The following is a 115,343-nucleotide window of genomic DNA, read 5'->3' on the forward strand; positions in this document are numbered from 1 at the left end:
CGTGCTCGAACTCGGCGTTGATGCTCATGCCATGGGCTGTGAAGACCCCTACCCGCACGCAGGTGCAGGAGGCGGCCAGATCAGGCAGGTGCAGGATCTTGCGGCTCTCATTGCGCAGCTTCTGCTCCTCGTCGGTCTCCCCGCTGCCGTCATCGACCAAGTCGCCTATAAAAGGAACGGCGTTGAAGGCGATGGTACGCACCACCTTGGTGGGCGGTGGGAACTCGATGGCCGATCCGTCGAAGACCAGTCGGTCGGCACCCTGCTCCACGGCGGTTTTGGCCTCGTCGCGCAGCTGGAGGACGCCGGCACGACCAGCCCCCGACACGGCCTGGTAGGAGGAGACGATCAGACGGCGCAGACCGTATGCCTTGGCCAAGGGGCTCAGCACCGGCATGCAGGCCATGGTGGTGCAATTGGGATTGGCCACGATCCGCCGGGGGATAAGATCCAGGTCCTCGGGGTTGACCTCGGACACCACCAGGGGGACCTCGGAATCCATCCGCCAATGGGAGGAGTTGTCGACCACGTAGGCTCCGGCCTCGGCGAAACGCGGGGCCCAGGTTCCTGAGGTCGAACCGCCGGCGGAGAAGATGGCCAAATCGATCCCGCTCAGGTCGGCCTGCTCAACATCCTCGACCGTGATGGTCCTGTCACGCCAGCGCAGCTGCTCTCCGGCAGACCGCGACGAAGCCATGAATCGCAGGTCGGCCACAGGGAAGTCCCGTTCGTCCAGCATGCGGCGCATGACCATGCCTACCTGGCCGGTGGCGCCCAGAACGGCTACATTGATGCCACGGCGTCCGTTGCTCGCCAAATCAGCCTTATCCGTCATTGCTCTCTCCTCTCTGCTCAGCGACCCGTGCCGCCGTAAACGACCGCCTCGACCTGATCAGCATCCAAGTGGAAGGCCGTATGGATGGCCCGTACCGCCTCGTCCAGGTCCTGGATGGGCACCAGGGCGGAGATGCGGATTTCGGAGGTCGAGATCATGAGCACGTTGATATGTCGCTCGCTTAACGCCCGGAAGAAGGTGGCAGTGATGCCCGAATGGGTTTTCATCCCTACGCCTACCAGGGTCACCTTGCCCACCTCGGGATTGATGTCCACTGATCGGAACCCCAATTGCTCGCGGGAGTCATCCAGCATGGGGGCCACCTGATCAGCCTGAGCGGACGGGAGCGTGAAAGAGATGTCCACGGTGCCGGTAGCCGCCCCCGCCTGGACGATCATATCGATGTTGATGCCGCCCTCGGCAAGGATAGTGAAAAGCTGTGCGGCCACGCCAGGTCGGTCGGGCACGGCCCGCAGGCTGACCTGAGTTTCACTGCGGTCGTGGGCAACCCCTGAGATGATGGGTGACTCAGGGCCGTTCAGGTCCGGGAACAGGTCGCCCATGGATTCGCCGTTGGTCATTTCCTTCCTTCCGTCATATCCCGTCACCTGTCAGCGCGTGCGGCGGGGCGATCCGGCAGCTGGCCGGTCTCCAAATTGGGAATCTTGTCAGCATCGACATCGTCAGGCATGATCAACGTGCCTGGGCGATGGGAAAAGGAACTGCGCACATGGATGGGCATGCGGAAGCGCTGGGCATACTCCACGCAGCGCAGGGCCAGCACCTTGGATCCGCCGGCCGCCATCTCCAGCATCTCCTCGTATGAAATGCGGGCGATTCTACGGGCGGTGGGCACAATGCGCGGGTCGGCGGTGAAAACCCCGTCCACATCGGTATAGATCTCGCACACATCCGCCTTGAGTGCCACGGCCAGGGCCACAGCCGAGGTATCCGAGCCGCCACGACCCAGGGTGGTGGCGTCGCCATCGGGGTTGACCCCCTGGAAGCCCGCCACAATCCCCACCTCGCCTCGGTCCAGGGCCTTCATGACTCGCTGGGGTCGGACATGGCGGATGTGGGCTGCGCCGTAGCGTGCATCAGTCATGAATCCCGCCTGCGAACCGGTGAAAGAATGGGCGCGCTCGCCTTGCGCATGGATGCTCATGGCCAGCAGGCTCATGGAGATGCGCTCCCCCGCCGTCATGAGCATGTCCATCTCTCGGGCAGGAGGGTTGGAATCCACATCCATGGCCTGGTCAATCAGATCGTCAGTGGTGTCCCCCATAGCGGAAACCACCACAGCAATGTCATTGCCGGCGCGCTTGGTGTCAATAATGCGCTTGGCCACACGCTTGATGGAGTCCGAGTCCGCCACCGAGGACCCGCCATACTTCTGAACGATAAGTGCCACTGCTGTTCCATCCCGCGACGGTTAAGCCACTAGACCATCATCTGCAACATGTTGATTACATGGATTATACGAACGACACCGTTCTATCAGACCCCCTCCACCAATATACGAAACATTGACGGCAGCCAGGGAGGCTGCGAATCGGTGACCGCAGGCCTTACAGATCGCGACGGCCGGATATTGCCCGGCCAAGGGTGATCTCGTCGGCATATTCCAGATCGCTGCCGACGGGCAGGCCGCTGGCCAGCCTGGTGACCCGCAGATCCAGAGGGCCCAGCAGCCGCCCCAGGTAGGTGGTGGTGGCTTCGCCTTCAATGTTGGGATCCAGGGCCAGCATGACCTCCTTGACCTGATCCGTGCCCAACCGCTTCAAAAGCTCGGGAATGCGCAGATCGCCGGGCCCGACGTTGGACATAGGGTCGATGGCCCCGCCCAGCACATGATAAAGACCCCGGTATTCTCCGGTACGTTCGATGCTCATGACATCCTTGGGCTCCTCGACTACGCAGATGATGCTGCGGTCACGTCTAGGATCCTGGCAGATGGGACAGGGACTGGTCTCGCAGACATTGCCGCAGATCTCGCAAAACCGGACCTTCTCCTTGGCTGCAACAATGGCATCGGCCAGATCCTGAGCACTGCGCCGATCGGCTCCCAGAATGTAGAAGGCAATGCGCTGCGCACCCTTGGGACCGATGCCCGGCAGTTGAGCAAAGGCGTCGATCAGCTCTTGAATGGCTCCATCATAGGTAGCAGCCATCATTCACCTCCCTGTCGTTGTGCCTGTTCCTGCCGGCGCCTTTGGACGTTGATCGGATTCTGGGGGTCGTCAGCAGCAAAGTCCTCCACCTTGGTCACGTCGAACAATTTGGTCAGTTCATCCTGGTTCATGGCATTGTCCGCCCCGAGCCTGGCATCGTCCATGGAATAGACATCGTCCTCGGGATCCACCGAAGGCCCTGAAGCCTGGGAGGAGACTGCAGCAGACGAGGCCCCATCCTGATCGGAACCACCGGAGGCCGGGCTGGCGAAGCCTGCTGGCATCGCCCTGCCCTCAGCTCCAGAAGCCTTTGCCATTGCCTGGGGGCCATCCGAGCCATCGGCGGTACCCGAACCATGACCGTCACCCCGTCTGTCCGACGAGGTTGGGGTGCCAGTTGCCGCAGCCACATCTCCGGGAACCGGCCCGGTCTCCAATGTCGAATTCGAGGTTGCGACCGAGGCGCTTCCCTGACCCGACGAATCAACCGACTTCGAAACTTCAAGCCCCTGATCCAAAGCTTCATGGCCTTGACTGTTGGAAGACTCCGCAAAGGCTGCGGTGCTGGTCCCGGAATCGGGCACGGCCCAAGGATCCGTGTCATCGCTCATGTCCGGCAGGGCCACCTTTTTGGACTCATGGTCTTTCTGGCCAGTGGATCCATCGCCGCCCTGATCAGGCTGCCAGGTCTTTTGCGGCGCATGAGTCGCTGGCATGGGGTGAGCCCAGGGATCATCGTCCGGCAACACCGTTGAAGCGGTCGAGCCGAAACCCGCCGCTGGAAGCGGTTTCGAAGACGACTGGACAGGGCCACCGACCGGGTGGTGAGCGTCGTCGGAGCTCCCGTCGCCTGAAGCTTCTCCAGGAGTGGACTTCCCGTCCGATGCCGATGCTCCGGCCCCACCATCATGACCGGCCGAGGCCGTCATCCCTCTAGGGGCATGCCCCTGCTCTGTGGCCGCATGAGGCATGACCGCCGCCCCAAGGTTCATGGTGGCTAAACCGGCTCGCGCTAGAGCCACCTCCTTCTTGACCTCTGCCCGGCGCTGGGGAGACATCCTGTTGACGGACTCCACAGTCTCACCGTTGGCAGCCGTCCCCGATGGGGCGATCATGGTGGACTGTCCGAACTCCTGGCGAGCGCGGACCATGACGATACGCGGCACCTTGGTCTCCCCGTCAACCGACTGTGCAGCCACGGCCATGGCGAAGGCATGCTGACTGAGTGGACGGTCGAAGGTCATAGACAGCCGCTTGCGGCCGGAGGGGCCTGCTGTCATGGCTACGGTGGGCACCCGGTCTCGCACGACATACTGGCGGACCTCATCAGGCAGGGCAGCAACCAGGGCATCCCAGCGCTTATCCAGCTCTGTACCAGTCGGCACCTCGTTTGCCTGCCCTTGCGCAGTCTCCTGTTGTGCAGACCGAGGTGTTTCCGCAGACCGGGCGGGTCTGGAGGGACTGGATGGCCTAGCTTGTCCCTCCGCCTGTCCAGTCGGCCAGGAGGGAGCTTCCTTGCGCTCGGGTTGGATAGGATCAGAGCCGGAATGGGGCGACTGCTCTTCGCCCTCTCGCTGTCCATAAGCGGAGGAATCGGAACGAGAGCCGGCCATGGTCTGTGGCCCGGCAAAGGAGGCGGGCGCTGCAACAGATGGCGAGCCTGCCATGCCGGATTGTTCGGGGCGATCAGCGCCATCAGCACTGCCAGACTGCGATGCTGTGGACGGCCGACCGCTCCGCTGCGACCTGTCAGCGCCAATGAACCCGCCGCGGGCGGGCGCCGTGGCCGACCCGGAGGGGGAAGCTGCCCCTGCGGCCGATGCCTGCTCCATAGGTTCGCAGCCAATTGCCAGCAGCCTGGCGGCCAGCAGCTCCAAGCGCATCCTGGGCGAAGTGGCCCCGTTCATTCCCGCCAGCGCATCGTTGATGATGTCGGCCATTCTGGTCAGGACCTGCAGATCCAAAGCATCCGCCTGCCGACGCAGATCGGCCACCTGGTCGTCGTCTGCATCTTCGCTAAGCACGCTTTCAGCCCGGTCCCCCGCCAGCTTGAGAACCAGCAGGTCGCGGACATGGGCCAGCAGATCCTCGACGAAGCGCTGGGACTCGAACCCGCCGACGACCACCTTTTGGATGACCCCGTAGAGGCCAGCACCATCGTGGTCGATCAGCGTATCCACAGCTTCGCCGATCAGTGCGGCAGGAGTGAACCCCAGCAGAGCTACAGCCGCATCATAGGCGATGGTGTGCTCGTCAGCACCTACCATGAGCTGATCCAACACAGAAAGGGTGTCACGCACCGATCCGCCTCCAGCCCGCATGGCCAGTTTGAGGACACCGGGCTCGGCCTTGATGCCCTCCTTTTCGCAGATGCCCTCTAGATAAGGCCCCATGACCTCCTGGGGCACTAGGCGGAAGGGGTAATGGTGGGTGCGGGAGCGGATAGTGCCGATCACCTTCTCCGGCTCTGTGGTGGCGAAGATGAACATGACGTGTTCCGGCGGCTCCTCGACGATCTTTAGCAGGGCATTGAATCCTTGCTGGGTGACCATATGAGCTTCGTCCAAAATGAAGATCTTGTAGCGGTCACGCACAGGGGCAAAGCCTGCCCGCTCCCTGAGCTCCCTTGCATCGTCAACGCCATTATGGCTGGCGGCGTCAATCTCCACCACGTCGATGGAACCGGGGCCTCCCGTGGCCAGATCCCTGCAGCTGTCACATTCGCCGCAGGGATGGCTGGTCGGTCCCTTGGCGCAGTTGACACAGCGGGCGAAAATCCGGGCACTGCTGGTCTTTCCACATCCCCTGGGACCGGAGAACAGGTAGGCATGGGTCAGCCGGTTCTCATCCAGAGCTCGGGTAAGGGGCACCGTGACCTGCTTCTGACCGATGATGCCGTCAAAAGTGTCAGGCCGATACCGCCGATAGAGTGCTAGTGCCATGGTTCAAGGCTATCCATTTCTTTAGACACGTTCGCTTTCCTTCCTAAGGCTTCTGGCCACGCTTCCTTTTCTCATTCACAGGGCTCGGGCCCTGCCCGGGCCGACTGGATCAGACGCGGCAGCATCGAGACTCCGGTGTCTACCCCCACCGAGACTTTCACGTCGCTGCCATCCACCTGGCAGTCTGTCAGGACCCCGCGGTTGAGACGGGCGACCCGGGAGGCCAGAGTACAGGGCTGCGCCTGTCCTTCGTCCAGGGCAGAAGCTGCAGCCAGAGCCGAGACATCGGCACCGGTGCGTGCACGCGTCCGGCAGATCATGAGATTGCCCAGCAGGGCCGCCAGAACCAGACCCAGGCCAACCAGAGCCATCAGCATGATGCCCAGAACCGTGCCGGAGCCAGGATCCGAACCCCCTAGCCATGAACCGGTACGCTCCGCGCGCGTCCTCCTGACATGTCCGAGCATGACTCATTCCTCCAATATGGCCACGGCATCGCCATGGACCTGTGCAGGCAGCACGCCCATCGGGCCGGAAACCACTGGGCATGACACCCTGACTGCCGTCTGCCCGGCCGATGGGCTCAACTGCACTTGAGCATGTGGACCGGCCATCCGGTGCACCAGCCCTTGGGGATCACCCTTGCCCCGGGTGACGATCAGATCCCTGGCAGCCGCGTTGGCTGCATCCTGACAGACCATGCCGATCCTGATCGTCTGGGTCAGCGTCAGCAGTAAGAGAGCCAGAACCATGACAGCGGGAAGCACGATGGCGAACTCGGCCGTTACCGTACCGGTATCGGATCGCCACCGTCGTCTCCACACGGACCGTCTCTCAGCCGACGACACTAAGCGCCTTCTTGACCAGACCCATCAGCAAAGTGCGCGTGGAAGAGGACTTGACAATGGCCAGCAATACACCAGCCAGCGTGGCAGCTGCCACCATGATCACAGCGTATTCAGCAGTGATGGCCCCCGATTCAGGCCTGGCCAGCACCACACTCATCCGCGCACGCAGGGCACTCGCTGCAGAGTCCATGGCTTGGCTGATGCGAACGTACAAAGCCGTTATGAACCGGTTGAAGCGCTGCCTCATTCTTTGCAGCCACCGGGATCCGGCACCTATAGCAGGCCATGTCTCAGCTGGCACCAATTGTCCTCCTGCATGTCTGGCCTGCAGATGGAAGACCGTCGCAACCTCCTGTGAATATGTCATCGTTCTCACCTTTGCCTTTCCTTGTCTTCCCCGCCCCGGCGAATGGCCGTTCCTCAGGGAATCGGCATCCGGTACCTTTCACTGTGCCCGTTCCGGTCCGTCTCGGTCGCCTTATCGGATGCATGTGGACGAGCGGAGCTGAGTCGGCAGCCTGTGGACAACTGCCCATAAGGGCTCTATCCTCAGGAAATCCCGCCTACGAAGGCCGCAATGCAGGGGATGACTCCGATCAGCACGAAGGCCGGCAGAATACACAGTCCGGTCGGCACCAGCAGCCTGACGGTTATCGCCGCTGCGGCCCGGGCCAGCACGCTGCGGGCATGGTGATCCAGCTGGCGCAGGGTCGTCTCGATACGCGTCAGAGGCGATGATCCCAAACGCCAGGAAGGCTCCAGACAGTCAGCCAGGACCTGCATGGACTGCCCATAATCAGGATCCCCGATCGCTCCCGACCAGGACAGATCCCATCCGTTGCCACGTCCGAGCAGGTGAGCCACGCGAACCATCCGAAGCCCATAAGGGCCTGGCAGCAGCCCACCAACCACACCCAGGGCCCTGGGCAGGGAGGCCCCCTGACGAACAGCGACTCCCAACAAGGCCAATACCAGGCTCAAGGATGGCGTGGAGACCTGCTCATCGGCTAATCGCCCACCCGGGCCGTCGGATTCCATAAGCAGAAAGGCCAGTATGCTCGACAGGGCGGCAATCAGTGGTTTCAGATCCATAGATCCTCCCTGCCCAGATCGTTCATCAGCAGACGTATCCAAACCAGACCAAAAACATAGAAGGCCGCCCCAAGGATCAGACATATGGTTCCCAGGCCTGGGCGGCATAGGAAGGACAACGGTCGCGCACCCATGAACTCTCCCATGATGATGGTCAGCACCGGCAAGGTTGACAGGAGGCGGATCGTGGCCCTAGGCACAGCAAAGGCTTTTTCTCGCGCCTCATCCAGTGCCGCCCGCCGCCTCTGCATAGCTGCCACAGTCCGCAGCCCATCAGAAGCCCGGCAGCCCAGGATGGCGCTGAGACCATAACAGGCCATCAGAGCCTGGACCATAATCGTCAGAGTCGGTCCCCGTTCCTGAGGCAGGCACCGGTTCTCCAGCATGGCCATGACACGTTCCCGCGTGACCTCCTGGGTGGCGAACCGCCGCCCGGATGCCTCCTCGAAAGCCTCTACCAGACCGCCTCCATTGTCGACATAGGCAAGCAGGGAAGTGACCAGCACCGCCAGGCCGGGCCTATCCGACTGTGCAGAGGGCCTGACTGACATGGCCTTCAGTCTCGCGGATGCGCTGCCGCTAGGCGCGAGCAAGACCAGACAGGCAATAGCCGTCATCATTGCAGCCAGCCAGGCTGCAGTCTCGTCATGCATAATCCACCTCAACTACGGAACGCTCGCCGGGGCGCTGGTCACAATGCCCCACCGCCTGGCGAACTTTGACCAGGCCGTTCCATACGTAGCGGCCCCTCGGCCTGTCCATGTACAGACGGCCTCCCCAAGAAGCCGGCCATCAGCTGCAGTTGTCAGTCGGCCAATTTGAGCGATATGTCTATGGCCGCCGGAACGTTCCAGATGGATAACAGCATCGAACGCCCCCTGCGCCAGAGCGGCCAGGGCCCTCGGCTGCAACCCCGCCAGCAACCCCAGAGTCGCCAGCCTGGCGGGAACGCGTTCCACATTGTCGGCATGCAGCGTTGCCATGCCGCCCCTATGACCGGAATTGAAAGCCCGCAGCAGATCAGCTATCTCCTCGCCACGACACTCGCCCAGGATGATCCGATCGGGCCGCATGCGCAATGTGGCTTTCACCAGATCGACCAGCCCAACACCCCCCGCCCCTTCAACGTTGGATTCTCTGACAGCCAAGGAAACCATATTCCCATGGCCGGCGATACGACCCAGTTCACGCACCTCCTCCACAACGACCAGCCGCTGCTCCCGTGGACACATGCCCAGCAGGGCCCGTAGGAGTGTGGTCTTACCTGCACCCGTGCCACCAGTCACTAGAATGCTGGCCCGATTGACCACCAGCGCCCGAAGGATGAAGAGCCAGCTGGCGGGACACAGCCCGGCAGCAGCCAGCTCCTCCAGGCTTGGCGGGTGTCTGTTGGGCAGTCTGATGGAAATGGCGGCACCCTCGGGAACAAGTGGGGCCAGCACGGCGTGGACTCTGATCCCCTCCCTGCTGGAAGCGTCAGCCATGGGCCGGGCATCGTCCAGGCGACGTCCCAGCTGAGCGCATAACTGCACGGCAAAGTCCCTCACAGCTCGAGGGCCTGCGAATCCAGGCCGAAGCAGGACCTCCTCCATGCCCGCGCCTCGGTCGATCCAGACATTGCCCTGCCCGGTCACTGCGATGTCAGTCACCGCAGGATCGTTCGTCAGCCCATCCAAGTATCCGAAAGTGGGCGGCTGATCGGAATCGTCGTCAGAGAATCGACCTTCATTGCTTTCCCCGCTTCCTATGATCATTTGACAGCCCCGGACCGAGCCGATTCGCGAGAAGAGATCCGTTCTTCTCTTCTTTCCCCTACGACGATCATTCCTGCGATCCGCTCAACCAGGGGATGAAGGGCCCGGGCATAAGCACGCGGCACCCGTTCCAGGCCACGCCCATCCAGAACGGATGCCGACAGCTTCGGTTGCGGCTTAAGAACCACGTCCAGCGATCGGCCCAGAAACTCTTCCGCCTGCTCGGGGTCGACGCCATGACTGACCCGGTGCTGTGTGGGCATCATTCCAATCAGAGCCATGGGCGGCCTGCATGAAATCAATGGATTGTCTCGGGCTCGATCACCAGCACCTCTGCTGCCGTTCAGGGCATGGAGAAGTGCCTTCGCCCGTGCAAGGCCCAGCACGGTCATGTCCACCATCAACAGCGAAGGCAGCCCTTTAAGCGAGCGCAGATTACCCAGACCCTGGCCCCGACCGGCATCAATCAGCAAGAGATCAGCAAATCCAGCCATTGCGCTGACTGCTGCATCCAGGTCCCACCAGCCCTGTGGCGGGGCACTCCAGGGATCGTTGCTGAGCAGCGGGACGCCATCCCAGATCGGCAGTTCTTCACGGAGCGCCTGAGGATCCACCCGGCCCAGGGGCGCGTGGATTCGCCCAAGCCGCATGCCAGGCGCCCCCTCGATGCCGACCAGGACATCCATCCCTCCGCCATCCAGGTCCAGATCCACCAGAGCGCATGACAGGGCCATGTCCCGAAGCTGTTTGGCCATCAGAGCCGTCATGGTTGTCAGCCCAATTCCTCCCGAGGCCGAGAGAAAGACCAGACCGGTCACGGCAGACTCATATCCAGCATCTTCACCCGCAATCCGCCGATCGGACAGAATGGGTTGCTCGAACCCAACGGCATCCTCGTCTTGCAGGCGACCTGATCCTGAGGATCCTGAAGAATCAAACCGTCGGACCGCGCCCGCCACTCTCCCTGGTCGGCGTTCCGGAGACAACCCGACTGAATCAAAGGAGCGCGGAGTCCGTCCGGGCTCCCTTCCTTCCATGCCGCCTTTTATCCTCGGCGGTCTACATATGCTCATTCCAGTCATGGCTACCAGTACACCCGCCCACTGGCATCAGCACCAGTCCCCGGAACGGATGTGGTCGAATGACCCTATGCCTCCACATCGCTTCGCCCTCTCTGTGTAAAAACGCATCAAGACCACGACACGCCTGAAACTGCAGCATTTTTGAGCCCATGCCCATGAAAGGCCACAGATGATCACACAGAAGCAACAGATTCCTCCAAACTTGGCGTATTCAGCCTGCCGCAATGCACGCAATCGCACAAAAAACCAAGCCGGCAGCCTTCCCCGCCCCAGCCGATGGACAGGCTTGCCAGCGGCCTGAAAACTGGCATAATGGCATATACAAGGACGGTTCGAGAACGCGGAAGCCCACAAAGTGTATGGCCACTAGGACCGATACGTTGGACGGGTGTATAAGACTTGACCGTTGCAACGATGATGTTGTGCAGAGATTCCATCTGGACCGACCTTGTGGGAACGGCCTCCTGCGGGGGGCCGTTCCTATTTATCCACAAGCTTTATCAACGATTGCAGAGGACGGCACCTGCGAATAAAGTGCTATGGTATGGTTCAGAAATTTGACGCACCCTCCAAGGCCTTGCTACGCAGCCAGATCGCGGAGCATATTGCCGAGACCGACGGCCAGGCACGGCATGTATCCAGGCACTCGGATCACCCGGTCTCGCCCTTGCCTGAGGACCGCTATTTCGACCGGGAGCTGAGCTGGCTCAAGTTCAACAAACGCGTGCTTGAACTGGCCGAAGACGAGAGCGTGCCCCTGCTGGAGCGCGCCAACTTCGCCGCCATCTTCGCCAGCAACCTCGATGAGTTCTTCATGGTCCGCGTGGCGGGTCTGAAGCGTCGCGTGGACACCGGCATCGCTGTGACGGCCGCCAGCGGAATGAGCCCCCGTCAACAACTGAGGGCCATCTCCGAGCAGGCGCACAAGCTGCAGGACGAGCATGCCCACTATGTCATCAACCACATTCTGCCGGATCTGGCCGCCGAAAGCATCATCCTGCTGAGCTGGACACAGCTGAGCAGCCAGGAGCAGGAACGGCTCACCAACTTCTTCCGTAATCAGGTCTTTCCGGTCCTGACCCCGCTGGCCGTCGACCCGGCCCACCCCTTCCCCTATATCTCAGGCAACTCCTTGAATCTGGCGGTCCTGGTGGAGAACCCGACCTCAGGCAAAACCCATTTCGCCCGCGTCAAGATTCCCGACAACCTCTCCCGTCTGGTTCCTGTGGACGATCTGACCGACGAGGAGGGCCGGGAGGAGCGCTACGGGTTCATCACCATGGAGAACCTGATCATCGCCCACTTGGAATACCTCTTCCCAGGCATGATCATCAAGGAGGCCCGCTCCTTCCCGCGTCACCCGCAACGAAGACATTGACGTAGAAGAGGACGACGCCGAAAATCTGCTCAACGCCATGGAGAAGGAGCTGCTGCAGCGTCGGTTCGGACCGCCCATCCGCCTGGAGATTTCCGACTCCGCTTCTCCCTTCCTCTCACAGCTGCTGGCCAGCAAGCTCCGGGTCAACCAGGAGGAGGTCTATCGACTGCCCGCACCCTTGGACTGCACGGTCCTGTTCGAGCTGCAGTCCATCGACCGGGCCGACCTCAAGTTTCGCCCCTTCATTCCCACCACCAACCGGCAGATAGCCGAGGTGGAATCCAGCCAGGCCCAAGACATCTTCGCCGCCATCCGCGAGCATGACATCCTCCTTCACCACCCCTATGACTCCTTCTCCACCTCGGTCCAGGCCTTCCTGGAGCAGGCGGCGGCCGATCCGCGAGTGCTGGCCATCAAGCAGACCCTCTACCGAACCTCGGGCAACTCGCCCATCATCAACGCCCTGGTGGATGCCGCTCACGCCGGCAAGCAGGTCCTGGCCCTGGTAGAGATCAAAGCCCGGTTTGATGAGGAGGCCAACATCGCCTGGGCTCGTCAGCTGGAACGAGCCGGCGTCCATGTGGTCTATGGAATCGTGGGGCTCAAGACCCACTGCAAACTTTCCCTGGTGGTCCGTCAGGAGCAGGACGGCCTGCGTCGTTACTGCCACGTAGGCACCGGCAACTACAACCCCAAGACCGCCCGCCAGTACACCGACCTGGGTCTGCTCACCTGTGACCCGGTGGTGGGACAGGACCTGACACGGCTTTTCAACCAGCTGTCAGGCTATGCGCCCAAGTCATCCTTCCACCGCCTATTGGTAGCCCCGCGCACAGTTCGCTCCGGGCTGCTGCAGCGGATCGCCCGCGAGGAAGAGACTGCCCTGAACGGCAAGCCTGCATGGATACGAATCAAGGTCAACTCCTTGGTGGACGAAAAGATCATCGACGCCCTCTACCGGGCCAGCCAGGCGGGGGTCCGCATCGACATCGTGGAGCGCGGCATCTGCGCCCTGAAGCCAGGCGTGCCCGGGCTGAGTGAGAACATCCGAGTCCACTCCATCCTGGGACGGTTCCTGGAGCACAGCCGCATCTTCGCCTTCGCCAACTCCCAGGGCCCCCAGATCGGCGAGGGTCCCCTGGCCGGTCCAGAAGTCTGGATAGGTTCTGCCGATCTGATGCACCGCAACCTGGACCGCCGTGTGGAGGCGCTGGTCCGCATCACTGCGCCCGAGCAGGTGCAGGGATTGATCGACTATGTGGATCTACAGATGGCCGACACTACCAGCTCCTGGCACATGCAGCCCGACGGCACCTACGTGCGCCACAGCCGCGATGACCAGGGCAAGCCTTTGGTCGACTCGCAGGAGTACCTGATCGACCGTCACGCCCGAACCCCCAGGGCCAGGCGATGATGATGCGCCTCCAGGCCGGCAGGTCCGCCGCCGAGGTGGACGATCAGGATGGCATCCGGCCATGAGCAGGACGGTCGAAGCAGCCGGAGCCATTCTCTACCGGTGGCGCACAAGCTTCCAGGGCTGGATGAAATTCAGCGACGACGGCCGGGCAGCCCCAGGAGCCAGCCCACGCTCCGACCTTGATGAGCTGGAGCTCTGCCTGGTTCATCGCCCCAAATACGACGACTGGAGCTGGCCCAAGGGCAAGCTGGAGAATCGTGAGACCCACATGCGGGCGGCCGTGCGCGAGGTGGGCGAGGAGACAGGCTGTCTTGTCCGTCTGGGGCCATACCTGGGAGATGCCGAATATCCCCTGAACAACGAGGGCCGACGCCGGGGCGGCAAGGGCGGCAGGCTCAAACATATCTGCTACTGGATGGCCACGCCGACCGACTCGGAACACGCCGCCGGTCAGAGCGCGCTGCTAGGACCCATCCACCGGCCTGATTCCAGGGAAGTCGACCAGATACGATGGGTCGGAGCCTCTGAAGCCCGCAAACTATTGACCCACCCAAGCGACAGAACCATATTGGACGCCTTCGTGGATCGGGTGGAGCAGGGTGGCATCCGGGCTCGTCAGTTGATCATCGTCCGCCACGGCAAGGCAGTGGCACGGAAGGAGTGGACAGGCAAGGATGCGAATCGTCCTCTGACCCCCAGGGGTGCCGGCACCTCTTACGCCCTGGCTCGGGAGCTGGCCTGCTTCGCGCCCGACCGGCTCCTGTCCTCACCTTGGATCCGCTGTGTGCAGACGTTGCGACCCTACGCCGACGAGGTAGGCCTGCCCATGGAGATGGTGGCCTGCCTGACGGAGTCCTCCTACCACCGCCGCCCGGAACAGGCCCACAGCTGGTTGGACAGGCAGATGGCCGACCTGCTGACAGGCAACAGAACCACTATGATCTGCATGCATCGCCCGGTCCTGGGGGGCATCTTCGAAAAGCTTCGCGGGCTGTGCTCCAGCGGATCACTGTCCAAACGGCTGCCTGACGACTCCCCCTTCATGCCCACCGGCAACGCCGTCGCCCTCAGTCTGACCGGCGACCCCAATCATCCGACCATCATCGACATACAGAAGGTGACTCCCATTGTCTACTGACAGCAACTCCAGAATCGGCTCATCCTCAATCCGCTCCTCCCGCACGGGATTCGTGGCATCCGGCACCGGAGCATCCAGGCCCTCACGCCCAGGCCAGCTGGACCCGGCCATCGCCGACCAGCTCTCCGGAGGCATGGATCCGCAGCAGATCAGCGAGATGAGCCACGTTTCGGCCGCCTCCCTGCTGGACCGGGTCCACCACAGCGCCGACCCCGTCATCGTAAAACGGGTTCTGACCCTGGTGGACCGCGAGGGCGTGGATGTCGTGGCCGAGCTCTGGAGCGATAGCGACCCCGACTCCCTGCCCGGCATTCTTTGGCGGCTCTACATGCTTCGCAGCTGGATGCGTAAGGACGCTGATGGAATCAGCCGGCTGTGGCGGCTGGGCGAACCCACCGACACCGCCGCATCAGCCATCGCCGGCGTGGACCAGGCGCCGGAGGCCGACGACATCATCCGAACCGCCGACTCCATCCTCTCGGGAGCCTTCACCGGCGACTTCGCCATAGCCCTGGAACGGGCCGGAGCCTTTTGCGACGTGATCGCCCGCGGCATCAAGACCACCATCCGGGATGCCCAGAGCCGGCAGCTGGACGGTCAGGAGGCCAAGGAGGTGGACGCGGCCCAGCGCACCGTCAACTCCCTTAATCAGACGGCCCGTGACTTCATGCGGGGCGCATCACTCTGGCGGCGGGGACGGCTGGAGTAGAACCCGCCACCCTTTCAAGCCGGAAGCGTAAGCGCGCCGTGAGCGCAGATCAGGCCCGGCATGCCCTACAATGGGGACTGCGCCGGACCATGGCTAAGCCCCGGGCTCCGTTTGTTGCCGCTGCGAGCGGCGTTTGCGCCGACAGGCGCTTGCATGGTTCGGCGTTTTCATTTCCATTCCCAAATCAAAGACAGCATGGCTTGCCGGTCGCTACCAGAAGCCGACCCGCTGAGCTACGCTGAGAGGTATGGAACTTCACGTACTGGAACACCCGCTGATCGAGCACAAGCTGACCGTACTGCGGGACAAAAACACCCCTTCCAACACCTTCCGCGAGCTGATCAGCGAACTGGTCATGCTTGAGGCTTACGAGGCCACCCGCAATCTGGACATCGAGGATCACCCCATCGAGACCCCGGTCGCTCCCATGGTGGGCAAGAAGCTCTGCTCCCCGCGTCCTATGGTGGTCCCCATCCTGCGCGCCGGACTGGGCATGCTTGACGGCATGACCCGGCTGCTGCCCACGGCCGAGGTCGGATTCCTTGGTCTCAAGCGCGACGAGAACACCCTGGACATCATCACCTACGCCAACCGCCTGCCGGAGGACCTCTCTGGACGTCAGTGCTTCCTGCTGGATCCCATGCTGGCCACCGGTGGAACCCTGATCGCCGCCACCAACTACCTGGCCGAGCGCGGCGCCAAGGACGTGACCTCCATCAACATCCTGGCCGCTCCCGAGGGCCTGAACCGCCTCAAGGAGGAGATGGACCCCTCCATCAACCTCAAGGTGGTGGTCTGCGCAGTCGATCAGAAACTGAACGAGCACGCCTACATCGTGCCAGGCCTGGGCGATGCCGGCGACCGCCTTTACGGCGTCATCGACTGAGCCAATAAATTGACAGGGGCACAGACCCCAAATCTTCCGAGGATCCGAACTTTGCATAGTTCGGATCCTTTTTTCAATCACTTTCTGTGGCAGACTTTGCTGATGACACTCGGCAATGTGGTCATTTTGTCCGTGCTCTTCCTGCCATCTCGTACCCTATGCCAAGCACACAATCGCTCATCGCCACCCTGGTTCTCCCCTGGTCTGACCCTGAAAACACCCTGAGCGGGCTATCTCCCGGTGTTGCAATAAGAACAGCAGCAGCATTCAAGGGCGAGAAAGGAGCACACCATGGAGGGCAAGTCCCTTTCCCTAGGTGGATCACTGGCAGGAACCGGAGCCTCAGGACCGATGGGTGGGGGTGGCTCGCACACCGCAGGTCGAACCAAGGCACGCACTCCTGGCCTGGCCTCCCTGGTGCGATCCTTTCTGCATGAGCATCGGTCCTCCTACACGGTCATGGTCCTGGCAGTCATGGCCGCTTCAGTCCTTACCAGCGCCTGGGCCCAGGTAGCCATTGCCGCTCGGAAGGGCGACGGGATGCCGGATACACGCGCATTGAATTCCTACGACCGCGCTATGACCCTGTCCTTGCAAGACGGCGCTTCACAGATATCCATAATGTACGCCTGCATATGCGGGTTCGTCTCCATCTTCCTCGTCATCACTTCCGTAGGGTTCCTGATCGAGCGCCGTCGTCGTGAATATGCCATGATGCGGCTTTCGGGCGCCTCTCCCCGCACGGTGAGGCTCATCTCCCTGTTGGAATTCATGATTCCGGTAGGTTTGGCCGCCCTCATAGGCAGTTCGGCGGGATGCCTGCTGGTGCCCGCATTCGCCAAGTCTCTGATCAACTCAGGTCTTGAAGCCTTGGAAATGACCGCACATCCCCACCCTATGGGAATCGTCTTCGCCTTCGCTGGGATACTCCTGGCAGGCCTCCTAGGAACCTGGTTCGCCGCCAGAAGGATTACCGCCATCTCTCCCATCGAGGCTTTGCAGGACTCAGAAAATCGGTCGGGAACCAAATCAATTGGTCCTCTTCGCCTGATAATCGCCCTGGCCGGCCTGGCTGGAGGACTGGCCATGGTCTATCACCGCTTCAACGGCATGGACATTGAAATCCAGATCCTGGCCTCGACCGGCTGCCTGCTCGTCATCATCGGCGCCCTGACCCCTGTCCTGGTTCCGGCCTGCGCCAACCTGATCGGCATCCCCTTCCAACTGGCTTTCCGAGGTGCAGGTCTCCTGGCGCGGCAAAGGGCGCGGAAGGAAAACCGGAGCTCTACCGCCATCGCAGTGCCGATCATACTGATGCTGGTCATCGTGACCGGAATAATAGCCCTAGGACGGTCCAGCTGGGCGCAAGAAGCCATAAGCCGGTATAAGCCGGTCGCTGCCGAAGTCATGGTCACAACAGATACCAAAGACACCAGGGATTTGGACCGGCAACTTCGCTCGTCCGCAGATGTGGGATCCGCCGTCACCTACAGCAAAGAATCTTGGAGAAGAGCAGGTAACACAGACAGCAAAAGCGATGCACCTTTCATAAGCGCCATGCACATCAACAAAAGCGGCAAGGCGCTTGACACGATCAGTCCTGCTTTCATCACAGGCTCGGCTGCAGACCTGGGACCAGGTAAGGTCGCCGTCACATCGAAAGGCCACAGTCAGGAAAAGAATCCCCTCGGACGCACGCTGACCTTAATCGACAAAAACGAAAAGCGTCACACGCTGACCATCACCGCCATTGTTGACATGACACCGACAGGGCAGACAGGCGAATACCTGATCATGGATGACAGCCTGTCACAACTGGCTCCCGACAACAGAGGGTTGACCACCCTAGCCAGGACCACCCCAGGAGTGCGGACAGACGATCTGATCAGTCAACTCAACGCTTCATGGGACAGGAAGGGCATCAAAGCCTGCACCAAGAAAGAGTACATTCGTTCCGACATCCAAAGGTCACAGGAGGTGCAGCGGGCCATGCCCCAGATAGCGAGCGGGGCCATCGTCCTGACGGCCATCTTCCTGATCCAGGCATGCGCCATCGCAGTCAATGAGCGCCGCCAGGAGAACCGAAGGATGCAGGCTGCCGGTGTTTCACGTGGAACATTGGTCTGCTCCTCGATTTGGGAGTCAGTAATCGATGCCCTTTCGGCCACCCTGCTTTCAGCCCTGGCCATGGCGGGGGTGCTGGCCGTCATCTTCCATCAGTTGTCCGGCCAAGTGGACATGAGCGTCGTGCCTCTCCCCTACGGCTACTTCCTGACCATGGCACTCTGGGCGATAGGCCTGGCCGCTGCAGCCTCCGGGCTGCATAGCTGGTTCAGCTCTCGGGCAGATACGACTCGAAGATAATCCCATCAAAGTCCGGACTGGCCTCCTCCTGCGCATGCTCGGAGCGGACGGTCCAGGCGATGGGCGTTCCACCTAGGAACCGATAGAGACGCATGGGCAGTGAGTGCCCGCTGTGCCACTCGCAGGCCACGAAGTCCGGCCGCCCCAGCCAGTTGAAGAGGAGGGACCCGGCCATCCAGCGCAGGGCTGAGGAGCGCGAATCCACCCGGCCATGGTAGGGGGCGACCAGTTGCCCCCTGGTGACGCCTGGGTGGTGAACCCGATACCAGGCAAGGGCCAGGACGTTGAAGGACTCAATTACATAGGGGCCCTGGTACCTGGACAGGAGGGCATCGGTCCGACGCATGAGCTCCCGATCCAAGCCCCTGTCCATCTTGATCTCGACGACCAAGGGTACCCGGCCATCCACCAGAGCGAGCACCTCGGACAGCAGAGGCACATGCTGCGCCTCGGGATCGTTGAGGCCCCCGTCCCCGCCCTCCGTTTCGGGACCGCCATCGTGGTCGGCAGAGCCAGGAATTCCTTCCCCGAACTCAAAAGCCTGGGCAGGGCTTGGGCACAGGGGGATCCTCTGCAGCTGATCGTAAGTCAAATCAGCCACCGCTCGATTGACGCCCGCCACCCGCTGCAGGTCTCCATCGTGGATGACCACCACCTGGCCGTCCCGGCTGAGATGGACATCCAGCTCGATCCCGTAACCGGCCCTGCAGGCCGCCTCGAAGGCAGCCAGCGAATTTTCGGGCGCCACCACCCGGTGGGATTTGGCCGGAACCGAAGCGTGCTTGCCCGAGGGTCTGCCGGATGCAACCTTCAGACAGTCATGAATACGCTGCAAGTAGGCGGTCTGACCAGGGTTGGGATTGGTCGTCTCCATCCCCGAGCCAGCGTCGTGCAGGCCCCTGTGCGCATAGGGGTGCAAGGACAGGCCTACAGGCTTTCTTCGGCCCGCAACCACCGAAAGGCCGGGGGCCAGAGCCCAACTCCAGGCCCCTAAAACCCCCAATCCCAGACCCAGTGCGACCTTGCCGGCCAATCGTGCTTTGGACCCCATCATCGCCTCCAGCCATCAGCTACTTCACTACCCACGCTACTAGCATCGCAGGAGGCTGGACGCGCTTTGCTGAGCTTGACTTCAAGCTGCTTGAAGGCCCTATCCTTGAACAAGCAGATCAGAGAGGCACGCTCCCGCCTTTAGCCAACTCCGTCGAGCAATCTGCCAAGAAAGAAGCGCAATACCATGCAGAATGATTTATCCGCCTCCGTCCCGTCCGTTAAGCTCAACAACGGCGTCCTCATGCCTATGGAAGGCTTCGGGGTCTACCAGATCGCCGACCTGGACGAGTGCCGCCGCTCGGTTCTGGACGCCCTGGAGACCGGGTACCGGGCCATCGACACGGCCCAGGCCTATGGAAACGAGCAGGCCGTCGGAGATGCCCTGGCCCAGAGCGGCCTCGACCGCGACCAGGTCTTCCTGACCACCAAGGTCTGGATCACCAACTACGGATACGACAAGACCAAGGCCTCAGTCGAGGAGTCCATGAAGAAGCTGGGCACTGACCACCTGGACCTGGTCCTCCTTCACCAGCCCTTCAACGACTACTACGCAGCCTGGCACGCCCTTGAGGACCTCTACGACCAGGGTGTCCTGCGGGCCATCGGCGTCTCGAACTTCTACGCCGACCGCTATGTGGACCTGGTCAAGTTCAACAGAATCGTCCCTGCCGTCAACCAGCTGGAGACCCATGTCTTCCACCAGCGCCCCCAGGAACGCACCTACATGGACAAGTACGGCACCCGGATCGAATCCTGGGGACCTTTCGCCGAGGGACGCCAGGGGATGTTCACCAACCCGACATTGACCGAGATCGGGCAGGCTCACGGCCGGACCGCTGCCCAGGTAGCCCTGCGCTTCCTGGTTCAGGACGGGGTCATCGTCATCCCCAAGACCACCCACCGCGAGCGCATGCGTGAGAACCTCGCCATCTGGGACTTCCAGCTCAGCGACCAAGAGATGGACCGGTTGCGGGCCATGGACACCGGCAAATCCGCCTTCATGAACCATGAGGATCCTGAGACCGTGGAGGATTTCGCCAACTGATTCAGCATCTGACAGTATCTGTGCAGGATGGACGGGCTCTCGGCCTAGGCTTCGCCGTTGCGTCGCCGACGCTTGAGGGCCCGGTGCTTGATCAGGATGTCCAGGACTATCCAGATCGAAAGAATGAAGGCCACCACGTACCCCAGCATGCTGACCACCGGGATGCCGAAGACCACTGGCTTGACGCGGGCGAAGTAGACGATTGAAGAGCCCACATAGAGTCCGACGACAATGAGGGCCATGGTCAGTCTGTTGACCATGTCGGACAGCTGCTGCAGAGGTTCCTCGGAGCCTACCAGCTGCACATTGGCGCGCAGCTGGCCCCGGGTCAGCATCTTGGTCGCGGTCTGGGACTCAGCCAGGGCGCCCAAAAGGCCGTGCAGGGCCAGGTCGCCCTGGATGCCCAGCTTCCGGGCCTCCTCCTTGAGGATGGACCCCGTGCTCTGGCTATAGGCGACATGATCAGTGATGATCTGCACGATGTTGGCCTCAGGCAGGAACTCGTCCAAGAGTCCTTCAAGGGTGACCAGGCACCGCGCCACCATGGTGACCGACCCCGGCACCTTGATGCCATGCCGGGCGGCCAGCTTCATCACGGCATTGACGTATTCGGCGATGTCCAGATCGGCCAGATCCAGCTTGCCGAACCGCTGGACGACCGCATCCAGGTCGGCAAGGAGATAAGGGTAGTCCTCGGCTCTGGCCTCTCCCGTACCGGCGAAACGGAGCAGCCCCTGGGCCAGGGCTGGTGAATCCTCGCGGCCTACTGCAAAAATCATGTCCTTCAAAGCCGATTTGGTCACCTCGTCCAGGCGGCCGACCATTCCCAGGTCGATCAGCACTATGGAACCATCGCGGATGATGATGTTGCCGGGGTGCGGATCGGCGTGGAAGAAGCCCCGGTCCATGATCTGGGTGGCATAGTTGTCGACCAGCTTGGTGCCGATCTCCTTCAGGTCATAGCCCTGGGCCACCAGCTGGGCGGGCCGTGAGAGCGATATCCCGTCGATGTACTCCATCACCACCACATGCCTGGTGCAAAGCTCAGGATAGGGCTTCGGGCAGTCGATGTAGGCGTATGAGTCGCAAAAATCCTTGAACTCCGCCAGATTGGCGGCCTCCTGCTGGAAGTCGACCTCGGACTGGAAGGTCTCCCAGAGCTCCTCGACCACCCCGCGGATGTCGATCACCTGGGTGCTGCGGACGAACCGGGAGGCCCACTTGACCATGCTGCGCAGGATGTCGATGTCCTGGGCCATGGTCTCTTGAATCCCTGGGCGCTGGACCTTGACGGCCACGTCCTCACCGCTGACCAGGCGGGCCCGGTGCACCTGCGCCAGGGAAGCCGACCCCAAGGGAACAGGGTCTATGGAGGAGAAGATCTGGCCGAGCGGACGGCCATACTCGGCGGCCAGGGTGCTGGTCACCACGGAATACGGGATGGGATCCGCGTCGGCGCGCAGCTTGGAGAGCTCACGGCAAAAGGCCTCCGGCAGGATCTCCGAACGCATGGAGAGAATCTGGCCCACCTTGACGAAAGTGGGCCCAAGCGCCTCGAACAGTCGACGCATGGTGACCGGAGTCAGCCCGTGGATGATGTCGAACCGGTTGGCGATGCGGATCATCTCAGCCAGTCGACGGGCCCTGCCACGCCTGTGCCGGATCCTTCCTGCCGTCCCCTGCCGCTCTCCCGTGCCGACCCCAAAGAGGCCAATGGTCTGCACCGGGGCATCATGTCCGTTCATGGCATCCATACTCACCACTCACCTGCGTCCTTTATCCGCATGGCCGACCAGCGGCAGACATTCCGGCGCAGACGACCGACGCTGACAGTAATTGACTGCCTTTCAGCCCTGCTGACCTGCAATGGGATCATTGGAGGTGATGGGGATGGACCCGGACCGACGATTCGGCATTGGCGCCAAGGGATCATGGTCGGGACGACGGGGGTCAGGAGCAACATGGGTCGCAGGCCTGGGCGCGCCAGCGGCCGGTGCAGGAGCGCTGTCAGCAGGAGCGGGAGCAGGTGCAGGAGCGGGAGGGGTCTTCCTGTTCCGTTTGAGCTCAGTGTTGAGAATCTTCCCCTGCTCGACTGTCAGCTCGCCCTTCTTCACCAGGCTGTCGATGACCTCCTGGCCCTTCTCCACGCCTGTGGCCAGCGCTCCAATGCCAGCCAGAAGCACCTTGTGCAATCCGTCACCGATATGCAAATCCGACATGATATGCCTCCCAGCATTCATACGCCCTTGAAGTACCGGGCCCTTTTGACCGCCAAGAGACGAGCGGCCGTCTCTCTTTACAGTCTAGCTGGTTATCATTGACCGATCCGGTTCAACACCATGGCAAGAGGAACCGCAGGCTCCTCTTCATCTGGGCCTTGATGCGGCAATTCGGCTGGCCTGATCGGCCAGGGAGTCCAGACGCTCCAGCTCGCTCCGGCTCTTCTGGTCCATGGCTTCCTGCATCTGGGCGAACGTGCCCTGGCCGTACCGCCTTTCGGCCGCACCCTTGATAAGGAAGTCCGTGATGGCCGGGTTCTTCGGCAGCAGCGACCCGTGCATGTAGGTGCCGATGACCTTCTTCCATCGGGCCCCCTCCGTGTGGTCCTTGCCGTTGTTGCCGCGGCCATCCTCGGTCACCATGCCCAGGGGATGGGCCCCCTCCCCCAGATAGGTCAGGCCCGAGTGGTTCTCGTAGCCAACCACTCTGCCGAAGTCCTCTGCCTGCTCCACCAGATTGCCGATCATCCGCTCGGGCTGGGCGATGGTGTGCACGTCAAGGATACCGACCCCCTCCAGGCGCTCATGGTCGGAGGTCTCGAAATAATGGCCAAAGAGCTGATAGAGCCCGCAGATCATCAGCATGGGCACATCCTGGTCAGCCAGATCACGCAGATCCCCGCCCCGATTCCTCAGGTCGTCGATGATCCGTTCCTGGCCATGGTCCTGGCCGCCGCCGCCCAGAATCATATCGATCCGCTCGGGCCAGGCATCACCGGGATCGTAATAGCGGACCATGGGGCGGAACCCGTACAGCTCAGCCCTGCGGGTCACGCTGAGTATGTTCCCAGAATCCCCGTAGATGTTCATGTCACGGTGGTAGAGGGAGAGGATCTGCAATGGCGGATGGTCTCCCACAGCCTTGGCCTTATCCTGTGTCTGCAGCATTCCTGCGCTCCTTTTGGTCCGCTCGCTCATGCGCCCACCCCGGCATCGTCAACGCTCGTGATCCTGCCGAGGGCAGATCGGAGCCGGAGCATGGATGTGTAAGTGCAGTAGATTCGCTTGGGTCGGCCGGGATGCACCTCAAGGAATGCTGTCAGCGCCCGATCCAGGTCGGTCTCGATCGCCTCCGTGGGCACCTGGTCATAGGCCAGGCGCAGGGCCATGTCATAAGCCCGGGTGCCGGAGACCATGGCCACGCCGGTATCCCTGAGCGAGGTGAAGTCCACATCCCAGAGCCAGCTCATGTCACGCCCGTCCGCATACTCGTCGCGGATGGCGATCATGGTGTCCTGGCCGGCAGGGTTGAAGGAGGACAGGGCCAGGCGGAAGCCCATGGGGTTCTTGACCAGGACCAGCTCAACCGGCGCGCCCCGGTAGGTGATGACCTCCCCGCGGCCGAAGGCGGGCGTCACCTTGGACAGGGCGTCCATGAGCGCCGCATCATCAGGCTCCCTGTCCTCCAGAACGACCCTCACCAGCGCCAGGGCAGCGGCCGCATTGTAGAGGTTGTAGACGCCCTCCAGACGCAGAGCGGTCTCCAGGAGCCGACCGTCCAGGCGGAAGGCGGCCCTGTGGTCCATGACCCTTTCCAGGGTGACCTCGGCTGGCAGCCGGTGACCGGGGCGGACCGGGCGGGAAGCGCTGGCCGCACCGGCACCATCGGCACCCCGATCCGAGGCATGCATGTCGTCATCGGTGGGGAAATAGCTCAGCAGATCGTCCGACAGGCCGAAGTAGGCCACACCGGTCTGGGCCGGCGTCTGAGCAGCCAGGCTGGCGATGCGTGGATCCTCCCGGTTGAGGACCACCGTGCCCGTGGTGGCCTGGGCCACCTGACCCAGCAGCCGGGCAGTAGTATCGATTTCCCCGAACCGGTCCAGCTGGTCACGCATGACATTGAGCAGGAGGGCGTAGCGGGGCTTGACCTGCCGCACAAAGTGGACCGCATAGGCCTCGTCCAGCTCCAGGACGGCAATGTCAGCGTGCAGACGGCCGGAGAGCCCCAGAGTGGAAACCAAGGCCGAGACCACGCCACGGGTGAAGTTGGACCCGGTCGGATTGGTGAAGACCTTGAGGCCCAGGGATTCCAGCATGGAGGCGACCATTCGGGTGGTGGTGGTCTTGCCGTTGGTCCCCGAGACCAGAACCACCCCGCGAGGCAGCCCCGACAGGGTCCTGGCCAGGAAGCCCGGGTCGATCCGCTCCACCACCTTGCCAGGCAGGGCCGAACCGCCGTGATGGGACAGGCGCGAAACGTGGCGCACCGCCTTGCCGACCAGAAGGGCCAGGAGCGAGCGCCAAGGCCGACGGGGACGACCGGGCTGATCGGCAGGCTGCGCCTTGGAAGTCTTGGACCGCATGATCAGACCCCTCCCTGCTGGTAGTCCTGGGGCATGTCCTTGAACTTGGACTTCTCGCCCAGGAAGGCCAGCTTGAAGGTGTCGGTGGGGCCGTTGCGGTGCTTGGCCAGAATGATGTCGGCCTCCCCCGGGCGGTCCTCCTTGTTGTAGAAGTCCGGCCGGTGGACCAGGAAGACCACGTCGGCATCCTGCTCGATGGATCCCGATTCACGCAGGTCGGAGAGCATGGGCTTCTTGTCGTTGCGCATCTCGGGACCACGGTTGAGCTGGCTCAGCGCCACCACCGGGACCTCCAGCTCCTTGGCCAGCAGCTTCAGGGCGCGCGAGAAGTCGGAGACCTCCTGCTGGCGGGATTCGACCCGCTTGCCCGAGGTCATCAGCTGCAGGTAGTCGATGACCACCAGCTTCAGGTCGTTGGTCTGCTTGAGGCGACGGCACTTGGCGCGGATCTCCATCAGGCTCATGTTGGGCGAATCGTCCAGGAAAAGCGGGGCGTCCTGGAGTCTGCTCCAGAAGGTGTTCAGGGTGTTCCAACGCTCAGGGGTGATGTCGTCCGCCCGGCGCAGGGCGACCAGGGGGATGTCGGTCTCGGCCGAGATGATGCGCTGGGCCAGCTCGTTCTTGCTCATCTCCAGGGAGAAGACCACTGTGGTCATGTTGTTGTGGAGGGCCGCGGCACGGGCGAAGTCGATGCCCAGGGTGGACTTGCCCATGGCGGGGCGGCCGGCCACCACGATCATCTGCCCGGGCTGCAGGCCCTGGGTCACGTCGTCGATGCTCTTGAAACCGGTGGGCACGCCCCGCTCCATGTCGCCGTTCTGCAGCTTGTCCAGCTGGTCCAGGGTGTCGTGGACGACCGGCCCGATGGCCTCATAATCCTGGCGGACCCTGCCCACGCTCATCTCGTAGACCTCGGCCTGGGCCAGGTTGACGATGTCCTCCGCCTGGGAGCCCTCGGCCGAGTAGCCCAGCTGGGCGATCTTGGTGCCGGCCGCGATCACATTGCGCAGGATGGCCCGCTGGTGGACGATTTCCGCATAGTAGGTGGCGTTGGCGGCTGTAGGGACCGAGGCCACCAGGGAGTGCAGATAGTCGGTGCCCCCCACCTTCTCCAGGTCCCCGGACTTGAGCAGCTCGTTGGCCACCAGGACCGCATCCACCGGCTGGGAGGCCGAGAAGAGGGTGACGATGGCCTCGTAGATGGTCTGATGCTTGGGCTGATAGAAGTCGGATATGTCGATCATCTGGCTGACCTCGCCGATGGCATCCTTGCTCATGAGCATGCCGCCCAGGACGGCCATCTCCGCATCGTCGTCATGCGGGGGCACCCGGTCGAAGAGCATGTCGCGGCCGGTCTGGGCATGTTCGGTGGGACGCTGTTCGGGGTGGGTGTAGTCGGTGTAATCGTCGGAAGCCATAGCCACGATTCTACGAAGAGGGCCGTCCTTGACAGCCCTGGGAAGCGGATTTCACCCAAGGCATTCACCAGGAGGCGCCGAGCTCTCTGGATGCAGCATAGAGTCGCTCCTGCATGTGTACAGAAAAATAAGTTATCCACATTCAAGGCGTGTCCTAGAGGACATGTGCGCAACTTATCCACCTCATGGGTATAACTCTGTGCAAAACTTGGGGACAGTCTTCCACATCATCAATCCAGCTTGCACTCAAGGCTGTTTGGTGATACGTCATCTGCCGGCAGGGCGTCCACGGACTGGCTTTCAGGGGTTGTGCATTCAGTCCAGAGCATTAGCATGGCGTCCATGCGCAGCCACAGGAACATTCCCGAAACCAAGACCGGATCAATCACGCCGGAAGAACGGCGGGCGACCTACCGGACCATTGCCGGACTGGCCATACCCACCTTCGGCCAGCTGATCGCCTCCCCGCTCTTCGTCATGATCGACACCGCCATCGTGGGCCACATCAGCGACTCGGCCCTGGCCGGGCTCTCCATCGGATCCACCGTGGTGCTGACCACTGTGGGCCTGTGCATCTTCCTGGCCTACGGGACCACCTCCCAGGTGGCCCGGCTCATGGGCGCCGGCCGCCGACGGGAGGGCATGCAGGCCGGTGTGGACGGCATGTGGCTGGCCTTCGTCATCGGCCTGGTCGTCTGCGCTGTTCTCCTGGCTTTGAGCCGGCCCATCTGCAGCCTGATGGGAGCCCGCGGACCGGTCCTGCAGGCGGCGCAGACCTATCTGAATGCCCTGGTCTTCGGCCTTCCGGCCATGCTCCTGGTCTACGCGGCCAACGGCATCTTCCGTGGATTGCAAAAGGTAAAGATCACCCTGGTGGCCGCCGTGTCGGGCGCTATCCTCAACACCGCTTTTGAGGTCCTTCTGGTCTTCGGTCTGCACATGGACATTCTGGGTTCGGGCCTGGCCACCCTGATCGCCGAGTGGGCCATGGGGCTCTTCCTGACCATCCCCGCCCTGGTCTGGGCCCGTCGGGAAGGCGCCCAGCTGCGGCCCCGGCTCTCAGGCATGGCGGCCAGCATGGGCGACGGCTTCCCGCTCTTCCTGCGGACCCTGGCCCTGCGGGTCTGCCTCTTTATGACCGTGGTGGCTGCGGCCCACCTTGGCGAGCAGGTGCTGGCGGCCTACCAGGGGGTCAACTCGGCCTGGAACTTCGGACTGAACATGCTGGACGCCGTGGGCATCGCCGGTCAATCCCTGGTAGCCACCGAGCTGGGCGCCGGACAGCGGTCGAGGGCACGGGTCATGACCGACCTGTCAGCCAAGGCCGGCATGGCCATGGGAGTGCTGGTCGGACTGGTCATGATCGCCCTAGGCCTCTTCGCCGCCCCCCTGTTCAGCCCAACGCCGGCCATCAGATCGCTGATCACCGTGGGCATGATCGTCCAGGGGGCCTTCATGCCCGTCGCCGGATGGATGTGGGCACTGGACGGGATCCTGATCGGAGCCGGGGACTATCGCTACCTGGCAGCCACCTGCTCCCTGACGGCTGTGATCTACGTGATCGGCCTGCTAGGCATGACTGCTCTGGCCGTGAACTGGACACCCACCTGGCGGATAGCCATGCTCTGGGCCGTGCTCAATGTTCTCTTCATCGGCGTCAGGGCCATCTGCAATGGCCTGAGAACGCGCACCGATGTCTGGATGGGAACAATCGACCAGGCCAGCCAAGCCTGAAGAGCCATAGAAAAAGCAGGACCCCGACTGCCGGACCATAAATCGGTCACAGCGACGGGATCCTGCGAAACTGGTCAGCGGGTAGCTGCCTCAGATGGCGTCGACGCCGGTCTCCCCGGTACGGACCCTGACCACCGAGTCCAGGGTCTGTACCCAGACCTTGCCGTCGCCCACGGTGTTGGTGGCAGCAGCCTGGACGATGGTGTCGACCAGCTCGTCAACACGGCGATCCTCGGTCAGTACCTCCAGGCGCACTTTGGGAACCAGATCCACCTTGACAGTGCTGCCCCGGTAGACCTCCTTATGGCCGCCCTGCCGGCCATAGCCCTGGGCTGTCGAGACGGTCATGCCATGCACGCCGACCTCGGTCAGGGCCTGTTTAATCTGATCCAGCCGCCCGGGCTGAATGATGGCGGTAATGAGTTTCATGCTGCCTTCCTTTCTGATCAGTTCAGAATGGACCCGAAGTCGTAGGCGCTTTCACCCTGATCGCTCTGATCGACGCCGATGACCTCCTGATCCTTGCTGACTCGCCAACCAATGGTCTTTTCCAGCGCAAAGGCGATCACACCGGTTACTGCAGCTGCGTAGATGATCGCAATCAGCGCCACCAGGAACTGAACCAGCAGCTGCCGGAAATTGCCGCCGGCCAGGAAGCCCGTGCCGGTACCAAAGAAGCCTATCAGCAGAGTGCCCAATAAACCACCCACACCGTGGATGCCCACCACATCCAAGGAGTCGTCATAGGCGAAACGGAACTTGAGCCCGCAGGCCAGGCAGCAGACGAAACCAGCCAAGAGGCCGATGACCATGGCCCAGAGCGGGGAGACCACGTCGGCCGCCGGCGTGATGGCCACCAGGCCGGCGACCATGCCGGATGCAGCACCCATGGCGGTGTAATGCCCGGTGCGGACCCGTTCAGTAAAGAGCCAGCCCAGGGTGGCGCCGCTGGCGGCTATGGTCGTGGAAACCCAGGCATATCCGGCAGTGCCATTGGCGGCGAAGGCAGACCCGGCATTGAAGCCGAACCATCCGAACCAGAGCAGGAAGGCGCCCAGCATGACCATCGGCACATTGTGGGGGCGTATGGACTCCTTGGGGAAGCCGATGCGCCTGCCGATGATGAGCACAATGACCAGGGCTGCTACTGCCGCGTTGATGTGGATGACCGTACCGCCTGCGAAGTCGTGCGCCTGGGCTCCGATGGCGTTGGAGATGGGTCCATCGGCAGCCAGCAGTCCGTGATTCCAGACCATGTGGGCCATGGGCGCGTAATCCAAGGTGACCCAGAGGGCCACGAAAATCATCCAAGTGCTGATTCTGACTCGCTCTGCCAAGGCTCCCGAGATCAGGGCCACGCAGATCATGGCGAAGGCGGCCTGGAAGGCAATGTCCACCGTATGCGGGTAAGCGGCGTTCGCGGAATCAAGCGAGGTGAAGACCCCGTCCTTGGCCGTGACCGTGTCCTTGAGCAGGAAGCCGGTGATGGGGTCGCCGAAGACGCCTCCGATGTCCTTGCCTGCAAAGGAAATCGACCATCCCCAGAAGGCCCAGATAACCCCGGTCACGGCAATGGCCAGCGTGGACATCATCATCATGTTGAGCACGGCCTTGGCTCGGACCATACCCCCATAGAAGAAAGCCACCGCCGGAGTCATCAGGAAAACCATGGATGCCGCTACCAGCATCCAGGCAGCATTTCCAGAATCCATGCCTACACCTCTCTTTTCCCCATCCGGGCGGGCAGTCCCCAATAAAGAGGACTTTCCTCCGGACAGCCTACGTCAGATTCTCTTCCACTTCCCGATTCATCAAACAGGAAGAGGATGACGGTCAGGTCACCGCCGCATTACCTGCGGGTGACTATTGGATGACCACCGTATGACCAACCGGCCGGCTGGACTACTCGTCTCCCAGGATGCCGTCGACAAAGGACTCGGGATCGAAAACGGCCAGATCGTCGGGCCCCTCGCCCAGCCCGACCAGCTTGACGGGCACGCCCAGCTCCCGCTGGACAGATATGACAATGCCGCCCTTGGCCGAGCCGTCCAGCTTAGTCAGGACAATGCCTGTGATCCCGATGGCCTGGGCGAAGACCTTGGCCTGGATCATCCCGTTCTGCCCGGTAGTGGCATCCAGAACCAGCAGAACCTCGTCCACAGGCAGGTTCTTCTCGATCACCCGCCGGATCTTGCCCAGTTGGTCCATCAGATTGGCCTTGTTCTGCAGGCGCCCGGCTGTGTCCACAATGAGGACATCTGCCTGATCATTTTTGGCCCGTTCCGCGGCTTCAAAAGCCACCGAGGCCGGATCTGCACCGTCACGGTCGCTGCGGACCACGGGCACACCCACCTTGCCGCCCCAGGTTTCAAGCTGGTCAGCGGCGGCGGCACGGAAGGTATCGGCGGCACCCATGACCACTGACTTGCCATCGGCCACGAACAGCCTGGCCAGCTTGCCCGCCGTGGTGGTCTTGCCTGTGCCGTTGACGCCCACCATGATGATGACCGACGGCCTGTTGGCCTGAGGACGGGCAGCCGCCAGAGTCCGATCCATATCGGGGTCGACCAGATCGATCAGGCGCTGACGAAGGCCACGACGCACGGCTGCGGGGTCCTTCTGCCCTGTGATCCGAGCATCGTCACGCAATTGCTTCACCAGCTGTTCGCTGGCCTCGGCACCCACATCCGCCATGAGCAGGGTGTCTTCCACATCCTCCCAGTCGGACTCGCTCAGATGATCCTTGGTCAGAATGGCAAAGAGGGCCTTGCCAAAGGGGTTGGGGCTCTTGGCCAGCCTGGCCTTGAGTCTGGTCATACGGGATGCAGAGGCCTCCGGATGAGCCAGCTCCTCCTGCGCCGACGATGCCGCTTGCTCAACCGAGGACGGCTGACTGGACTCCTTTGAATCGACTGAGCCGGAACCCGTAGAAGCGTCCAGATCGGGAGAAGCACCCGATGCATGCGAATCCGCTGGGGAGGCATCAGACTCTTGCACCCTGTCGGAGCGAGTGGAATCCCCCTGGGACCGGCGTTTACGGACCGCCACCAGAATGCCGACCACGGCCAGCACCAGGACGATCAGCACCGCGATAAGAATAAGGAGCTGCTGTGTTGTCATAGGTACCAGCCTAAAGGCGAAAAGGGACACAGACGGTCACCACCAACGATCACTTTCCGCTTGGATAGCTCGTTCCCGCCTGCGAACCGCTCTTGACTGCTGGCATGACGTCGGAGGTGGTGGACTGAGGCTCCCGTCGCTGCGAACGCGAAGGCTCAGGGCTGGGTGATCGCAGGGTGGAGTTCCTGGGAGCTGGAGGCCCAGAGGCCGTAGAAGCCAACTGCGCGGCATTCTTCTGTTGTCTCGGGCTGACCGACGATGCGGAATCGCTGCTCGGTGGCGGGGGCAGATTTATTTCGTCCGTGGAATCGGAGGCCAGCATGCCTCGAACTTCCACCACGGAGGAGGAATTGACATAGACCGGATAGGGATGTTCGGAATCTTCAGCGGTTGATGCATCCTCGCCCGATCCAGGGGCGAAAGACAGATGCCCCCCTGCTACACGTGGCAACTGATTCTCTCGCTCCTGCTGACGGCGGGCGGCCCTGTGCACACGCTCATTCAGAGACTGGGAGAAAGCACGGTCCTGGGACTCGCCAAGCGCCAGACGCATGACGAATACGATGAATGCCGCCACCACCAGCACCCATATCAGGACAATCAGCCAGACCATATACGCCATTCTCTCAGAAGAACGCCGCAGACGCGCTAAGACACGAGGAATCTATCGGTCTCTTTCACACTGGTTCATGCTAACGCGTTCTTTGGCCTGTTCGTTCCGCAGGCAAATCAATCCAATACCGCTCTACTGGATGACCAGATCGGCTGGGGAGCACATTCTCCAGTTGCCCGCCACGCGAGAGGATGGTCCGGCGACTGGCCAGATTCGATGGGGAACAAGTAATCAGGACCCTACTCATGCCCAGAGTGGCAGCTTGTCGAAGACATTCATCCAGCATCAGCCCGGCATAGCCCAGCCGGCGACAATCCGGACGAACTGAATAGCCGATGTTGCCGCCCGTACGCAGAAGGGCCTGCGTAAGCTGCAACCTCAGCTGAATCATCCCCACCAGTTTGCCGCTGGGATCCAGGGCGGCGAACTGCAGGGCGGGCACAAATCCCGGCGGCAGATCATCGCCACGCGCCTGACGAGCCACCTCGGGCAGACCCGACCGACGAACTTCATCCAGGCTGTGGCAGTCCTCCAAGGGGCCGAGACCAGCCGCTTCATCCTGAGGCTGAGAACGGCAGGCCTGCAGATATTCCCAGATCATTTCGGCATCCACCGCCCCCGGCCGGTCCAACCTCACCAGACGGATTCCCATGGTCCACCTCTTCTGTCGAGTGCTTGACCACCACTTTGTGTTTCAGCTTACCTGAGCAGCATTCAACGGAACTGGGGTTCCAAAGCGAACAAGTGTCGCCAGGACATGGCGTGCATAACTCAATAGTTGGAACTCAATACAGCAAGAATCACAATGTGCACTAATAGTTCAACAAAAGTTCTCCCAAACTTAAGTTCTGGGTTTTAGTACCTGGCTTCGCCTTCATCTGGTCAACGAAAACATAGAACTGGCGTCTGGCGTTCTTTCTGCTTTTCTCCTCCCAATGCCCCGAATGGCTGGTCATGGACCGTCAGTCAGACATTCCGGCCTGAAACCATGTGATGACAATTTGCGTACGATCTCGCAGACCAGTCTTGTCAAGTATGCGGCTTACGTAGCGCCGGACGGAGGTAGTTTCGAGAGTGAGGCGCTGGGCTATTTCCTGGTTGGAGAGACCTTGAGCGATGAGCCCGGCTATCTCGTACTCCCTGGGGGTCAGCTTATCCAGCTGCTGCCTGGCCTGCGGATCACTGACCTTATGCCGGGCATAGGCTCTGTCGCGGTTGATGAGCTCCGCTGTAATACGGGGGGTGAGCACTGCGTCCCCATCGGCCACTGCGTGAATGGCTCGGTGCAGGTCTCTGGTGGATACGTCCTTGAGCAGAAAGCCGTAGGCACCTGCGCGCAGACCGGTGAAGGCGTAGTCGTCTTCGTCATAGGTGGTCAGGATCAGCGTACGAATCTCGGGGAACTCCTTGGCAATGACCGCAGTGGCGCTGATGCCGTCCATCACCGGCATGCGGACATCCATAAGAATCACCCGAGGCAACGGCTGGGCGGCTGTTTCCATCTCTCGAAGCATGGTCACCGCCTCCTGACCATTGGAGGCTTGTCTGACGACCTGCAAATCGTGGTCGGCCTCGATCATGCGGACCAACCCCTTGCGGAGGAGCGCAAGGTCATCGACCAGCATCAGGTCAATCATGGGCGTTGCCCTCTTTCTCGCTGGTGCCAGGCAGAACGGCTTCTACTGTCCATCCTCCATTCTTGCCCGGTCCGCAACTCAGACTCCCTCCCATCAGTCGGCATTGCTCGCCAATCTGTTTGAGACCCACTCCTTGATGATCATGAATGGCCGGTTCCCAATCACCTAAGGTTTGCCCATGCCCATCCCCATGCCCATCGTCGCGGATGCTGATTCGGAGGGTGCCGCCCTGCTCATAGTCGCGGGAGATGACGATGGTGCTCGGGTCTGAAGCGTGCCGGAGCGTGTTGGTGATTGCCTCCCTACTGATGATGAAGCAGAGGTTGTCCTGTCTGGGATCGTGCCGCCGATGCCCCGTTTCGGTAGACACGACAGCCAGACCAGCTGCGCGGGCATGGGCGATTACGGTGTCTAGCTCGTCGAGCGTGTGCAGCCTGGAACCAAACCTGTGCCCGTCATCATCGGACTCTTCAGGTAGTGCCTCATGCTCTTGGACAAGGGTACGAACAGCTTGTCGGGTGTCGGCCAACCCATCCCTGGCAACCTGATTAATGTCCTTAAGCACCTCTTGCAGCTCTTCGACCTCAGCCGAATCAGCGAATCCCTGGGTCAGGGCAATGATCGTGGTGAGATCATGGCCCACGCTGTCGTGCAACTCCCCCGCTACCTGGGCACGTGATACAGCCTGATCCCTTTGCCTGGCAAGCATCTCAGAGCGGATCCGCTCCTGCTCTTCGCGCTGCTGCGTCTCGCGTCGAATCCGGTAGGACCTGACAGCTACGGCAACGGCCGCGACCGCCATGATGACAGCCATCCGGGCCGACCATTCCAAAAAGAGCATGTGCTCGGCATGCATGCTGACGGTGACCAGGCTGACGGCCGCAACTGCCTCACCCACACCTGCCGCAATCCTGGGTGCCGACGATAAGCAGACACAGAAATAGAGAGCCCCTACAAGTGGTATCAGGAAGCTATCGTCCGAGGTGGCAAATGACAGGCCGAGGTATAGCAGGGTCTCCATGGTCGTGATGAGCAGGGGAAGCTGTCTGCTCCAGTACAGCAGGCAGGAAGACAGAAGTCCGATCAGGCCAATGGCCGTCTTCCAAACGGGCAAAGGAATGTTCCCAGCCCAGACTGGAGGAAACGTGGGGGCGCTGACATAGAGAAGCGTATAAATCAGGCTCAGCAGAGGCATGACGAATCTGGCCAAGCGTTGATTGCTCAACAGCTCGAACAGGTTGGTTGCCATGCCCTTCATCGCGCCCCCTCACGCTGCCATGCCGAGAATGCCCAGGTTCATTCGCCAGTGTACTGTGCTATCACACCGGCAGGGGAACGACCTGCTGATTTGCGCACCGTGGCCCACGAAGCCAGTGATGCCGCCGAGGTCAGAAGCAGGTAGACCAGCGCCCAGTGAGCCCATGGTATGCCAATGCTGGCTGCGCCAAAGATCTTGCGAAACCCGGCAGCATAGGCCATGACGGGCAGGATGCTGGAGGTGAAGGATATCAATACGGCGGTAGTTGCCATGATGAATCCCTCGAGAGCGGACATGATTTCAAGTTGGTTCGGGTCCGAGCCAGCAATCGAGATGAGGGACAGATCCAGGCTTCGACCGTGGGCTGAGATCAGGTATCCGGCGCACACTCCAGCCAGCGTGACGACCAGCGCGGGACCCAGGAGCGTAATGAGCATGGAGAAATCAGAGCTGCTGACATCCAGGTTGGGAGGCAGCAAGCGACTGGAATCGGCGCTGGTCTGGTAGAAGGAATCGGTCATCATCAGCAATGAAACCCCCACAATCAGCGGTATGACTGTGGAGCTGAGGCTGCGCATGCGGGCACTGGCTTGCCGGCAAGCAACCAGCCATGAGGGCTGGCGAAGAGCGATGAGCCTGGTCCAACAGCTGGTGACCGCGCCCAGCAGGGAGGGACCCGCCAAACAGATTGCGGCCAGCAGGAGCATGAAACCGAAAGTGCTGCCCATGGCGATAGGCAGGATGGGTGCCGCGGTGTGCAAACGAACCAGTTGCTCATCAGGAATGGTCCGCGCTTGCATAATCGGCATCAGCATGACTGTCGATGCTGCCAACAAACACAAGGCAGTGGCGATACGACGAGCCAAACCTGCTGTTTTTGGAGGAATGATTGCAGCACGCAGGGATTCCACCGGACTGATTCTGCTGATGGTCCGGATGGTCAGCAGCGTGCCGATCAAGGCTACCAATACTCCGCATGAGGTTCCTGCTGTCCAGCAAGCCAGCTGGTGGCTGGCGATGAAAGGCTGCCTGCCGATCAGGAACTGTGAGGTCTCCCAGGCATAAAGGGGACGGGCCAGCAGAAAAGAGACCGCCAGCGAGACCACACTGGCTGCGAGCGCCAAAACGAGCACGCGCATACAGGTCAGAGAGGTCAGTTGCCAGGGAGATGCGCCTTGCAGGGACAGGAGGGCAAGGTTACGTCTGCGCTGGTTGATCACCGACGAAACGACTTGTAGAACGATCAATACTGCGGCAATGAGAAGAGCCACGAAAGGGATCATCAAATTTTGGTAGGCAGTGCGGCCTTGCTCGGCCATGCCGGGGAGATCGCCCAGGGCATTGGCTGAAGAAAGCATCATGGCAAGCAGGCCGACCATGGTTTGCGATGCGATCAGCACGAGCACGACGCCAGACCAAGCCAAGGGAGCATCCTTGAAATCTCGCAGAAGAAGTCGCATCAGATGCCCGCTTTCGGCACAGGAACCTTGTCGGCTGTGGCTATGCGACCGTCGCACAGATGCACCAGAGTGTTGCAGCGTGAGGCGACTTCCGGACTGTGGGTGACCATAATCACTGCGTGGCCCGGTCGATCGGCAAAGGCGACGAGCTCATTGACGACCTCATTGCCAGTCTCCTGGTCAAGGGCGCCAGTAGGCTCATCGGCGAAGATGATATCGGGATCCGAAAGCAGCGCGCGGGCCAGAGCCACACGTTGCTGCTCGCCCCCTGACAGGAGGGTCACATTGGCCTTGAGTAGCCCCCTGATGCCGAGTCTGTCCAGCAGCACGGCCGCCTGATCCTCCGGCCAGCGGGTCTTGCGCAGAATGAAGGGCAGCTTGAGGTTATCCTCCACGCTCATCGAAGGCACCAGATTATAGGACTGGAAAACGAAGCCCAGGTGCGCACGCCGGAATCGCGCTGACGCCGCAGGCCCCATGGCAGAGATGCGCCGACCCAGAACTTCCACCTGGCCCGAGCTGACGGGTTCGAGACCAGCCAGGCAGTAGAGCAGGGTTGATTTACCGCTACCCGATGGCCCTACAATCCCGGTCATGACTCTCCAAGATGCAGTGAATTCCACATTGTCCAGGAGAGTGATGGTCTCCCCTTTCCTAGGCGACACCTGCTTGCACAGGCCGGATGCATAGATAGCGAAGGGCTCGCTCAGGTCGGGAGGATTGGCGGTACGCTTCATGGCAGTATCCAGTGCTCGCAAACGGGTGAATGCCAGTATGAGCCTTTGCCGCTCTGTACATGCGGCGATGCGTATTGAGCCGGATGTTTCATCGGAGCTCCCTCCCTCAGCACAGTTGCGAGGTCAATCGGACCGCCTCGCAGGGATGATTCTTTCAATCCGAGTACGGGGAATCAACGTCGGCCGCCACTTCGCCATCTGCAGATGGCAAAACAGAGCCACACTCACTGCGCAACTGATAGGAAGCCGCACTACGCTCTGGCAGAAGCTTTTGACCGGCAGATTGGTTTACTGTCCGGCACGGATCCCGTCGGCAGGTTCAGAGTTTGCCCCCCCTCTCTCCCACGCATCTCAACAACATTCTTAAGTGGGCGGAAAGGTAGCGTTTCAAGTTGATATTCTTCGTTGATCTGTACGGGTTCTCGGTCTTGCTTCGCCCGAGAACCGGCTTGCCGCGAACTGGAAAAATCGAGAACAAACATGTAGTGTTGAGCTGTTGCCCCTCTGGCTCAATGGTTAGAGCAGCGTCCTTTTAAGTCGTGGGTTGTGGGTTCGAGTCCCACGGGGGGCACTTTGGATTGCTAGGAACACATGGCTTCCAAGATTCCGTCCGTGATCAATTCCACAATAAGTAAGGCAATTTTAAGAGTAAAGTAACTATGAGTCGTACTTAAACAAATGTAGAGAACCGGGTGCAGCGGAAATCTGCATCCACTACTTGAAGCAGCCGTAAGACAACATCAAATAATTCGACACATCTCACTCCTTCTCATGAGTGGGAGAAAATCGGTACCGTAGTCAGAACATCTCAATGCAAGAGCAATCTGCTACATTGGTATGTGGCAGTTTTGCCAATACGAAAGCCGACGAAGATTTCACACAAGAGTTTATATAATGCTACTAATGTATAGATTGTACATTTTCCCCAGATGATTGCCTAAATACTCGAAAAGTACCGTGTAATCGCAGGTACCATAGGTCTTGGCCAAGCCTGGGGCATGCAAAACTCAACGCGTTGAAATACTTGTATTCCCATCATCTATCACGCTGTAGTGCCATGACATGCAACGCTATCGAGTCGATATGACATACGACACCGCCTTGCCTTCACATTTTTGGTTAACGACATACGTTCATACCTGATGCCTTTTGTGATTTCCCCAAGTTGACGGTATTGTTCCTGATCCTGGCAAAGCCCAATATCTCATCATCACAAAATCCTATTCTCACACTAAAGCTAAAACGCTAATACAAGCGTTCAAATGAACTAATTAAAGAAAAATAAACTCCCCTTTATCTCAACTGCATCAAGCAATACGTTATCTATTAGTTTCTCGTATCTGCACAGCTACTGAATGCACCACTGGCAATCTCCAGCATATTTTCAGGCCTGGTTGACAGAACAGTCCCTGAGCATGGAACACAACGCAGCATTAACGGCTTTCTTCACTTGGCATCTATTCTTCATCGGAAGCAAAAGAAACCGCGCTCATGAATAAATAGCAATTTCTACGGAACAGAACATTGCTGATTTGCAACATAATGAGCCATCAATCCCCGCATGTCTTAAAATACCAGTGTACTAAGATGTAACATCGTGGAACACAATTCTGAGATTAAAAAAGAGATTGTCCAGCTGATCAAATTCGAGCTCAGTGACAAGCCAAACGATTTTCGCATGTACGTGTCTAGGCTAGTGCGCAAGTACAGAGTTAGTGACGCGCCTTTCTCTAAAGAACTGGAATCACTGCTCCATTCCACACCTATACCCGATGCAGCCGCTATTCGGGGTACCAGCCAAGGTATACACGCTCCAGAAAAATCACATATCCTTTCTGTAATTCCTCATTCCAATTTGGAAAATGAGAAGCCCTTATTACAAGAAAATGTCGACAAACAAATTAGGGAAATAATAGAAGAACGCGAAAAAGCTCACATACTCATTGACAACGGCTTAGTTCCAACTTCGACGGTGATTTTTACCGGTCCGCCCGGAGTCGGGAAGACGATGACTGCACGATGGATAGCGAGTCGCTTGGACTTACCAATGTATCGTCTAGATTTAGCTACGGCCATCAGTAGTCACCTCGGCGAGTCTGGCAGGAATATTAAGACAGCATTCTTGAGAGTTCGGAATAACCCTGGAATTCTTTTCCTAGACGAAATTGATGCCATCGCTAAGACCCGGTCGGATGACTCAGATATCGGCGAGATTAAACGTGTAGTAACTGTACTATTGCAGGAGCTAGACGACAGAAGTCCAGCAAGCCTGATACTTGCAGCGACAAACAATGAGACACTCATCGATCCGGCGGTATGGCGGCGATTCGAAGTGCATATAAAGTTTCCTATGCCTGACATGACCAAAATCACACAATTACTTGAGGAAGGTCTAGGCTCATTCAGCGGTACTCTGGGAGATACGTCCGCCTCGTGGATCAAAGCTCTGGGCATCGTGATGCAGGGAATGTCTTTTAGCGATGTAGCATCTACTATAAGTTATATCAAGAAAAGATGCATACTAGAAGAATGCACAATATTTGATGCCATTACCCAGTATGTTCGAGACAAAACGAACACTCTGACTCACTCTCAGAGAATTAATCTAGCTACCGAACTTGTGAAAACTGGCTCAGTGACTCAGCGGCTCGCATGTGAGATGACTGGAGTTTCGCGCCAGACAATCAGGCGCAGGACTAAAAAACAGGATTGAAGGGGCATTCTATGGGCATACACTATTTAATAGGACACGGTGAGCGTATATCTGAACCGATAGTTCTTCCTCACGGAGGTAAAACCCCTGAAGACATCTATTCCTATGAAGAATCACGCCAACGACTGCAACCAGAATTACACGAAGCAATTAACAATCTACCCCAGAATCCGGATCTCGCACCAGATGACGTACATGTCTTACAGTTCATCCTGCATCCAAGATACTTAGCGAAGTCCTATCATCCTTCTGCGCTACTTAGCGCAGCTGGCTTATCCTTGGTCGGCAGCAAACCTATACGGATTAATACGTCCGATAATCCCGAGATTGGCCAGCGCCTATCCAAGACACTGCTAGTGGCGGGAAATAGACATTCGCTAGAACACCTAGACTCACTACTGCAGGAACCTGTAATTCCGCCGAATAGGAATACCGGAATTGGCGATATTGTTAAAATTGAGCAAATAGACAACTATAGATTCGAGGACAAGTACCACGATGCGCCACATCATAACGAATGGTATGAGCTAGTACTCCACCAATTAGACGAAAACCTATCTCCAAATAATATCCAAGGCTTTTTAGCTTTCGCAGAGAAGCTCGGAGTAAACGTAGAAGAAGATGTGAACTTCCAATCCAACAATCTATTGTATCTGCCAGTTCATGGTTCGGACAAAGCCGTTAAACAACTCGCTGAATACACCAGTGTCCGTGCCTTACGTCCTATGCCCAGGTTGGAACTTGAGCCCATCGTAGGCGCTACAAGAAGTGTAATAAAACCTATTAAGCTTCCAGAACCTCCAGATACACCAGCACAGCTGAACGTCGCAGTCCTCGACGGAGGCTTACCACCAGACAACCCCATAATGCCGTGGGTAAACTACATCAAAGCAAATCCTACTGCAAATGATGATCCAAGAACTCTCGCCCATGGGCTTGGGGTGTGCTCAGCACTAGTGTTCGGCAATCTTGCAACCGATCAACAACCTTTGCGCACACGGATAACAGCAGTAAGGGTGCTTGATTCGGAAACAATGTATGACGACCCAATTGGATTATACAAAACACTCTACAATATAGAAAGCGTGCTGGAATCTTACCCTTTCCAATACGTCAATTTGAGCCTTGGTCCAGACTTACCAATCGAAGATGACGATGTTAGCGCTTGGACATCAGTTCTAGATGCACTCCTGTCCTCCAGGGAAATGCTACTCAGCGTGGCGGTTGGAAACAACGGAGCAATGGACGGAGAGAGTGGCAACAACCGCATCGAACCGCCAAGCGATGCAGTCAATGCGTTAGGCGTTGGGGCATGCGATTCTGAAAGCGGATATTGGAAGAGGGCCCCCTACTCAGCTGTAGGCCCAGGACGCAGCCCAGGTATCGTCAAGCCCGACCTTGTAGCGTTCGGAGGAGCAGAAGGCAACGAGTTCATGGTACTCGGTGCTGAATCGTCACCAATAGAGACACCAGTCATGGGAACGAGTTTTGCAGCTCCGATCGCGTTACGGCAGGCCATCCGCATACGTGAAATCTGCGGTCCTGAAATTACCCCACTTGTAGCGAAAACTCTGCTAATTCATTCCGCAGAGCGCCGTAGAGACGACGATCAGCGTGAAGTTGGCTGGGGCAAAGTCCCGACTGATGCCACTGAAATCGTTACTACCTCAGATAACCGTGCCCTTATTATTTATAATGGAAGAATCAAACCAGGGAAAATAGTGCGTGCAACTATACCCGTCCCCAGGCATCTTAATGATGGCAACATGGAAATTGCTGCCACTTTCTCTTTCATCAGCAAGGTAGACCCTCAATCACCAGATTCATATACGCGCTCTGCACTTGAGGTCATATTCAGACGTAATGCAGACAGCATCGACCAAGGAAGAAGAACACCGAAAAGCACGCCTTTCTTTAGTGCCAAAGGAACATCTAGCCTATATTCCACAGAGGCCGAGCAACGGTCAGATCAGGGAAAGTGGGAGACAGTGCTACATGCAGAGAAGCGGTTTAGAGCCTCTAGTCTGGTCAAACCAGTGTTTGACATCCACTACAATGCCCGCGAAGAAGGTGGCGGAACCCGCACACAAGATGAGTTGGAATATGCACTGGCGATTACTCTATTCGCTCAAGGTATCAGAAATTTACCTCAAATAATATTGAATGAATATCCCCAGTTGGTCTCGCTTGAACCCATAATTGATGTGTCTGGAGGGATGGCCTGATGCGCCCAACTAGCCAGCGAAATACAAACTGCCAACTTATTATAGAAATTCTCCAATTGCACTGGGGCTCTCCGCCGCACTTGCGTTATTTTAAAGCCATGATTGGCTTCGCCGACAAGTTTTATAAATCACGTTTTAAGCTTATCTGTCACTAAGTCCTATATACGAGGCACTGAAAAACCCATACTTAAGAAATAGGCGTGGCCTTTCTAAATAATTACTACGCATTCCGGCGATATCCAACAACGTAGGTTCGTCTTACTTGGCATCGTTGAAACCCTAACCAAGCGGATGAACGACTCCGATATAAGTGGAAAAGGCAATAAAAGCCTACTCGCCCAACGAGTCGACTTATTAAACTTCTCGCGATACAATATTTTTCATCTTAGAGGTAATCTACGGAATGACCTATTTGCCCACATTCTCCCAGCTCAATCTAGACTAGCTTTGATAATTCTTCAATTAGACTCAAACAAAGTCAACTGGAATTAAACTCAGCTTGCTGTTATGGCAACATTTTGATCTTCGACCGAAGTCAACCTCAGCAGAATATCCTTACTTTCCTGAAGAACTAAAATTCAATCTAAAAATGCTACCTTCCCCGCATTCTATTTTGGGAAGTTGCAACCCACGATTTCTGTCGTGTCCGTAGGTAGTTCTGGTTTTGGGTTTTGTGCAAAACTTGATAGTTTTGAATAGAGGATTGGACCGCTATATATGGTTTCGCTAACAACAAGCTAGAGTATTTCGTAATTATTTACGGATAATCCTATGGTCGGCAGATAGGGGAGACAAACATACCTGGGATTATCACATCATTAAACCGAGGATGACCATACACCAATGCATTTGAGGCATATTACGATAGGCTGGTAAAAAATGTAGTCATAGCTGTTCTGGCCAGGAAGCCAAGCGGCAGCGTGTCAAACTAGTGTTAGTACTATTATCAGAAAGAATTTGTCCGATCTGAAGCTCTAATAAAACACAAAGCTTGCTTTTTAGCACCAATATGACAAAACATCCATTGCATGCTGTTGCTCATCGTTCCCCATATTTGCCAGTATGCGGATAAGCGGGGACAGGTGCAGAAACAGGTTCGAGCCTCAACTGAGACCATAGGAGGCAATCCCGATGCGGTAATGTCCAGACCAATCACCGCATCAGGAAGAAGCCAGGTTATGCCCGCAGCCGTCTGACCGCCCAGTTGAACAGTTTGCGCAGCTCCGAGGCGACGAGGACCAGGGAGGCCAGGGCGATGCACTCCAGCCAGGCCTGGGGCTGGAGGGGGACGGTGCCGAAGGCCTCGCCCAGGAAGGGCACGTAGATCACCAGGAGCTGCAGCAGGATGGAGATGCCGATGGCGCCCCAGAGCCAGGGGTTGCCGAAGAGCCCTTGGAAGGCCGACTTGCGGGAGGAGCGGGAGGCCAGCGCATTGAAGAGCTGGGCGAAGACCAGGATGGTGAAGCCCATGGTCCGCGCCTCCCTGATCTGCGCCTCGTGGCCGATCGCTTGGACTGACCTGTCGGTGAAGAGGCCGCCGCTCAGGTGCATGTCCATGCCGATCAGGGTGACCGCAGCCATGACCAGGCCAATGTAGATGATGTCAACCCACATGTCCCGGTCGATCACCCGGTCGTTGACGGAGCGGGGCGGGCGGTCCATCAGATCGTCGGTCTGCGGGTCCACGCCCATGGCCAGCGCGGGGGCCGCGTCGGTCAGGAGGTTGATCCAGAGCAGCTGGGTGGCCAGCAGCGGCACGGTCACGCCTGCCATGCCGGGCTGCGATATGCCCAGAAGACCGGCAAAGACCACGCCGCCGAAGACCGTGAAGACCTCGCCCATGTTGGAGCTGAGCAGGTAGCGCAGGAACTTACGGATGTTGTCGAAGATGCCCCGGCCCTCTCGCACAGCCTGGACGATAGTGGCGAAATTGTCGTCCGCCAGGATCATCTTGGCCGATTCCTTGGTGACCTCGGTCCCGGTGATGCCCATGGCCACGCCGATGTCCGCGGTCTTGACAGCAGGGGCATCGTTGACGCCGTCGCCGGTCATGGCCACGACCTTGCCCTGGTCCTGGAGCGATTCGACGATCTTCAGCTTGTGCTCGGGGGCCACGCGGGCGTAGACGGAGACCTTGGAGGTGGTCTCCCGAAGCTGGTCCGAGTCCATGGCATCCAGCTGCTCGCCGGTGCAGGCGGGCTGACCAGGCTTGATGATGCCCAGGTCCCCCGCGATTCTGGCTGCAGTGAGCGGATGGTCGCCGGTGATCATGATCGTTCTGATGCCGGCCTTATGGGCCTGGTCCACCGCATGACGGACCTCGGTTCGTGGCGGATCGATGATGCCGACCATGCCCGTCCAGATCAGGTTGCTCTCCAGCTGGGCGCTTTCCTGGATCACCTTATCCGCGGACAGAAGGATTGCGGGAACATGCTGAGACCTCTGAGACAACCGGTCCGTCTGATCTGTCCCGACCGTGCTTGACGGTCTCTCCCCCTCGTCGGCTTCGGCCAGGGACGACAGCTCCCGGTCGGATACAGGCCGGAAAGCCTGCCCCAGAGTCCTGTAGGCATCCGCCGAGAGGCTGCTGACCTGGGCAAGTATCCTCTCCCGATCAGCACTGGTCATAGGCCTGGCCTGGCCGCCTTCGAGAATCCGGTCGCATCGGCCAAGCAGCACATCGGGAGCGCCCTTGCAGAAGAGGCGCGATTGCCCTTCGCTGCCATCACGCGGAGCGGCCAGGACCGACATGAGCTTGCGCTCGGATGTGAAGGGAATCTCGGCCAGACGACGATAGCCATCAGCCTTGGCATCGGCACCGACTTTACGGGCGGCGACAATGAGCGAGACCTCCGTAGGATCACCGACGATCTGCCAGTGACCCTGTCCGGAGCCGGACCGGGCCTGGGAATCAGGTTCGGCCTCGTCCACCTGCCAATGAAGGTCTCCGTCGTTGGCGATGGTCCCGACCATCAGGGTCTCTGCAACCGCACTAGCCAATGACGAGTCAACGGCGTCCGTCGGCTGCTGGTCGTCGGAACCTCCGGCCTCGATCTGCTGCATGGTTCCCTCCGGGGCATACCCGGTGCCAGTGAGCCGGACCTGCCCCGAGGGGACGACCACCCGCTCAACGGTCATCTCATTGCGGGTCAGCGTCCCCGTCTTATCAGAGCAGGTGACCGATGCCGAACCCAGCGTCTCAACCGAGCTGAGCTTCTTGACGATGGCATGATGCTTGGCCATGCGCTGCACGCCCAGGGCGAGAACCACAGTCAGGATGGCCGTCAGCCCCTCCGGCACAGCAGCTACGGCCAGAGATACGGCCATGAGCAGGGAATCAATCAGATCCTGGGTTGTCTGAAAGCCTTCCATCAGGGCCAAAGCAGCCAAAACCAGGGCGGCAATCAAGCAGACGGCCAGTCCGAGGAGCTTGGAGACGCGGGCCATCTCCTTCTGTAGGGGCGTGGGTTCCTCCTGGGTATCAGCCAGCATGTCGGCGATCTTCCCGACCTGGGTGTCCATACCAGTAGAGGTGACGATCATGCGCCCGTTCCCCTGGGTCACTGCGGTGCCGTTGAAGACCATGTTGGTTCTGTCACCCAGAGCCTTGGGCTGGTCAAGCCGACCGGGCCGCTTGCCCACCGGCAGCGACTCGCCGGTCAGCGATGCCTCGGCCACGCGCAGACCCGCGGCCTGGAACAGTCTTCCGTCGGCGCCGACCGAATCGCCTTCAGCCAGGACTACTACATCACCAGGCACGATCCTGCTGGTCTCCAGGCTGACCACCCGGCCGCATCGCAGCACCGAGGCGTGCGGGGCCGTCATGCTCGCCAGAGCATCCACAGCCCGCTCGGCCTTAGCCTCCTGAGCGTACCCCAGGGCGGCATTAAGGATGAGGATGATCATGATGACGATGGCATCAAAGGGCAGGGGCTCCCCGCCTCCTGATGCCGGATGTGAGCGTTCCACCACCCAGGGCACCAACGAAATGGCCGTGGCTGCCAGAAGCAGATAGACCAAGGGGTCCTTGAACTGTTGAAGGAATTCCCTCCATGCAGGAACGGGAGGCGCTCCAGCCAGCTCATTAGGACCGAACCTGTCCAGCCGACGCGCCGCCTCGGCCTCATCCAGGCCCCGGTCGGGGTCCACATTCAGAGCAAGGGCAACCTGATCGACACCTACTATAGAAGGGTCCTTGAGGACGGGGCCATTCACTCTGCGCCTCTGCTCATGGCCCTGCCCTGCAGTCGGGATCACGCCGGTATCTGTCGATTTCTCATGCTTGGGATCGCTGGTCAACCCAGTCATGCCACTCTCCTGCTTATGCCACGGAGTAGTCAACGCTTCAGAGGCCCGTTGGAAGAAATCAGAGGCGGCCAGACCAAAACGCTGCGTGGATGCTTGCCAAGTTGAACCAATAATATACATAAACACGGCCGAAGTCGTCAAGGCCTTTGCTTCAGTATGCATTCTCAGGCCTGTCTCATGACAGAGACGGTATCTTTGCTGCACTTAACTTGGCAGCGCCCTAGTTGCCGAATCCCCCCCCCCAAAAAAAATACTAGATCTTCATTAGAAAAGCTTTAATCAATTTGGGCTCATCTGGCATAAAAACCCTTATCTGCCCTGAGAATCCTATTTAAGACCCTCTTGTGATTATTCGACAGGCTCAGCTGGCGTTATCTGAGCAGTAAATAGTCTTATAGGCCAACCATGGTAGTTCTTGCCAGCCGTCTGCCCTAACGATCCTTTCAGTGGAGACACCATTGGAAATAGCACTAAACACGAGAAAGAGAGGAGAGAGACGGACAAAATGCACAACATTATCGATCTGCAGAATAGTAATATCGCCATGAATGATGAAGCCGCTCATCATAGCGGCGTCAGCATATTTGCATGCCACGGCGGTGGGCATGATAATATCTGGAGTTGATGGACCTGCAGCTAATCCACAAAAATATGCCACTGCGATGACGCATTCATCAAAATGGCATGGGCTGTCATTTTTGCCCTGATGACGGCAGGGACAACAGTCATGTAAGTCTATGGGCGCCATCCTTGTATGGCATCCATAGCAATATTCTGATGAAGATTTATAAGTCGCGAGAACGGCGATGATGGGAGAACGGTGATGAGTGGTGCTTCAGTGAGTTCAAATGGATTGACAATGACGGTGACTCCGAGGAAGGATGATTCGATCACCATCCTCGACCATGTCGACTTCCATGCTGAGCCCGGAAGAATCACGGGGATTGTCGGCCCCTCAGGCAGCGGAAAGTCCACCTTGCTGTACTGCCTTTCGGGGTTGGAACGTGCGACATCCGGAAGCATCTCCCTTCTAGGGCATGACATCACACATATGCGAGCGTCCGCGCTCACTCGGTTTCGGCGTCGACATCTGGGATTCGTGTTTCAATCCTACAACCTGATCACGAGCATGACGGTGGAGGAGAACCTCGCGCTGCCATTCACCCTGCGCGGCCGTCGACTCCCCAAGCAAAAAGCGGATGAGATGTTGCGGTACTTCGGATTGGCAAACGAGAAAAAAAGGAGCGTGACGATGCTCTCAGGCGGAGAGTAGCAACGTGTCGCGCTTGCACGAGTGCTGCTCTCCGATGCAGATATCATTTTCGCCGACGAGCCGACTGGAGCCTTGGATCAGGAATCTGGCGCCAAGGTCATGCAGGTGTTCAAAAGCCTGGCTATGGATGCGGGCAGGACCGTAGTAATAGTGACCCACAGTGGAGAGGTAGCCGGACAGTGCGACCAGATCGTTGAGGTCCGTGATGGCCACGTGCTGAACGCTGATACGGAGAGCGGGGCCCGCATATGAGGGGCGCACTCTCTGATCTGAAAGCAGCCCCGGCCGTATGGGCCGGCGTATGGCTGTCACTAATCGTTTCCCAGACCGCTGTGTGCACTATCGTCGCCGCGCGCAGGGCTATTGATGCCGCTTACCACGGACCGGATGCCGGGTTAGGCGCCAACCTTTCCGGCCCAGCAATGCTGTTCAGCGTGGTCATAGCCGTGTTCGTGATGCTGTGGGTCGTGACCGCCGCTCTGAACCAGCGCAGGCACCAACTAGCATTGCTGGTCCTTCAAGGCGCCACGCCCTGGCAGCTGCTCTTCGGGAATCTGGCTATCATCATCGTCCTATTCATCTTGGCAGCAGTAGCGTCATCCCTCCTGACGCCGCTGGCAGCACCATATCTGTTCGACCTCCTGGCCAGAGCATTCGAGCTGAAACTGACGTATCAAGCAACCCAGCTGCTGGCATCCATCGGCACTGGGTTGGCCATTGCCGGAGTCGCCGTCCTTGCAGGCACAGTGCTGACCGTGCGCACACTATCCAAGATCAGGCCGATAGAGGCGCTTCGGCAGTCACAAAACCCGCCGAGACAAGTGAACGCATTCCGTGTTCTGCTAGGCGCATCGTTGCTCGTGGGAGCGATATGCGCGCTCATCATCCCGGGGACAGCTACACGCAAGATAGACTCTGGCGAGCTCGCCACGCACATTTCCGGCAGGAATCCCATAGAGTCCAGAGTGACAGGATTCATTGGGTTCTCCATGGGAGGCATGTTCCTCCTGATCTTCGCATTGGCTGTTCTGGCTCCCTATGTCATGCACTGGTTCACCAAAGGATGGACGCATCTTCTCCCCCTGCCATTCAGCACCTGGAAACTCGCTAGGCAGCAGGCCGTTGGGAGGATCCAACGACAGAACGCGACCATCATTCCCATGACGGCCGGCTTGTCGTTGCTCATGACTTTCTCTGGTGTGTTGCATACGCTGACCGACAGCCTCAAGAATTTCGCCAGTAACGGCCATTCCATGAACGTGAACCCACACATGCTGACGAACCTGATGGCCATGCTCGGCCCTGCGCTCATCATCGCTTTGGTGGGCGCAATCTCCGGACTGATGATCACCGCACGAGGGCGACGCCTGGATCTGGCGCTGACATACGTATCCGGTGCCAGTACCGGACAGTTGCGCATTTTGGGAGCCCTCGATGGTCTCATTTCGATGGTCACCTCGGTGCTGCTCGCCTTCGTCATCACACTGCTCAGCACCTGCGGCACCGCCTTCATGCTGCAACGATATCTGGGAAGCGCAAAGATAAGCGTTCAATGGGGATATTGGGCGGTCATCGCACTCCTCGCTATTGTCGTAGGCGCCCTCGTCACAGGCGTGCAGGCGCTGTGCGCGCGTTCCGAGGATTCTGTGAGGGTCATATCACGTGCAGTCGGTGAGTAACCACCCCCAACAAAGGACGAAAATGTCGCCACACAAGCGGAATAGTAATGAGAAAACCGCATCTTTGATAGACGTGCCCCGCCTTTTGAAATCCATAAGGGTGTTTTATTCACGGTTAGTCTGCTAAGTATAGCGAGCGCCCTCTTAAATCTGGCTCAGCCACAGCTTGTCAATGTCATTCTTGGACGCGTGCAGCATAACATGCGATCCGCAGTGCCCCTCTAATAGCGTTGGCAGGAGTGTTTCTGTCCGGCGCAGCAATCACTTCTTTTGACGCTTACCTGCTGTTGAACGATATGAGACGGTCTCTAGTAATGCATATTCTGCATTTGCCGTTCAAAGATCTGGACCAGTCGCATACAGGCAACGTAATTTCTATTATTTCATCTGATACAAATGAACTGAAGCGATTGCTGACCGATAATTGCCAGAAGTGTTTGGCACTTTACTGGTGTTCATAGGCGCGTGTGTGGGAATGGTCATAATCAGTCCCGTCATGTTCGTTATCTCTCTTTCGACCTGTCTTGTTACTGTCGGTTTACTGGTAGTCTTATCCGGAAAATTACGAGACTGCTCCAGAGGGGCTCAAACGGCCATAGGAGATATGACGTCTGCAGCCACTGATGCTTTGATGAGTTTGAAAAGGATCAGGGCCTTCAACGCCACGGAGCGTGAGACCAATAAAATCGGCGAGAAGCCAGGCAAGCGTGCACATCCGGTCGTCTAATTTCAAAGAAGCAGTCACTGATATGGCCATCAGGAATGGCCTTAATGCAGTTGTGCCTGATGGTTGTATCGGGAATCGGCGCTTTCCAAGTGGCCAAAGGAGTGATGACTGTTCAGCAACTGGTAACTTCTCTATGTACCTAGAAATGATGCCCACGCCTATGGCGACACTTTCTTCGACATATAGCAGACTGTTCAGAGCGTTGGGCGCGAACTCCAGCATTCAAGCGATAATGAGAATGCCGACCGAAGATGCGACATCAGCATGAGCAGTATCCAGTAGGGTCCAAAGGAAGGTCACCAACTCCGATCAGATTGACATCGATCTTGACCATGCTGATATTCCGTATGATGACGCACGGAACAATCGTGGCGGGCTCCAATTGAATGAAGCGGGCGTGCATATGAAAGGCGGTGTCGTCTACGCGATAGTCGGACCATCCGAAGCGGGCAAATCAACCATGCTGGCCCTTATAAGGGTATTCTATAAGCCAAATCATGGCCATGTTCTCTTTAATGGTATTGATCTTTCAACTCTCAGCTCCTCTTATGTACGTTCTCTGATCGGCTATATAGAACACGATGCCCCCATATATTCCGGTTCTTCCAGAACGAATCTGGCGATGAACAAGAACGGCGTATCCGATGAAGGCTGCTGGAATGCCTTAAATAAGGTGAACCTCACGCCAAAGTGAGAGACACCTTCGATGGATTGGATACCCCAGCAGGCAACGCGGTGTATTGCTGAGTAGCGGTGAACGCTATCGCTTGGCCCTGGCAAGGCTGTTGTCCATAAGGCGGCCGATCATGCTGCTTGACGAAACAACATACCATTTAGACGCTAAAAACGAGGAGCTCGTCGCACAAGTCATTCATGCCAATTCCCCGGAGCAGACAATAGTCATGGCGGCACAGAGAATACAATCAATCGCTTCGTCAAATAGAATCATGGTTTTGGCCAATAGAACTATCAATGGTTTCCTTTGGAAAATATTGTCTGCCAATTCTACTCTCCTATATGTATTGCTGTTAATAAACTTGATACCAATGTGAATAATTTGGCTATATATAAATATGCGCGGAAAATACGATCCACCGGCAGCAAGGTTCTCACCTCAACAAAGGAACAGACGATTCAAACTATCGTCTTGCCCTCTAAAGATATCTTTAATGACATTTATTGGCTGCTTGGTTTCCAGCATGATATGCAGTCATTACTAGACTGACCACGGGATATCTAGCAGTAAAGTTTAGCTGGGAGTACAGCACGTGAACCTTACACAGGGCACGCAGGAATAAATCTTGGAATTGCTCATTGTCAAGACATGACCCTCGCTGTTCCGCACAGTCAATCAGCTATCTGTTTTTTGATGACTATATGATCACGACGATGTTGATCGCCTACGGGCTTAAGGAGCCGGACCGGGCATCAGACCGCTGGTTAATAGCCTAAACGAGACGGAGTAGTCAACGCTTCGAGGGCCTGTTGAAAGAAATCAGAGGCGGCCAAACCAAAACGCTGCGTGGATGTTTACCAAGTTGAACCAAGAATATACATAAATACAACCGAAGTCGTCAAGGTCTTTGCTCAAAGACAAAGCAACAGCAATTCCTTTACCGATACACATGAACCGAACTGAACTCGGCTTTAAAAACCTCAATCCCTTATTCGCGTCATCTGTTCTCGTTCACTGTCAAGTCTATTAGTTGCATGTGCAGCAGATTGAAAAACCAAGGCAGCTTCGTGAAAACTAGCTAACTTCGCAAAATAACTGACCTGCAATAGAACAGTAAAGTCAGTTTTTCATACAACGAATCCAGTAGGTTCTTCATCCTAAACAACAGCACAGTCCGTCACTATTAGCTCAATTCTTGGCTCCGCCCTACCGGCGGTAAACGGATAGATGATCCGGCCTCGATCGTAGCCACTCCTCTTTCAGTTTGCGTGCATTCAGTCCCTCGTCCTGATCTTTGACCAAGCCTAGAGCAAGCATATCCTGATGGACAAGGGCGGCTCTCGGTTGCTGGCAATATTAACGATGTCGTTCCCCGGTATCTATTTTGTCGAATGACAAAGCCTAATCTCTTCCGAATAAGAACACATAGTCAGCCAAAGAACCCAATACACAATAAGGTTTGATCTCTCTGTAGCCAACTCGCGTAAACATAGTTCGTTTCCCTCTGACTATCAATTGACGGGAGTAATCGCGATCTTACAGATACAGCAACAGGAAAAGAGCTGGTTATACCCCTTAATAAGCGGCTAATTCGATCTTCGCGTCCATACTCCCAACTCCCGCACTAAATTCCCGGTCCAGCGCCACCATGATGTCATACCTTCTGACGCTGCTGAAGAATATAAGCCAAGACTGGCCTACAGTCTCGGCTTATATTCTTCCCGTGCCCTTTCAACCTTATCGGTGCTCTAGTCAGCCGTCCATATCTCGCGGACGATTAGAGACACCCGACTCAGAAGACCAAGAGCCCATAAGCGCTCACACCTACAGCTCTTTTATTTATGCTTACTCCACAAACCACACGCAGGAATTTTCTCGTAATTCCTCTTTTTGAAGCTTCTCATCGATATCGTCACTACATAGAACGATCGTCCCATCTATATTGAGACCAACTTTGCCTGGGCCGAAGTTCAGAAGACAATGCAACCCTGTCGAAAGTTTAATATGCAGGATTCTTGGATCACCGTCTTTGAGGATTTCCATAGTGGTAGTACCTTCTGCAACCACCCATTGACGTCGGAGAGCTAAAGCCTTTCGATACAATTCCAGCGCTGAATCCTGCCTACCATCTTCTCTCTGAACCGCATAGGTCGAGAACCAACTTGGTTGGGGAAGCCAGGGTCGGGCATACTTGGCTGAACTGAATCCGTAAGCGTTTGTCTCCGAAACTGTCCAAGGGAGTGGAACCCTGCACCCATCGCGGCCCCTGACCTTATGATTTGAACGCTCCCAGCTCGGATCCTGAATGTCTTCTTCCTTGATGTCCAAATCCTCTGGCAGGCCTAATTCGTCACCTTGATAGATGTAAGCAGTTCCCGGCAATGCAAGAATGAGCATTCCAGCTGCACGGGCTCGAGCCTGACCCACTGATTGATTGATGACCGGTCGAGTACCGGCAGAAGTTACCCATTCGACCACATCGGCGCCCTTGGGCAAAGCGAGACGCGATGCTACGCGAGGCACATCGTGATTGCCCAATACCCAGCTTGGAGAGCCGCCGACCCTACGGAAACCATTCCATGTTCGTTCAATAGCATCCTGGTACTCCTGTCTATCCCAGTCACACTTAGAAAGAGAGAAATCGAACACTGATCCGAGCTCGTCAGATCTTGCATAGTCATATACCCGATCCGTGATCGGAGTCCAAGATTCCCCCACAGCCATACGGGGTGGGTTATATTCGTTGAAGACCTTACGCCATTCTCGGTAGATATCATGCACCTCGTCACGATCAAACAAAGGATCATCTCCCTTGTCCGACAAGGGCTCCTGATCAGCAGGATCAGGCCTGTCACGCAAGGGTTCAGCTAAATCCTTGGCCAGGCCATGCGACACATCAATACGGAATCCGTCAACCCCATGATCGCTCCAGAAAGCCAGCGTCTTCAGAAAGTCCTTCCTGACTTCTTCGTTGTCCCAGTTGAAATCAGGCTGTTCTTTGGTGAAAAGATGCAGATAGTACCAGCCATCGCCGCACGGCTCCCAAGCACTGCCGCCAACTCCTGAAAGCCAGTTAGAGGGGGGCTGACTTCCATTGGGGCCTTTCCCCTTCCTAAAGACAAACCTCTGACGCATAGGCGAATCAGGTCCATCCTTCAAAGCTTGCTGAAACCAGGGATGCTGATTGGAGCAATGGTTGGGAACGATATCCACAATCACCTTTATTCCCGAATCATGGGCATCGTGCACCAAAGCATCAAAATCATCCATAGTCCCTAGACGCGGATCAACGTTACGATAATCTGCCACATCATAGCCTCCGTCCACTAGAGGTGAAGGATAGAAAGGAGTCAGCCATATAGCATCAACACCTAACTTGGTTAGATAGGGCAGTCCGGACATCACTCCTCGCAAATCCCCTATTCCATCTCCGCTAGCATCACGGAAAGACCGGGGGTAAATCTGGTAGACAGTGGCATTCTTCCACCAGTCTGGGTCCAGCATATCGTTGATCATCCATCACTCCTTTACTGAGCCTTCGAGCATCGCCCGTATAAAATATTTTTGTAGAAATATAAAGAGAATCATGGTTGGCGCCATGATGAGCAGAGAGCCTGCGTTGAGCAGAACGACATCTGTCGAATACTGTCCAACGAAACTTTGCAGAGCCCCAGCCATTGTCCGCTTGGTCGGATCATCGATAAGTACTACAGCCAGCAGGAACTGATTCCATGTTGACAGAAAAGTTAGTATTCCCAGCGAAGATATGGCAGGAATCACCAGCGGCAGTTGGATGCTACGGAATATACGTAACTGTCCGGCCCCGTCTAGGCTGGCAGCTTCGATTAGATCACGGGGCATCTGGGCGAAGTAGGTTCGCATCCAGATGACTCCAAACGGCATATTCAATCCGATCATCGGCAGGATCATAGCCAGCCGCGTATTGAGCAATCCCATTGATTGGATTTCATAATACAGAGGAGTTACCAGCACCTCGAACGGCAGCGTCAGCCCTACAAAGAGAAGGGCATATGCAATCCAACCACCTGCAACATGCAAAGAACCTAGTGCATACCCGCCCATAGCACTGCAGATGAGAGTTACCGGAACCACAGCCACGACCAGGATCACACTGGAAATCAGCAGAGGAGTGATGTTGGCTACTTTCCAAGCAGCAGCAAAATTCTCCCAATGCGGATGGGCGGTGAATTGAATCCCATATGGCATGGAACCTTGAGGCTGTAGTGCAGCTGAAAGCATGCTGATAAAAGGCAAGACACAAAAAATAACAGTGAGCGCCAGCGTCAGATTTCCTAGAACACGGACAGATAAGGACTGCTTCATGCTGCCTCCTCCGACTTGCCCTGAACCAGCCGCTGCAAGGGTCCAACTACAAGCAGGACCAAAATCATGAGCACCACAGCCAGAGCGGAAGCCAAACCGACTTTGTTCTGTGTAAAGGCCAGTCGGTAGACCATAACGCCGGGAACCATCGTCGAATAGCCCGGACCGCCTTGAGTAGCCATAAAGACGACATCGAAACTTGCCAGCGCCGCGACCATGGTCATGGTCAAGCAGACAGCTATCTGACCACGCAGGCCAGGCAGGGTAATATGCCATAACTGACTCCACCAGCCGGCACCGTCAATGCTTGCTGCCTCATAAAGAGATTTGCTGATGCTGCCGATACCCGCTGAGAGCAGAACGATACAGAATCCCAGCTGCAACCAAAACCCAATAACTCCTACGGCGTTCAGTGCTGTACGCTGATTTCCTAGCCATGCCGTGGCATGAGAGCCAAGACCCATCGCTTTAAGCATCTGATTAACGATGCCATCCTGAGCCAGCATCCAAGTCCAAGCCACACCTGCCGCGGCTCCAGGTATTACCCTGGGAAGGAACATGCAGACCTGTGCCACAGAGCTGAAGGTTTTGCTGCGAACATCTCGAATGAGCGATGCCAAAATGATACCTAGGGCAACCGGAATCAGCGCAAAGGGAATGATCAAGTAAAACGAATGAGCAATACTGCCTCTCAGGACCGGATCGGTAAAAACACGGATGAAATTATCGAATCCAACCCATGTGCTGGCATCAACCCCATTCCAACTGTAAAAGGAGTACCAAGCAGTCTGAATGATGGGCCAAAAGACGAAAACTATATAGAAAGCGAGCCCAGGCAACAGGAAAAGCCAGCCGATGAGTGTAAGACCAGCTTTATGGCGCCTATGCCCATCTCGCTTGGCGGTGCGAACGGCATTCGAGCAATGTCGCTCCGCACCCGCCTCAGCTTTGAAAGAGGTACTCACTGCATGACCTCTTGCTTATACTCATTTTGAACGTTTTGCGTAAACTGGCTGGGTGAAATACTGCCGTCCACCAGAAGCTGGAAATTAGGCACCAGAGCACTGGCCTGAAGACCGGCAGTGGCATTATTAATGAAATCAGTAGAGTTCCCAGATTCAAACACATTCAAGTAAGAATCGAACATGCTCTTCTGCAGATCATTTTTGGCCTTGGGCACGGTCTGTCCCTTGACCGTCTTGGGGAAGTAACCGCTGACATCAGCAATTATCTGACGGGCCTCATCGCTCTGTGTGTAATTAAGGAAGCAAGCCGCTGCATCTTTCTGGGCCGAGTTTGTCGGGATACCAAAGAAACTTCCTCCATTGGCTGCAATATTAGGCTTTTGATCCGCCGAATTGGAAGGGAATGGAACGAATTGGACATCAGCTCCCAAGGAGTCGTTCATCTGATCCAGGTTCCAATTCCCGCTGGGGAAGAACACACCCTGGCCATTGGCAAATCTATTCAGCGCTGAAGAACCGTCAACGGCATTGACATCAGAAGGCAGATACCCGTTCTTGCTCCAGCTCTGAATCCGCTCGGCAGCCTTTTTTGCTCCCTTGGTATCGAAAGTGGATCCGTCCCGCTGCAAAATCCAGTCGGTTACTGTTTTCAAAGAGTCATTGTTGACCATCATAGCCTGGAAGATGAAAGAAAGACCCCCATCTTTTCCATTAATCATCACGGGAATCTCACCGGCATCTTTAACTTTGGCCATGTCTGATTCCAAATCATCCATAGTCGTTGGCACCTTCTCGATACCAGCTTTTTTCAACAACTTGGTATTTACATACATGCCAGCGACCGAATAGGAGTTGGGAAGCGCATAGAGATTGCCCTTACCTACCTTGCCTGCTCCGTCAGCGCGGTACAGCTGGGTCTGCGACTGCGGAACCTTCCAGCCGTATGCCTGAACGTAAGGTTCAAGAGAGATGACGTGCTTTCCCTTGACAGCAGAGTTAACATCAGTGACACGAGCAATATCTGGAGCATCCTTAGACGCAATAAGACGAGGACCGTTTTGGGATGTTACATTGTCCGGATCGTAATGCGCTTTAATTTTGATCTTCGGATATTTCTTTGTAAACCCTTTAATCAGCGCATCGTCTACAGTCTTTAGACCTGCACCATCCCAGAGTGTCAGACTGTAGCTCTTATCACCCAGATCGGTGCTGACAGAATCCGGTTCGTTGCTTCCCGCCTGCTTGTCCGAACCCCCAGGCCCACAGGCTACGAGCGAAACCGCTAATCCGACGGACAGCAGCATCGCTGCCCCATGTTTAAAGAACGACTGCATCTTTCCTCCTGCCGTACAGATGTTCACTTCGTCGATGAACTTGCACAACCGATATTATATTTGATATTGCTATATTTATGACATCATTTTTTCTAATTTACTCTCCATTTGTAATATCGGTTGCACACAGTATATAAACGTAATCCAGCTCCTGTCAAATTGTTCCCACCTTTTCCTATGCCGAACAAGCCTCTTCACCTTCTTCGCCGAATCAAAGTTCAGCAATGACAACGCCTTAATTCATGCTGTAAAATCGGTTGTGTTCTAAAGTAACCACAACAGAGGCATATGCATGCGAGAACCGACCATTTACGACGTCGCAAAAAAAGCGGGCGTCTCCCCGTCAACAGTCTCTCGCGCACTACACGGTAAAGATAGAGTTTCAGCCGACACAAGGAGTAAGGTTTTCCAAGCCAGTGAGCAGCTTGGCTTCACGGCATCCAAGGAAGCCTCGAGACTGAGAAGCGGGAAAACCGGGCGAATTGCCCTGATTGTCGGCAACCGAATGTCAGGATGGTACAGCTCAGAATTAGCTGAAGGGGTTTATTCAGCCCTGAGCAACGAAGGCTATGATTTGCTCTTCTATCGAGTTGCGGACCGAAAGCAACGCGCTGATTTCTTCTCTTCGATGCCGATCAAACGCAATACGGATGCTGTCATCATTTCTTCCTTCGCTCTAACTGAGAATGAAGGACAATCTCTACGTGATGTGGGAGTACCCATAGTAGGCGTCAACACTATGCACCTCAACGACCGTTATAGCATGGCATCCATAGGCGTAGATGAAATCTCCGCATTGAAGAACCTGATTCATCGCCTCTGCGTCATGGGGCACACGCGTATCGCTTTTATCCAGACGACTCCGATAAACAAGGATTTCGTTTGGGATGCCGACCAGCGGATTGAAGGATACCGTCAGGGAATACGAGCTGCTGGCATTACCCATCGAAAAGATTACGAGATTCCCGTTCCCCATAGTTCTGAAGCAGGCAGCATTGCAGTCAGCGCCATACTTGCCTTAGATCCTCAGCCAACAGCCATATGCTGCATCAGCGACGAAGTGGCAATTAGCCTGGTACATGAATTACGGCGTTACGGAGTACGTGTTCCGGATGATATTTCTGTCGTAGGCTTTGACGACCGTGAGATGGCGGCTCCGCTCGGCATTTCGACGATCAGGCACCGTCCCGACGAATATGGCAAAACGGCTGGACTGATGGCAGTACGACTGGCCCGTGGGGAGACATTAGACCAGTCAAGAATAGTCGCGCCTGCTTCTCTCATTCTACGAGACACCATCGGCCCAGCACGTCACATTAATTAACAGATAGACCCCAGACTCGTCATATGATCGTAGGAGGATTCTCTAGGAGGTCAGAGCTGTGATGATGCCCTGTTCCGCTCTCCCAATCCAGCTCGGCGACACCACTGGCATCTTCGGGTATGGCTGCTTTCATAGGATTAAAAGTGAGTTGAATCCTGCTCGTTTCACCTTTCCACCTCAGAAAAAGAGGGCCTTTATCAATCAATTCGTAGGAAAATTCTCCATCAAAGGCATCTAATCGATTGCGCAACTTACACAGGGCATTGAGAGCCCTGACCACGGGGCGCCGAAGAGCCTGGTCGATTTCCACTACTGAATATGCATGCCGATTAATATCTCTCCCATTGCCAGTCCGCTTGAGAAGCTCCATATCATTCTCCCCTGCCAGAGCACCGACGTAGTAAACCTGAGGAACCCCTGGCAGGAAGAATTGGACAGCCCGAGCCGCTAGATAAAGATGATCATCACAACCTAAAGCTGAGTAGTAAGTTGAATTGATCTGATAAAGATCCAGATTACTGGCAGCCGCGCCAGTAGCCGCCTGAGACTGACCCGCAGTTTTCTGATGAATAGTGCGCACTAAGGCATCCACTGCCGCATCGTTAACTAGACCCTTTAAACTTCTGTCCGTCTGATCGGAACCGATATCTATAACCCCAATGCCGTCGTGCGTATCCAGAACATTGATGGAGTTGCTGGGCCGCACACTTATCCAATGCGCCAGTGCCTGCAAATCTCCGCTATAGAGCGAATGGAGAAGAAGGGCAGGCAATGCAAAATCATAGACTCGGTCGACTTTGGAAGCTATCTCTATCTGTTTTTTATAATAGGAATGGACCTCTATCAGGGTTTCAAGACCGCGCTTTTCCGCCTCTTGCTTGATAGATTCAATCAGACGGAATGTTTTGGGGATCATGAAACAGCTAGTTCCGGCTTGTTTGGTGCCATAACCAACAGCATCCAGTCGGATATATCGCACTCGACTTTCTGCAAGTCTGTCAAGAATCGACAGGATATAGCTCCATCCCTGCTTGCTGTCAGTGTCAATGTCTACCTGCTGAGGTGTAAAGGTCGTCCAAACCAGTCTCGTCTTCTCTGCCCAAGAGTATTGGGAAAAGGGCAGACCAGGACGAGGACGATATATCCCTGATAGATCTTCTTCAGATGCACCATCAGGGAAGACTGATGACATAGTCAGGAACATATCATGGAAAGGGCTGTCTTCACCGCGGCGCATAACATCCTGGAATTGCTCTGATTTCCAAGACATGTGGTTGACAATGGTATCCACCATGATTCCATGAGTACGGCTAAGCTCCCTAACATCATCCCAAGAACCAAGACGTGGGTCTACCTTTGTATGGTCAATCGGATCAAAGCCAGCATCTGCCCCATCATAAGGAGTAAAAAATGGCAGAATATGAACGCCACAATAAACTCCAGCAAACCTGGTCCGCAACATTTCGGTCAGTGATGCCAAAGTGCCGTCGCCAAAGCGATCCACATAAGCAATAAGTTGAACCGTGTTTTCCATTATTCCTCCGAGTACAGTCAGCAACCACGCTTGATCATCATTGTAAAATCGATTCTACAAGTATCTAATAAGGCGACGACAGAGCATCGAGCTAACGACTATGGATAGACAGACAGGAAGTAGGATTAATTGATCTGGTTCTAACGAGAACCTGAAGTCGTCAATCGAGTTCGAACAGCCGAAAGGTCCAGCAGATCATTAAGACAGTTTTAGAATCATGAATATATTGAAATTGGAAAGATCTAATATATGATCCTTTCAAGCTTGGCCATCGTCTGCCACAAACCGATTCCGCTAGCCTGCGCAGAATCATGCGGGACACCTCCAGCCGCACTTCTTCTGTCCATCTTCTCCCCAGAACCCAGGATTCATCCCGAATATGCCGATCCTTGCCCAGCGAATCGATCCACAACTCTTACCAAACAATCAGCCATCCCCATCATCATGACCAATATTGAGCATTCCTTGTGCACATCCGTATTCGAGGGGGCTCAGGAAATCCACAAAAGATATCCAGCTGATCGGCACCAATGCCTATTCTGATTCAGAGCGACAGACCAGTCTGCTCAAGTTCCTTCGCTCTCTTGGTGTCTATATCGTAATAGACTGCTCCTCCGACCTGGAGTGTGCGGCCTCGGTCAAGTTACCCATAGTGCTGGTGGATCATGTCGAGCTCTGCAGCATAACCGAAACTGCCGCGTCCTGGAGGACACCTCGTTGTAGGGCAAATGTCGACCAGATATTTACGGGGAGCCGGCTGCCAACACACTGCCTTCGCTTCTCTCCCACTCCTTCGGAAACCAGTCCATATGTGACCGCTGCATAGTATTCTGCAGACAGCGTGAGATCAGCCAACTTCCACCAGCAACGACGCTCTCCGTGCGGGAATTGTCAATCCCATTCAGGAGTCGCGTACCCGACGACATCAAAGCCGACAGCACCGAAGACGCACGCGCGGACGGCTATCCCCAGATCCCCTTATCAGTCATCACTGCGCCCGATGTCGATATGGAGCGCGATGCTGCCACTCTTTTGATGGGCGAGTTCAGCAACTCACAGCATGTGCACGGCTCCGTGTTGATTGAGCTGACCCTGGTAGAGCGGGATTCAAGCAGGTCAGCGTACTCGCACTGAGAAAACAATCAGCATGCTATAACCATGCTTCATCATGACCAACCGGCAATACCTGCTCTTACGGTAATGCCATTCACGGCTTCTTTCCCGAAGACACTTCAGCCAAGGAATCACTGGCCACATATCGTTGGTACTTGCTCCGGGGCTTATCGGGAAGCGTCATGGAGAGCGCGTTTTCTTCGAGCAGTGGCTCGATATACCGCCTGCGAACATAGTACTTGCCCAGCCCAAGCGCATGCGCGATATCCTCGAGCGAACGGGGTTCCTTACAAAAGCCGAGAATCCTGTCGCGTATTCCCTTGCCCGTCTTTGCTGCTCCCGAGGCATCGGAACCACCAAGTGCATGGACCTGGACGCGTTTCGCCGAATCAGATACTGCGGCCCCAGTCCAATGAACGGTTGCTTCCGCCGCAACAGCACGTTCCGGCACAGAGTAGAAGCGCACAGTGAAGGAAGCCTGCCGATCCTGAAACTCTACAGGCTTATATCCACACTGTTTGGCCTCCTCGCGGATAGCCGGAATCCCTGAGTGCCGATTCTCCGCAATCCCCTCAATCTCCAGCAGACTGACCAGGGTAGGGTTCCTGGTCTGACTGTTGGCAAAGCCCAAGTCGTTGATGCTCTGACCGCCATATACACCACCAGGATTCCAGCATTCAAGACGATCGGCAAAGAGCGTCAATCTGACCGGCGTTCCGTTGCAGTATGGGCCATAGTCACGATGCATCAGTGCGTTGGTCAGGATTTCCCTGACTGCGGTTTCGGGATACTCAGGAATATCAGTGCGCACCCCATCCCTGATCACCGTCCTGGTTCTGCTGTTACGCCGCACAAAGGCCATGGCATCCTCAAGCATGCGGTCAATGGTCCCTTCAAAGCGCTGATTGTCAAGGAACCGCTCTCCCCCAAGACCAGTTCCGGCCTTGGTTCCCGGCACAACCACGGCGGTAATGCAGAGGTTCGGATACACCTGCTGCGGGTATTCGCCAAGGGTCATCAAACCTGCAAGAGTAGGAGATCCACGACGGCAGACACCCGATAGCTCCAGGATCTCGTCCTCGTTCCTTCTGGCTAGGAGCGGGCGTTCCCGCTGTGCTCGACTAATGAAATCATAACGTTTTTCTGGGTTCAACATATCGGAATCGGCCTGAGGGTCTACCGATACATCGTCGCGTCGACCGTCCTTGAAAGTCTCAATCTCATACAGCTGCGTAGGCGTCATGCGGGCATCGGCATCCCCGATCCGGGTGTAGCTGCCTGCGCTGATGCCTGCTGTCTTGCGGTAGACAGGCCTCTCGCCCATAGGTTTGCCATTGATGTAAGCTGAAACCACTGTCTTGCCGTCAATCAGGCTTTCGCTATAGACTGGTCTGACCTCGGGATACATCTCTTTGCCCTGTGCTGTTACCGCCTTTTCCAGCTCCTGCGCGTCGTGGACGCCAACAACCTCGAATCCAAGGCTTTCATCCAGCCCGAATACGATGATGCCGCCCTCGTTTTGGTTGGAAAACGACGACAGCGAGTCATACACCTTCGGAGTCCCCTGGCTGGCGGCTTTGACTTCTATCGATTGGCCTTCGCAACCCTTGCGCTGAATCGAACGCACAACCTCCTCCAGAGACAGATCGCCCTGTTCAGCGTCATCTGATTTTTGCATGTAGGCCCCTATAAATTGATAATCTTTGTTATCTTTATCATACAGATTTACTAAAGAATGGCAAACTTTAGTAATTGATTACTAAGATAATCGCTAAAAATTGATGTTTTTATAATTATCAATCCATGATTAACACTATTTCCAGATCTTTATCACTGTGCAATTTTTAGTCGGACACCGAGTTGGCCGTGGCCGATATTCACCCCGCCTCATTCACTGCACCGGCAAAGATACCGTGACTACTGCGCCATTGCCATCGGTTGCATTCCCCAGGGTCAGGCGGCCTCCTGCACTCTCGACAGTTGACCGGGCGGCAGCCAGGCCGATGCCATGGTGGCCGCCGGAGCCGTGCCGACTGCTATCGGCCTGATAGAGCCATTCCGTGGCGTGGGCCAGAGCCCGGCTGCTGAATCCTGTACCCTGGTCACGCACGGTCACCACCAAGGCTCGCCCGCCCTCCTGGCCATACTCCAGCTTCCATGTCAGCGTCACCAGACCATGGTCCGGAGAATAGTCAGCTGCGTTGGCAACGATGTTCATAATCGCCCTGGCAAGGTCAGCGGAATTACCGGAAATCTGACCAGTGTCGGAACCCAGGCGGTCTTCGCTCTCAAGCCGCAGACCCCTAGCGCTTAGATAACCCTTGGCTTGGTTGTCGACCATATTTCTCAAGGCAACCGTTGTGACCTCGGATCGTCCAGAAGCGGTGCCCACAGTACCTTGGCTGATTGCCTGGGCGTAGTCGGCCATTTCAGCGATGGCATCCTCGATGGAGTCCAGGTAGGACTGCTGCTCCTGGCTGAGACCGGTCTCCCCCAGCAGGTCTGCGTTGCCTCGCATGATGGTCAGCGGCGTCTTCAGGTCGTGAGCCAGAGCCGCCACCTGTCGACGCTGGGACTCCTGGGCCGTCCAGGTCTTCTCAAGGGATTCCTTCAGCGTGGCGCGCATCCTGTCGAAGGACTCCAGCACCCGGTTGATTTCCAGCACGTTGCTGCGGGGCAGGGAGGCATCCAGATCCTGCCGCCCTATATCGTCAGCCACCTGGTTGAAGACCTTGAGCTTGGACGATATGACATGGGCCGCCCGCAACCCGACCAACAAGAGGGTGAGCAGCAAGGAGATCCCGTAAGACGCGAGCAGCAGGTTCTGGGGATTGGGATAGCGGTCCCGGGCCTGCCTCGATGCCCACTGCGGCTGAACCCGATAGGCCAGGACACATGGCCGCCCATCAGCTGTGACATAGACGGCGTAGGTCGCATCCGGCTTCGCGCGAGTGGCCAGGGGCCGCCCCGTCTTCTTCCCTCGCTCTTCCAATGGCTTAGCTGCCCTATGTTCCCAGTGGTCGGCAGCCAGCTGGTCGGCCTCGCCAGCCATGCCGCCTTTCATATCTCCCCCCGTAGGATGCCCCTGGTGGTCATAGGTTCGATACCAGTAGGCTGCGGGAATCAAGGATTCGTCAATAGCGGCCGAACGGCCGATGGATTGCCCCACCTTCTCCAGATGCTGCTCGCCATAGTTGGCCCAGAAGAAGTCACCCTTGGCCCCCAGGTTTATCCAGACCATATATATGCCGGCGAACAGCACAGACAGAATCAGCAGCACGTAGAGAAAGTACCTGATGATCAGCAGAACGATGGGCATTCCCTTGCGGCTTGGCCGGCCCTTGCCCTTGACGCTCTGCTCCTTGGGCGACTCTGGCACACCGTCGATCAAGCCACCCATTGGTACCCCACCGACCAGATGGTCCTGATGGGGTCCACCCCCAGGGCTTTGAGCTTGCGCCGGGCATTGCTCAGATGCACCCTGACCGCAGCCGTGGCATCGCTGTCCGCATCATCGGCGGCCGGATCATCCTCTGCTGCCAGGCAGGCCTCCCATATCTGCATGGGCGCGTAGGCCCGACCGGGATGTTCTGCCAGCAGGGCGCATATGCGGTATTCCGCATCCGTCAGATTGGCGTTGTGCCCGTCCACCCTGATCTGCCGCGCCTGAAGGTCCATGTCCAAGGGGCCGAAATGCAGAAGGGGACGCCCGCGACGACTGCCCTGAGACAGCCGCGCTCTGACCTTGGCTCGAAGTTCGGCAATGCCGAAAGGCTTGCGTATATAGTCGTCGGCACCCAGGCCATAGGCCAGGACCGCGCTGTCTTCATCAGTCTTGGCTGTTAGGAAGATGATCGGGCAGGACACCCGTTCCCTGATGGAAGTCAAAAGGGCAAAGCCGTCCAAGTGTGGCATCATGACATCGCAAAGGATCAGATCGACCGAGGACAGGTCCATGCTTACGACCTTCCGCGACTCGTTGACCACAGTCACGGCATAGCCGTCCTTGGACAGGGCCGCCATCAGCAGGGTCGTGATCCTTGGATCGTCGTCCACCACCAGGATGGATGCCCGATGCCGATTGCTCCCGGGGGAACCTTCGGCGTGCACGTCAGCCACGATTGGCTCCTTTTCTGCGCTTGCAGACTCAGCCCACCCGCTTTCGAGAATAAACGCCTTGTGGACCAGGTGTCTTGCAAGCCTGATTCCTAGAACAGATTTCTCACGGACCGGATGCCCTGCAATCCAGTCTAATCGCTGACCTTGCGCCGATCCTCGAACCTGCCGATCCAAAGCAGGAGGGCCAGGCCCAAGGTCAGGGTGAGGACCAGGCAGGGGACCAGATTGTCCACAGCCGTCACGCCAATTGAAGCACGCAGACCCTCCCCTCCCGGCATGGTCAAGGCCAGGGCCTGCTCGATTCCCAGGGAGCCGAACCTAGTAGGCCAGGTGAAGGGTATCCACTGGCTGATCCCGGGCGTGCTCTCGATACCGGATAAAGTACGGCCGTATAGGCCATTGAAGAGGCCGCCAAGGGAACTGATGGATATCCCCGTGCCGAGGACACCGATGGCGATGGTCGCATTCCGGCCGAAGCGTAGGGCAAGGGCGATAAAGAAAAGGTAGAGGCAGAGGGAACCACCGGCCATCCCTAAGGTGGCGAGCGCAACGGCCGAGATTGGTGCCCCCGATCCGCCAGCCAGAACCATGGGCAGGCAGAAGGCCAGAGCCGCCAGGGCCAGTGCCAGCAGACCCAGAAGCCAGAGCACCAGGACCTTGGCCGCCAGACCCAGACGGCGGCTGGGAATCCCCAGAAGGTTGGCCATGTCGCCGGCCTCACGCTCGGTCTCGATGTTTATGGCAACGACAATGGCGGCCATCAGAGGCATGAAGGCGCCCAGAACCTGGAAGAAGGCATCGGTCTCCAGACCAGGATCATAGGGAGCTGCAGCGAAGTAGGCGCCGCAGACGAGGCCGGCCGCCAGTCCGCAGACGACATGGATGGCGATAAGCACAGATCCATGCAATCGCACGATTTCAGAGGCCACGACCCGGCCGGCTGTCATCCCTGTCATGTCAGTTGGTCTCCTTCCGCGAGAACCAGATTCCCGTCAGGACGGACAGGAGCAGGAACCAGACCAGGCAGGACACCAAGGCCGTCAGGCTCTGCCCGCCAAAGACAGACAGCGCAGCCTTGATCGGGCTGTTGTCCTCGGTCTCCAGGGGCACGCCATCAGGCATGACCTTCATGAAAGGCACCGGCAGATTGATCATGGCAGCGGGCGGCAGGAAGGGCCAGAGCCGTTGGCTTCCCCAGAAGATGATTGAGACCAGCAGGTCCACCATGTAAGGCAGGCCGAATCCGATCAGAACGCCGAACCGGGCGGTCAGGGCAAGTCCCGCCGGTATCATCCAGGAGCAGGCCAGGACCAGCATCAGGGCGCTGACTACAAAATCGACCAGGGAGGGACCCTGAACCCCGGAAACGGCGACTATGAGTGCCGAAAGGCCCAGAGCCAGCAGGGTGGCGAGGCCGACCAGAAGCAGGCAGTAGACGATCTTGGCCCACCAGACCATAACGGGCGCGGCAGGCAAGGACAGAGTGGTCCTCCACCGCTGTTTGCCGTCGATGTTGGCCACGGCGACGCTTATCAGGGCGGTCATGGCTGGGAGGAGCAGGACATACCAGTAGTTGACCCAGGAGGGCATCCAGACATGCAGCCCGAACGCGAAGCAAGCCACGATAACAATGAGTATCAGAGGGAAAGCCAAGACCATCCGCCTGGGCGCGGCCGACCGGCCCTTCATGATCTCCGCTGCCAGGATCCTGCCAAAGGGGATGCCGTTGCCACTGGTTCTGACTCTTTCAGCCGTATCCTGCTGGACGAATTGGTTGGCATTCCTGCTGCTCATCGTGACCTCCTGAGCACGTCCATGAACAGCCCCTCCAGGTCCTCCCCGGCGTGCAGTTCATTCTCGTAGGCCAGGCGACCGTCGGCGATGATGCCGATATGATCCGCCAGGATCGACACCTCGGAGAGGATATGGCTGGAGACGATCACGCTCATCCCCTGCTGCGGAAAGCTGCGGATCATCCCCCTCAGCTCCTCGATGCCCAGCGGATCCAGCCCGTTGGTAGGTTCGTCCAGGATCAGCAGACGGGGTTTGGTCAGAATGGCGTTCGCTATCCCCAGGCGCTGCTTCATGCCCATGGAAAACTGTCCAGCCTTCTTGGAACCCGTATCGCTCAGTCCGGCAATGGAGAGTGCCTGGTCGATCCGCTCATCAGGCAGGCCAAACAGGGTTGTACGCACCTTGAGGTTCTGACGGGCCGTCAGGTTGGGGTAGACGGGCGGCTGCTCGATCAGGGCGCCGATGTCGTAGAGATCCCGGCGCGACCAAGGGTGCCCGTCCAGAATCATGGATCCGCCACTGGGGTGCAGCATGCCTGTGACCATCTTCAGGGTAGTGGATTTGCCGGCCCCGTTTGGCCCCAGGAGCCCGTAGACTCCGCCCTCGGGGACATGCAGGGACACCTGGTCGACGGCCCGCTGTCCGCGACCGAAGACCTTGGTCAGCCCCTCGGTCCGCAATATGTAACGCATGGTCAGCTCCTATTCATTTCCGTGTGGCAGGAGCCAGACTAAAGACCGAAAATAAAGAAAGATAAAGGAGCCGGAACGGATTCTCGCGCCACCGTAATGTCTTGCTAGACAAACACCTGAGACAGGAGAGAGGAGTGCATGCACGCGCATAGCTCCTCCTGCCTTCCACATCCGCTCCTGGGACAGCCGACCGCCGCCGGCTTGAATCACAACCTCAGGTAGACCCCTGACCGTATTCTGCGCAGAGCCGCTACAAAGGCCACCAGACCGATAGCCACCTCCACCAGCCCCCTGACGGCCTCGGCAAGAAGAACCGCCGTCCAGGATAGGCCATAACCTCCCACGGCCTGAACCGTGGCCCCTAAAGGGAGGATGGTTGCGAACCGACGAAGCGGGGCCGGATAGGTTCCAGCAGGCACAACCACGCCCACAGCCACCGGCAGGAGGACAGTGACCGCATTCAGTGGAGCGAAGGAATCCGCAGTCAGCAGTCCGAGGCCACCCACAAGGATCCCCAAAGCCAAACCTGCAAAGAGGGCGGTAGGCAGGAGGCTCAGGGCTCGGAGAAAATCGAACGAGCCGTGCCCGACATCCAGGACCAAGGTTCCGGCCAGGGTCACCAGCCCTGTAATCGATGCAGCCACCACGCCCGGAAGACCCAGACCAATCCAGTAGGCCAGGTCCATCGGACGACGTGCCAGGACCTCTGGGATGATTTCCTCCTCCCTGTCCATGGTCATACCGCTGGCCATGACGGTCGCCACCTGGCAGGCCGCAGCCACCAGGCCACCGGCATATCCGATGCGAGCCAGGGCGGGGGAATTCAGGCTCCCCCCGAGCATAAGCTGGCAGGCCACATCCAGGATGGGGACAACGGCCAGGGATACCAGGAGAGCCAGGGGGCGGCCAGCAGGCATGGAAGAGCGCCAGCTGACATTGGCAACGGTGAGCATCCTATGAACCCAACTCACGGTCAGATCACCTCGATTGTGCCGTCACGCCTGGCTTTGGTCTCGGAGATGTCGGCAAGGCGGGCGGCCAGGCTAATCCACAGGAGGAGGGCCACCAGCCAGCAGGCCAGGTCCCACCAAAGGACGGGAGCCTCCGGACTGGAGGCAATGCCACCTGCCTTCATGATGGACAGGGCGGGCCGGGTGGGGATCAGATTCTTCAACCCCTCCCCCAGGTCAATCGCTCCTGCCTGACCCTCGAAAACCCCTGACAGGGCCATACAGGGGACAAGGACCAGGCCTTCATAGGCCGTGGCATAGGGGGTCATCACGAAGAGACAGGCCACCGCCAGAGCCATGACCAGGGCCCCCAGCCAAATCAGGGGCACCCCTAGGACCAGGACCGGCCAATGCTCCCCCAGCTCGGTGGGTAGGAGGGCACCCGGTCCTGGAATCAGCCAGGCCACACCGGCTAGGGGAAAAGCCAGCAGGCCAAAGGTGGCAGTTGAAGAGATCAGGGCCAGGATGGCAGGCCGGGGGCCGGACCCGCTGACCATGAGATGAGCCAGGGTCCCCTTGCGCCGTTCGAAACCGATCAGACCTGCGGCGGAGCTGCAGGAGGTCCACAGGCCTATGACGGCTGAACGGAGAAACCCCTGATAGGGGTCGGATCCCCAGGCCCTGACTCCCAACCGTTGGACCAGACAGGTTGAGAGGGTGGCTACCAGGAGGATCTCAATAAAGTAGGTGGTTCTGGTGTATTCGCGCAGTTGGAAGGCGGCCTCTCTGAGCATCCTCATCATAGATTCGCCTCCGCGCCTGGACGGGCGGCCAGGGCTAGGAAAGCGTCCTCCAGACCTGCAGGCCTGACTAGGAGATCTGCCGGACAGTCGAGTGATCGGTCCGCGAAGAAGCGGGCCATTCCTCGTCTCAGACGGATCGGCTCTGCACCCGCAGGTCCTAGCTCTTTCTCCGAGGCTCGCTTCCAGAGGATGGAGATCATCCAGTCGGGACCTGATGGCCGTGTGAGAACCACACCGCGCCGACCAACCCAGTCAATCAGAATACCCGGGTCGGCCAATTGGTCCGGCCTCAGGGTGAAGGAAGCCACCCAACCCACGTCGGCGAACCGCCGGACGACCTCCAGGGACCCATCGACCAGGATCCCGCCCGAATCGATTACGGCTATACGGTCGGCCAGTTCCTCCACCTCCTCCATGCCATGGCTGGTCAGGAGGATGCCCACCCCCGAATCCGCCACTGAACGGATCAGGCTGCGGATGCGCAGGGCTGCGCTCGGGTCCAGGCCATCAGTTGGTTCGTCCAGGAGGAGGAGGCTGGGGGAACCCAAGAGCCCCCTTGCTATGTGGAGACGCTGGGTCTGGCCTCGCGAGAGCTCATATACCGCATGACGCTCCTTACCGTTTAGCCCCACGCTGTCCAGGACACGGCCGATTTCACTGTCCCTCTGCCGGTAGGGCACATCGGCCAAGTCGGCGAAGAAGCGCATATTGGCCATCACTGTGGCCCTGGGGTAGAAACCCCTGTCTCCGCCGAGTACCAGCCCCAATCTCTTCCGGGCCTGGCTCGGATCGGCCAGGGCATCCACCCCGTCCACGCTCACCTCGCCACGGGTTGGGGTTAGAAGTGTGGAAGCAATTTTGACCAGGGTGGTTTTGCCGGCCCCGTTCAGACCGACCAAGGCCTGTATCTTTCCCCGATCCACCTTCAGACTGATGTCCGATAGGACTGTTTGGGATCCCTCCTTCCTCCCACCTCGCCTTCCGGCGAAGGACCGCCAGACGTGGGAGAGGGCCAGGGCCGGACTCTCATCATCTCCGGCCTGCGGAGACCTGCAACCTTCACGTATACCTATGTTGGAATGCTTGATGAAATCAATCAAAATAAATGCCATTTCCGTGCTCAGTGCTTGTAAATCCATGTGCACTCAGACCGGGACCGAAATCAGAATCGAACCAATGCGGTCCGGAGTACCAAGAGAAACGCCTCACAAGGGCGCCAGACCGGGCATAACGGAGTCGCCGCCCCTATGGGCGGCTTGAACCAGCGGGCCTACAGAGCCTAAAAGGCTTCAGAGGACCCTGCCCGGAATCAGCTTCTCGCAAAGGAAGCCGGCAGTCATATGACTTCACCATCCACTGATAACAAAAATCGCAGGGGCCAGGACTACAAAGGCCCATCCCCATGCATGTATGCGGGCCCCCGCAGGGACCCGCTTGCCACTATACACCGGGCCGGGGTACGGTTCCCCGGCCGATGATGACAATCGTAGAGAACCGCTTTTACGCATCACGTCCAGTGTGAACCCGTCTGAAAAACCTTGATATACGCCGCACCTAAGTGGTTGGGAACCGTGTACGGAGCGGCAGAGAAGACTGGGTTCATTAGGCTACCCATGCCCTTGATCACAAAGACGCTGGGGTCGGCGTTTGCCTACCGCCTTTGCAGATGCTCCGCTTAACACACGCAACCAAGGAAATCAACTCTTTTCTTCCCGTCGCGCCAATGCTACATCTGGTGTCTGGCTCTGGTGCACCATGCCAATTCGACAGCACGATCAAAGGAACCACATGCACATTCGACCACTTCTTTCCCTCACCCGATTCAAGCGCGCTATCGCAGCCATCCTGGTGCTGGCAAGCGCCCTGTTCTTCCTAGGCGCCTGCGGATCGAGCTCGCAGGCAGGCCAGTCCAGCCAGTCAAAGGCCTCGGAAGGGCAAGGCTCTTTCCCCGTCAAGATCGATCATGTTTACGGCACCACCTCGATCCCTTCCAAGCCCAAGCGCATCGCCACCGTCGGATGGGCCACTCCCGACAACCTCATCGCCTTGGGGGTCGTGCCGGTCAGCATCCAGAAGAACTCCTTCGGCAAGACCGTGGATGGAGGGTATCTGCCCTGGACCAAGGATGCCCTGGATGAGATGCATGTGGCCAAGGCGGATATGCCCAAGCTGCATGACGAATCGGACGGCATCGATGTCGAGGCCATCGCCGCGTCCAAGCCCGATCTGATCATCGGCCTGCTCTCCGGCATGACCAAGAAGCAGTATGACACCTTGAGCAAGATTGCGCCGACAATCGCCTATCAAGAGGTTGCCTGGGGCGACCCCTGGCGCAAGGTCATCACGTCCACAGCCAAGGCCATCGGAGAACCCGAAAAGGGCAAGCAGCTGATAGCCGACTTGGAGGAGCGCATCTCAAAGGCCGGAGAGACCCAACCGGCCATCAAGGGCAAGACCGCGGCAGTTATGTATTTCGATGCCTCCAAGCTCTCTAAGTTCAGCGTCTACACCACCTCCGACGCCCGGCCTCAGTTCCTGAACGACCTCGGTATGGAGACTCCGGAGTCCATCAAGGAGGACTCCAAGAGCACCAAGAACTTCTACAAGGAGATCTCCTCCGAGCATGCCGACAGGTACAAGGATGTCGACATCATCGTTACCTACGGCACCCCGGACCTGCTTGAAGCGATGCGCAAGGACCCCCTCCTCTCCAAGATTCCCGCAGTTGAGCGCGGATCCGTAGTGGTCATCGACAATGACAGCGAGATGGCCAATGCCCTTGACCCCTCGGCCCTGTCCATCCAGAAGACGACCGACGCATACGCCCAACTCCTGGGCGAGGCTGCCGCCAAGGTCTGATCAGGCCGCAGGTGAGGGGATGAAAGAGGGAGAGGTGGCGCATATATGCGGTCGGCGAGCAACCATGCATCGGAACGGAAACGGACCCATGGTCTTGTCCGGGCTGATTCTGGCGGTCTGCCTGGTCATGGTCTGCGCCCTGTCCCTGGTTTTCGGATCCCGTTCCGTCAGCCCTTCCGACATCCTCCACGCCCTGTCCGCCTCCTCGGATGACATCGCGGTCTCGGCCATCCGCCTGAGAATCCCCCGCACCGTCCTCGGCCTCCTGGTCGGTGCCGGGCTCGGGGTGGCCGGGACCCTGATGCAGGGCATATCACGCAATCCACTGGCGGACCCGTCGATTCTGGGTTTCAATACGGGGGCGGCCCTGGCGATCGTCTGCTCCATAGCCTTCTTCTCCCTATCGACCCCGGCCCAGTATGTCTGGGTGGGACTGCTGGGCAGTGCGACGACCGCACTGGTCGTCTGGGCCATAGGCTCCCTGGGGCCATCCGGCCCATCTCCGCTACGGCTGACCCTGGCCGGTGTCGTGATCAGTTCAGTACTGGGGTCCCTTACCTCCGCCATCCTTCTGCCGCGCATCAATGTCATCAGCTCATATCGCTTCTGGCAGGTGGGCGGAATCTCCGGCGCCCGGTTCGATCTCATGATGCCGGTCCTGCCTCTTCTCGCTCTTGGACTGATACTCGCCTTCTGCCTGACGCCCGGAATCAACGCCTTGACCCTGGGTGATCAGATGGCCGAAGGACTGGGCATGCACGTCGGACGTGTCCGCAGCCTGGCCTGGCTTGCGGCAATACTCCTCTGCGCCTCCTGTACGGCACTGGCGGGTCCGATTGGCTTCGTCGGACTGGTGGTCCCCCATGTGGCACGACTGCTTATAGGACCCGACTACAGACGAATCATGGCCCTGAGCATCCTCATCGGCCCCCTCCTGGTGGTTGGCGCCGACGTGGTGGGCAGGATAATCACCCGTCCATCCGATGTAGAGGTCGGCATCGTCACGGCACTGATTGGGGCTCCCGTATTCGTGATTCTGGCCGGGCACAGAAGAACCGCGGAGGTATAAGCATGGATGCTTGTCTCCTGCATGATTCACAGAGGCACGATGCGATGACCGACCTGCAACGGATACGACGGGCCCATGCTATTCGTTCGCTAACGGTCACCATCATGCTTGTGATACTTCTGGTCGCTCTCGCATTGGCCGATCTGACCTTAGGACACCGGGTCTACTCCATGAGCGACCTGGTTGGAGCGGTCTGGGGACGGTCAGATGAAGGAACCAGGTTCGTGATTCTCCAGCTGCGCATGCCCCGGACATTGATCGGCTGTATCGCCGGCATCGCGTTTGGCATGGCCGGAATTGGTTTCCAACACCTCCTGCGCAACATGATGGCCAGCCCGGATATCATCGGCATCACGGCAGGGGCCAACACGGCCGCCATCTTCGGCATTGTCGTATTGGGCCTGTCGGGCATGCCCTTGGCCTGCCTGGCGGTCATGGGTGGTCTCCTGACAGCCCTCCTGGTCATGGCCCTGGCCTGGCGCGGTTCGTTCGACCCGACCCGGCTGATACTGATCGGAATCGGAGTGGCCGCAGGGTTCAATGCTCTGGGTTCCTGGCTGATGGTTCGCAGCAACCAATGGGACATCCAGGCAGCAACCCGGTGGTTGACGGGCAGCCTGGCCGATGCCCAGTGGTCCGATCTACCCATACTGGCAACAACAACCCTCGTCGGCGCCATGCTCCTGCTGGCACTCGACAGGAATGTCAGCACACTGCAGCTGGGACCGGAGATGGCCGCCGGACTGGGAGTCAGGGTAAGCCGTGTCCAGTTCGAGGTGATTATCGTGGGTGTGCTGCTCCTGGCTGTCGCAACGGCGACCACCGGTCCCATCTCCTTTATTTCGTTCCTCTCCGGCCCCATCGCCGCAGTCCTGGTTGGTCGGGGAACATCGGCCCTTATCCAGTCGGGCCTGGTGGGAGGTTGCCTGGTTCTGGGGTCGGACATCGTCGCCCAACATCTGCCCACAACCCAGATGCCGGTCGGCATCATCACCAGCATTGTGGGCGGCCCCGTCCTCATCCTGATCATGGTCCTTATGACCCGCAGACAGGAGCTCTGAACATCATGACGTCACCCCCGGCACAGAACTCCTGGAGCAGCGCGCATAAGCTGACCGCCTCGCACCTTCGCCTCACCTATGGCGGGCGTACGGTCATCGAGGACCTGAGTCTGGATATACACCCACACACGATGGGGTCCATCATCGGACCCAACGGGTGCGGAAAATCAACCTTCCTCAAGGCTATGGCCAGGATACTGAAACCGGTCTCGGGGGCCGTCATGCTGGATGGAGAGCCCATCACCAGCATCCCCACCCGCAAGGTTGCAACGATTCTGGGGCTGCTGCCACAGAACCCGTCAGCACCCGCCGGCATCACCATCGCCGACCTGGTCGCTCGCGGCCGATACCCCCACCACCACTTCGTCGAGCGGTGGACGGCCAAGGACGAAAAGGCGGTGGAACGGGCCCTTGCCCTGACCGGACTGACCGATATGGCGGGGTGTCCAATCGACCGCCTGTCCGGAGGCCAGCGCCAGCGCGCCTGGATTGCCCTGACCCTCGCCCAGCAGACCGACATACTCCTTCTTGACGAGCCGACCACTTACCTGGACATCGCCTACCAGCTTGAGGTGCTTGACCTGCTGAGCACCCTGAACAGGCAGGAGGGCGTCACGGTGGTCATGGTTCTCCACGACCTGAACATGGCCGCCAGATACTCGGACTGGATCCTAGCGATCAAGGATGGCAGGAGGGTCGCCTTGGGCGCTCCCGACGAGGTCATGACCGAGAACCTGGTCACGGAGGTGTTCGATATCGCGTCCACCGTGGTGACTGATAAGTCCACCGGCGCTCCGTTGATGACCCCGGCGCCTCTCCATAGTCTCGAAGCCTACTCTGGCGCGGCTTGTAATGTACACGTACACTGAGATGACTCGACAGGACGACACCAAACAACCCAATGATGTAAAACCTTTGACGTAAACCCCTTCGTCCTGCTCTCCACATCACTACCACCAACGTCCCAACCAGAAAGCCTCAAAACCACCGACTCACGAGCCGTGACAACCTGAACGGAGTCCCATCCTCAGACAACTTGACGTCCAGGTCAACCCATAAACCCCAACCGAAAGAGAGCCAGCCATGGAACACCAAGCCAGTCGTCCTGTACCCTTGATCCCCTTCCGAGTCACCGTAGCCAGAGCAGAGACGCTCTCTCCCCATTTCAAACGAATCGTCTTTCAGGGACCAGATTTACAGAATTTTGCAGATGCTGGGTACGATGAACGAATCAAAATCCTCTTGCCCCTCCCAGACGGTTCACTTCCGGCCCCTTCATTCTTCGAAGCGTCCCCCGAAGATCCGCTTGCCTGGTACCAAAAGTGGAGAGCCCTGCCCGCAGAGCGCCGCAATCCCCTGCGCACCTATACGGTTCGCAAGGTCAGGCCGGGGAGCGAGCAAATCGATGTGGACTTCGTCATCCACGATCATGCCGGCCCGGCTGGAGCTTTCGCAGAGGCTGCCAAACCTGGCGACCAGGCCATCATCATCGGCCCTAATGCACAGGCCGAAGGACCGGTCGCGGGGATGGACTTTCACCCAGGCCAATCCAGACATCTCCTCCTAGTAGGCGACGAGACAGCAGTACCAGCCATCGCCGCCATAATGGACAGCCTGATCCGCGACCACTGGCAGGGAGAGGGGATGGCAGTGATCGAAGTCCCAACCGAAGAGGATCGTCTTCCACTGCCCGAGCATGAAGGAATCCGCATAATTTGGACGACCTGCGACGAATCCGGGCATGGGCAAGCCCTGACTGAAGCCATGCGCAGCCTGCTGGAGGACCTACCGATCCATTCGCCTACGGCCGCAGCCGCTGAATCCTCCCAGGAATTCACAGAGGTCGATATCGACAAAGAGCTGCTCTGGGAGACTGCCGATGCCGCCCAAGCCGATGCCTCTATTCATGCCGACGACCTGTACGCCTGGATCGCCGGAGAGGCGGCCACCGTCCGCGAGCTGAGACGCATGCTAGTCAGAGACCGGGGAATGGACCGCCGCAACGTATCTTTCATGGGTTATTGGCGCCAGGGCCGCAGCGAGATGTCCTAACCGCCGAACCTTACACTCGGGTAGCTACCCACCTTTGTCCTCCCTGACCTGTGAGTTTAGAGAGCGGTCGCACAAGTTCCCCTGATCGTATGAGCGTCAGGTCATGAGCTACCAAATCGAATCCGCCGCAGCATCTTGATGGACTTACGCAGAGAGATCACTGGCCTTGCTTGCTGAATAGCGGATTGCGGGAGAAAACAACCCGATCCGGTCCTGATGAGACAGTCCCCATCAAATCAGCCGGAGTACTCCCGGAAGAAGTTGGCGATCAATTGGTGACCATACTGGCTGCCGATGCTCTCGGGGTGGAATTGGACACCCTCCATGAGCGATCGACCACGTCTCAGGCCCATCACATACCCGTCCAGAAGCGAGCGCGCACTGATCTCCAGATCGGCGACCTGCCCGACCGAGGTCTCATCGGCAACCAGGGAATGGTACCTGGTCACCTCAAAGGTGTCGGGTAACCCTGTGAAGCAGCCCCTCCCGTCGTTTCTTATCCGGCTCACCTTACCGTGCTGGCGGCTGGAGGCCCTGACCACCTGGGCTCCGGCATGTACTGCGATGGCCTGCATGCCCAGGCAGATGCCGAATACCGGCTTCCGTCCCGCAACCCGGTCAAGGAGCTCCAGGTATCCGCAGTCCTCCGGATGGCCCGGTCCAGGGCCCAGGATGACCGCATCGAAGGTGAGTGGATCCACCTCGGCAAGGTGGTTCACCCGGACAATGGTCGTATCGGCGCCCAACAGGTCCACGTAGTTCTTGACCACATAGACGAAACTGTCGAAGGCATCAACCAGCAAGACTCTCATGGGCCAGCTCCTTTCCGGTGATAGCCAGATAGGCCGAACTCATCTTCTTCATGGTTTCCTGCCATTCGCTTTCCGGCTGAGAATCCTCGACGATTCCGGCCGAGGCGCGTAGGTGGTACCTGCCCGAATGGTAGGAGGCCGTCCTTATGCACAGCGCCGTCAGGACCTGACCGTCAAATCCGAGAAAGCCCACCGCCCCGGCATATACCCCGCGCGAACTGACCTCGGTCTCCTCGATGATCTCCACCGCGCGCACCTTGGGGGTTCCTGTCATGGTACCGGCGGGGAAGGCGGACGAGAAGACGTCGTACTTGTCCAGGCCAGGCCGGATTCGACCGACCACGTCCGAGACCATATGAATGACGTGGGAGTAAACCTCGGTGGTCATCAGCCGGTCCACCTCCAAGGATTCGGGTGTGCAGCACCTCGCTACGTCGTTGCGCCCCAAATCCACCAGCATCAGATGCTCGGCCCGTTCCTTGGGGTCGCCGGTCAGCTGCCTGATGGCCGCCTGGCGGGCCTCATCATCTCCGGGATTGCCGACAGTTCCGGCGATGGGCCTCAGGGTTATGTCACCATCAGGGGTCAGCCCGATGAAGAGCTCGGGGCTGGCGCCGATGACATGTACCCCTTGGGGAGTCACAAAATAGTACATATAGGGGGACGGGTCCTGCCGACGCAGCCGTTGGTAGACCTGGAAGGGCGGAATCCTGGAGTCCACCTGAATCTCATGCCCGAGCTGGAGCTGGTACACATCCCCCTGAGCTATGTGCTCCTTGCCCTTGGCAAACCACCGATAGAAACGACCCCGGTCGATCGTGTCGTGGGCCTTATATGGATAGTCCGGCCCTATGCCATCCTGTATGCCACCCTGGTCAGCATGCGATTCAGAAGATTGCTCCGGCAATGCGTCGGATTTGAGCAGCTCCACCACCTCCTCCAACGACGCGAATCCATGACCGTGCCCGCCGCTTTCAATTGCCGCACTCTGGATCTGTGCACCAGACCGTGTAGAAGATCCGCGCTCTCGCAGATTTTCCCCGCCCTCTGGAATGCCGCATTCGGCCGAACCCTCTTCGGCATGAATCAAAGTGGCGCAGTAGCCGCCAGCCTTCAGATCCAAGGTGATGATTCCCCGATAAAGAGTCAACGAGATGACCGGCAAGGCCGCGTCCCTTGGTATGCGCTCCTCCAGATCCTCGATCATGAAGATGGTGTCATACCCGAAGTAGCCGAACCAGCCCATTCCGAAGGGGCCTTCGTGGTCGCCGCTGATGGCGAAGGAGGATTCCAGCCGCCTCAGCAATGCAAAGACTTCCTGGATGCCGGAGACCGGAAGATGGACCACTCCCTGCTCAATCCGGTCAAAGGGCCTCAGGATTCCTGTCAGCTGAGGATTGCCCAAAGGGTCGATGGTCATGACGTGGCCTGTCACGCTTACGGTCAGCACCGGCTCGAAGCCAATCACCGAGCGGTTCCGGTCTGGATCGGGGCCGCTCAGGGACTCCAGGAGGAAGAGCTGATCCTCCTGGTATCTGGTGCGCAGCCGGTGATAGATGGCCAGGGCATCGAGGTCGCTGGAGAATCGGCGTGATTCGATAGTTACGTTGATAGTCATTAGGGCACTTCCTAGTTCAGATACTGCGGTTTGGAAACGGCAGTGAAACCCCACCCGGTGCCGATTGAGCAGGCCAAGGATACGGATTTCCTATGGCAACATGTCCGCAGATAATAAAAGAGCAACCTCAAACACCGAGGTAAATATAGGAATCAGAAGAAGAACCGGCTAAAACATCAACGCCATCGGGCATCGACATAGAAGAAGGCACCCTTGGGCAACCAAGGCTTCAGTGATGTCGTTTTCTCCATGGCCACGATGCTAGAGCACCAGGATGCGAACGCCCAACCGATATCCATCATTCGGACGCAATCTGTTCATTTCAATAGATGCCGATGTCAGCGACGAAATCAGCCGTCTTTGACGATGCCATGGACGGTGGCATGCGTGACGCTTACCGCAAACTCAACAATTAAGCCTGCTTATCCGGTAATGACATGAACCTTCCTGATCGCTGATGCCCTATGTTCAACATGGCGAATGAAGGCAGATGAACTTCGTTGGCGTAAGCAGAGCGGCTCGGATTCCGATACGGCGTTGAAAGGACTTTCATAATATGGCTCATTCGCAGTGCCTACCTATTCCTCGAGACGCCTAAAAAGGCAAGACAGCATGAATATTTGACAAATAAGTATCATTGGTTGGTCAGATCCTCAGCATGCGGGCCGATGAAAATCGGCTGAAAAGAGCTTGCCCAAGCGGCCCCTTCCCCGCTATAAGCAAAATTACGATTCTGCAGGCTCCTGGTGAATATCTGACAATGCAGAACTATGCACGCATAATCGGAAGCTGGTTAGCTCAGTACCGATGGGATTGCCGGTAGGCTCTTGGCGTCGTTCCCATTTCCTGTTTGAATCGACGGTTGAAATTGGCAACATTGCCAAATCCGCTTCGAGCTCGAATACTGGCAATGGGCAAGTCGGTCGTGACCAGGAGACGGGACGCTCGGGAGATGCGCAGCCTACGGACCATGTCGGAAAAGTTGATTCCTGCAGCCTTCTTAAAGAACCTGGAGAAGGCCGATGGACTCATAGAAACAACCTCTGCGGCCCCGTTCAGGCTGATCTGGCCCGCAATATGTGAATTGACATAGGCCAGGACCTGATTGATCCGGTTAGCCGCATCTACTGAAGCATCAGGCTCATAGCCCGGAGTGACCATGGTGAACCATTCGTTACTCGGAGCTTGCACGAAGACTCTGAATATCTCCAAGAGGTCAATCAGCCGGTCAAGTTCACGGTGATTTCCCATATCCGTCAGTATCGTGGCGACCCGGACGGCGGATTGACCGGAAAGTACGATCGCCTGATGTCCCCGCTGCAGGAGAGCCGAAATCTGGCCAGCCTCAGGAAAGATCCGCGCAAGGGCCTGGATACGGTTGGGATGAACCTGACAAGCCACATCCCTATGCGAGATGACTGTGCCTGCAGTCAGATCAGAAATCCAATTGTGTGGCACATTGCTTCCCAAAAGCGAGACCTGCCCTGGAGAAAAAGAGACCATGCCGTCACCAGCCATCATGTAGCCTCTACTTTCTCTGATCAAATGGATCTCTATCTCCGGGTGATAATGCCACCGGGCCAGAGCGGACGGGTAGCCGTGCTCCAGCCAACGGATTGATTCATCTCCTCGTGGCACCACAACCTCAAGGGCCCCGCGATCAACTGCGCTGTCTCTCATGTATATGTAAACCTCCGCTGCAATCTGACACTATCAAGTGCAACAAAGCTATCGAAAGCCTATTCGTGCTGTCCTTCCCCCGCAGATCAGATTAGAAGTCAAAATAATACCACTATTGGTTATAGGGCAATATATTCATCCCATCAGTGACGCATAGTATGGAAGCAAGTTGTCAATGACGATATAAATCCAACCCCCTTTTTAGCCCGGTTAAAGGAGCAGCAAATGAAAGCGGTCGTTTTAGAGAAACAAGGCATCATCAAGGTACGGGATGTCCCCGATCCACCCGCACCCGGATCTGGCGAATTGCTCATAGCACCTCATACCGTTGGCATATGCGGCTCGGACTTGCACTACTACTTACACGGTAGAGTGGGCAAGTACGTGGTGCAAAAACCGATGATCATCGGACATGAGGCCTCAGGGACTGTTCTTGAAGTCGGACCCGGGGTCGAAGGATTCAAGGTCGGCGATAAGGTGGCGATGGAACCCGGAATCCCTGATATGAATTCCAAAGCCTCCAAGCTGGGACTATACAATATTGACCCTTCTGTCCGTTTCTTTGCAACTCCCCCCGTTGATGGCTGCCTCTGCGAAAAAATTGTTCATCCAGCAGCCTTCACCTACAAGTTGCCAGAGAATATGTCCTACGCGGAAGGAGCCCTCTTAGAGCCCCTTTCAGTAGGAATGTGGTCCGCTACCAAGGCCAGGATAAAACCAGGCGACACCGGAGCCGTGATTGGAGCAGGAACCATTGGACTGATGACGGCGGCTTCGGCTATGGCCGGGGGATGCGCACGCGTCCTAGTGTCCGACTCATCCCGCGTTAAATTGAACCTAGCTGCCCAAATCCCTGGAGTCATTCCTGTGGACATCAACCAAGACAGCCTTCTGGACCGGGTCATGGCTGAGACAGATGGATGGGGAGCAGACCGTGTCTTCGAGGCATCTGGAAACCTCAATGCCTATCAGGAGCTCTGGAAACTGGGAGCGCCGGGCAACACTACCGTTATCGTCGGCATCCCAGCCGAAGGAATCGTCCCTATGGATATTACCGAGGTCCAGGCCAGGGAGACCCGTATAGAGAACGTCTTTAGGTATGCCAATGTTTATCAGAAGTCCATTGATCTGGTTTCAGCAGGAAAAATCAACTTGAAGCCCTTCATCTCCCGAACCTACAGAATGAATCAGGCCCAGGAGGCCTTCGACAGGGCAGCCCAGGGGCACCAGGAGGATGTCAAAATCCAGATAGAGCTACCCGATTTCAAGGAAGCTGCCGACAACGCACAACCCGGAGCACAGGAACCTGGGGATGAGTCATGAAAGCACTTGTTCTAAAAAACCCACAAGAACTGGACCTGGAGGACGTGCCCACGCCCCACATTGGCAGCGCAGAAGTCCTAATCCGCACTGCTTATGCGGGTATTTGCGGCACCGACCGTGATCTGTATCTGGGTCTTCCTGGTTCAGCTAAAGCTGATCCGCCCATCATACTAGGCCACGAGAATTCAGGCCGGATCGCGTACGTCGGAAGCCAGGTGACCGGTCTAGCGGTTGGGGATAATGTGGCCGTGGATCCCAACATCTACTGCCACCAGTGCAACTACTGCCGAAGCGGGAAACCCGGGCTTTGCAGTCACTTGTCAGCTATCGGTGTGACCCGGAACGGGGGGATGGCGGAATACTTCTCGGCCCCTGCTGAAGTAGTCTACAAAGTACCCAATGGAATCGGGCTGCGAGAAGCATCCATGATGGAACCAATCTCCTGTGCGGTCCACGGCGTAAATCTCATGGCATTGCGACCCAATCAGAAGGCACTGGTCATCGGGGACGGCTTCATGGGACAGCTCTTCGCCCAGATTCTTCAATGCTATGGTCTGGTCCAGGTGGATCTAGCCGGCATCAGTGCTGAGAAACTGGCCTTGGGCAGACGTTTGAGCAACATCCACGCCACCTACAAGACTGACTGCGAGACTCTGCCTGTCGAGGCCTATGATCTGGTCGTGGAGGCCGTTGGCCTTCCAGCCACACAGGCGCAGGCCATCCAAGCGTGCAGACGTGGTGCCCAGGTCCTCATGTTCGGGGTGGGCGCCCCCGATGCCCACTTCACCATGAACACCTATGATATTTACCAAAAAGAACTGACCATAAAAGGGTCCTTCATCAATCCCCTCTCCTGCATGGATGCCATCAGTCTCCTAGAATCCGGGCGGTTGAATATAAGTGACCTGATTAGTCACGAACTGAAACTGGAACAAGTTCCTGAACTCATGGAAGGCAAGATTGGTGAAACGACCAAGGCATTGGTCACATTCCCGAATTGACAAGAACTGCTGAAACAGCCCTAACATGCTATCAAGTACCTTAACCCTCAAGGAGGAGTCATCACTATGCAAAACATGTCGGCTTTCACCACTGACTTCCAGCACTCGGGCATGATCGCCCGCGATCTGGACGAGACCATCGACTTCTACACGAACAAACTCGGGTTCGAGCTGGTCGGCATCTACCCCAACGGAGAGAACCGCTGCGCCTTTCTGCGACTGGGCCATCTGACCATCGAAACCTGGGAGGGCGAGCCTGCGCCCATGCGCACCGGAGCCATCAACCATTGGGCGCTGGATACGCCAGACATCGATGCCGCCTACAAGCATGCCCTGGAGATGGGATTGACCATCAGAGAGGACTCCATCCAGTCCATTCCCACCTTCTGGCAGCACGGAATCCGCTACTTCAACGTCATCGGCCCCAACCAGGAGACCATCGAGTTCTGCCAGATTCTCTGAACGCCATCCGATCAGGCTGCAAGAAGACATAGCCTGACGTGCGAATCCTGTATACAGCGAGCGCAGAGCTCCATACGGGCAATCCCATGTGAGTAATGAGACACATTTATCTGCAGCTTGCAAGGAACTGAAGTCACCTGAATTTCCCTAGAAACCAGCCACTTTCGACACAAAACCCCTTTCAATGCGACCCGTATTCCTCCACTAGAATGAGCATTGCGTCCAATGCGGGGCGCCTGATAATGAAAGAAGTTTCTCATGACGAACATTGAGAATGTCACGGTGGCCGGCGGTGGAGTGCTGGGCAGCCAGATCGCCTTCCAATCAGCCTTCAAGGGCAAGAAAGTCATAGTCTACGACATCAATGATGAGGCCATTGCAGCGGCGGAGCAGCGGATCAAGAACCGTCGTGACCTCTACAAGCGGGACATCAACGCCACCGACGAGCAGTTCGATGCAGGCTTGAACAACCTGAGCTACAGCGCAGACCTGGCCGAAGCCGTCAAGAACGCCGACCTGGTTATCGAAGCCGTCCCCGAGAAACCCTCCATCAAGCATAACTTCTATCAGAGCCTGGCCAAGGTAGCCCCTGAGAAGACCATCTTCGCCAGCAACTCCTCCACCTACGTGCCCAGCACCTATGCCGCAGACACCGGTCGTCCAGCTAAGTTCCTCTGCCTTCACTTCGCCAATCACGTGTGGCGCATGAACACCGCCGAGATTATGGGCTCCGACCAGACCGACCCCGACATCTTCAACGAGATCGTGGACTACGCCAAGGAAATCGGCATGGTCCCCATCCCGCTCCACAAGGAGCAGCCCGGGTACATCCTCAACAGCCTGCTGGTCCCCTTCCTGGAGGATGCCGGCTATCTCTGGGGCAACGACATAGCAGACCCTGAAACCATCGATAAGACCTGGATGATCGGCACTGGCTCGCCCGTTGGCCCCTTCGGCGCCTATGACGCGGTCGGCCTGCGGACCATTTACAACATCATCGAAGAGCAGAAAGGCGACGACCCCGACTTCAAGCCCTTCCTGGAGAAGGTCAGGAAGATGCTCGACGAGGGGAAGACCGGCAGTGACGCAGGCCACGGATTCTATGACTATCCGAACCCGCGTTACAAGGATGAGGACTTCCTCAAGGCCTGATCGTCTGTCTGCCGAATCTGTGAGCCAGGCCCCGTCCAAGACCTGGCTCTACTATGGAAAGGCGTATCCAAGGATGGATACCACGAATGAAAGAGGTTTTTATGACGAACATTCATAATGTCACGGTTGCCGGCGGTGGGGTGCTTGGTAGCCAAATCGCCTATCAATCAGCCTTCAAAGGCAAGAAAGTGACGATCTACGACATCAACGACCAGGCTGTGGCGGCCGCAGAGGAGCGTGTCAAGAACCTGCGCGATTCTTACAAGCACGACATCAACGCCACTGATGAACAGTTCGATGCCGGACTGAATAACATGTCCTTTACCGCCGACATGGCCGAGGCTGTCAAGAATGCCGACTTGGTCATCGAAGCTGTCCCCGAGAAGCCTTCCATCAAGCACGACTTCTACCAGAGCTTGGCCAAACTGGCACCCGAGGACACCATCTTCACCAGCAACTCCTCCACCTACGTGCCCAGCACCTTCGCACCTGACACGGGCAGGCCGGACAAGTTCCTGAACATGCACTTCGCCAACCAAGTCTGGCTGAACAACACCGCAGAGATCATGGGATCCGAGCAGACTGACCCCAAGGTCTTCAACGAGATCGTGGACTATGCCAAGGAAATCGGCATGGTTCCCATCGTCCTGAAGAAGGAGCAGCCAGGATATGTCCTGAACACCCTTCTCATCCCCCTGCTCAACGCCGCCGCCCACCTCTGGGGCCACGACATCGCAGACCCGGAGACCGTGGACAAGACCTGGATGATCGGCACGGGCGCCCCCATGGGACCCTTTGCCATCTTTGACGTTGTGGGGCTGCGGACCGCCTTCAACATCACCAAGGAACAGCAGGGCGACAACCCCGACTTCAAGCCCTTCATGGATAAGATCCAGAAGATGATGGACGAGGGCAAGACCGGCAAGGACTCCGGACAAGGCTTCTACACTTATCCGAACCCCGCCTTTGCTGATCCAAACTTCCTGAAGGCCTGACAGGACAGCTCTTCTATCAATAGAGCCCGCCCGTTCTGAGGGACCGCGTTGCGACGCACCTCCCCCTCAACCGGCGGGCCCGCTTTTTCATCAGTCATTCTCGATCGGAGCCTATCGTCACGCAGCTCTCAGGCGTACCCAAGGGCTCCTTCGGACCGCCTACAGCATCCTCTGCTAGCACAAGGGCGGCAATCCTCGAGCCAAGCCCTTCCTGGACAAGCTGTGAGAAGAGACTGATAGGCCTTCTTCCACTTCCCAGATAACGACTACCGGGGTCCCGAATTTCTCAAGGTCTGAATCGAATCCTCCCAAGTGAGCTGTGAGGGCGAAGCTTGGCCTTTCACAGCTCACAACAGGGGACGTGGTAAGCTGTATATTTATGGCATTTTTGTGAAAACCGCTAAAGGAAGAGGCAGACAGGGAAATCACAAAGGCGGAAAAGACGAACAACGGCCTAGGGGCCGGAGAAGGAACAATGGCAGAGGACGATAAAATCGTGGCTGCAGATAGCGGCCAACATGAGCAGGAACGACGCGGCAGGCAGACAGCCAAGCAGATCAAGAAGCAGCAGGCCGCAGCCAAGCGCAAGGCCCGCAAACAGAATCCCAGACCTCACCGGGGCTGGAGCGAACGCCTGCATCTGACCGACATCAACGTGGTGGACAGGTCCACCCTTAAGCGGGCCATCGCCGGCACCGTGGTCGGCAACTTCATGGAATGGTACGACGTGGGGGTCTACGGCTACCTAGCAGTCACCATCGGCCGCGTCTTCCTGTCTGACGCATCCGATGCCGTGCAACGGCTCTTCTCCCTGGGTGTTTTCGCTGTCACCTTCATCGCCCGCCCCTTGGGCGGCGTGGTCCTGGGCCAGCTGGGCGACAAGGTCGGCCGCCAGCGCATTCTGGCCTTCACCCTGCTGAGCATGTCCGCAGCCACCCTGCTGATCGGCCTTCTACCCAGCTATGCGGCCGTCGGTCCCCTGGCGCCCATCCTGCTCATCCTGCTCAAGCTGATCCAGGGCTTCTCCACGGGCGGCGAGTACGCAGGCGCCTCCACCATGGTCACCGAGTACTCGCCGGACCGGCATCGCGGATTCTTCGCATCCCTGTTGGACGTGGGATCCTACTTCGGCTACGCCTTCGGAGCAGCCTTGGTCTCCTTGCTAGAGTTCTCCATTTCCCCGGAAGCCATGCTGGCCTGGGGCTGGCGCATCCCCTTCATCATCGCTCTCCCGTTGGCCGCTATCGCGGTCTACTTCCGGGCCAAGGTCCAGGATACCCCCGCCTTCCGCCAGGCCCAGGATGCCAGCGACGAGAAGACCAAGAGCCAACACAAGAGCCTGTTGGACCTGATCCGGGGCTATTGGCGGGAGCTGCTCATGGCCTTCATCCTGGTGGCCGCGGCCAACACCCTGAGCTACACGCTGACCGCCTACATGCCCACCTACCTGTCGGGCACCCTGCACTACAACACGGCCCAGGCCAACCTGCTCTCCCTGCCGGTCCTGCTCATGGTGGCCTGCTGCATCCCCATTACCGGAGCCCTTTCAGACCGCTTCGGCCGCAAGAAGGTGCTGTTCATGGGGGCCTTCACCGGACTGTGCCTGGCCCTGCCGGCCTTCCGACTGTTGGAGCATGAGACCACAGGTGCCGTCTTCGGCGGACTGGTTCTGCTGGCCATCCCGGTCATCTTCTTCGTGGCCAACCTGGCCTCCACCCTGCCGGCCCTCTTCCCCACTGCCTCCCGTTACGGCGGCATGGGACTGTCTTACAACCTGGCCGTAGCCGTCTTTGGCGGAACCGCACCTGTCATCATGGAAGGACTGGTGACCGCGACTGGCAAGTCCCTGGCACCCGCCTACTGGATCATGTTCACTTCGACCTGCGGTCTGATCACCGTGCTCTTCCTTGCAGAGACCGCGCGGCGCCCCATGCCTGGCACTCTGCCCACCGTGCTCAACCGGCAGGAGGCACGCGACCTGGTGGCCACACAGGACCGCAACCCCGATCTGGACGTAAAGACCATCATCAAGGATGCCGAAGAGAGCGGAGTGCGCAAGACGCCGAAAAAGCTGGCTGCCGAGACGCGCAAACTTCTGGGCATTCCCCGCTCGGGAGACAAAAACAAGAAATAGGTACCGCATTCAAGGCGGAGGAACGTCTACTAGCTCAGGTTGTGGGAGTTGAGTCCAAATTGAAGACAGGATGCTATCTTCTCTTCCGATAATCGGGATGAAGATAAGGGTTTTGCACCGCCAGCATCTGGAGAAGGCGCCAAGCACAACATTCGGCTGGTGGGCCAGGAATGGTTTCCGTTCTGGCCCACCAGCCAATTTTATCCGCGAATTTGATCTCACCAATCAGAGATATAAATACCCATTACCACTGGTTTCGGCAAAACCGATGTTGAGAAGCACAGCTTTTGCCGGCTCTTTCTGCTCTTCAGACAAGAACGGATAGTCTTCATCTAGACCAGACCTAGGAGTCCGTGGTCTTTCCCGTCACGCGCGAATACTGGGATAACATCAATCGGAGTCTGAACCTGCACCTCTTGGCCACCTCTTAATTCCTCACCCGTGTGCAGGTTACGCCAACGAAGACCCTCATCACCAGGCAGCCAGACTTTCCTCGCTCTGGCACCTGCTTCGACGACGGGAGCCACCAGCAGATCGGGGCCGAACATGTATTCGTCCGATATATCCGCCGCCATCCTGTCTCCAGGGAATTCGAAGAACAGCCCCCGAACCAAAGGAAGACCGCATTCATGCGCCTCCCGGAAGAGACTTCGAGTATAGGGTCTCATCACCTCCCTGGCCTTAATGAACTTGCGGAAGACCTGCTCAACCTGCGGTCCATAGCTCCAAGGTTCATTGTCGGCACCTGATGGCGAACGGCGGCATCCACCAGCAGTTTTCACGCTCTCCTTGCCATCTGCGGAATGAAGGCTACGATCACCGTGGTTGCGCATCACAGGCAGGAAACATGAGAAGGCACACCATCTGGAAAGGAGCTCACGGAAGTCCTCCGTATCGACAATACCGTCATGGAAACCACCCATATCCGTGGTAAACCAAGGAATGCCAGCCATTCCCATATGTATGGCACAGGTGATCTGCGAGCGCATATCTTCAAAAGTAGAACCGACATCACCTGACCAGACCAGTGATCCGTACCGTTGCGAACCCGCCCAGGCGCATCTGGTCAGATTGACGATCTGTCCCTTGGCGCCCTCAGCTACTTGTCCATCGTAGAAGCCCTTGTTATACAGCTGAGGATATATGTTGCCTACATTCAGATCGCTACCGAGACTGTACCGGTAATTGCGGAAGTCGTATACTCCATACTCTGGTTCTGCCTCATCCAGCCAGAAAGCACGAACTCCTTTATCCCAGTAATTCTTCTTGCAGAGGTTCCAAACGAATTCCCGAGCACCAGGGTTGGTCGCATCGTAATTGACGCTAGGCTCTTCGAACATCATGTCCAAATCCAAACCTGCCTCGGTGCTGGTGAGGTAATTCCGCTTCTTCATTTCAACGAAATTCTCGGAGGTGATCGAGACCTGCGGCCATATGGACACCATGAGTTTGACGCCTAGTTGATCCAGCTCCCTGACCATGGCTGCCGGATCCGGCCAGAACTCATCCTCAAACCTGTAGTCACCCATGTGGGGCCAATGAAAGAAGTCAACCACGAGGAGATCCAAGGGTATATCTCTTTCCTTAAAACCATGGGCGACCTTTATTACCTGATCCTGATTCCAATATCGCAGCTTGCTCTGCCAAAATCCCAGACCCCATTCAGGCATAACAGGGGCATGACCGGTGGCATCCGCATACTGTGACTCGATCTGCGCGTAGTCGTCACCAGCGGTGATCCAATAATCAATCTGATCACTAGAGCGCGCCTCCCATTCTGTTCTGTTCTTTCCAAAGATGGCCCTTCCAATGGCCGGATTGTGCCAGAGGAAGCCATACCCGGCAGAAGAAACGACAAAGGGCACGCTGGCCTGAGAATTGCGATGAGCGAGCTCGAAAGTACACCCTTTGATGTCCAAAATATTCTGCTGATATTCCCCCATACCGTACAGGTGCTCATCCTGCGACGAAATGAACGAAACTTTCAGACCATAACTCCCGCCAGCTATTGGTTCATACTGTCTGGCTTTGAGCATCAGAGACCCGCCTGCTGGGGCCTCACGCAACAGGCATCGCCCCTTATCGTCCCAGAAACTCAGTTCGCACCTGAACACCTCATAGCCAACGCTTCCAACATAATGATGAGATGAGTGTGCCTTCACAATGATCGAGCCATTGGTCAGTGTCGCTTCTCCCTTATTCCGGTCAAGACTTATGCTGCAGGACTCGTCAGATGTCTTGTCAATTTTGTTTTGATAATCTATCGTATGCTGATTCGCCTCAACTACCTTGTCTTTGGGTAGCAGAGCCCAATCATGAGGATTAAAGGTATCGTTTCGAGTGGCCCTTACCCGAACGCTGTTCCGTCCCCAGGCTTCAATACGTATCGTCTCTCCGTCCCCGGTCCAAACCAGGTAATCCTGTCCAATTTGAAAATCCTCGTACACCTTGTCTCCTTTGTGCCATCCGTGATGGTTGCGCAAACTCAGTCTTTAACAGCTCCTGCCGTAACCCCTGCCGCTACGTATTTCTGGGCAAAGACCAGCAATATCGTCGCTGGAATCGATGAGAGAACAGCAGTCGCCATCATCGGTCCCCACTCCTGTGTTTGAGCCCCGATATAGGCATATAGTCCCAAGGTTATCGGTCGCCTGCTGCCTCCACCATCCAGAGTACTGGCAAAGAGGAAGTCCGACCATGCCCACAAAAAGGCGAACAGGCTGACAGTAACAATGGAATTGCGTGACAGTGGGATGACGATGCTGATGAACCGCCTCATTTTTGTCGCGCCATCAACTTCTGCTGCCTCCAAGAGGGATATGGGAATGCTCTCCATGAATGAAGTCAGGAGCATAACCGCGAACGGAACGGCAATTGTTGAATCCGCAAGTACCAGCCCGGGAATCGTATCAAGCAGGCCGATCTTGTTGTAGATCTCATAGAATCCCAGCGTGACAACAACGGCGGGAATCATCTGTGCGACAATCAACAGAAAACTGATCACTCTTGAGCCTCGTACACGCAATAGCGATAGGGCATATGCCGAGGGCAAGGCTATGAGCAAGGTCAAAATCACACAGCACAGGGCCAGGATGATCGAGGTGGCCAGATTGGGCAGCTGGATATCAAGCACTCTGGCGTAATTATCCAGAGTGAAATCCTTCGGAAACAGGTCACCTGATCTGATGGACCCCTTTGCGGTGAAAGAGATATTGACCATCCAGTAAACAGGGAACAGCATAATAGCCGTGAAGAATATTCCCAGCGCAGTTTTGAGACCAGAATGTCTGTGCATCATCAGTTCTCCTCCTGAGACTTCTGCACCCATAGGTAGATGAAACCGAACACCAGGGCGACCAGTATCAGGATGCTGCCCAAAACCGCCGCCTGCGAGTACTTGATCGTGGCAGAAGTTCCCTTGCCGAAGGCCATGGAGTACGCCCACGTCGCCAGAGTTTTAGAGCTTCCTGTGCCCATGCTCATCACCCAGATCACGTCTACAACCTTCAAGGTGTATACGAAGCCGAGCAGCAGAGTAATGGATGTGACCGGCCGCAACAGCGGAAACGTGATATTCCAGAATCGGTTCCAAGCATTACAACCGTCCAAGGCGGCAGCCTCATAAAGATCGACGCTGATATTCTGCAATCCCGAATAGAGAATAACCAAGTTGAAGGGAATGCCAAGCCAGATATTGGCAATGGTTACCGCCCACAGCGAATGATCTGCCTGCAGCCACCAAATTGGAGCAATACCGAATAAGCCGAGGAATTTGTTGAGAATTCCGCTATCCGGATTCATCATCCATTGCCATGTAGTCCCTGAGACGATCAGAGGCAAGAGCCAGGGGATGAGCATGATGCCACGCAAAAGTCCCGACAATTTGAAGTTATCGTTGAAGAATACCGCCAGAGCCAAACCAATAACGTATTGGAAGACCAGCGAAACCACCACAAAGATCAAAGTCTGCAGGACCACAGGCCAGAATTCAGATGAAGTGATCACCTCACGATAAATATCCAGCCCCGCGAACGGGGCATCGCCGGTAACGAAAGTGCGTCGAGTATAACGATGCAGGCTCATCGATATGTTCTGGATGAGTGGCGCTGCATAGAAAATTAATAGGTAGACAATCAATGGCAGCACGAATCCGATTGCTGCTATCCGCCCGTCTAATCTGCGAAGTATGCCACTACGACGATTCGATCGTCTCGACAGCTCGCTCATTTCACTCGATTCGTGTTCCATGGAGTCCCGTCCCTTTCACACACGTCTTCAATATCCAATCCACGGCGGTACAGGGGTCAAATCAGACCTCCGATACCGCCGAGGATGTTTGCTTCACTTCATTGCTTGTTGAGAGCATTCAGCAGGGATTCAGATAGAGAAGCGGAAGTCTCTTCATACTTAAGGCCGAGATCGGAAGTACGGCCCTGAGCTTTCTCGATTGAAGCTTCCCACTGGGCTAGTCCGGCGTTTTCCTTTACCTGGCGGCTACGCACGCTCTTCTTGGCGGAAAGATTGCTCAATGCGTTATTAACCTTGAAGAGTTTGTCAGGCTCAGACAAGCACGAAATCACCTTTACTGCCTTGTCATAATGCTCTTTGGCATTTTTCTTGTGTGTTGCCACCATGGCGAATTCACCACCAGTGGGGACCGGGGCCACACCGCCGTCCTTGGCGGGGATGGGGATCATTTTGGCATTTGCCTTGTCGGCCTCTGCCTGCATCCAAGTGCCAATTTCAACGAAACCATAGTCTCCGGCAAGGAAAAGATCCCAAGCGGCCGATTGCGTATCGGTGGTTGCGGACTTGGGGGCCCAACCCTTCTTTATCCAGCCCGCAAGCAGATTCTGAGCATCAGTCCGTGCCTGTGAATCCGGATGCTTCAAATCGCCCTTGGCGCCCCAGAACCAGGGCAAAAATTGGAATACGCCCTCTTCACCGGATATCCCGGAAAATGCAATTCCCTTATGACCGGAATTAACCACAGCCTCAATTGCTTTATTCAGCGAATCCCAATCATGGATACTAGAGACATCGACTCCTGCCTCACTAATGATTTTGGGATTATAAATAAGGCCTAATGTGTTGGATCCACCGAGTGGAACTCCGTAGGTCACCTTGTTTACAATCCCTGGCGCCTCTAAGTTGGCATCATAGCCCGTTGCTTTCAGACCGGTTTCATCCCCGCCGGCGACCAAAGCAGCATCAACTGCCGAAGGAATCATGGGGTTGTCAATCACAGCTACATCTGGGCCATTGTCTTCCTTGACGGCAGTAGTCAGATTATTAAGCAAATCGGATGTGGCGATGGACTGTCGCTTGATGGTGTACCCTTCCGGAGCGCAGGATTTGACCAGCTTATCGAACTCGGATCCATTGGTATGACGCGTCCAGTCGTCCCAGAACTGTATGGTCTTATCGTTCTTCCCAGCCTCTTTTGACGAGGAACCACAGGCACTTACCCCAAAGGTAGTAGCACAGACGCACACCAGTGCCGCCGTTTTGATCATCGCCGACTTTATCCTTTGCATATAAACTCCTCCTTGAGTATTCCGCTCAGTCTTCATTGTGGAAGTAAGGTTTACAACCACTATGTAAACCGGTTTTACAAACCGGTTTACATCACTATATACCGCCACCTGATCCTACGCAAATCACCATTCTGGAATCGGGCATTCTTCAGCTCTGAAGCAAGACTTATCTAAGCCCGCGGGATATCATGAATGGTAATCCCAAAATGGTTGAAAGGAACGGCACAGTGTCCACCATCAATGATGTGGCCAGAGAGGCAGGCGTCTCGAAAACAACCGTTTCCTTTGTTCTCACTGGCTTTCGATCAGTCTCGAAAGAAACAGAAGCCAAAGTCAGAGCAGCTATGGACAAGCTAGGATATGTGGCCAATCATTCCGCACAAAGTCTGTCAACCTCCAAAACGAACACTATAGGTGTCATCACCAGCAACCGACAAGGTGCATACTTCGAGCTGGCCAGAGGCGCTTATATCAATTGGCTCTCGAAGGCGGCGACCAGCGCAGGTTACGATATGCTCATCGTCAACGACCCGGATGGAACGGCCACAGCCAATGTCTGCCAGTCGCACAAGGCGGATGGCCTCATTTTTCTGGATGTACGGAGGAAAGACCCTCGAATCCTGTTTGCTGCCAAGTCAGGAATACCGACTGTCTGTCTTGGCGTTCCCGATGACAGGATGAATCTGGATGTTGTCGACACGGATTTCGGACATGCAGCATCTAGCATGGTCGAGAAACTTGCGTCTGAAGGTCATAACAACATCTGCCTGATAACCCTGCCCCAGCCCATTCTGGACCAGGAACTCAATGACACATTCAGATTTATCCAATCTGCCAACAAGACTTCCCAACGCCTTGGTCTCAATCTCAGCATCCGTACTTGTACCACTGATACGGAAAAAATCGAAAGCGAGCTTGATGGCATCCTATCCATGCAGGAAGGGACAACCGCTTATATCATCCAAAATGAATCTGCAACCCTGGTCTTTCATCACCTCATGGAAATCAGACACATACCCATTCCTGAGCAATATTCAGTATTGGTCTCATGCGAGAAACAGATGTCAGATGCGCTCTATATGCCATTTTCGGCCTGGCAGAATGATGTTCAGCTTGTCACTGAAACGGCAGTAAAAACGCTCATCAACCACTTCAGACACCCAAAGCGCAAGCCCCAATTCAAGCTTCTGCAAGGGCAATATATGGACCGCGGCACTATTGCGTCGCCCTGGGAGTAAACCTATCCATCATCATGAAAGAGAAGAGCCGTGTCTGGAAACTCGTGCTCGATTGGCCAAAACCCGGCGGTGGTAATTTATCGGACCGGATGATTCACCAAATCGCGCTCGATCCAGGCCATGACCAGCCTGGCCAGAGCATCAACCTCTGCATCGGTCAGAGCCCGGCCGCGCGGGATGTGGTGCCAGCGCTCGATGCACCCACGGCAGCAGGTGGCCGTGGCATGCTGGGCTGTGAAGACCGGATGCCCGCGGTAGGGGGTCTGCTTGCCGTCCTTCAAAGGGTGGGCAGGCCCCACACGCTTGGCCAGCATCTCATGGGCGTGGCGGTCGATGGTATCCCTGCCCTTGGCGCGGGCGTAGGCGCGATCCTTGGCCGATAAAGAGAATCCAGCGCGGAAGCGCGAATGCCCCAATCTGGCAAGCGTGTGCTGAATCCAGGCCTCATCTGCCCCGGCCGACGCTGATCCGCTGCTGGTCATTTCCTGCTCGCCTCCCTGTTCAGCCTTACCAAAGAGTCTGTACCCAGGCAAGGTTTCCCATGCGGAATAATTCACTGAACATGACACTGATAGGGACCAGTGTCAGGGGTAGGGTGAAAACAGTACTTGTATCCACTAACTACCAGACCCGCCATGTTCGGTCATGTCCGGGTCACACAAGGGGGCTTCATGGCCAAAAGCAAGATGACTGTAGCCGAGATGATCGGGCTCTTCCTCACCCCTGACGCGCCTGTGCAGGTGACCGCCTTCGATGGGTCGGTCTTCGGGCAGGACCAAGCGCCGCTGCATCTGGAAGTCAAGAATTCCCGTGCCATGTACTACATCACGGAAAATCCCAACGACCTGGGTCTGGCCCGGGCCTACCTGCAGGGCGATCTGGATTCTCCCGAGCTGCTGCCAGGCAACCCCTACCAGGTTCTCAAGGAATTGATGGGCCTCAAGCACTTCGTCAAGCATCCCAGCAAGATGGAGCTGGCCCGGGCAGCTGCGGCCGTCTTCTCACACGGGGTGCGCGTACCCGAGCCGCCGGCCATCGAAGGGCCCTCCCTGGCCAAGCGACTGACTGAGGGCATCCGTCCCCACACCCGCCGGGGCGACGCAGCCACCGTCAGCTACCACTACGACCAGTCCAACGACTTCTACCGGCTCTTCCTGGGCTCCTCCATGACCTACACCTGCGCCGTCTTCGAGAAGGAGGACGACAGCCTGGAGGACGCTCAGTGGCACAAGCTCAACATGGTCCTGGACAAGATGCACCTGAACAAGGGCGACCGTCTGCTGGACGTGGGCTGCGGCTGGGGCTCCATGGAGATCGCGGCCGCCCGCCGCGGCATTCACGTCATCGGCGTGACTCTAGCTGAGGAGCAGGTCGAGTGGGCTCAGAACTGGATTCGTCAGGAGGGCCTGCAGGATCTGGCCGAGGTCAGGCTGATGGACTACCGCGACGTGCCCGAGTCCGGATTCGATGGAATCTGCTCCATCGGCATGATGGAGCATGTGGGCTACAAGCAGTACCCCTCCTACTTCAAGGAGATGATGGACAAGCTGCGTCCGGGCGGCATCCTGCTCAACCACCAGATCACCCGCACCAACTCCCATGACCACAAGCGGGCCGGCGGCTTCATCGACCGCTACATCTTCCCCGACGGCGAGCTGGCCAGCCCGGCCGAGATCGAACTGGCCATCCAGGACACCGGCTTCGAGGTCATCACCCAGGAGAACCTGCGCCAGCACTATGCGCTGACCCTCAAGCACTGGACTGAGAACCTCCAGGAGCACTGGGGCCAGGCCAAGCCCATGGTGGGCGAGCCCAAGGCGCGTCTCTGGGGCCTGTACATGGCCGGCGCGCGGCTCAACTTCGAGCTCGACAACATTCAAATACACCAGTTCCAGTGCATCAAGCCCGATCCCGAGACCGGCACGGACACCTACCCGCTGCGTCCTTGGTGGGATCGCTAGTTGATCTGAAGAAAAGGGGCGAGGAATCGAATCCTCGCCCCTTTTTGTCTCTGCCACCCGTGCAGCCCGGTTCTCAGGAAGACCTGTCCGCCGAAGCCTCCAGCCGAGCCAGGTCCAGGGCCTTGTTGAAGGCGTCCGAGGTCCAGCTGGCCCCGGCCACCTTCTCCACCTTGAGGTCTTTGAGCGGACGCCCTTGGACCACACCGGGCACAGCCCGGGCGAAGCGTTCCATGTGACCGCGTGAAATGGGCGAGTCCGAATGCCCCTGGACCTGGACCCGGCTCACCTGCCCTCCCGACAGATCCAGATCCACATCGATGGTGTCGGCCCCGTCACGCCCGTACTTGCCCGTCAGAGCGTAGGTGCCGTCATGATAGTTGCCCGTGTCGGCCGGAGCGGCCGGCAACCCATCACGCGAGACGGCCGTAGGCTTGCCCTCGCCCGCCGCGCCGGGTCCTTCCGCTGACCCTGGAGCAGAGCTGGACTCTGCGCCTGACCCGGCGAACTCGTCGTCCATGGGCTTGGCCTGCTGGCTTCCGCAGCCGCCCAAAAGAGAGCCCACCGCCACCAGGGTCGCCAATGTTGCCGAGGCCGTGGCCAGTCCCCGAGACTTGCTTTTAGCCATTTCAACGCCCTCCTTCTGCATCAGCAGCCGATCCCGGCAGGGTGCCGCCGGTCTTGGCCGTCTTGGTGGGGTCGTGGAAGCCCACCGGAATATCCTGGTCCCCGGAATCGCCAGGAGCTCCACTGAAGGCCGGCCGACCTCCGGCTGCCAGGTAGGCCCGCTTGGCCTCCTCATCATTCCACTGCTCGCCGGCCAGCACACCGTGGTTGAGCATGATCTCCCGCTGAGCGCAGGAGGCCACCAGGGCATCGTGGGTGACCACAATCAGGGAGGTTCCCTGGTCATGCAATTGCCGGAAGAGGTCCAGCACGATCCTCTCATTGGCCTCGTCCAGGTTGCCAGTGGGCTCGTCAGCAAGGATCAGCTTGGGCTCATTGATCAGCGCCCGGGCCACGCAGACCCGCTGCTGCTCGCCGCCCGAAAGCTGGCTGGGCAGATGGCGGGCTCGATCCGCCAGGCCCACCCGGTCCAGGGCCTTCATGGCCTGGTCCTCGTCCACCACTGAATGGTAGTACTGGGCCACCATGACGTTCTCCAGGGCGGTCAGATGCGGGACCAGGTAGAACTTCTGGAAGACCAGGCCGATCACGTTCTTGCGCACATCGGCCAGCTGGGACTGACTCAGATCCTCCAACGGCCGCCCCTGCAGGCGGACCGAGCCACGGCTGGGTGTGTCCATGCAGCCCAGAATGTTCATCAGGGTTGTCTTGCCTGAGCCGGAGGACCCCACCACGGCCAGCCACTGACCTTGCGGGACGCTCAGATTCAGGTCGTCCAAAGCATGCAGATCGCCGTAGATCTTGGATACATGGTCCAGATCCAGCAGCATGCCGCCGCCCGATTGGCCCTCGCTCGCCTTTGCCTGCGTCATTGTCATTCCTCCCTCAAAACCAGAGCCGGGTCGATACGCGAAGCCCGGAGGACCGGCCGGATGGATGCGATCATGGATATGGCCACGCTCAGCAGGACCGTGCCCAGGGCCAGCCACCAGTTGAAGCCCAGCGGCCGCTGGAAGACGGACAGGCAGAGCAGCCGGGCGAAGCCATAGCCCAGAGCGGTGCCGATCAGGCCTCCTGCCAATCCGTAGCAGGCCGACTCAGCCAGAAACTCCATGGCTATCCCCCGCGAGGAGGCGCCCAGAGCCTTGCGCAGGCCGATCTCGCTACGCCGCTGGGAGACGATGGAGGCCATGGTGGTCCCCACGCCCACAAAGGTCAGGACCAGCACCACCACCGAAACCAGCCAGAAGAGCGACTGGAGCATGGCGATGGTGTGGCTGTCGCCCGCTGTGATCCTGGTGACCGGCCGGGCCTTGACCCCCATGGAGGTCATGTCGTTGATGCTGGCAGCGATGGTCTTCAGCCCAGAAGTCATGGTGTTGACCGAGTATTCGATGACATCGGTACCCCGCTTGGCCCCGGTCAGGAGCTCCAGGTCAGCCAGGTCGGCGTAAATGATCCGATCTTCAGAACCGCCAGTATCGACAATGCCTCCCACACGAAAGTCACGACCCTGCCCCCCGGTCTTGCCTGTGGCGGTGACCTTTCCAGCGGGGTAACCAATAGTTATCTGCTTACCGGTGGTCAGCCCCAGTGAATCTGCCAGATCCCGCCCTACCATGACCGAACCGGACTGTGGCCAGGATCCCTCAACACTCCAGTGACGGTTGAGCTGACGCACCTGGTCGGGGTGGATGCCGGCCATCTCGCGGGCCCCGGCATTGACCTGCACCGTCTCATATCGATAGGTGGCGTACCGCGCCGGGGCCTTGGCAGTCACCATGTGGGTGGTGTGGTCCACCATGCTCTGCTCGATGCCGGAGCCGGACCGATTGCCTCCCTGAATGGGCGAGACAACCAGGTTGGCCCCGTAGGAGCGCATCTCCTGGTTGATCTGCCTGGGGGCTTCGATGCAGACCGCCGCCAGGCAGAAAAGGGTGGCCGCACCCACCAAGGAGGCCACCACGGCCATCAGGGCCCGGCCCCTACGGCGGAAGACGGCCCCGAAGAGCATGGTCAGGAACATACGAGTGTTGGTCATATGGCTTGTATGGCGATCAGCGGCCATGAAGCACCTCCGCCGGCCGAAGCCGCAGAATCGATCTGATGGACGAAATGGACGCCAGCAGCACGGTCAGGGCCAGCAGCACGAAGACCAGCACAAAGACCATGGGCCTCATGGTGATGCCCGAGCCGAAGACCACTCTGCCAACAATCTGTGCCACTCCGGAGCCCAGCAGGGCGCCGACCAGAGCCCCAGCCAAGGCGATCAGCGCCGTCTCGGCCAGCACCAGTCGGGACACGGCCCCGTCAGTGGCGCCCAAGGCCTTGAGCAGAGCGAACTCCGAGGACCTCTCGGATATGGAGGATGCCATCAGGTTGGCCACGGCGATGGCTGCCGCCAGCAGGCTGAGCACGGTCATCAGAATCATGACCGCCTGGGTCTTTTGCAGAACGTCGCCCTGCAGGGCTGCCACCTGTCTGACCTGCTTGGCCATGGACCCGGGTATGGCCTCCTCGATCTGGTAGGCGATGGAGGACGGATAAGCCGTGCAGTACCAGGTCTCCCACTCGTCCTGGGAGAGGGCAGCAGGATTTCGTGCGGCCTTGCGGGCCAGGTCGTTCTCGGGCGTGGTCAGGGCCTTGACCTCCACCTGGTCGATCTGATCGGTCAGGCCGGACATCTCCTGCAACGGCTTGGTAGGCAGGTAGAGGGAGGAGGCATCAGCATCACCGGAATCGAAGATGCCCACAATGGTGACAGTCTGCTGTTTACCATCCAGACCCACCTTGACCTGGTCGCCAACTTGACGGCCACCCAGTCGTGCAGCCAGCTCCTTGCCCATCATGGCCTCAGACTTGCCGCCGGATACGGCCTCATCCTTGGGCCAGCGGCCTTGAACCTTCCACCATGGTCGAAGACCTTTCAGGCCCGCGGTGCTGCTCTCACCGCTGTCGACCTTGACGGTCCGGCCGAACCAGGTGCCCACAAGGGGGGCGGCGGCCTGGTCCACAGTGCCGCGAAGGTCCAGGCGGGGGGCAAAGTCGGTGATGTTGTAGGCCCAAAAGATGGTCTTGATCTTGGGCACCTGGGACTCCTTGAGGAAGGCTGTCGGCGTTGACTCGTCGCCTGATGGGCCGCCCTCCTGGTCGCCGTAGAGGTCGGAGACCACGGCATCCGCCTTGGCCTGGACCGTGATGTTGGATCCATAAGTAGACAGCTCTGCGTTGAGCTTGTCGCCTACGTCGAAGACCACCCCCAGCATGGCCGTAGCCACGCAGGCAGACAGGCAGACCGTGACGGCGATGAGCATTCTTCGCCCGAACTGGCGGCTGAATGACCGCAGCATCATTCGCATGAAGAACATACCAACCGCTCCTTCCCTTTTTCAGCTCTTAAAGTGCGAGGACAGGGCATCCAGGTCGGCGGTGCTGATCAGTATGGCGCCCCGGCCGGTTTTGTAGGGCAGGGGGACGGGATTACAGCCGCCCTTGAACCCGATGGTGGCCAGGTTGATGGCCACGTCGCACTTCTTGCAGATGATCTTGCCGTCTTTTTCGTAGTAGCCCGCATCCCCGCAGTTATCGCAGGCATCCAGCCCTACCCCGTAGGCCGCGCCATTCTTGCGGATGATGATGAAGCGCATCTCGGTGCCGTCCTTGGCCCGGTAGCTGAATCGATGCAGGTGGCCATCCTCCACCTGGGAGAAGCGAATGGTAGCCGTATCGGAGGTCAAGGAATACTTCTCCGGAGGCGAGAGCACAGGCACCTGGTGGGCCTGGGCCGTGCCCACGGTCAGGGCCAAGGTGACGCCGATCATGGCCACCAGGCTCCAGACCGCTGATGCCAGGGCCCTTCGACGGAAGGCCCGGTGGCTGCGGTCGTCGGCCGTGGAGGCTCCGGTCACCGGCATGCGCCAGCCTGCGACCAGGCAGGCCAGGACTGGAATGATGAAGACCAGAACCTGGGCAAGCACCAGGATGAGGTCGGCGTTGTAACCCAGGGCCATGACCCGGAAGGCCCAGCCATGCAGAAGAACCAGGCCGGTGGTCTGCATCAGGGCCACCAGGGCTACGCCGTGCCGGACCAGCAGCAGGACCACCATGAGCAGGGCGGCCAGACGGAAGGCTATTCGGGGGCAGGAGGTATGCATGGTCCTCAGAATTGCAGCCACTATCACAGCGGCAGCCAGGCCGAGCAGGAAGCCCAAGGCCCTCAGAAGCACGGCCGAGGTCATCACCGGCTCCCCCGGCTCTACAAAGGCCGTAAGCTGCAGGATGACATCGGGCAGGGCACGGAAGGTGGTCAGGGCTATGGCCAGGGCCGCCAGGGCGTTGACCAGATCCATGGCCCAGGGGCGGCGATGCCAGTCTGAAACCAGCCGGTCGGCGGCCAGCACCACCGCGATGGCCGCCAGATCGGTCAGAACGCAGGCTACCAGGGTCGGGTAGTTGACCATGGTCCGCCGGTTGATGATCACGGTGGCGCGCAGGAGGGCGAAGACCAACGCCCCCAGCACGCCGACCCCCAGACCGATCAGTCGCCAGGAGGAGGAACGGGGCCGATCGCGGCCCTCGCCCACCCCCAACAGCACACTGAAAACCATGACCAGGAGGGCCGGGGCCAGCGTCCCCGGCAAGACCGTGACAAATTGCTCAAGCATGGTGCATAGCAGCTTACCACTGGTGGGGCGTGTAGTCCCAGTCCCAGCTAACCACGATGGGCTCGGTCCAGAAGTGTCCCTTCACGCCGGTCTCCGGATCGACGTGCAGCATCCAGCCCTTCTTCTCCGGGGAGTCGATGGAATAGGTCAGCTTGTAGGATCCAGCCTTCTCCATCTTGATATTGGCTCCGTAATGCGGGCCATCCGAGGCGTTCATCTGCATGAAGGTGCCGGACTGCTTGTCGTTGGGGTCATCCTTGTTCTGGATGGTGTAGTTGACGGTCAGATCCGGAACGAACTCCCCCTTGGCATAGCCCAGGTTGTTGTTGGGCAGGGCGTGGATATCAGCCTCCAGGTGCAGGCTGGCATCCGCAGCCTTCAGCCCCATGGAGGCAGGCTCCATGTCGATGGGCTGGAAGAAGACCGTGCCGATGTTTAGAGGGCCCTTCTGCTGATCGTCGGGCGGGATGGGGATCTCTTCGAATCCGGCCCCCTTGCCCGCCGAGGACTGGGAGGCACCGGAAGCCTCAGGCGCGGGGGCCTCACGGGTGCCTGACCCGCCGGAACCGCACCCCGCCAGGGCCAGGGTGCCTGAGAGCACCAGCGCGACCAGGGCGGTCAATTGTCTCTTCTTCATGATTGTCCTTCGCTCTTTGGTGTTTGCATGGATGCCGTGACCTCAGAGGGCACAGCCCCTTCGGCAGCCTGCTCGGTTTCCGCCTGGCGGGCGGTTGCCGACGTTGACCTGCCGGAGTCCTGATTCGACTGCGCCTGCTCCTGCTTGTGCAGGCGGCGGGTCGACACAATTGCCAGCACGACCACGACCAGGGCCGCCAGGATCTGGGCGCCGATGGTCTGCGTGTATGGATACAGCCCGATCCAGTCGCTGGTGGGCACCCCGGGCAGATAGGTGGCCGGCACCAGGTCGCCCTCGATCAGGGCGTGAACCCCGCCCCCGGCGAAGATGACCACCATGACCGCCATGAGCAGGCTGGTGATGATGAAGAAGGGCCGGATGGGGATCTTGACCGAGGTGAAGCGGATGAGCACGAAAACGATGACCAGGACCACGGCGGCGGCCGCAAAACCGGTCCAGATCTCCCGTGAGCCTCCAGGGGCCATGGCGAAGATGGCCTGGTAGAACATGACCGTCTCAGCCCCCTCGCGGAAGACCGCCAGGAAGGAAAGCAGGGCCAGGGAGATCACACTGCCCTTCGAGATAGCAGCCACCGTCCGGCTTTGAATGTAGTGGTTCCAGGATTCCACAGAGGACTTGGACAGCATCCAGTTGCTGGTGTAGAGCAGCATGAGCATGGCCACCAGGGCCACCACGCCCTCCAGGATCTCCTGCTGGGGACCGTTCCCGTTGAAGAGCAGAGTGAAGAGCAGGGCCACCAGCCCGCTGGCCACCAGACCTGCCGCAATGCCCCAGTAGATGTGCCGAACCTTGTCTTTATGGCCGGACTTGACCAGGTAGGCGATGATGGCAGCCACCACCAGGATGGCCTCCAGCCCCTCCCGCAGCAGAACCACGAAGGCCTGGCCGAAGGCGGAGGTCAGGAAGGACGTCCACCCATTGACCTGGTCCGCGGCGCCTCCATCCAGAATGGCTGCATCCTCGATCAGCATGCTTTTCAGGTCGTTCACCAGGGTCTTGGCCGGCTTGCCCGCCACCATGGCCATCCGGGTCTCCTTGAACTGGTACTCGACCTGGGAGACCCTGTTGCCGCTGATGGCGTTCATGACGTTCTTCTCAAAGCCCAGCTTTTCGTAGTACTGGTAATAGGCCTTGTTGACCAGGTCGGATCCCGCCTGGCCCTGTCCCTTGGATGCCTGGGCGAGCGCCTGATCCAGGATGGGCGTCATCTCGTGGGCCACCTGGGTCCAGGTTCGATTGCCCTTGCCGGTGTTCCGATGTTTCTTGGCTGCATCTAGCCGTCGACGGTCAGCCTTGATCTGCTCCTGCTGAGCCTTGGCATAGGCGCGGGGATTGGCCAGCCCCTGGGTGGCATCCAGCTGGGAGGCCACAGCAGCCAGATCGGCCTTGAGCTTTTCACTGCCCTGGATCAGGGCCTGCCCGGCATCCGGGGCGTAGGCCTGGCTCTGCAGGGCCTGGAACTGTCCGTCCAGAGCGTTGCGCCTGTCCTGCCCCAGGGTCGATTCCACGACCGAGACGAATCCTGAACCCACGTAGCCCACGTTGTAGGCCCCCATGAACTGCGAGGCCGCCCCGGCACGATCCCCCCGGGCATAGTCCTCACACCCTCTATCCAACTGATGGGATACTGAGCCTGCCACCTGGGCCCAGCTGTCATAATCCGTGGTTCCGCTCGCCGCCATGGCCGACTGCGGGGTCTGCAGGAACAGGAATATCAGAGCCAACAGCAGGCATGAGAGCAGGGAGCCAGCGGTCCTGGCCACTCGCGTCCTGCAGACCTGTGCAACCATGGGCGATGATCTCCTTCGTCAGTCCCTCGTTATCAAGCCTGCGAGAAACGAAGGCCGATTTGACAAGTACCGAAAATCAATCTAGCCCAAGCACAAGCGGAAAAACAGACTTGTTTATAGTGTTTTGAGGCCATATAATGCGCCCACGCTCGCAGACGGTCAGTCGACCGACAACGCCTCGCCCCTGTGCTTCCACAGGCAGATGCCGCCGAAGACCAGCAGCCAGACCAATCCCAGTATGGCCGGATACCGGGTGTCGGGAGCCAGGAAGAGCGAGAGATAGATCAGGACGAAGAAGGCGATGGCAACGGCTCCAGTCACCCGGTAGGCCGGCATGATGAACCCGTCAGGCATGAAGTCCGGGCTGGTCCGGTAGCGACGGTGAGCAAGCAGGGTCAGGATGTAGATGAAGATGATGACCGCGCTCGAGCAGGAGGTGAACAGGACGAAGGTGTCCTCGAAGCCGGGCAGCAGATGCAGCACCGGAGACAGGAGGATCAACACCCCAGACAAAATGATGGCCCGGGCAGGCACCTTGCCGCGGCGTGAAATCGTATGCAGGCTGCGCATCACCGGAGAGTGGCCGGCGGCGGCCAGCTGGAAGAGGTTGCGGCCGGCGGAATAGAGCAGGGAATTCAGCGAGGAGCTGGCTGCCGTGATGACCACGAAGAAGACCAGAGCGGCCGCCCAGTCGACCCCGGCGTAGCGAAAGACCATGACGAATGGCGAGGTGAAGCTGCCGTCAGCGTTGGGGCGGAAGGAGCGCCAGGGCACGATCAGCATGATGGCGACCAAGGCGCCCACGTAGAAGATCAGCACCCTCAGGATGATCTGGTTGATGGCCTTGGGCAGGACCTTGCGGGGATTCTGGGTCTCGGAGACGGTGACCCCAACGAATTCGATCATCTCGTAGGCGAAGAAGACCATCTGGAAGCTCATGAAGAAGGCCATCCACCCGTTGGGCGCCATGCTCAGACCGGTGGTGATGTTGTCCAGGCCCGCATGGCCGGCCGGGCTGATCCGATCCTGCCCCGGCATGTGAACCGCCGGATAGTGGAAGCCCGTGATGACCATGACCACGGCCGTGGCGATCATGGCCAGGATCAGGGTGATCTTGATCATGGAGAACCAGAACTCGGTCTCCCCGAAGACCCGCACGGCAATCAGGTTGATGCACACCATGGCCGCCAGGAAGCAGAGCTCGATCAGGCCCCGCCAAGCGCTCAGATCGATGCCGAAGGTGCCGAAGAAGGTGACGAAGTAGGTGCCCACGGCAGTCAGCTCGGACATGCCGATCAGGATGAGCACGATCCAGTAGGACCAGCCGGCGAAGGATCCCCACCCCTGGCCCAGGTAGCGGCTGATGAAGGCGATGAAGGTGTGCTGGACGGGGCTGCGATACATGAGCTCGCCGATGGCCCGCATGAGCAGGTACATGATCACGCCGACGCCGATGTAGACCAGGATGATGGAGGGACCGGTCAGGGCTATGGACTTGCCCGACCCCAGGAAGAGCCCGGTGCCGATGGTGCCCCCGATGGCAATGAACTGTACATGACGGTTGCTCAGACCGCGTTCCATGCCGTCGCCTGCCGAGGCGCTGTCACCTTGATTCTGCTGCGCCAAAGGGCCATTGCCCGTACGGTTCATGCGACTGCACCTCCTTGTCTTCACAACCCATTAATCATCGCCGTCCAGGAAGGGACATCCCATCAAGGCCGGTAGGACAGCAATACCACAGAGGTGTCGATAACCGGGAACAGACGGCAGGCACCGACGCCCATGGTAGGACCCAACGGTCACGATTCGGTGAATTTAACGTCTCATATTGCGGACGTCTATATTCCACAATGCAAAGGCATGCTCATTCCGCTCGGACCGGCTCCTATAGGGTTGGCCCTGTCAGCCGGTCACATTCAGCTGACAACTACCACCTAAGGAATGACATCCCCATGGATCAACCCAAGGAGTCGCAGGGCAAGAACCTGCGCAAAACCCTGAAGAACAGGCACATCCAGCTCATCTCGCTGGGCGGCGCCATAGGGACGGGACTCTTCTACGGGTCCGGGGAATCCATCTCATTGGCAGGGCCGGCCATCATCATCGCCTATCTGATAGGCGGTCTGGCCATCTTCATGATCGTCAGGGCCATGAGCGAAATGAGCGTGGAAGACCCCAAGTCCGGCGCTTTCAGCTACTATGCCACCCGCTACTGGTCCAAGCGGGCGGGCTTCGTGTCGGGATGGAACTACTGGATGAACTACGTCCTGGTATCCATGGTCGAACTCTCCGTGGTGGGCACCTTCGTCAACTTCTGGTTCCCGGCAATCCCCGCCTGGGTCTCTGCGGCCTTCTTCCTGGTGGTCATCACAGCGGCCAATCTGATGGGAGTCAGCAAGTTCGGCGAGTTCGAGTTCTGGTTCGCCATCATCAAGATCGCGGCCATCGTCGCCATGATCATCGGCGGCCTGGCTGTCGTGGTCATGGCCCTGCCCACGGCCAACGGACTGCGGGCCTCCTTCGCCAATTGGTTCACCGTGGGCGGCGGGTTCCTGCCCAACGGACTCATGCGTCACGGGGCCAATGGCCAGTGGACCGGTCTGCTCATGTCGCTGGCGGTGGTCATGTTCAGCTTCGGCGGCACCGAGCTGATCGGCATCACCGCCGGGGAGGCCTCCGATCCCCATCGGACCATCCCCAAGGCCACCAACGCCATCATCTGGAGGATTCTGGTCTTCTACATCCTGACGCTTGGGGTGATCATGGCCGTAGTCCCCTGGAATGCCATCGGCAAGCCCAACGCACAGGGCATGGTCGTCAGCCCCTTCGTCCAGATATTCGACTCGGTGGGAGTCCACGCGGCCGCAGGCATCCTCAACTTCGTCTGCCTGACTGCGGTCATGAGCGTTTACAACTCGGCCCTCTACTCCAACTCCCGCATGCTCTTCTCCCTGGCCCGGCAGGGCAATGCCCCCAAGTACCTGGGACGGCTTTCCAAGGGAGGCGTGCCCTACGCAGGAGTGCTGACCTCAGCCTGCATCATCGCCCTGGCCGTGGTCGTGGTCTTCCTCTGGCCGCAGTTCGCCTTCAACTACCTGATGAGCATCGCCACGATCTCGGCCATCATCAACTGGTCCATGATCATGGTGACCGAGATGCTCTTCCGGCGTGCCGTAGCACGAGGCGAGGGGCCGGGCGACCTGGCTGGCAAGACCGGCAAAAGCGCTTTGAACGCCCTGCACTTCAAGCTGCCCTTTGCCAAGGTGACCCCTTGGGCGGTCCTGGCCTTCCTGGCCATGATCATGGTGCTCATGTGCTTCTCGCCCAGCTACCGTGTGGCCGTCATCGCCGGGCCCATCTGGCTGATCGTCCTTCTGACGGCCTACCAGCTGACCCAGCGGCGAGTCTGAAACCGGCGTATTCGTATTAAACAGGATCAGAAGCAGCTGGCCGATTAAGAGCGACCGGCTGTTTCGCTTAGTGTGGTCAAGAACAAGCTAGGCAAATTGACCCCGCCGACCGCAATCCTTACTTACGAGTCTTGTGCTACAAACTGGTAATCCGCAGATTATCGAGAACCAGATCCTGGTAGCCAGCCATGTTGGCCTCCGAGCCGCTGCTGCCTTCCAGATCTGGTTGTCTGTCAGTGGAGTAAATGCCGAACCAGGTATCGCCATTCGGATCGCCAGTCAGCTCGAACTCGCATCTGGCGGTGACCCCCAGAGCCTTATGCAGGGGATGCAGATGCAGGTTCAGGTCCTCACCGGAATACTCGCCTCTTCCTGTTGCCAGGGCGTATATGCCGTCTGATCCGCACTGGTAGTCGAACGAGACCCTGTAGTGTCGGCCCGGCGCAAAGGGGACGTTTTGGGGAATGGTCTGGAAGAGGAGAGCGCGTCTTCCAGTCAGACCGTTGACTTTCAGAGACCAGTTACCCTGGAGGACATCATTCATCCTTTTGACCGTCCACCCGGCCTGAGTGAAAGGCTCATGCAGCTGGGCCAGGTGGATTCGGTTGTCTTCCACCCCTTCGGCCCCAGCCACCACAAAGGGCCAGATGCCCTGGACATTATCTTCAAAATCACAGGTAAGCTCAGCCAGATGACCGTCCTGGTCCAGGCTGATGCCGTCATAGTCGTTCTCGACCAGGCGGATGTCATCAAGATAGGCGGCGCCCTCCCCTTCATGCACCAAGGCCAGACGGGTCTGCCCACCCTTGGGCGCCGTGAAGAAGAGGTAGGCATTCTGAAAGTAGCTGCTGCCGTCAATCGTTGGAGCATCAGTGTTATGGGCGTAAGCCTTGACATAGTTTTTGGCAATGCTCGGGCCGCTCATATTGCGAGCCAACACACCACCCTGGTCCGCCTCCACACCCAGCTCGACCTGGCCGCCACGGTTGTCAAGCCCTAGATAGAGGGCATACCGTCTGCCTGGCACCAGGCTGGTCAGGGGTTGCACAGCACAGACCGAACCCTCAAGCCGGAGCATGGAATTGGCGCACTGGCCCTTGGTGATCGAAGCACGCCCGGGCCCCTTCACGGACCAGACCGACTGGAACAGCCTTTCACCGCCGTTGAACCCTGCATCCACTAGATGCTCTCCCGACCAGTCCACCTGGACTCCCTGGCCCGCATGCCGGCAGACCAAGTAGGATGTTCTGGGCTTGGCATCCAAGGTGAGGCTCCCCTGCACCACCGGAATCTCCCTTGGCTCCGATCTGCCCTGGTCGGTCAGCCGGTAGACGATGACGGTAGAGGCATCGCTCCACGATTCCGGGAGCTCCCAGGTAGTTGAGCCGCCAGCAGTATTCCAGTGGTAGAGCTTCTGCTCATCCGGATCAAGCAGGTCCCCTGTATTGGCATCCCAGACCCAGGGCAGCAGATACGCCCCTGCGCCGGTTCCAGTTTCAATCCCAGGCTTGTCGGCCTTGGGGTCGTTGGCCTCCAGATCACCGACAAGAACCACGCGGCCATTCAGTTTCATCGTGCGCTCGCGGTAGGCGGGTGATACCTGCTCATTGGAACCCCTGGAGATAATCAGTCTGTCACCTTGATCATTGACCAGCTCGATCTGTTCATTGCCCTGATTCCTGGTCGAATCATGGACGGAATCGACGTTGATTGGGTCGTTGTACCAGGCCATGATTCTGAAGTGCTGGATGAACTTGGTCGAGAGATCGCAGGTGTAGAGGTTATCCATATAGGCATCGAAGTCGTTGCGCCCCTGCCAGCCCTCGAAGTCCTTCATGCTGTAGCCGCCCAGGAGCGGGGCGTTGGCTGCGCCTCCGAAGGCTCGGTGATCACCTATCCAGCTGTCCTTCTGGTGGTTGCGCAGAAAGCGCATGACCTGGGAGTTCTCACCTTTGTCGTGGGGGGATCCATAGGTCAAATCCAGGGACCAATGCTGGAAGGCGGCATCATACTCATTGGCCGAAGCGTACTCCGTGCCAATCCCCCACCCGTTATCGGTCAAAATCTTCGAGAGCTGCCGGGTTTGCCAGGAATCCTCCTCCCCCGAGGTCCCATCACCCCAGACATCCACGTACACGAAGTCCATCCTGTCACCGACCTCACGGGCAAGGGCGGCAAAGCGTTCCCTCCTGGCGCCCGAGGCCAGGTCGTAGATGCCATCGATGCCCACGGTCTGGTCCAGCCAGTTCCAGCCGTAGCAGAGGCCGCCCTTGTCATCCCTGCGGATCATGTCTTCGGAAAAGGCCTTGGCCTCGGGAAACATCTCGTCCACATTGACGTGGACTCCGAACCGGGCACCATAGGCCTTGCCCCTGTCCATCAAGGCATTCATATCCTTGACTCCGCCCATTCGTCGACCGATGTCGTCGTAGTCCGGATGGCCGGAGTCGTGGCCCTCGTTGCCATATCCCTTGAGAAGGACGGACTGACCCAGGCCATCGGTAGCCAGGGCAACCCGCTTGACGTTATCCAAGGTCGTCATGAAGGGATTCTGGGCCTGAGAGCCGAAGTTCATGGCTATGCGTCGTGCCACCTGGTCCGGGATGTCATCAGAACCATACGGATTGTTCATGATGTGTCTGAAGGCGATGGCACCATCCTGCCAGTTGACCACCCCGTCATCGTTCAAGTCTCCGGCCAGAGCCACTGCCATGGCGGGCTTGTCTGTCTCCCCAACCGTATAAGAACGTCCGTGGGAATCCTGGACCACCCGGTTGTATATCCAAGGTGCGCTGGTCAGACCGAGGACGGTGACTCCGTCCACCTGATCACGAACAGTCATAACCCTGGTGTTCTGCGCGCCACCGGTTCCTGTTTTGCTGGCCGTGGTCCCGTCGTGTTCGGAGTTGCTCCAGAGGCCGGCACTGAGGCCATCTGCGGAGAGGAAGCCATACATGTAGTCCTGCCCAATAGGATCCTCCTCCATCTGCTCAGTGACCGCCCGGTGTACATCGCCACTGATGGAGACGTCTGCAGACATGCGAGCGCCAGTAAACTCCGCATCCGCCTGAGTGCTGGTCACGGAAATCAGGCATTGTCCAGGGAAAGCCACCGTCTGGACTGGATGGTCGGGGCCGGCCTGGTTCCCAATCGAGATCACTTCGAATCTCAGAGAGGCTTCCTCGACTGAGATACGGACCGCCAAAACCGCATCGATCCCCTGACCTGCAGCAATCACATGAAGTCGATAGACCAGACTGGTCTCATTCTCCCGCTCCAGCTCCACCTTGTCAGGACCCAGCTCGATCTCGATGCCGTTGATGGCCACCAGACGCAGATCCCGGACCTGCCCAAGCATGGTTCTTTCAGCCTGAGGCGTCTTCAACCGATAGTCAATCACCGAAGGAAAGTCGGGCCTGAGACGCACTTCCATTACTTGAGTGCGCACGGTCTCCCAGGAGTCCGTGGCGCCCGGCCTCGCGATCGGTTGGTTTCCGCCCATGATTGTTCCGCCCATCGGTCATCCCCTGTCATTGGTGTTATTCATCTACGCCACTACCGGCAACCCAGCCCCCGCAGGAACTCCTCGGTCTGTTCGGGCCGCTTAAAGACTGCGGTGTTGCCCAGGATCCGGGCGCAGACACTGCCGATCTCACTCTTAAGGGCCTCATGGACCTGGTCCGGATCATGCGAACCCTGCAGAGTCTTGGTAATTTCGCCATACTCCAAGCTGAAGTCGGCTACTTGTTCGGGAAGCCCGGTACCTGCCACCAGGGCCTCTTCCAGGCAGGCAAGCTGGCCGACCAGCCTTCCGGGCAGGACGAAGAGCCCCTGGGCCTCGATCAGCCCGATGGGTTCCTGTTTGACCGGATAGAACTCCGGGTGAACGTGGAAGATGCCATCTGGGAACTCCGGACTGACACCGTTATTGCGCAGGATCAGGCTCATCTCGTAGCCTCGGTCGGTCTTGACCAGGCTGGGCGAAAGGGCTGATTGCCGTCCTTCTGGCCCCTGGCTGGCGATGTTTAGGTCCGGGTTGTCGTAATCCACCCATGCCTGCCTGACGGCCTCACTGACCTCGATGATCTCCTGCCGTGACGGCGAAACCACTCTGACCACGGTCCCCGGCCAGTCCAGAATCTCGATAGGGGTATCAGAGTGGCCGCCCAAGTGCAGGGTTCGCCAAGCCCCGGCCTGATGCATGGGCAGGCGTTCTCCTCCGCCCTGATAGTGGTCATGGGCCAGAACGGATCCGCCAATGCGGGGCAGGGCGGCGTTGCAGCCTAGGAAGTAGCCGGGAAAACGGTCCACAAAATCCAGCAGGTTCCCGAAGGTGTCCCTGTCCACGTGCATGGGGGTGTGATCAGCGTTGACACAGATGCCATGCTCACGAAAGTACCCATAGGGCGAGAACTGCCAGAACCAGTCATGCCCGCCCAAGGTCAGAGGGATGGTCCTCAATGTGCGCTTGTCACGCCCGGCGAAGCCTTCATTTTCATGGCAGATGGTGCACTTGGGGTACCCGCCTGCGGTGCTGTTGCCAGCCGCAGCCTTCTTCATATCCTTGAATTCCGGCTTGGCCAGGTTGATGGTGACCACCACGCCCCCGGAGGAGAAACGAGGGTTCCTATCCAGGCGGGACTTTTTGATGTAGGTGTTTTTGACGCAATAGTCGTAGAACCAGTGCATGGCGGCCATACCACCCTGGGCTCCCTCCACCTGCGTGAAGCGCCGCTGCAGATGGGATGGCCTGGAGGACAGGATTCCCATGACCGTATCTGCCATGGAGGGGGCATCATCCCGAGCCATAAGTCCGGCACCCACCAAGGCCTGTATAAAGGATTCCAGGAGTTCATCGACGCCACCGGAGGCGGGATCAGCAGGTCCATCCCCGGAATCGTAGGAGTCCAAGGAGAAAAGCGCCAGGATCTGATTGCGAGCCCAGTCGACATCGGACGGGTCCAGGTCCAGACAGGCACAGGCGTACCCGATCAGAGCGTCAAGGCTCCGGTAAACCCGATTCAGCATCAGCTCCTCACCTCTTCGACCACCTGGGCGGTCATCTCCTGCATTTGAGCATCGTCAGCCTCCATCTCCTCGACCAAGCGCATCTGGGTATGGGTCCGCACCAGATTGTGCTCCGGGTAGGCGGTGGCGAAATAGGTGTCGCCCTGAAGGTAGTCGGTCAGAAAACGCATGCCGCACTCCAGGGTCATAATCCTGCAGGAAGCCGGGAAGAGGCTCAGCTCCCGATCCACAGCCTTGCCGGCCACGGCTCCCAGGAACCCTTGAGCATAGGCACGGTAAAGATCGGGGTTGAAATGAACCTTATCCAGATCCCGCTCATCCTCCAGGGCTGTCGAAGCGCCGAAACGGATGGAGTCGCCGAAATCGAAGAGCATGGATCCAGGCATGATCGTGTCCAGGTCGATGATGGCCCTGGCCTTACCGGTGGCGGCATCCATGAGGATGTTGTTGAGCTTGGTGTCATTATGGGTGACCCTGAGTGGAATGGATCCATCGGCCAGCCCCTCCATGATGACCGGGTACTGGTCGGCACGTTCCATATACCAGTCGATCTCGGTCCGACAGGTGGATGCCCTACCTTTGATGTCTTCCTGAACAGCCTGTTTGAAGGTCTCGAACCGTTTGGGGGTGTCATGGAAGTGGGCGATGGTCTCGGTCAGCTGAGAGGCATCGAAGAGCGCCAGGGAGTTCTGGAATCGTCCGAAAGCCTGGCCTGCTTCCTTGAAAACATTTGGGCTAGGGAGCAGATCGTAGGAGATCGTGTTCTCGATGAAGGCATAGACCCGCCAGGCCCCACTTGCCAGCTCGCAGTAGGTATTGCCCTCTCTATTGCGGATGATGTCCAGGGTCTCCTGACCCTGCGAGCGCAGAAATTCGGTCACCAACTCGATGTTGCGCATCAGGGAGGCCGTATCGGGGAAAACCGAGGTGTTCATTCGCTGCAGAATGTAACGACGCTTGTCCGTCTGTATCAGATAAGTCTGATTGATGTGCCCGTTGCCATAAGGCGCAATGCTCTCCACACGCCCTTCGAGTGGGTAGCGGGAAGCAACCGCGGCCAGCTCCTGATCCTGAACCGTCGTCATAATAGCCCCTTTCCTGCCGAACCTGCCCTTATGCCTGCTGCCAGACCATGGCGCTGGGTTCCAGAGCAATGTCTCTGACCTGGCCGTCCGCCTGACGAACGCTGGTCTCCTGGGGCAAGTCGGTGTTGTTGACGACGCAGTAGACGCCCTCCTGCGGGAAGTAGGCCACCTCGCAATGAGGATTGGTGCAGCTCCAGTCCCCGTACCGATCCTGTCGCCCACTGGCGTAGAAGAGGATCCGTTCAAGAAGCCTGGCGTTGACGGCCGAATAGGGCAGCCCGGAAAGGTAGACCCCACGGCCCATGCCATACTGGTTGACCGCCAGCTGCACCTGACCCTGGTCGGCCCTGAGCAGGGTGACATCCTCGTTGATGGGGTAGGTGTTCACTACGGGCTCTCCGAAGTCCGCCTTGTCGTCCTCGGGCAGATCGGCGGTGATGAAGTGCTCCTTGGCGACTTTCGGGAAGTACTTGTCTACCGAAAGGGTGTGGAAACGCTCCTGATCAACCCCGAAAACGTCGGCTAATTGGAAGAAGCGCCCTTCTCTTTCCAGAGCAGTCGGCTGGCCTATGCCGACCAGGGCCCCTCCCCCGTCGACCCAGGCTCGCAGGGTCTCCAGCAGGGCAGGACTCTTCCAGACCCCGCCACCACTGAAGGCTGTATCAGCTGGACCACCGGTGATGATCACATCCAGGTCATGATCCACGCCGTGGGCCAGAATGTCGCCGAAGCTGATGAAGCGGACGTTCACCCTCATGCCCGACAGTGCCTCCAGAACCCCGTAGTAGGAGTAGGTCTGCTTGTTGGGCAGGGCGTGCGCCACTGTGTAGGCCATCCAGGACCGCATGGCGCCCCAGGAATTCAGCACCGCCACATTGAGCTGGCCCTGTGCCGCCCTCCCCTGGGTCCTGTCGTGCAGATCGCGGAACTCGTCTGCGATGCTCGCCACGGTCTGAACGAACTTGGGGAACTTGGCCGCCAGGGATGGGTAGCCGCCGTAGCCCATGCGCGATATGGGGCTGCGCAGGATGGCCCTACGGGCCTTGCGCCAATTGTCCAGCCCCTCGATGCTGGGATCGTTGCCCTCATGGAAGGTATCTGGGAAGAAGTAAGGCAGAAAACGACCTTCGGTGTAGCGGACCCCGGGAATATCGGAGATCATGCGCAGGGTGGTGCCGTCGCCCACGGATCCGACCACAGCATCCAGACCCAGCTTCTCGAAGCCCGGCTTGTAGGGCTCGGTGCCGATCCACTGGTCTCCTAGGAACATCATGGCTTCCT

The 115,343-nt window shown here is 58.1% G+C and carries 90 protein-coding genes, 1 tRNA gene and 3 pseudogenes (2 of these 94 running past the window's edge); 31 read left to right on the forward strand and 63 right to left on the reverse strand.

Going from position 1 to position 115,343, the window contains the following annotated elements; all coding sequences use genetic code 11:
- From RAM15_RS07800 to RAM15_RS07855, 12 genes are all read right to left on the reverse strand, one after another.
- Positions 1 to 835: the 5' portion of an aspartate-semialdehyde dehydrogenase gene (locus RAM15_RS07800; protein WP_306221428.1), read on the reverse strand. 254 nt of this gene lie to the left of the window's left edge; 835 of the gene's 1,089 nt are visible here — the first part of the coding sequence; the start codon lies at positions 833 to 835; its stop codon lies off the left edge, out of view.
- Positions 836 to 852: 17 nt separating this feature from the next.
- A complete protein-coding gene (locus RAM15_RS07805; RefSeq protein ID WP_306221429.1) occupies positions 853 to 1,416 on the reverse strand; it encodes an ACT domain-containing protein in 564 nt (187 codons plus the stop codon).
- Positions 1,417 to 1,439: 23 nt separating this feature from the next.
- Positions 1,440 to 2,246: an aspartate kinase gene (locus tag RAM15_RS07810; RefSeq protein ID WP_082067745.1), complete on the reverse strand. Its 807-nt coding sequence runs from the start codon at positions 2,244 to 2,246 to the stop codon at positions 1,440 to 1,442.
- A 157-nt stretch (positions 2,247 to 2,403) separates the two neighbouring features.
- Positions 2,404 to 3,006: a recombination mediator RecR gene (recR, locus tag RAM15_RS07815; protein WP_015022549.1), complete on the reverse strand. Its 603-nt coding sequence runs from the start codon at positions 3,004 to 3,006 to the stop codon at positions 2,404 to 2,406.
- The gene (locus RAM15_RS07820) at positions 3,006 to 5,948 is read right to left on the reverse strand and encodes a DNA polymerase III subunit gamma and tau (RefSeq protein ID WP_306221430.1); all 2,943 of its coding nucleotides are present in this window, start codon (positions 5,946 to 5,948) and stop codon (positions 3,006 to 3,008) included. The genes recR and RAM15_RS07820 overlap by 1 nt, the downstream gene beginning before the upstream one ends.
- Before the next feature lie 71 nt (positions 5,949 to 6,019).
- Positions 6,020 to 6,415 (reverse strand): Rv3654c family TadE-like protein, encoded by a 396-nt coding sequence (locus tag RAM15_RS07825; RefSeq protein WP_306221431.1) that lies wholly within the window; start codon positions 6,413 to 6,415, stop codon positions 6,020 to 6,022.
- 3 nt (positions 6,416 to 6,418) lie between these two features.
- Positions 6,419 to 6,796 (reverse strand): TadE family type IV pilus minor pilin, encoded by a 378-nt coding sequence (locus tag RAM15_RS07830; protein ID WP_306221432.1) that lies wholly within the window; start codon positions 6,794 to 6,796, stop codon positions 6,419 to 6,421.
- Complete coding sequence (locus RAM15_RS07835; RefSeq protein ID WP_306221433.1) at positions 6,783 to 7,163, reverse strand: DUF4244 domain-containing protein; 381 nt, start codon at positions 7,161 to 7,163, stop codon at positions 6,783 to 6,785. The genes RAM15_RS07830 and RAM15_RS07835 overlap by 14 nt, the downstream gene beginning before the upstream one ends.
- Before the next feature lie 182 nt (positions 7,164 to 7,345).
- Complete coding sequence (locus RAM15_RS07840; RefSeq protein WP_045924948.1) at positions 7,346 to 7,888, reverse strand: hypothetical protein; 543 nt, start codon at positions 7,886 to 7,888, stop codon at positions 7,346 to 7,348.
- On the reverse strand, positions 7,879 to 8,541 hold the full coding sequence (locus RAM15_RS07845) for a type II secretion system F family protein (protein ID WP_306221434.1): 663 nt from the start codon (positions 8,539 to 8,541) through the stop codon (positions 7,879 to 7,881). The genes RAM15_RS07840 and RAM15_RS07845 overlap by 10 nt, the downstream gene beginning before the upstream one ends.
- A 12-nt stretch (positions 8,542 to 8,553) precedes the next feature.
- On the reverse strand, positions 8,554 to 9,642 hold the full coding sequence (locus RAM15_RS07850; protein ID WP_306221435.1) for a CpaF family protein: 1,089 nt from the start codon (positions 9,640 to 9,642) through the stop codon (positions 8,554 to 8,556).
- Positions 9,639 to 10,679: a hypothetical protein gene (locus RAM15_RS07855; RefSeq protein ID WP_306221437.1), complete on the reverse strand. Its 1,041-nt coding sequence runs from the start codon at positions 10,677 to 10,679 to the stop codon at positions 9,639 to 9,641. The genes RAM15_RS07850 and RAM15_RS07855 overlap by 4 nt, the downstream gene beginning before the upstream one ends.
- 589 nt (positions 10,680 to 11,268) lie before the next feature.
- Here RAM15_RS07855 and RAM15_RS07860 point away from each other — a divergent pair.
- From RAM15_RS07860 to RAM15_RS07880, 5 genes and pseudogenes are all read left to right on the forward strand, one after another.
- Positions 11,269 to 13,516, forward strand: a pseudogene (locus tag RAM15_RS07860) (RNA degradosome polyphosphate kinase).
- Between the two features lie 61 nt (positions 13,517 to 13,577).
- The gene (locus RAM15_RS07865; protein WP_306221439.1) at positions 13,578 to 14,657 is read left to right on the forward strand and encodes an NUDIX hydrolase; all 1,080 of its coding nucleotides are present in this window, start codon (positions 13,578 to 13,580) and stop codon (positions 14,655 to 14,657) included.
- A gap of 13 nt (positions 14,658 to 14,670) precedes the next feature.
- Complete coding sequence (locus RAM15_RS07870) at positions 14,671 to 15,366, forward strand: hypothetical protein (RefSeq protein ID WP_024626983.1); 696 nt, start codon at positions 14,671 to 14,673, stop codon at positions 15,364 to 15,366.
- Between the two features lie 247 nt (positions 15,367 to 15,613).
- Positions 15,614 to 16,252, forward strand: coding sequence for a uracil phosphoribosyltransferase (gene upp, locus RAM15_RS07875; RefSeq protein WP_110413538.1), 639 nt, complete (start codon positions 15,614 to 15,616; stop codon positions 16,250 to 16,252).
- A gap of 291 nt (positions 16,253 to 16,543) precedes the next feature.
- A complete protein-coding gene (locus tag RAM15_RS07880) occupies positions 16,544 to 18,616 on the forward strand; it encodes an ABC transporter permease (protein ID WP_306221440.1) in 2,073 nt (690 codons plus the stop codon).
- On the opposite strand, the gene RAM15_RS07885 is transcribed toward RAM15_RS07880, so the two are convergent.
- Positions 18,585 to 19,667, reverse strand: a complete 1,083-nt coding sequence (locus RAM15_RS07885; RefSeq protein ID WP_306221441.1) for a glycerophosphodiester phosphodiesterase family protein — start codon at positions 19,665 to 19,667, stop codon at positions 18,585 to 18,587. The genes RAM15_RS07880 and RAM15_RS07885 overlap by 32 nt on opposite strands.
- Positions 19,668 to 19,853: 186 nt before the next feature.
- Between RAM15_RS07885 and RAM15_RS07890 the strand changes: the two genes are divergently transcribed.
- Complete coding sequence (locus RAM15_RS07890) at positions 19,854 to 20,714, forward strand: aldo/keto reductase (protein ID WP_306221443.1); 861 nt, start codon at positions 19,854 to 19,856, stop codon at positions 20,712 to 20,714.
- 44 nt (positions 20,715 to 20,758) lie between these two features.
- Here the strand turns inward: RAM15_RS07890 and RAM15_RS07895 are convergent, their stop codons facing one another.
- The 5 genes and pseudogenes from RAM15_RS07895 to dnaB all read right to left on the reverse strand — a co-directional run bounded on the left by RAM15_RS07895 (position 20,759) and on the right by dnaB (position 26,642).
- A complete protein-coding gene (locus RAM15_RS07895) occupies positions 20,759 to 22,468 on the reverse strand; it encodes an ABC1 kinase family protein (RefSeq protein ID WP_306222274.1) in 1,710 nt (569 codons plus the stop codon).
- 213 nt (positions 22,469 to 22,681) lie between these two features.
- Positions 22,682 to 22,933 (reverse strand): annotated as a pseudogene (locus tag RAM15_RS07900) (phasin family protein); the annotation flags it as partial.
- Between the two features lie 147 nt (positions 22,934 to 23,080).
- The gene (locus RAM15_RS07905; RefSeq protein ID WP_306221444.1) at positions 23,081 to 23,881 is read right to left on the reverse strand and encodes a type 1 glutamine amidotransferase; all 801 of its coding nucleotides are present in this window, start codon (positions 23,879 to 23,881) and stop codon (positions 23,081 to 23,083) included.
- Between the two features lie 26 nt (positions 23,882 to 23,907).
- Positions 23,908 to 25,299 carry a Mur ligase family protein gene (locus RAM15_RS07910; protein ID WP_306221445.1) on the reverse strand — a complete coding sequence of 464 codons (1,392 nt, stop codon included), beginning with the start codon at positions 25,297 to 25,299 and terminating at the stop codon, positions 23,908 to 23,910.
- 2 nt (positions 25,300 to 25,301) lie between these two features.
- Positions 25,302 to 26,642: a replicative DNA helicase gene (dnaB, locus tag RAM15_RS07915; protein WP_045925168.1), complete on the reverse strand. Its 1,341-nt coding sequence runs from the start codon at positions 26,640 to 26,642 to the stop codon at positions 25,302 to 25,304.
- Positions 26,643 to 27,059: 417 nt separating this feature from the next.
- On the opposite strand from dnaB, the gene RAM15_RS07920 reads away from it, so the two are divergent.
- Positions 27,060 to 28,451, forward strand: coding sequence for an MATE family efflux transporter (locus RAM15_RS07920; protein ID WP_372338684.1), 1,392 nt, complete (start codon positions 27,060 to 27,062; stop codon positions 28,449 to 28,451).
- 90 nt (positions 28,452 to 28,541) lie between these two features.
- On the opposite strand, the gene RAM15_RS07925 is transcribed toward RAM15_RS07920, so the two are convergent.
- The 9 genes from RAM15_RS07925 to RAM15_RS07965 all read right to left on the reverse strand — a co-directional run bounded on the left by RAM15_RS07925 (position 28,542) and on the right by RAM15_RS07965 (position 37,276).
- Positions 28,542 to 28,880, reverse strand: coding sequence for a P-II family nitrogen regulator (locus RAM15_RS07925; RefSeq protein ID WP_306221447.1), 339 nt, complete (start codon positions 28,878 to 28,880; stop codon positions 28,542 to 28,544).
- A 17-nt stretch (positions 28,881 to 28,897) separates the two neighbouring features.
- Positions 28,898 to 30,163, reverse strand: a complete 1,266-nt coding sequence (locus RAM15_RS07930; RefSeq protein WP_101432993.1) for an ammonium transporter — start codon at positions 30,161 to 30,163, stop codon at positions 28,898 to 28,900.
- 190 nt (positions 30,164 to 30,353) lie between these two features.
- Positions 30,354 to 31,571 carry a signal recognition particle-docking protein FtsY gene (ftsY, locus tag RAM15_RS07935; protein WP_306221449.1) on the reverse strand — a complete coding sequence of 406 codons (1,218 nt, stop codon included), beginning with the start codon at positions 31,569 to 31,571 and terminating at the stop codon, positions 30,354 to 30,356.
- A 49-nt stretch (positions 31,572 to 31,620) separates the two neighbouring features.
- Positions 31,621 to 32,184, reverse strand: a complete 564-nt coding sequence (locus RAM15_RS07940; RefSeq protein ID WP_306221451.1) for a hypothetical protein — start codon at positions 32,182 to 32,184, stop codon at positions 31,621 to 31,623.
- 79 nt (positions 32,185 to 32,263) lie between these two features.
- Positions 32,264 to 32,836 carry a GNAT family N-acetyltransferase gene (locus tag RAM15_RS07945; protein WP_306221453.1) on the reverse strand — a complete coding sequence of 191 codons (573 nt, stop codon included), beginning with the start codon at positions 32,834 to 32,836 and terminating at the stop codon, positions 32,264 to 32,266.
- Positions 32,837 to 33,146: 310 nt separating this feature from the next.
- Entirely contained in the window at positions 33,147 to 33,821 is a 675-nt protein-coding gene (locus tag RAM15_RS07950) for a response regulator (RefSeq protein WP_306221455.1), read from the reverse strand.
- Positions 33,814 to 35,079 carry a sensor histidine kinase gene (locus tag RAM15_RS07955; protein WP_306221457.1) on the reverse strand — a complete coding sequence of 422 codons (1,266 nt, stop codon included), beginning with the start codon at positions 35,077 to 35,079 and terminating at the stop codon, positions 33,814 to 33,816. The genes RAM15_RS07950 and RAM15_RS07955 overlap by 8 nt, the downstream gene beginning before the upstream one ends.
- A 38-nt stretch (positions 35,080 to 35,117) precedes the next feature.
- Positions 35,118 to 36,539, reverse strand: a complete 1,422-nt coding sequence (locus RAM15_RS07960) for an FtsX-like permease family protein (RefSeq protein ID WP_306221459.1) — start codon at positions 36,537 to 36,539, stop codon at positions 35,118 to 35,120.
- Entirely contained in the window at positions 36,539 to 37,276 is a 738-nt protein-coding gene (locus tag RAM15_RS07965) for an ABC transporter ATP-binding protein (protein ID WP_306221461.1), read from the reverse strand. Before RAM15_RS07965 ends, RAM15_RS07960 begins: the two co-directional genes overlap by 1 nt.
- A 498-nt stretch (positions 37,277 to 37,774) precedes the next feature.
- On the opposite strand from RAM15_RS07965, the gene RAM15_RS07970 reads away from it, so the two are divergent.
- The 3 genes from RAM15_RS07970 to RAM15_RS07980 all read left to right on the forward strand — a co-directional run bounded on the left by RAM15_RS07970 (position 37,775) and on the right by RAM15_RS07980 (position 42,214).
- Positions 37,775 to 37,847, forward strand: a tRNA-Lys gene (locus RAM15_RS07970).
- Positions 37,848 to 38,873: 1,026 nt separating this feature from the next.
- The gene (locus RAM15_RS07975) at positions 38,874 to 39,989 is read left to right on the forward strand and encodes an AAA family ATPase (protein ID WP_306221463.1); all 1,116 of its coding nucleotides are present in this window, start codon (positions 38,874 to 38,876) and stop codon (positions 39,987 to 39,989) included.
- Between the two features lie 11 nt (positions 39,990 to 40,000).
- Positions 40,001 to 42,214 (forward strand): S8 family peptidase, encoded by a 2,214-nt coding sequence (locus RAM15_RS07980; protein WP_306221464.1) that lies wholly within the window; start codon positions 40,001 to 40,003, stop codon positions 42,212 to 42,214.
- Between the two features lie 1,176 nt (positions 42,215 to 43,390).
- Here RAM15_RS07980 and RAM15_RS07985 read toward each other — a convergent pair.
- Together RAM15_RS07985 and RAM15_RS07990 are read right to left on the reverse strand one after the other, a co-directional pair.
- Complete coding sequence (locus tag RAM15_RS07985; protein WP_306221465.1) at positions 43,391 to 46,522, reverse strand: cation-translocating P-type ATPase; 3,132 nt, start codon at positions 46,520 to 46,522, stop codon at positions 43,391 to 43,393.
- A gap of 361 nt (positions 46,523 to 46,883) precedes the next feature.
- Positions 46,884 to 47,270, reverse strand: coding sequence for a hypothetical protein (locus tag RAM15_RS07990; protein ID WP_146210942.1), 387 nt, complete (start codon positions 47,268 to 47,270; stop codon positions 46,884 to 46,886).
- Between the two features lie 111 nt (positions 47,271 to 47,381).
- On the opposite strand from RAM15_RS07990, the gene RAM15_RS07995 reads away from it, so the two are divergent.
- The 5 genes from RAM15_RS07995 (at position 47,382) to RAM15_RS08015 (ending at position 50,895) form a co-directional block, all read left to right on the forward strand.
- Complete coding sequence (locus RAM15_RS07995) at positions 47,382 to 47,795, forward strand: ABC transporter ATP-binding protein (RefSeq protein WP_306221467.1); 414 nt, start codon at positions 47,382 to 47,384, stop codon at positions 47,793 to 47,795.
- Positions 47,796 to 47,867: 72 nt separating this feature from the next.
- Positions 47,868 to 48,047, forward strand: coding sequence for a hypothetical protein (locus RAM15_RS08000; protein WP_306221468.1), 180 nt, complete (start codon positions 47,868 to 47,870; stop codon positions 48,045 to 48,047).
- Positions 48,044 to 49,474, forward strand: coding sequence for an ABC transporter permease (locus RAM15_RS08005; RefSeq protein ID WP_024627010.1), 1,431 nt, complete (start codon positions 48,044 to 48,046; stop codon positions 49,472 to 49,474). The genes RAM15_RS08000 and RAM15_RS08005 overlap by 4 nt, the downstream gene beginning before the upstream one ends.
- A 433-nt stretch (positions 49,475 to 49,907) precedes the next feature.
- The gene (locus tag RAM15_RS08010) at positions 49,908 to 50,201 is read left to right on the forward strand and encodes an ABC transporter transmembrane domain-containing protein (RefSeq protein WP_045924970.1); all 294 of its coding nucleotides are present in this window, start codon (positions 49,908 to 49,910) and stop codon (positions 50,199 to 50,201) included.
- Between the two features lie 397 nt (positions 50,202 to 50,598).
- Positions 50,599 to 50,895 carry an ATP-binding cassette domain-containing protein gene (locus tag RAM15_RS08015; protein WP_146210563.1) on the forward strand — a complete coding sequence of 99 codons (297 nt, stop codon included), beginning with the start codon at positions 50,599 to 50,601 and terminating at the stop codon, positions 50,893 to 50,895.
- Between the two features lie 1,827 nt (positions 50,896 to 52,722).
- Here the strand turns inward: RAM15_RS08015 and RAM15_RS08020 are convergent.
- The 4 genes from RAM15_RS08020 to RAM15_RS08035 form a co-directional block, all read right to left on the reverse strand.
- Entirely contained in the window at positions 52,723 to 54,393 is a 1,671-nt protein-coding gene (locus RAM15_RS08020) for a glycoside hydrolase family 13 protein (protein ID WP_306221471.1), read from the reverse strand.
- Between the two features lie 3 nt (positions 54,394 to 54,396).
- Complete coding sequence (locus tag RAM15_RS08025; RefSeq protein WP_029678292.1) at positions 54,397 to 55,221, reverse strand: carbohydrate ABC transporter permease; 825 nt, start codon at positions 55,219 to 55,221, stop codon at positions 54,397 to 54,399.
- On the reverse strand, positions 55,218 to 56,078 hold the full coding sequence (locus RAM15_RS08030) for a carbohydrate ABC transporter permease (protein ID WP_029678293.1): 861 nt from the start codon (positions 56,076 to 56,078) through the stop codon (positions 55,218 to 55,220). The genes RAM15_RS08025 and RAM15_RS08030 overlap by 4 nt, the downstream gene beginning before the upstream one ends.
- Before the next feature lie 104 nt (positions 56,079 to 56,182).
- On the reverse strand, positions 56,183 to 57,520 hold the full coding sequence (locus tag RAM15_RS08035; protein WP_101433003.1) for an ABC transporter substrate-binding protein: 1,338 nt from the start codon (positions 57,518 to 57,520) through the stop codon (positions 56,183 to 56,185).
- Between the two features lie 292 nt (positions 57,521 to 57,812).
- On the opposite strand from RAM15_RS08035, the gene RAM15_RS08040 reads away from it, so the two are divergent.
- Positions 57,813 to 58,844 (forward strand): LacI family DNA-binding transcriptional regulator, encoded by a 1,032-nt coding sequence (locus RAM15_RS08040; RefSeq protein WP_029678295.1) that lies wholly within the window; start codon positions 57,813 to 57,815, stop codon positions 58,842 to 58,844.
- Between the two features lie 19 nt (positions 58,845 to 58,863).
- On the opposite strand, the gene gtfA is transcribed toward RAM15_RS08040, so the two are convergent.
- The 10 genes from gtfA to RAM15_RS08090 all read right to left on the reverse strand — a co-directional run bounded on the left by gtfA (position 58,864) and on the right by RAM15_RS08090 (position 70,961).
- Positions 58,864 to 60,378, reverse strand: a complete 1,515-nt coding sequence (gtfA, locus tag RAM15_RS08045) for a sucrose phosphorylase (RefSeq protein ID WP_306221473.1) — start codon at positions 60,376 to 60,378, stop codon at positions 58,864 to 58,866.
- 1,207 nt (positions 60,379 to 61,585) lie between these two features.
- A complete protein-coding gene (locus RAM15_RS08050) occupies positions 61,586 to 63,169 on the reverse strand; it encodes an ATP-binding protein (RefSeq protein WP_306221474.1) in 1,584 nt (527 codons plus the stop codon).
- Positions 63,170 to 63,382: 213 nt separating this feature from the next.
- On the reverse strand, positions 63,383 to 64,891 hold the full coding sequence (locus RAM15_RS08055) for a sensor histidine kinase (RefSeq protein WP_306221475.1): 1,509 nt from the start codon (positions 64,889 to 64,891) through the stop codon (positions 63,383 to 63,385).
- On the reverse strand, positions 64,879 to 65,610 hold the full coding sequence (locus tag RAM15_RS08060) for a response regulator transcription factor (protein WP_306221476.1): 732 nt from the start codon (positions 65,608 to 65,610) through the stop codon (positions 64,879 to 64,881). The genes RAM15_RS08055 and RAM15_RS08060 overlap by 13 nt, the downstream gene beginning before the upstream one ends.
- Before the next feature lie 131 nt (positions 65,611 to 65,741).
- Positions 65,742 to 66,566, reverse strand: a complete 825-nt coding sequence (locus tag RAM15_RS08065; protein ID WP_306221477.1) for an ABC transporter permease — start codon at positions 66,564 to 66,566, stop codon at positions 65,742 to 65,744.
- Position 66,567: 1 nt separating this feature from the next.
- Entirely contained in the window at positions 66,568 to 67,404 is an 837-nt protein-coding gene (locus RAM15_RS08070; RefSeq protein ID WP_306221478.1) for a hypothetical protein, read from the reverse strand.
- Entirely contained in the window at positions 67,401 to 68,096 is a 696-nt protein-coding gene (locus RAM15_RS08075) for a lantibiotic protection ABC transporter ATP-binding protein (RefSeq protein WP_306221479.1), read from the reverse strand. The genes RAM15_RS08070 and RAM15_RS08075 overlap by 4 nt, the downstream gene beginning before the upstream one ends.
- 206 nt (positions 68,097 to 68,302) lie before the next feature.
- The gene (locus RAM15_RS08080; protein ID WP_306221480.1) at positions 68,303 to 69,067 is read right to left on the reverse strand and encodes a hypothetical protein; all 765 of its coding nucleotides are present in this window, start codon (positions 69,065 to 69,067) and stop codon (positions 68,303 to 68,305) included.
- A 2-nt stretch (positions 69,068 to 69,069) separates the two neighbouring features.
- Entirely contained in the window at positions 69,070 to 69,849 is a 780-nt protein-coding gene (locus tag RAM15_RS08085) for a multidrug ABC transporter permease (RefSeq protein WP_306221481.1), read from the reverse strand.
- Complete coding sequence (locus tag RAM15_RS08090) at positions 69,846 to 70,961, reverse strand: ABC transporter ATP-binding protein (RefSeq protein ID WP_306221482.1); 1,116 nt, start codon at positions 70,959 to 70,961, stop codon at positions 69,846 to 69,848. The genes RAM15_RS08085 and RAM15_RS08090 overlap by 4 nt, the downstream gene beginning before the upstream one ends.
- A gap of 676 nt (positions 70,962 to 71,637) precedes the next feature.
- On the opposite strand from RAM15_RS08090, the gene RAM15_RS08095 reads away from it, so the two are divergent.
- The 5 genes from RAM15_RS08095 to RAM15_RS08115 all read left to right on the forward strand — a co-directional run bounded on the left by RAM15_RS08095 (position 71,638) and on the right by RAM15_RS08115 (position 76,890).
- Complete coding sequence (locus RAM15_RS08095; protein ID WP_306221483.1) at positions 71,638 to 72,708, forward strand: iron-siderophore ABC transporter substrate-binding protein; 1,071 nt, start codon at positions 71,638 to 71,640, stop codon at positions 72,706 to 72,708.
- A gap of 88 nt (positions 72,709 to 72,796) precedes the next feature.
- Complete coding sequence (locus RAM15_RS08100) at positions 72,797 to 73,777, forward strand: FecCD family ABC transporter permease (RefSeq protein WP_306221484.1); 981 nt, start codon at positions 72,797 to 72,799, stop codon at positions 73,775 to 73,777.
- A gap of 2 nt (positions 73,778 to 73,779) precedes the next feature.
- Positions 73,780 to 74,838, forward strand: coding sequence for a FecCD family ABC transporter permease (locus RAM15_RS08105; protein WP_306221485.1), 1,059 nt, complete (start codon positions 73,780 to 73,782; stop codon positions 74,836 to 74,838).
- A 5-nt stretch (positions 74,839 to 74,843) separates the two neighbouring features.
- Positions 74,844 to 75,707: an ABC transporter ATP-binding protein gene (locus RAM15_RS08110; protein WP_306221486.1), complete on the forward strand. Its 864-nt coding sequence runs from the start codon at positions 74,844 to 74,846 to the stop codon at positions 75,705 to 75,707.
- Between the two features lie 214 nt (positions 75,708 to 75,921).
- Positions 75,922 to 76,890, forward strand: a complete 969-nt coding sequence (locus RAM15_RS08115; RefSeq protein WP_306221487.1) for a siderophore-interacting protein — start codon at positions 75,922 to 75,924, stop codon at positions 76,888 to 76,890.
- Between the two features lie 236 nt (positions 76,891 to 77,126).
- Here the strand turns inward: RAM15_RS08115 and RAM15_RS08120 are convergent, their stop codons facing one another.
- The 3 genes from RAM15_RS08120 to RAM15_RS08130 all read right to left on the reverse strand — a co-directional run bounded on the left by RAM15_RS08120 (position 77,127) and on the right by RAM15_RS08130 (position 81,000).
- On the reverse strand, positions 77,127 to 77,702 hold the full coding sequence (locus RAM15_RS08120) for an anthranilate synthase component II (protein WP_306221488.1): 576 nt from the start codon (positions 77,700 to 77,702) through the stop codon (positions 77,127 to 77,129).
- Positions 77,683 to 79,320, reverse strand: coding sequence for an anthranilate synthase component I family protein (locus tag RAM15_RS08125; RefSeq protein WP_306221489.1), 1,638 nt, complete (start codon positions 79,318 to 79,320; stop codon positions 77,683 to 77,685). Before RAM15_RS08125 ends, RAM15_RS08120 begins: the two co-directional genes overlap by 20 nt.
- 798 nt (positions 79,321 to 80,118) lie before the next feature.
- Positions 80,119 to 81,000 (reverse strand): AraC family transcriptional regulator, encoded by an 882-nt coding sequence (locus tag RAM15_RS08130; RefSeq protein ID WP_306221490.1) that lies wholly within the window; start codon positions 80,998 to 81,000, stop codon positions 80,119 to 80,121.
- Positions 81,001 to 81,225: 225 nt separating this feature from the next.
- Here RAM15_RS08130 and RAM15_RS08135 point away from each other — a divergent pair, with 225 nt between their 5' ends.
- The 7 genes and pseudogenes from RAM15_RS08135 (at position 81,226) to RAM15_RS08165 (ending at position 88,067) form a co-directional block, all read left to right on the forward strand.
- Positions 81,226 to 82,323, forward strand: a complete 1,098-nt coding sequence (locus tag RAM15_RS08135; protein ID WP_306221491.1) for an NAD(P)-dependent alcohol dehydrogenase — start codon at positions 81,226 to 81,228, stop codon at positions 82,321 to 82,323.
- A pseudogene (locus RAM15_RS08140) lies at positions 82,320 to 82,709 on the forward strand (alcohol dehydrogenase catalytic domain-containing protein); the annotation flags it as partial. The gene RAM15_RS08135 and the pseudogene RAM15_RS08140, both read left to right, overlap by 4 nt.
- Before the next feature lie 39 nt (positions 82,710 to 82,748).
- Positions 82,749 to 83,324: a zinc-binding dehydrogenase gene (locus RAM15_RS08145; protein ID WP_306222275.1), complete on the forward strand. Its 576-nt coding sequence runs from the start codon at positions 82,749 to 82,751 to the stop codon at positions 83,322 to 83,324.
- 75 nt (positions 83,325 to 83,399) lie between these two features.
- On the forward strand, positions 83,400 to 83,786 hold the full coding sequence (locus RAM15_RS08150) for a VOC family protein (RefSeq protein ID WP_372338685.1): 387 nt from the start codon (positions 83,400 to 83,402) through the stop codon (positions 83,784 to 83,786).
- 258 nt (positions 83,787 to 84,044) lie between these two features.
- The gene (locus tag RAM15_RS08155; protein WP_306221493.1) at positions 84,045 to 84,938 is read left to right on the forward strand and encodes a 3-hydroxyacyl-CoA dehydrogenase; all 894 of its coding nucleotides are present in this window, start codon (positions 84,045 to 84,047) and stop codon (positions 84,936 to 84,938) included.
- A 101-nt stretch (positions 84,939 to 85,039) separates the two neighbouring features.
- Complete coding sequence (locus RAM15_RS08160; RefSeq protein WP_029678322.1) at positions 85,040 to 85,933, forward strand: 3-hydroxyacyl-CoA dehydrogenase; 894 nt, start codon at positions 85,040 to 85,042, stop codon at positions 85,931 to 85,933.
- A 475-nt stretch (positions 85,934 to 86,408) separates the two neighbouring features.
- A complete protein-coding gene (locus tag RAM15_RS08165; RefSeq protein WP_306221494.1) occupies positions 86,409 to 88,067 on the forward strand; it encodes an MFS transporter in 1,659 nt (552 codons plus the stop codon).
- A 332-nt stretch (positions 88,068 to 88,399) separates the two neighbouring features.
- On the opposite strand, the gene RAM15_RS08170 is transcribed toward RAM15_RS08165, so the two are convergent.
- From RAM15_RS08170 to RAM15_RS08185, 4 genes are all read right to left on the reverse strand, one after another.
- The gene (locus tag RAM15_RS08170) at positions 88,400 to 90,514 is read right to left on the reverse strand and encodes a glycoside hydrolase family 31 protein (RefSeq protein WP_306221495.1); all 2,115 of its coding nucleotides are present in this window, start codon (positions 90,512 to 90,514) and stop codon (positions 88,400 to 88,402) included.
- Positions 90,515 to 90,552: 38 nt separating this feature from the next.
- The gene (locus RAM15_RS08175) at positions 90,553 to 91,365 is read right to left on the reverse strand and encodes a carbohydrate ABC transporter permease (protein WP_121914913.1); all 813 of its coding nucleotides are present in this window, start codon (positions 91,363 to 91,365) and stop codon (positions 90,553 to 90,555) included.
- Positions 91,365 to 92,315 carry a carbohydrate ABC transporter permease gene (locus tag RAM15_RS08180; protein WP_306221496.1) on the reverse strand — a complete coding sequence of 317 codons (951 nt, stop codon included), beginning with the start codon at positions 92,313 to 92,315 and terminating at the stop codon, positions 91,365 to 91,367. The genes RAM15_RS08175 and RAM15_RS08180 overlap by 1 nt, the downstream gene beginning before the upstream one ends.
- Before the next feature lie 98 nt (positions 92,316 to 92,413).
- Complete coding sequence (locus RAM15_RS08185) at positions 92,414 to 93,604, reverse strand: sugar ABC transporter substrate-binding protein (protein WP_306221497.1); 1,191 nt, start codon at positions 93,602 to 93,604, stop codon at positions 92,414 to 92,416.
- 227 nt (positions 93,605 to 93,831) lie between these two features.
- On the opposite strand from RAM15_RS08185, the gene RAM15_RS08190 reads away from it, so the two are divergent.
- Complete coding sequence (locus RAM15_RS08190) at positions 93,832 to 94,842, forward strand: LacI family DNA-binding transcriptional regulator (RefSeq protein WP_306221498.1); 1,011 nt, start codon at positions 93,832 to 93,834, stop codon at positions 94,840 to 94,842.
- Positions 94,843 to 94,919: 77 nt separating this feature from the next.
- Here RAM15_RS08190 and RAM15_RS08195 read toward each other — a convergent pair whose 3' ends face one another.
- Positions 94,920 to 95,324, reverse strand: coding sequence for a DUF4186 domain-containing protein (locus tag RAM15_RS08195; protein ID WP_306221499.1), 405 nt, complete (start codon positions 95,322 to 95,324; stop codon positions 94,920 to 94,922).
- Positions 95,325 to 95,513: 189 nt separating this feature from the next.
- Between RAM15_RS08195 and RAM15_RS08200 the strand changes: the two genes are divergently transcribed.
- Positions 95,514 to 96,803: a class I SAM-dependent methyltransferase gene (locus RAM15_RS08200; protein WP_306221500.1), complete on the forward strand. Its 1,290-nt coding sequence runs from the start codon at positions 95,514 to 95,516 to the stop codon at positions 96,801 to 96,803.
- Positions 96,804 to 96,876: 73 nt separating this feature from the next.
- Here the strand turns inward: RAM15_RS08200 and RAM15_RS08205 are convergent, their stop codons facing one another.
- The 8 genes from RAM15_RS08205 to RAM15_RS08240 form a co-directional block, all read right to left on the reverse strand.
- Positions 96,877 to 97,428 carry an FMN-binding protein gene (locus RAM15_RS08205; protein WP_306221501.1) on the reverse strand — a complete coding sequence of 184 codons (552 nt, stop codon included), beginning with the start codon at positions 97,426 to 97,428 and terminating at the stop codon, positions 96,877 to 96,879.
- Between the two features lies 1 nt (position 97,429).
- Positions 97,430 to 98,257 (reverse strand): ABC transporter ATP-binding protein, encoded by an 828-nt coding sequence (locus RAM15_RS08210; protein ID WP_101433096.1) that lies wholly within the window; start codon positions 98,255 to 98,257, stop codon positions 97,430 to 97,432.
- A gap of 44 nt (positions 98,258 to 98,301) precedes the next feature.
- Entirely contained in the window at positions 98,302 to 99,468 is a 1,167-nt protein-coding gene (locus RAM15_RS08215; protein WP_306222276.1) for an ABC transporter permease, read from the reverse strand.
- A 16-nt stretch (positions 99,469 to 99,484) separates the two neighbouring features.
- Entirely contained in the window at positions 99,485 to 100,795 is a 1,311-nt protein-coding gene (locus RAM15_RS08220) for an ABC transporter permease (protein WP_306221502.1), read from the reverse strand.
- A gap of 21 nt (positions 100,796 to 100,816) precedes the next feature.
- Positions 100,817 to 102,091 carry a DUF2318 domain-containing protein gene (locus tag RAM15_RS08225; protein WP_306221503.1) on the reverse strand — a complete coding sequence of 425 codons (1,275 nt, stop codon included), beginning with the start codon at positions 102,089 to 102,091 and terminating at the stop codon, positions 100,817 to 100,819.
- A 13-nt stretch (positions 102,092 to 102,104) separates the two neighbouring features.
- Entirely contained in the window at positions 102,105 to 102,728 is a 624-nt protein-coding gene (locus tag RAM15_RS08230) for an iron transporter (protein ID WP_045925021.1), read from the reverse strand.
- Positions 102,725 to 104,539 (reverse strand): FTR1 family iron permease, encoded by a 1,815-nt coding sequence (locus RAM15_RS08235; protein ID WP_306221504.1) that lies wholly within the window; start codon positions 104,537 to 104,539, stop codon positions 102,725 to 102,727. The genes RAM15_RS08230 and RAM15_RS08235 overlap by 4 nt, the downstream gene beginning before the upstream one ends.
- Positions 104,540 to 104,698: 159 nt before the next feature.
- Positions 104,699 to 106,189 carry an amino acid permease gene (locus RAM15_RS08240; protein WP_306221505.1) on the reverse strand — a complete coding sequence of 497 codons (1,491 nt, stop codon included), beginning with the start codon at positions 106,187 to 106,189 and terminating at the stop codon, positions 104,699 to 104,701.
- Between the two features lie 302 nt (positions 106,190 to 106,491).
- On the opposite strand from RAM15_RS08240, the gene RAM15_RS08245 reads away from it, so the two are divergent.
- Positions 106,492 to 107,949, forward strand: a complete 1,458-nt coding sequence (locus RAM15_RS08245) for an amino acid permease (protein WP_306221506.1) — start codon at positions 106,492 to 106,494, stop codon at positions 107,947 to 107,949.
- Positions 107,950 to 108,085: 136 nt separating this feature from the next.
- Here the strand turns inward: RAM15_RS08245 and RAM15_RS08250 are convergent, their stop codons facing one another.
- The 4 genes in view from RAM15_RS08250 to gnpA are tightly spaced (at most 38 nt apart) and all read right to left on the reverse strand, a layout consistent with a single transcriptional unit that may run on beyond the window.
- The gene (locus RAM15_RS08250; protein WP_306221507.1) at positions 108,086 to 111,466 is read right to left on the reverse strand and encodes an endo-alpha-N-acetylgalactosaminidase family protein; all 3,381 of its coding nucleotides are present in this window, start codon (positions 111,464 to 111,466) and stop codon (positions 108,086 to 108,088) included.
- Between the two features lie 38 nt (positions 111,467 to 111,504).
- Positions 111,505 to 112,977: a UDP-glucose--hexose-1-phosphate uridylyltransferase gene (locus tag RAM15_RS08255; RefSeq protein ID WP_306221508.1), complete on the reverse strand. Its 1,473-nt coding sequence runs from the start codon at positions 112,975 to 112,977 to the stop codon at positions 111,505 to 111,507.
- Entirely contained in the window at positions 112,977 to 114,062 is a 1,086-nt protein-coding gene (locus RAM15_RS08260; RefSeq protein WP_306221509.1) for a phosphotransferase enzyme family protein, read from the reverse strand. The genes RAM15_RS08255 and RAM15_RS08260 overlap by 1 nt, the downstream gene beginning before the upstream one ends.
- A 28-nt stretch (positions 114,063 to 114,090) precedes the next feature.
- Positions 114,091 to 115,343: the 3' portion of a 1,3-beta-galactosyl-N-acetylhexosamine phosphorylase gene (gene gnpA, locus RAM15_RS08265; RefSeq protein ID WP_306221510.1), read on the reverse strand. 913 nt of this gene lie beyond the right edge of the window; only the last 1,253 of its 2,166 coding nucleotides appear in the window; its start codon lies off the right edge, out of view; its stop codon occupies positions 114,091 to 114,093.

Origin of the sequence: Bifidobacterium asteroides (assembly GCF_030758775.1) — a bacterium.
In the GTDB taxonomy this organism is placed as follows: domain Bacteria; phylum Actinomycetota; class Actinomycetes; order Actinomycetales; family Bifidobacteriaceae; genus Bombiscardovia; species Bombiscardovia kimbladii.

Bases quoted from the DNA above. Each gene is read 5' to 3' on its own strand.
- RAM15_RS07805 (WP_306221429.1), bottom strand. From the start codon at position 1,416: ATGACCAACGGCGAATCCATGGGCGACCTGTTCCCGGACCTGAACGGC.
- recR (WP_015022549.1), bottom strand. From the start codon at position 3,006: ATGGCTGCTACCTATGATGGAGCCATTCAAGAGCTGATCGACGCCTTT.
- RAM15_RS07820 (WP_306221430.1), bottom strand. From the start codon at position 5,948: ATGGCACTAGCACTCTATCGGCGGTATCGGCCTGACACTTTTGACGGC.
- RAM15_RS07825 (WP_306221431.1), bottom strand. From the start codon at position 6,415: ATGCTCGGACATGTCAGGAGGACGCGCGCGGAGCGTACCGGTTCATGG.
- RAM15_RS07835 (WP_306221433.1), bottom strand. From the start codon at position 7,163: ATGACATATTCACAGGAGGTTGCGACGGTCTTCCATCTGCAGGCCAGA.
- RAM15_RS07840 (WP_045924948.1), bottom strand. From the start codon at position 7,888: ATGGATCTGAAACCACTGATTGCCGCCCTGTCGAGCATACTGGCCTTT.
- RAM15_RS07845 (WP_306221434.1), bottom strand. From the start codon at position 8,541: ATGCATGACGAGACTGCAGCCTGGCTGGCTGCAATGATGACGGCTATT.
- RAM15_RS07850 (WP_306221435.1), bottom strand. From the start codon at position 9,642: ATGATCATAGGAAGCGGGGAAAGCAATGAAGGTCGATTCTCTGACGAC.
- RAM15_RS07855 (WP_306221437.1), bottom strand. From the start codon at position 10,679: ATGGAAGGAAGGGAGCCCGGACGGACTCCGCGCTCCTTTGATTCAGTC.
- RAM15_RS07865 (WP_306221439.1), top strand. From the start codon at position 13,578: ATGAGCAGGACGGTCGAAGCAGCCGGAGCCATTCTCTACCGGTGGCGC.
- upp (WP_110413538.1), top strand. From the start codon at position 15,614: ATGGAACTTCACGTACTGGAACACCCGCTGATCGAGCACAAGCTGACC.
- RAM15_RS07880 (WP_306221440.1), top strand. From the start codon at position 16,544: ATGGAGGGCAAGTCCCTTTCCCTAGGTGGATCACTGGCAGGAACCGGA.
- RAM15_RS07885 (WP_306221441.1), bottom strand. From the start codon at position 19,667: ATGGGGTCCAAAGCACGATTGGCCGGCAAGGTCGCACTGGGTCTGGGA.
- RAM15_RS07890 (WP_306221443.1), top strand. From the start codon at position 19,854: ATGCAGAATGATTTATCCGCCTCCGTCCCGTCCGTTAAGCTCAACAAC.
- RAM15_RS07895 (WP_306222274.1), bottom strand. From the start codon at position 22,468: ATGGATGCCATGAACGGACATGATGCCCCGGTGCAGACCATTGGCCTC.
- RAM15_RS07905 (WP_306221444.1), bottom strand. From the start codon at position 23,881: ATGCTGCAGACACAGGATAAGGCCAAGGCTGTGGGAGACCATCCGCCA.
- RAM15_RS07910 (WP_306221445.1), bottom strand. From the start codon at position 25,299: ATGCGGTCCAAGACTTCCAAGGCGCAGCCTGCCGATCAGCCCGGTCGT.
- dnaB (WP_045925168.1), bottom strand. From the start codon at position 26,642: ATGCTCTTCGACCGGGTGCCCCCGCATGACGACGATGCGGAGATGGCC.
- RAM15_RS07920 (WP_372338684.1), top strand. From the start codon at position 27,060: ATGCGCAGCCACAGGAACATTCCCGAAACCAAGACCGGATCAATCACG.
- RAM15_RS07925 (WP_306221447.1), bottom strand. From the start codon at position 28,880: ATGAAACTCATTACCGCCATCATTCAGCCCGGGCGGCTGGATCAGATT.
- RAM15_RS07930 (WP_101432993.1), bottom strand. From the start codon at position 30,163: ATGGATTCTGGAAATGCTGCCTGGATGCTGGTAGCGGCATCCATGGTT.
- ftsY (WP_306221449.1), bottom strand. From the start codon at position 31,571: ATGACAACACAGCAGCTCCTTATTCTTATCGCGGTGCTGATCGTCCTG.
- RAM15_RS07940 (WP_306221451.1), bottom strand. From the start codon at position 32,184: ATGGTCTGGCTGATTGTCCTGATATGGGTGCTGGTGGTGGCGGCATTC.
- RAM15_RS07945 (WP_306221453.1), bottom strand. From the start codon at position 32,836: ATGGGAATCCGTCTGGTGAGGTTGGACCGGCCGGGGGCGGTGGATGCC.
- RAM15_RS07950 (WP_306221455.1), bottom strand. From the start codon at position 33,821: ATGATTGACCTGATGCTGGTCGATGACCTTGCGCTCCTCCGCAAGGGG.
- RAM15_RS07955 (WP_306221457.1), bottom strand. From the start codon at position 35,079: ATGAAGGGCATGGCAACCAACCTGTTCGAGCTGTTGAGCAATCAACGC.
- RAM15_RS07960 (WP_306221459.1), bottom strand. From the start codon at position 36,539: ATGCGACTTCTTCTGCGAGATTTCAAGGATGCTCCCTTGGCTTGGTCT.
- RAM15_RS07965 (WP_306221461.1), bottom strand. From the start codon at position 37,276: ATGAAGCGTACCGCCAATCCTCCCGACCTGAGCGAGCCCTTCGCTATC.
- RAM15_RS07980 (WP_306221464.1), top strand. From the start codon at position 40,001: ATGGGCATACACTATTTAATAGGACACGGTGAGCGTATATCTGAACCG.
- RAM15_RS07985 (WP_306221465.1), bottom strand. From the start codon at position 46,522: ATGACTGGGTTGACCAGCGATCCCAAGCATGAGAAATCGACAGATACC.
- RAM15_RS07990 (WP_146210942.1), bottom strand. From the start codon at position 47,270: ATGGCGCCCATAGACTTACATGACTGTTGTCCCTGCCGTCATCAGGGC.
- RAM15_RS07995 (WP_306221467.1), top strand. From the start codon at position 47,382: ATGACGGTGACTCCGAGGAAGGATGATTCGATCACCATCCTCGACCAT.
- RAM15_RS08005 (WP_024627010.1), top strand. From the start codon at position 48,044: ATGAGGGGCGCACTCTCTGATCTGAAAGCAGCCCCGGCCGTATGGGCC.
- RAM15_RS08020 (WP_306221471.1), bottom strand. From the start codon at position 54,393: ATGATCAACGATATGCTGGACCCAGACTGGTGGAAGAATGCCACTGTC.
- RAM15_RS08025 (WP_029678292.1), bottom strand. From the start codon at position 55,221: ATGAAGCAGTCCTTATCTGTCCGTGTTCTAGGAAATCTGACGCTGGCG.
- RAM15_RS08035 (WP_101433003.1), bottom strand. From the start codon at position 57,520: ATGCAGTCGTTCTTTAAACATGGGGCAGCGATGCTGCTGTCCGTCGGA.
- RAM15_RS08040 (WP_029678295.1), top strand. From the start codon at position 57,813: ATGCGAGAACCGACCATTTACGACGTCGCAAAAAAAGCGGGCGTCTCC.
- gtfA (WP_306221473.1), bottom strand. From the start codon at position 60,378: ATGGAAAACACGGTTCAACTTATTGCTTATGTGGATCGCTTTGGCGAC.
- RAM15_RS08050 (WP_306221474.1), bottom strand. From the start codon at position 63,169: ATGCAAAAATCAGATGACGCTGAACAGGGCGATCTGTCTCTGGAGGAG.
- RAM15_RS08055 (WP_306221475.1), bottom strand. From the start codon at position 64,891: ATGGGTGGCTTGATCGACGGTGTGCCAGAGTCGCCCAAGGAGCAGAGC.
- RAM15_RS08065 (WP_306221477.1), bottom strand. From the start codon at position 66,566: ATGACAGGGATGACAGCCGGCCGGGTCGTGGCCTCTGAAATCGTGCGA.
- RAM15_RS08070 (WP_306221478.1), bottom strand. From the start codon at position 67,404: ATGAGCAGCAGGAATGCCAACCAATTCGTCCAGCAGGATACGGCTGAA.
- RAM15_RS08075 (WP_306221479.1), bottom strand. From the start codon at position 68,096: ATGCGTTACATATTGCGGACCGAGGGGCTGACCAAGGTCTTCGGTCGC.
- RAM15_RS08085 (WP_306221481.1), bottom strand. From the start codon at position 69,849: ATGATGAGGATGCTCAGAGAGGCCGCCTTCCAACTGCGCGAATACACC.
- RAM15_RS08090 (WP_306221482.1), bottom strand. From the start codon at position 70,961: ATGGCATTTATTTTGATTGATTTCATCAAGCATTCCAACATAGGTATA.
- RAM15_RS08095 (WP_306221483.1), top strand. From the start codon at position 71,638: ATGCACATTCGACCACTTCTTTCCCTCACCCGATTCAAGCGCGCTATC.
- RAM15_RS08100 (WP_306221484.1), top strand. From the start codon at position 72,797: ATGGTCTTGTCCGGGCTGATTCTGGCGGTCTGCCTGGTCATGGTCTGC.
- RAM15_RS08105 (WP_306221485.1), top strand. From the start codon at position 73,780: ATGGATGCTTGTCTCCTGCATGATTCACAGAGGCACGATGCGATGACC.
- RAM15_RS08110 (WP_306221486.1), top strand. From the start codon at position 74,844: ATGACGTCACCCCCGGCACAGAACTCCTGGAGCAGCGCGCATAAGCTG.
- RAM15_RS08115 (WP_306221487.1), top strand. From the start codon at position 75,922: ATGGAACACCAAGCCAGTCGTCCTGTACCCTTGATCCCCTTCCGAGTC.
- RAM15_RS08120 (WP_306221488.1), bottom strand. From the start codon at position 77,702: ATGAGAGTCTTGCTGGTTGATGCCTTCGACAGTTTCGTCTATGTGGTC.
- RAM15_RS08125 (WP_306221489.1), bottom strand. From the start codon at position 79,320: ATGACTATCAACGTAACTATCGAATCACGCCGATTCTCCAGCGACCTC.
- RAM15_RS08130 (WP_306221490.1), bottom strand. From the start codon at position 81,000: ATGAGAGACAGCGCAGTTGATCGCGGGGCCCTTGAGGTTGTGGTGCCA.
- RAM15_RS08135 (WP_306221491.1), top strand. From the start codon at position 81,226: ATGAAAGCGGTCGTTTTAGAGAAACAAGGCATCATCAAGGTACGGGAT.
- RAM15_RS08145 (WP_306222275.1), top strand. From the start codon at position 82,749: ATGATGGAACCAATCTCCTGTGCGGTCCACGGCGTAAATCTCATGGCA.
- RAM15_RS08150 (WP_372338685.1), top strand. From the start codon at position 83,400: ATGTCGGCTTTCACCACTGACTTCCAGCACTCGGGCATGATCGCCCGC.
- RAM15_RS08155 (WP_306221493.1), top strand. From the start codon at position 84,045: ATGACGAACATTGAGAATGTCACGGTGGCCGGCGGTGGAGTGCTGGGC.
- RAM15_RS08160 (WP_029678322.1), top strand. From the start codon at position 85,040: ATGACGAACATTCATAATGTCACGGTTGCCGGCGGTGGGGTGCTTGGT.
- RAM15_RS08165 (WP_306221494.1), top strand. From the start codon at position 86,409: ATGGCAGAGGACGATAAAATCGTGGCTGCAGATAGCGGCCAACATGAG.
- RAM15_RS08175 (WP_121914913.1), bottom strand. From the start codon at position 91,365: ATGATGCACAGACATTCTGGTCTCAAAACTGCGCTGGGAATATTCTTC.
- RAM15_RS08180 (WP_306221496.1), bottom strand. From the start codon at position 92,315: ATGGAACACGAATCGAGTGAAATGAGCGAGCTGTCGAGACGATCGAAT.
- RAM15_RS08185 (WP_306221497.1), bottom strand. From the start codon at position 93,604: ATGCAAAGGATAAAGTCGGCGATGATCAAAACGGCGGCACTGGTGTGC.
- RAM15_RS08195 (WP_306221499.1), bottom strand. From the start codon at position 95,324: ATGACCAGCAGCGGATCAGCGTCGGCCGGGGCAGATGAGGCCTGGATT.
- RAM15_RS08200 (WP_306221500.1), top strand. From the start codon at position 95,514: ATGGCCAAAAGCAAGATGACTGTAGCCGAGATGATCGGGCTCTTCCTC.
- RAM15_RS08205 (WP_306221501.1), bottom strand. From the start codon at position 97,428: ATGGCTAAAAGCAAGTCTCGGGGACTGGCCACGGCCTCGGCAACATTG.
- RAM15_RS08210 (WP_101433096.1), bottom strand. From the start codon at position 98,257: ATGCTGCTGGATCTGGACCATGTATCCAAGATCTACGGCGATCTGCAT.
- RAM15_RS08215 (WP_306222276.1), bottom strand. From the start codon at position 99,468: ATGACCAACACTCGTATGTTCCTGACCATGCTCTTCGGGGCCGTCTTC.
- RAM15_RS08220 (WP_306221502.1), bottom strand. From the start codon at position 100,795: ATGTTCTTCATGCGAATGATGCTGCGGTCATTCAGCCGCCAGTTCGGG.
- RAM15_RS08225 (WP_306221503.1), bottom strand. From the start codon at position 102,091: ATGCTTGAGCAATTTGTCACGGTCTTGCCGGGGACGCTGGCCCCGGCC.
- RAM15_RS08230 (WP_045925021.1), bottom strand. From the start codon at position 102,728: ATGAAGAAGAGACAATTGACCGCCCTGGTCGCGCTGGTGCTCTCAGGC.
- RAM15_RS08235 (WP_306221504.1), bottom strand. From the start codon at position 104,539: ATGGTTGCACAGGTCTGCAGGACGCGAGTGGCCAGGACCGCTGGCTCC.
- RAM15_RS08240 (WP_306221505.1), bottom strand. From the start codon at position 106,189: ATGAACCGTACGGGCAATGGCCCTTTGGCGCAGCAGAATCAAGGTGAC.
- RAM15_RS08245 (WP_306221506.1), top strand. From the start codon at position 106,492: ATGGATCAACCCAAGGAGTCGCAGGGCAAGAACCTGCGCAAAACCCTG.
- RAM15_RS08250 (WP_306221507.1), bottom strand. From the start codon at position 111,466: ATGGGCGGAACAATCATGGGCGGAAACCAACCGATCGCGAGGCCGGGC.
- RAM15_RS08255 (WP_306221508.1), bottom strand. From the start codon at position 112,977: ATGCTGAATCGGGTTTACCGGAGCCTTGACGCTCTGATCGGGTACGCC.
- RAM15_RS08260 (WP_306221509.1), bottom strand. From the start codon at position 114,062: ATGACGACGGTTCAGGATCAGGAGCTGGCCGCGGTTGCTTCCCGCTAC.